The organism is Rhodococcus sp. RCBS9 (assembly GCF_029457415.1).
GTDB lineage: Bacteria > Actinomycetota > Actinomycetes > Mycobacteriales > Mycobacteriaceae > Rhodococcus_F > Rhodococcus_F qingshengii.
This window is the reverse complement of sequence record NZ_CP120422.1, coordinates 2338275-2452488: the sequence shown is the minus strand read 5'-3', so window position 1 is coordinate 2452488 and position 114214 is coordinate 2338275. Positions and strand designations below refer to the sequence as shown.

104 protein-coding genes and 1 pseudogene (2 of these 105 only partly in view) are annotated in these 114214 nt (G+C 62.6%); 44 read left to right on the top strand and 61 right to left on the bottom strand.

Annotated features, from left to right (window positions below; all coding sequences use genetic code 11):
• From P0M12_RS11680 to P0M12_RS11670, 3 genes are all read left to right on the top strand, one after another.
• Nucleotides 1-205: the 3' portion of a carbohydrate ABC transporter permease gene (locus P0M12_RS11680; protein ID WP_063315381.1), read on the top strand. The gene continues 632 nt to the left of window position 1, outside the view; 205 of the gene's 837 nt are visible here — the last part of the coding sequence; its start codon lies off the left edge, out of view; its stop codon occupies nt 203-205.
• 22 nt (nt 206-227) lie between these two features.
• On the top strand, nt 228-437 hold the full coding sequence (locus P0M12_RS11675) for a hypothetical protein (RefSeq protein WP_019746112.1): 210 nt from the start codon (nt 228-230) through the stop codon (nt 435-437).
• 112 nt (nt 438-549) lie between these two features.
• The gene (locus P0M12_RS11670) at nt 550-2739 is read left to right on the top strand and encodes a transglycosylase domain-containing protein (RefSeq protein ID WP_277377743.1); all 2190 of its coding nucleotides are present in this window, start codon (nt 550-552) and stop codon (nt 2737-2739) included.
• Nucleotides 2740-2763: 24 nt separating this feature from the next.
• Here P0M12_RS11670 and P0M12_RS11665 read toward each other — a convergent pair whose 3' ends face one another.
• Nucleotides 2764-4062 (bottom strand): hypothetical protein, encoded by a 1299-nt coding sequence (locus P0M12_RS11665; RefSeq protein ID WP_003946055.1) that lies wholly within the window; start codon nt 4060-4062, stop codon nt 2764-2766.
• A gap of 139 nt (nt 4063-4201) precedes the next feature.
• Complete coding sequence (locus tag P0M12_RS11660; RefSeq protein WP_277377742.1) at nt 4202-5260, bottom strand: SDR family oxidoreductase; 1059 nt, start codon at nt 5258-5260, stop codon at nt 4202-4204.
• Between the two features lie 91 nt (nt 5261-5351).
• On the opposite strand from P0M12_RS11660, the gene P0M12_RS11655 reads away from it, so the two are divergent.
• Nucleotides 5352-5663, top strand: a complete 312-nt coding sequence (locus tag P0M12_RS11655; protein ID WP_007735219.1) for a metalloregulator ArsR/SmtB family transcription factor — start codon at nt 5352-5354, stop codon at nt 5661-5663.
• A gap of 150 nt (nt 5664-5813) precedes the next feature.
• Nucleotides 5814-7205: an amidase gene (locus tag P0M12_RS11650; RefSeq protein WP_277377741.1), complete on the top strand. Its 1392-nt coding sequence runs from the start codon at nt 5814-5816 to the stop codon at nt 7203-7205.
• On the opposite strand, the gene P0M12_RS11645 is transcribed toward P0M12_RS11650, so the two are convergent.
• Nucleotides 7197-7928: an MBL fold metallo-hydrolase gene (locus tag P0M12_RS11645; RefSeq protein WP_277377740.1), complete on the bottom strand. Its 732-nt coding sequence runs from the start codon at nt 7926-7928 to the stop codon at nt 7197-7199. The two genes, P0M12_RS11650 and P0M12_RS11645, sit on opposite strands and share 9 nt — an antisense overlap.
• Before the next feature lie 115 nt (nt 7929-8043).
• Between P0M12_RS11645 and P0M12_RS11640 the strand changes: the two genes are divergently transcribed.
• A complete protein-coding gene (locus P0M12_RS11640; RefSeq protein ID WP_232329955.1) occupies nt 8044-8589 on the top strand; it encodes a hypothetical protein in 546 nt (181 codons plus the stop codon).
• Here P0M12_RS11640 and P0M12_RS11635 read toward each other — a convergent pair.
• Genes P0M12_RS11635 through P0M12_RS11625 form a run of 3 tightly spaced genes read right to left on the bottom strand, consistent with a single transcriptional unit; the run spans nt 8557 to nt 11103 of the window.
• On the bottom strand, nt 8557-9216 hold the full coding sequence (locus tag P0M12_RS11635; RefSeq protein WP_007735215.1) for an enoyl-CoA hydratase-related protein: 660 nt from the start codon (nt 9214-9216) through the stop codon (nt 8557-8559). The genes P0M12_RS11640 and P0M12_RS11635 overlap by 33 nt on opposite strands.
• Nucleotides 9213-9872: a TetR/AcrR family transcriptional regulator gene (locus P0M12_RS11630; RefSeq protein WP_277377739.1), complete on the bottom strand. Its 660-nt coding sequence runs from the start codon at nt 9870-9872 to the stop codon at nt 9213-9215. Before P0M12_RS11630 ends, P0M12_RS11635 begins: the two co-directional genes overlap by 4 nt.
• A 43-nt stretch (nt 9873-9915) precedes the next feature.
• Nucleotides 9916-11103, bottom strand: a complete 1188-nt coding sequence (locus tag P0M12_RS11625) for a CoA transferase (protein WP_003946016.1) — start codon at nt 11101-11103, stop codon at nt 9916-9918.
• A 282-nt stretch (nt 11104-11385) separates the two neighbouring features.
• Here P0M12_RS11625 and P0M12_RS11620 point away from each other — a divergent pair, with 282 nt between their 5' ends.
• The 3 genes from P0M12_RS11620 (at nt 11386) to P0M12_RS11610 (ending at nt 15829) form a co-directional block, all read left to right on the top strand.
• Entirely contained in the window at nt 11386-12501 is a 1116-nt protein-coding gene (locus P0M12_RS11620) for an XdhC family protein (protein ID WP_020909752.1), read from the top strand.
• Nucleotides 12502-12603: 102 nt separating this feature from the next.
• Complete coding sequence (locus P0M12_RS11615) at nt 12604-14247, top strand: PucR family transcriptional regulator (RefSeq protein ID WP_083058490.1); 1644 nt, start codon at nt 12604-12606, stop codon at nt 14245-14247.
• Nucleotides 14248-14395: 148 nt separating this feature from the next.
• Nucleotides 14396-15829, top strand: coding sequence for a solute carrier family 23 protein (locus P0M12_RS11610; RefSeq protein WP_064075502.1), 1434 nt, complete (start codon nt 14396-14398; stop codon nt 15827-15829).
• Between the two features lie 87 nt (nt 15830-15916).
• Here P0M12_RS11610 and P0M12_RS11605 read toward each other — a convergent pair whose 3' ends face one another.
• From P0M12_RS11605 to upp, 4 genes are all read right to left on the bottom strand, one after another.
• Nucleotides 15917-17428, bottom strand: a complete 1512-nt coding sequence (locus P0M12_RS11605) for a carboxyl transferase domain-containing protein (RefSeq protein WP_064073489.1) — start codon at nt 17426-17428, stop codon at nt 15917-15919.
• Nucleotides 17425-18651, bottom strand: coding sequence for a CoA transferase (locus P0M12_RS11600; protein WP_007735210.1), 1227 nt, complete (start codon nt 18649-18651; stop codon nt 17425-17427). The genes P0M12_RS11605 and P0M12_RS11600 overlap by 4 nt, the downstream gene beginning before the upstream one ends.
• 289 nt (nt 18652-18940) lie before the next feature.
• Nucleotides 18941-20638 (bottom strand): PucR family transcriptional regulator, encoded by a 1698-nt coding sequence (locus P0M12_RS11595; RefSeq protein WP_039973473.1) that lies wholly within the window; start codon nt 20636-20638, stop codon nt 18941-18943.
• A 92-nt stretch (nt 20639-20730) separates the two neighbouring features.
• Nucleotides 20731-21354 carry a uracil phosphoribosyltransferase gene (gene upp / locus P0M12_RS11590; protein ID WP_007735207.1) on the bottom strand — a complete coding sequence of 208 codons (624 nt, stop codon included), beginning with the start codon at nt 21352-21354 and terminating at the stop codon, nt 20731-20733.
• A 223-nt stretch (nt 21355-21577) separates the two neighbouring features.
• Here upp and P0M12_RS11585 point away from each other — a divergent pair, with 223 nt between their 5' ends.
• A complete protein-coding gene (locus P0M12_RS11585) occupies nt 21578-22687 on the top strand; it encodes a ring-opening amidohydrolase (RefSeq protein WP_007735206.1) in 1110 nt (369 codons plus the stop codon).
• Here the strand turns inward: P0M12_RS11585 and P0M12_RS11580 are convergent.
• Nucleotides 22681-22821 (bottom strand): hypothetical protein, encoded by a 141-nt coding sequence (locus P0M12_RS11580; RefSeq protein WP_155277953.1) that lies wholly within the window; start codon nt 22819-22821, stop codon nt 22681-22683. The two genes, P0M12_RS11585 and P0M12_RS11580, sit on opposite strands and share 7 nt — an antisense overlap.
• Between P0M12_RS11580 and P0M12_RS11575 the strand changes: the two genes are divergently transcribed.
• From P0M12_RS11575 to P0M12_RS11530, 10 genes are all read left to right on the top strand, one after another.
• Nucleotides 22813-24291: an amidase gene (locus P0M12_RS11575; protein ID WP_007735205.1), complete on the top strand. Its 1479-nt coding sequence runs from the start codon at nt 22813-22815 to the stop codon at nt 24289-24291. The genes P0M12_RS11580 and P0M12_RS11575 overlap by 9 nt on opposite strands.
• A gap of 40 nt (nt 24292-24331) precedes the next feature.
• Complete coding sequence (locus P0M12_RS11570; protein WP_277377738.1) at nt 24332-25555, top strand: aminotransferase class III-fold pyridoxal phosphate-dependent enzyme; 1224 nt, start codon at nt 24332-24334, stop codon at nt 25553-25555.
• Nucleotides 25556-25847: 292 nt separating this feature from the next.
• Complete coding sequence (locus tag P0M12_RS11565; protein ID WP_003945984.1) at nt 25848-27287, top strand: solute carrier family 23 protein; 1440 nt, start codon at nt 25848-25850, stop codon at nt 27285-27287.
• Between the two features lie 89 nt (nt 27288-27376).
• Nucleotides 27377-28279, top strand: a complete 903-nt coding sequence (locus tag P0M12_RS11560) for an FAD binding domain-containing protein (RefSeq protein ID WP_047271858.1) — start codon at nt 27377-27379, stop codon at nt 28277-28279.
• A 2-nt stretch (nt 28280-28281) separates the two neighbouring features.
• Complete coding sequence (locus P0M12_RS11555; RefSeq protein WP_003946048.1) at nt 28282-28926, top strand: (2Fe-2S)-binding protein; 645 nt, start codon at nt 28282-28284, stop codon at nt 28924-28926.
• A complete protein-coding gene (cutA, locus tag P0M12_RS11550) occupies nt 28923-31445 on the top strand; it encodes an aerobic carbon-monoxide dehydrogenase large subunit (RefSeq protein WP_019746089.1) in 2523 nt (840 codons plus the stop codon). Before P0M12_RS11555 ends, cutA begins: the two co-directional genes overlap by 4 nt.
• The gene (locus P0M12_RS11545; RefSeq protein WP_003946004.1) at nt 31442-32113 is read left to right on the top strand and encodes a carbon monoxide dehydrogenase subunit G; all 672 of its coding nucleotides are present in this window, start codon (nt 31442-31444) and stop codon (nt 32111-32113) included. The genes cutA and P0M12_RS11545 overlap by 4 nt, the downstream gene beginning before the upstream one ends.
• Nucleotides 32114-32394: 281 nt before the next feature.
• The gene (locus tag P0M12_RS11540; RefSeq protein WP_007735491.1) at nt 32395-34494 is read left to right on the top strand and encodes a hydantoinase/oxoprolinase family protein; all 2100 of its coding nucleotides are present in this window, start codon (nt 32395-32397) and stop codon (nt 34492-34494) included.
• Nucleotides 34494-36437, top strand: a complete 1944-nt coding sequence (locus P0M12_RS11535) for a hydantoinase B/oxoprolinase family protein (protein WP_231782722.1) — start codon at nt 34494-34496, stop codon at nt 36435-36437. The genes P0M12_RS11540 and P0M12_RS11535 overlap by 1 nt, the downstream gene beginning before the upstream one ends.
• A gap of 14 nt (nt 36438-36451) precedes the next feature.
• Entirely contained in the window at nt 36452-37285 is an 834-nt protein-coding gene (locus P0M12_RS11530; protein ID WP_003945973.1) for an NmrA family NAD(P)-binding protein, read from the top strand.
• A gap of 6 nt (nt 37286-37291) precedes the next feature.
• On the opposite strand, the gene P0M12_RS11525 is transcribed toward P0M12_RS11530, so the two are convergent.
• Genes P0M12_RS11525 through P0M12_RS11505 form a run of 5 tightly spaced genes read right to left on the bottom strand, consistent with a single transcriptional unit; the run spans nt 37292 to nt 41716 of the window.
• On the bottom strand, nt 37292-38302 hold the full coding sequence (locus P0M12_RS11525; protein ID WP_042448030.1) for a YdcF family protein: 1011 nt from the start codon (nt 38300-38302) through the stop codon (nt 37292-37294).
• 22 nt (nt 38303-38324) lie between these two features.
• Nucleotides 38325-39134, bottom strand: a complete 810-nt coding sequence (locus P0M12_RS11520; protein WP_058039344.1) for an ABC transporter ATP-binding protein — start codon at nt 39132-39134, stop codon at nt 38325-38327.
• Nucleotides 39134-39916, bottom strand: a complete 783-nt coding sequence (locus tag P0M12_RS11515; RefSeq protein WP_202426591.1) for an ABC transporter permease — start codon at nt 39914-39916, stop codon at nt 39134-39136. The genes P0M12_RS11520 and P0M12_RS11515 overlap by 1 nt, the downstream gene beginning before the upstream one ends.
• A 2-nt stretch (nt 39917-39918) precedes the next feature.
• Complete coding sequence (locus tag P0M12_RS11510) at nt 39919-40701, bottom strand: ABC transporter permease (protein WP_007735497.1); 783 nt, start codon at nt 40699-40701, stop codon at nt 39919-39921.
• A gap of 10 nt (nt 40702-40711) precedes the next feature.
• The gene (locus P0M12_RS11505) at nt 40712-41716 is read right to left on the bottom strand and encodes an ABC transporter substrate-binding protein (RefSeq protein ID WP_050656902.1); all 1005 of its coding nucleotides are present in this window, start codon (nt 41714-41716) and stop codon (nt 40712-40714) included.
• A 195-nt stretch (nt 41717-41911) separates the two neighbouring features.
• Between P0M12_RS11505 and P0M12_RS11500 the strand changes: the two genes are divergently transcribed.
• From P0M12_RS11500 to P0M12_RS11490, 3 genes are read left to right on the top strand one after another with little or no spacing between them, the layout of a single operon-like run.
• Nucleotides 41912-42694, top strand: coding sequence for a helix-turn-helix domain-containing protein (locus P0M12_RS11500; RefSeq protein WP_003946023.1), 783 nt, complete (start codon nt 41912-41914; stop codon nt 42692-42694).
• Nucleotides 42691-43503 (top strand): alpha/beta hydrolase, encoded by an 813-nt coding sequence (locus P0M12_RS11495; protein ID WP_277377737.1) that lies wholly within the window; start codon nt 42691-42693, stop codon nt 43501-43503. The genes P0M12_RS11500 and P0M12_RS11495 overlap by 4 nt, the downstream gene beginning before the upstream one ends.
• A gap of 42 nt (nt 43504-43545) precedes the next feature.
• The gene (locus P0M12_RS11490) at nt 43546-43932 is read left to right on the top strand and encodes a RidA family protein (protein ID WP_050656904.1); all 387 of its coding nucleotides are present in this window, start codon (nt 43546-43548) and stop codon (nt 43930-43932) included.
• Nucleotides 43933-43945: 13 nt separating this feature from the next.
• Here the strand turns inward: P0M12_RS11490 and P0M12_RS11485 are convergent, their stop codons facing one another.
• The 9 genes from P0M12_RS11485 to P0M12_RS11445 all read right to left on the bottom strand — a co-directional run bounded on the left by P0M12_RS11485 (nt 43946) and on the right by P0M12_RS11445 (nt 53158).
• A complete protein-coding gene (locus P0M12_RS11485; RefSeq protein ID WP_082661502.1) occupies nt 43946-45196 on the bottom strand; it encodes a reverse transcriptase family protein in 1251 nt (416 codons plus the stop codon).
• A gap of 240 nt (nt 45197-45436) precedes the next feature.
• Nucleotides 45437-46378: an ABC transporter substrate-binding protein gene (locus tag P0M12_RS11480; protein WP_003946000.1), complete on the bottom strand. Its 942-nt coding sequence runs from the start codon at nt 46376-46378 to the stop codon at nt 45437-45439.
• A gap of 41 nt (nt 46379-46419) precedes the next feature.
• On the bottom strand, nt 46420-47127 hold the full coding sequence (locus P0M12_RS11475; RefSeq protein ID WP_003946038.1) for a class II aldolase/adducin family protein: 708 nt from the start codon (nt 47125-47127) through the stop codon (nt 46420-46422).
• The gene (locus P0M12_RS11470) at nt 47124-48278 is read right to left on the bottom strand and encodes an LLM class flavin-dependent oxidoreductase (protein ID WP_007735501.1); all 1155 of its coding nucleotides are present in this window, start codon (nt 48276-48278) and stop codon (nt 47124-47126) included. Before P0M12_RS11470 ends, P0M12_RS11475 begins: the two co-directional genes overlap by 4 nt.
• Complete coding sequence (locus P0M12_RS11465) at nt 48275-49384, bottom strand: LLM class flavin-dependent oxidoreductase (RefSeq protein WP_050656907.1); 1110 nt, start codon at nt 49382-49384, stop codon at nt 48275-48277. The genes P0M12_RS11470 and P0M12_RS11465 overlap by 4 nt, the downstream gene beginning before the upstream one ends.
• Nucleotides 49381-50421, bottom strand: a complete 1041-nt coding sequence (locus P0M12_RS11460; protein WP_277377736.1) for an ABC transporter substrate-binding protein — start codon at nt 50419-50421, stop codon at nt 49381-49383. Before P0M12_RS11460 ends, P0M12_RS11465 begins: the two co-directional genes overlap by 4 nt.
• A complete protein-coding gene (locus tag P0M12_RS11455) occupies nt 50405-51247 on the bottom strand; it encodes an ABC transporter ATP-binding protein (protein WP_030537943.1) in 843 nt (280 codons plus the stop codon). The genes P0M12_RS11460 and P0M12_RS11455 overlap by 17 nt, the downstream gene beginning before the upstream one ends.
• Nucleotides 51244-52101: an ABC transporter permease gene (locus P0M12_RS11450; protein ID WP_003946011.1), complete on the bottom strand. Its 858-nt coding sequence runs from the start codon at nt 52099-52101 to the stop codon at nt 51244-51246. The genes P0M12_RS11455 and P0M12_RS11450 overlap by 4 nt, the downstream gene beginning before the upstream one ends.
• Before the next feature lie 4 nt (nt 52102-52105).
• Entirely contained in the window at nt 52106-53158 is a 1053-nt protein-coding gene (locus P0M12_RS11445; RefSeq protein ID WP_050656908.1) for an NrtA/SsuA/CpmA family ABC transporter substrate-binding protein, read from the bottom strand.
• A gap of 247 nt (nt 53159-53405) precedes the next feature.
• On the opposite strand from P0M12_RS11445, the gene P0M12_RS11440 reads away from it, so the two are divergent.
• The 4 genes from P0M12_RS11440 (at nt 53406) to P0M12_RS11425 (ending at nt 56854) form a co-directional block, all read left to right on the top strand.
• Nucleotides 53406-54155: an IclR family transcriptional regulator gene (locus P0M12_RS11440; protein WP_030537941.1), complete on the top strand. Its 750-nt coding sequence runs from the start codon at nt 53406-53408 to the stop codon at nt 54153-54155.
• Between the two features lie 118 nt (nt 54156-54273).
• Complete coding sequence (locus P0M12_RS11435) at nt 54274-54744, top strand: NfeD family protein (RefSeq protein WP_007735511.1); 471 nt, start codon at nt 54274-54276, stop codon at nt 54742-54744.
• Nucleotides 54741-55556, top strand: a complete 816-nt coding sequence (locus tag P0M12_RS11430; RefSeq protein ID WP_003946040.1) for a slipin family protein — start codon at nt 54741-54743, stop codon at nt 55554-55556. Before P0M12_RS11435 ends, P0M12_RS11430 begins: the two co-directional genes overlap by 4 nt.
• Nucleotides 55557-55615: 59 nt before the next feature.
• Entirely contained in the window at nt 55616-56854 is a 1239-nt protein-coding gene (locus tag P0M12_RS11425; protein WP_277377735.1) for an HNH endonuclease signature motif containing protein, read from the top strand.
• 65 nt (nt 56855-56919) lie between these two features.
• Here P0M12_RS11425 and P0M12_RS11420 read toward each other — a convergent pair whose 3' ends face one another.
• Nucleotides 56920-57627: a pyridoxamine 5'-phosphate oxidase family protein gene (locus P0M12_RS11420; RefSeq protein WP_209922871.1), complete on the bottom strand. Its 708-nt coding sequence runs from the start codon at nt 57625-57627 to the stop codon at nt 56920-56922.
• 97 nt (nt 57628-57724) lie between these two features.
• On the opposite strand from P0M12_RS11420, the gene P0M12_RS11415 reads away from it, so the two are divergent.
• Nucleotides 57725-59110: a PLP-dependent aminotransferase family protein gene (locus P0M12_RS11415; protein WP_099698555.1), complete on the top strand. Its 1386-nt coding sequence runs from the start codon at nt 57725-57727 to the stop codon at nt 59108-59110.
• A gap of 59 nt (nt 59111-59169) precedes the next feature.
• Nucleotides 59170-61287 carry an NAD(P)/FAD-dependent oxidoreductase gene (locus tag P0M12_RS11410; protein ID WP_277377734.1) on the top strand — a complete coding sequence of 706 codons (2118 nt, stop codon included), beginning with the start codon at nt 59170-59172 and terminating at the stop codon, nt 61285-61287.
• A 7-nt stretch (nt 61288-61294) separates the two neighbouring features.
• Here P0M12_RS11410 and P0M12_RS11405 read toward each other — a convergent pair whose 3' ends face one another.
• The 6 genes from P0M12_RS11405 to P0M12_RS11380 form a co-directional block, all read right to left on the bottom strand.
• Nucleotides 61295-62350, bottom strand: a complete 1056-nt coding sequence (locus P0M12_RS11405; RefSeq protein ID WP_007735517.1) for a 2-oxoglutarate and iron-dependent oxygenase domain-containing protein — start codon at nt 62348-62350, stop codon at nt 61295-61297.
• A 146-nt stretch (nt 62351-62496) separates the two neighbouring features.
• On the bottom strand, nt 62497-63600 hold the full coding sequence (locus tag P0M12_RS11400) for an inositol-3-phosphate synthase (protein WP_003945979.1): 1104 nt from the start codon (nt 63598-63600) through the stop codon (nt 62497-62499).
• The gene (locus P0M12_RS11395; protein WP_003946014.1) at nt 63593-64156 is read right to left on the bottom strand and encodes a PadR family transcriptional regulator; all 564 of its coding nucleotides are present in this window, start codon (nt 64154-64156) and stop codon (nt 63593-63595) included. Before P0M12_RS11395 ends, P0M12_RS11400 begins: the two co-directional genes overlap by 8 nt.
• A gap of 116 nt (nt 64157-64272) precedes the next feature.
• Nucleotides 64273-65043 carry a DUF1707 domain-containing protein gene (locus P0M12_RS11390; protein WP_277377733.1) on the bottom strand — a complete coding sequence of 257 codons (771 nt, stop codon included), beginning with the start codon at nt 65041-65043 and terminating at the stop codon, nt 64273-64275.
• 9 nt (nt 65044-65052) lie between these two features.
• A complete protein-coding gene (locus tag P0M12_RS11385) occupies nt 65053-65874 on the bottom strand; it encodes a DUF1707 domain-containing protein (protein WP_162114433.1) in 822 nt (273 codons plus the stop codon).
• Between the two features lie 9 nt (nt 65875-65883).
• Nucleotides 65884-66723, bottom strand: a complete 840-nt coding sequence (locus P0M12_RS11380) for a DUF1707 domain-containing protein (RefSeq protein WP_277377732.1) — start codon at nt 66721-66723, stop codon at nt 65884-65886.
• Between the two features lie 128 nt (nt 66724-66851).
• On the opposite strand from P0M12_RS11380, the gene P0M12_RS11375 reads away from it, so the two are divergent.
• From P0M12_RS11375 to P0M12_RS11365, 3 genes are all read left to right on the top strand, one after another.
• Nucleotides 66852-67271 carry a DUF5318 family protein gene (locus P0M12_RS11375; RefSeq protein ID WP_042448217.1) on the top strand — a complete coding sequence of 140 codons (420 nt, stop codon included), beginning with the start codon at nt 66852-66854 and terminating at the stop codon, nt 67269-67271.
• Nucleotides 67272-67833: 562 nt separating this feature from the next.
• A complete protein-coding gene (locus tag P0M12_RS11370) occupies nt 67834-69981 on the top strand; it encodes a transglycosylase domain-containing protein (protein WP_007735524.1) in 2148 nt (715 codons plus the stop codon).
• A 39-nt stretch (nt 69982-70020) separates the two neighbouring features.
• Nucleotides 70021-71598: a glycosyltransferase 87 family protein gene (locus P0M12_RS11365; RefSeq protein ID WP_054826678.1), complete on the top strand. Its 1578-nt coding sequence runs from the start codon at nt 70021-70023 to the stop codon at nt 71596-71598.
• Nucleotides 71599-71600: 2 nt separating this feature from the next.
• Here P0M12_RS11365 and P0M12_RS11360 read toward each other — a convergent pair whose 3' ends face one another.
• Complete coding sequence (locus P0M12_RS11360) at nt 71601-71900, bottom strand: LuxR C-terminal-related transcriptional regulator (protein ID WP_003941253.1); 300 nt, start codon at nt 71898-71900, stop codon at nt 71601-71603.
• A 186-nt stretch (nt 71901-72086) separates the two neighbouring features.
• Here P0M12_RS11360 and P0M12_RS11355 point away from each other — a divergent pair, with 186 nt between their 5' ends.
• Nucleotides 72087-75929, top strand: coding sequence for a WD40 repeat domain-containing protein (locus tag P0M12_RS11355; protein WP_277377731.1), 3843 nt, complete (start codon nt 72087-72089; stop codon nt 75927-75929).
• A 6-nt stretch (nt 75930-75935) separates the two neighbouring features.
• Here P0M12_RS11355 and P0M12_RS11350 read toward each other — a convergent pair whose 3' ends face one another.
• From P0M12_RS11350 to P0M12_RS11340, 3 genes are read right to left on the bottom strand one after another with little or no spacing between them, the layout of a single operon-like run.
• A complete protein-coding gene (locus tag P0M12_RS11350) occupies nt 75936-76715 on the bottom strand; it encodes a DUF4190 domain-containing protein (RefSeq protein ID WP_277377730.1) in 780 nt (259 codons plus the stop codon).
• A gap of 45 nt (nt 76716-76760) precedes the next feature.
• The gene (locus P0M12_RS11345) at nt 76761-77345 is read right to left on the bottom strand and encodes a GNAT family protein (protein ID WP_042922028.1); all 585 of its coding nucleotides are present in this window, start codon (nt 77343-77345) and stop codon (nt 76761-76763) included.
• Complete coding sequence (locus tag P0M12_RS11340; RefSeq protein WP_003941247.1) at nt 77345-78700, bottom strand: membrane protein; 1356 nt, start codon at nt 78698-78700, stop codon at nt 77345-77347. The genes P0M12_RS11345 and P0M12_RS11340 overlap by 1 nt, the downstream gene beginning before the upstream one ends.
• Before the next feature lie 210 nt (nt 78701-78910).
• Here P0M12_RS11340 and rpsF point away from each other — a divergent pair, with 210 nt between their 5' ends.
• From rpsF to dnaB, 5 genes are all read left to right on the top strand, one after another.
• Entirely contained in the window at nt 78911-79198 is a 288-nt protein-coding gene (rpsF, locus tag P0M12_RS11335) for a 30S ribosomal protein S6 (protein WP_003941237.1), read from the top strand.
• Between the two features lie 64 nt (nt 79199-79262).
• Nucleotides 79263-79787, top strand: coding sequence for a single-stranded DNA-binding protein (locus tag P0M12_RS11330; protein ID WP_003941248.1), 525 nt, complete (start codon nt 79263-79265; stop codon nt 79785-79787).
• A gap of 39 nt (nt 79788-79826) precedes the next feature.
• The gene (gene rpsR, locus P0M12_RS11325) at nt 79827-80069 is read left to right on the top strand and encodes a 30S ribosomal protein S18 (protein ID WP_003941245.1); all 243 of its coding nucleotides are present in this window, start codon (nt 79827-79829) and stop codon (nt 80067-80069) included.
• 18 nt (nt 80070-80087) lie between these two features.
• Nucleotides 80088-80543 carry a 50S ribosomal protein L9 gene (rplI, locus tag P0M12_RS11320; RefSeq protein WP_007735531.1) on the top strand — a complete coding sequence of 152 codons (456 nt, stop codon included), beginning with the start codon at nt 80088-80090 and terminating at the stop codon, nt 80541-80543.
• A gap of 508 nt (nt 80544-81051) precedes the next feature.
• Nucleotides 81052-83709, top strand: coding sequence for a replicative DNA helicase (dnaB, locus tag P0M12_RS11315; protein ID WP_257216880.1), 2658 nt, complete (start codon nt 81052-81054; stop codon nt 83707-83709).
• Nucleotides 83710-84456: 747 nt separating this feature from the next.
• Here dnaB and P0M12_RS11310 read toward each other — a convergent pair.
• Together P0M12_RS11310 and P0M12_RS11305 are read right to left on the bottom strand one after the other, a co-directional pair.
• Nucleotides 84457-84699 (bottom strand): hypothetical protein, encoded by a 243-nt coding sequence (locus P0M12_RS11310; RefSeq protein ID WP_152440006.1) that lies wholly within the window; start codon nt 84697-84699, stop codon nt 84457-84459.
• A gap of 511 nt (nt 84700-85210) precedes the next feature.
• A complete protein-coding gene (locus P0M12_RS11305; protein ID WP_007735533.1) occupies nt 85211-85813 on the bottom strand; it encodes a TetR/AcrR family transcriptional regulator in 603 nt (200 codons plus the stop codon).
• A gap of 157 nt (nt 85814-85970) precedes the next feature.
• On the opposite strand from P0M12_RS11305, the gene P0M12_RS11300 reads away from it, so the two are divergent.
• The 4 genes from P0M12_RS11300 to P0M12_RS11285 all read left to right on the top strand — a co-directional run bounded on the left by P0M12_RS11300 (nt 85971) and on the right by P0M12_RS11285 (nt 89765).
• Nucleotides 85971-87047, top strand: coding sequence for an alkene reductase (locus P0M12_RS11300; RefSeq protein ID WP_158170685.1), 1077 nt, complete (start codon nt 85971-85973; stop codon nt 87045-87047).
• A gap of 30 nt (nt 87048-87077) precedes the next feature.
• Nucleotides 87078-87797 carry an SDR family oxidoreductase gene (locus tag P0M12_RS11295; RefSeq protein WP_007735537.1) on the top strand — a complete coding sequence of 240 codons (720 nt, stop codon included), beginning with the start codon at nt 87078-87080 and terminating at the stop codon, nt 87795-87797.
• Nucleotides 87798-87876: 79 nt separating this feature from the next.
• A complete protein-coding gene (locus tag P0M12_RS11290) occupies nt 87877-88911 on the top strand; it encodes an NADP-dependent oxidoreductase (RefSeq protein WP_277377729.1) in 1035 nt (344 codons plus the stop codon).
• Complete coding sequence (locus P0M12_RS11285) at nt 88908-89765, top strand: alpha/beta hydrolase (protein WP_277377728.1); 858 nt, start codon at nt 88908-88910, stop codon at nt 89763-89765. The genes P0M12_RS11290 and P0M12_RS11285 overlap by 4 nt, the downstream gene beginning before the upstream one ends.
• Nucleotides 89766-90545: 780 nt before the next feature.
• Here the strand turns inward: P0M12_RS11285 and P0M12_RS11280 are convergent.
• Entirely contained in the window at nt 90546-91061 is a 516-nt protein-coding gene (locus P0M12_RS11280; RefSeq protein WP_054826691.1) for a nitroreductase family deazaflavin-dependent oxidoreductase, read from the bottom strand.
• Nucleotides 91062-91340: 279 nt separating this feature from the next.
• Here P0M12_RS11280 and P0M12_RS11275 point away from each other — a divergent pair, with 279 nt between their 5' ends.
• Complete coding sequence (locus P0M12_RS11275) at nt 91341-92441, top strand: membrane protein (protein WP_039973504.1); 1101 nt, start codon at nt 91341-91343, stop codon at nt 92439-92441.
• A 253-nt stretch (nt 92442-92694) separates the two neighbouring features.
• On the opposite strand, the gene P0M12_RS11270 is transcribed toward P0M12_RS11275, so the two are convergent.
• The 14 genes and pseudogenes from P0M12_RS11270 to P0M12_RS11205 all read right to left on the bottom strand — a co-directional run bounded on the left by P0M12_RS11270 (nt 92695) and on the right by P0M12_RS11205 (nt 106915).
• Nucleotides 92695-93045: a hypothetical protein gene (locus P0M12_RS11270; RefSeq protein ID WP_039973505.1), complete on the bottom strand. Its 351-nt coding sequence runs from the start codon at nt 93043-93045 to the stop codon at nt 92695-92697.
• Nucleotides 93046-93208: 163 nt separating this feature from the next.
• Entirely contained in the window at nt 93209-93670 is a 462-nt protein-coding gene (locus P0M12_RS11265; RefSeq protein WP_277377727.1) for an Hsp20/alpha crystallin family protein, read from the bottom strand.
• Nucleotides 93671-94924: 1254 nt separating this feature from the next.
• Complete coding sequence (locus tag P0M12_RS11260) at nt 94925-95365, bottom strand: DUF1931 family protein (protein WP_024487875.1); 441 nt, start codon at nt 95363-95365, stop codon at nt 94925-94927.
• A gap of 13 nt (nt 95366-95378) precedes the next feature.
• On the bottom strand, nt 95379-97106 hold the full coding sequence (locus P0M12_RS11255; RefSeq protein ID WP_277377726.1) for an FAD-dependent oxidoreductase: 1728 nt from the start codon (nt 97104-97106) through the stop codon (nt 95379-95381).
• Nucleotides 97084-97350 carry a UBP-type zinc finger domain-containing protein gene (locus P0M12_RS11250; protein WP_007735548.1) on the bottom strand — a complete coding sequence of 89 codons (267 nt, stop codon included), beginning with the start codon at nt 97348-97350 and terminating at the stop codon, nt 97084-97086. Before P0M12_RS11250 ends, P0M12_RS11255 begins: the two co-directional genes overlap by 23 nt.
• Entirely contained in the window at nt 97347-97799 is a 453-nt protein-coding gene (trxA, locus tag P0M12_RS11245; RefSeq protein WP_007735549.1) for a thioredoxin, read from the bottom strand. Before trxA ends, P0M12_RS11250 begins: the two co-directional genes overlap by 4 nt.
• A 16-nt stretch (nt 97800-97815) precedes the next feature.
• On the bottom strand, nt 97816-100449 hold the full coding sequence (gene clpB / locus P0M12_RS11240; protein WP_054188357.1) for an ATP-dependent chaperone ClpB: 2634 nt from the start codon (nt 100447-100449) through the stop codon (nt 97816-97818).
• Nucleotides 100431-100760 (bottom strand): chaperone modulator CbpM, encoded by a 330-nt coding sequence (locus P0M12_RS11235; RefSeq protein ID WP_020971358.1) that lies wholly within the window; start codon nt 100758-100760, stop codon nt 100431-100433. Before P0M12_RS11235 ends, clpB begins: the two co-directional genes overlap by 19 nt.
• Nucleotides 100757-101662, bottom strand: a complete 906-nt coding sequence (locus P0M12_RS11230; RefSeq protein ID WP_007735552.1) for a DnaJ C-terminal domain-containing protein — start codon at nt 101660-101662, stop codon at nt 100757-100759. Before P0M12_RS11230 ends, P0M12_RS11235 begins: the two co-directional genes overlap by 4 nt.
• A 6-nt stretch (nt 101663-101668) precedes the next feature.
• The gene (locus tag P0M12_RS11225) at nt 101669-102193 is read right to left on the bottom strand and encodes a nucleotide exchange factor GrpE (RefSeq protein ID WP_277377725.1); all 525 of its coding nucleotides are present in this window, start codon (nt 102191-102193) and stop codon (nt 101669-101671) included.
• Between the two features lie 8 nt (nt 102194-102201).
• Nucleotides 102202-104076: a molecular chaperone DnaK gene (dnaK, locus tag P0M12_RS11220; RefSeq protein WP_007735554.1), complete on the bottom strand. Its 1875-nt coding sequence runs from the start codon at nt 104074-104076 to the stop codon at nt 102202-102204.
• Between the two features lie 1072 nt (nt 104077-105148).
• Nucleotides 105149-105562 carry a heme-binding protein gene (locus P0M12_RS11215; protein WP_007735555.1) on the bottom strand — a complete coding sequence of 138 codons (414 nt, stop codon included), beginning with the start codon at nt 105560-105562 and terminating at the stop codon, nt 105149-105151.
• Nucleotides 105559-105690: pseudogene (locus P0M12_RS11210) on the bottom strand (DJ-1/PfpI family protein); the annotation flags it as partial. The gene P0M12_RS11215 and the pseudogene P0M12_RS11210, both read right to left, overlap by 4 nt.
• Nucleotides 105691-105775: 85 nt before the next feature.
• A complete protein-coding gene (locus P0M12_RS11205; RefSeq protein ID WP_277377724.1) occupies nt 105776-106915 on the bottom strand; it encodes a glutathione-independent formaldehyde dehydrogenase in 1140 nt (379 codons plus the stop codon).
• Nucleotides 106916-107265: 350 nt separating this feature from the next.
• On the opposite strand from P0M12_RS11205, the gene P0M12_RS11200 reads away from it, so the two are divergent.
• Nucleotides 107266-107562, top strand: a complete 297-nt coding sequence (locus P0M12_RS11200; RefSeq protein WP_020971354.1) for a hypothetical protein — start codon at nt 107266-107268, stop codon at nt 107560-107562.
• A 1935-nt stretch (nt 107563-109497) separates the two neighbouring features.
• Here P0M12_RS11200 and P0M12_RS11195 read toward each other — a convergent pair.
• The 8 genes from P0M12_RS11195 to P0M12_RS11160 form a co-directional block, all read right to left on the bottom strand.
• A complete protein-coding gene (locus P0M12_RS11195) occupies nt 109498-110025 on the bottom strand; it encodes an AAA family ATPase (RefSeq protein ID WP_042922064.1) in 528 nt (175 codons plus the stop codon).
• Between the two features lie 38 nt (nt 110026-110063).
• Nucleotides 110064-110351, bottom strand: a complete 288-nt coding sequence (locus tag P0M12_RS11190; RefSeq protein ID WP_158170697.1) for a hypothetical protein — start codon at nt 110349-110351, stop codon at nt 110064-110066.
• 39 nt (nt 110352-110390) lie between these two features.
• A complete protein-coding gene (locus P0M12_RS11185) occupies nt 110391-110585 on the bottom strand; it encodes a hypothetical protein (RefSeq protein WP_125052412.1) in 195 nt (64 codons plus the stop codon).
• A 191-nt stretch (nt 110586-110776) separates the two neighbouring features.
• Nucleotides 110777-111205: a limonene-1,2-epoxide hydrolase family protein gene (locus P0M12_RS11180; protein WP_007735566.1), complete on the bottom strand. Its 429-nt coding sequence runs from the start codon at nt 111203-111205 to the stop codon at nt 110777-110779.
• Between the two features lie 8 nt (nt 111206-111213).
• Complete coding sequence (locus P0M12_RS11175) at nt 111214-112350, bottom strand: PDR/VanB family oxidoreductase (protein ID WP_125052408.1); 1137 nt, start codon at nt 112348-112350, stop codon at nt 111214-111216.
• On the bottom strand, nt 112347-113252 hold the full coding sequence (locus tag P0M12_RS11170) for a metal-dependent hydrolase (protein WP_158170699.1): 906 nt from the start codon (nt 113250-113252) through the stop codon (nt 112347-112349). Before P0M12_RS11170 ends, P0M12_RS11175 begins: the two co-directional genes overlap by 4 nt.
• Nucleotides 113253-113330: 78 nt before the next feature.
• A complete protein-coding gene (locus P0M12_RS11165) occupies nt 113331-113984 on the bottom strand; it encodes a TetR/AcrR family transcriptional regulator (RefSeq protein ID WP_020971347.1) in 654 nt (217 codons plus the stop codon).
• Between the two features lie 40 nt (nt 113985-114024).
• Nucleotides 114025-114214: the 3' portion of a CaiB/BaiF CoA-transferase family protein gene (locus P0M12_RS11160; RefSeq protein ID WP_158170701.1), read on the bottom strand. Its footprint extends 1001 nt past the window's final position; 190 of the gene's 1191 nt are visible here — the last part of the coding sequence; its start codon lies beyond the right edge, outside the window; the stop codon is at nt 114025-114027.

Here is a 114214-nt window from a genome sequence, read left to right as displayed (position 1 = left end):
CCTGCTCTCGCTCCAACTCTCGAGCGACAAGACCGCACCCGTCACCGTGGCGATGGCCAAGTTCTCCGGAACGGACCCATTCGTCACGCCGTACACCTCGATCATGGCCGGCGGAACCCTCGTGATGGTCCCGCTGGTCATCATGGTTCTCATCTTCCAGCGACGCATCATCGCCGGTCTGACCGCAGGCGGCGTCAAGTCGTGATGCGCGCTTGCGCACGGTTTCGATGAGGCGGGCTTCGCGCGCCCAGCGTATGGAGCTGATTGCCGGCTTCATCTCGGTCTTCGCCCTCATGGCGTTGATCGGCGCTGTGGTCGCGATCGTCAAGGGAGACCCCGGCGTGATGCCGTCTTTGGTGCTGCTCGGTTGCGTCGTCGCTCTCGGGCTCGCGTTCCGCGGATATCGGAACGCGGTCCGAGCAGAACGTCGCGAGTAGCCAGCCCGGTAGGGTGACATTTCGGTATCGCAGTTGCCGGGAGTTATCTGATCGAGATATCACCCTGGTGGAATGGTGCCGGTAAGTCCGGATCCACGACCGGGAGTGTTGAGTGAGTCCATCGAACAGATCGAGTGCGACGGGTGGCGATCAGTCGTCGGCTCGATCGGGCAAGTCGGCTAATTCGCCCCGGTCGAACAAGTCGGCCAAGCCCGCGAAAAAGCAGCGCTCGAAGTGGCGGTACGTCCGGCGGACCATCTACGTTCTCGTGCTCCTGATGGTCATCGTGCCCGCGTCGGTTTTTGCTGTCGCGTACAGCCGGACCGATGTCCCGCGCCCCTCTGACATGCAGACCAATCAGGTGTCCACCATCTACATGGCCGACGGCACGACCGTGCTCGGCAAGGTAGTGCCGGCGGAGGGAAACCGCACCGAGGTCGCGTTGTCGGCCATCCCGATTCACGTCCGCGATTCGGTGCTCTCGGCGGAGGATCGTAACTTCTACACCAACCCCGGATTCTCGATCTCCGGATTTGCTCGCGCTGCCCGCGACAACGTGATGGGCAAGGAAAGCGCCGGCGGTGGCTCGACGATCACTCAGCAATACGTGAAGAACGTCTTGGTCGGTGACAAGCGCAGTATCGACAGGAAGCTGCGTGAGCTCGTCATCTCCGCCAAGATGGCGCGCGAATGGTCCAAGGACGACATTCTTGCCGCGTATCTCAACACCATCTACTTCGGTCGCGGTGCGTACGGCATCGCCGCCGCGTCGAACGCGTACTTCGACAAGCCGGTCAGTGAGCTGAGCGTCGAGGAAGGCGCAGTTCTCGCGTCCGTCATCCAGAGCCCGTCGTTCCTGGACCCCGAGACCAATCTGTCCGCGCTGCAAGCGCGCTGGGACTACGTTCTCAACGGCATGGTGGAACTGGGCAGCCTGACCAAGACGGATCGCGACGCGATGCAGTTCCCGGCCGTCGCCCCCGCCAATCGGCCGACCGATCTGAACCAGGCGCCAGGACCCGAAGGCCACATCAAGACCCAGGTACTCAAGGAACTGGCCGAGGCCGGTATCAGCGATCAGACGCTGAACACCGCTGGCCTGCAGATCACGACGACCATCGACCCGGTTGCGCAGGAAGCTGCGCTGAACGCCGTCAGGCGGAATCTCGAGGGCGAGCCGGGAGACCTGCGGACCGCAGTAGTGTCCATCGACCCCAAGACCGGTGGCGTCGACGCCTATTACGGCGGTGACGACGGAGCCGGCTTCGACTACGCCCAGGCGCCGCTGCAGACCGGTTCCGCGTTCAAGGTCTTCGGTCTGGTCGCAGCATTGATGGAAGACATTCCGCTCTCCGCACGGTTCGACAGTTCACCGCTCACGATCAACGGCGTGACCATCGGAAACGTCGGCGGCGAATCCTGTGGTCGATGCACCATCGCCGAGGCACTCAAGCGTTCGCTGAACACCAGCTTCTACCGGTTGATGCTCTCGATGGAGAACGGTCCCCAGAAGATCGCCGACGCCGCCCACCTGGCCGGCATCCCCGAGCACATTCCCGGACTCGACTACCCGACGCTCACACAGGAGGGTGGTCCGCCGGAGAACGGAATCGTGCTCGGCCAGTATCAGTCTCGCGTTATCGACATGGCGTCCGCTTACGCGACGCTCGCCAATTCCGGTGTGTACCAGCAGCCGCACTTCATCCAGAAGGTCGTGACGGCCGAAGGTGAAGTCCTGCTCGATCGCCCGGTCTCTCCCGGTGAGCGTCGTCTCGATGCTGCCGTTGCCGACAACGTCACGCAGGCAATGCTGCCGATCGCGTCGTACTCGAACGGTCACGCGCTTGCCGGTGGACGCCCGTCTGCAGCCAAGACCGGTACCGCGCAGTTGGGTGACACGGGCCAGAACAAGGATGCGTGGATGGTCGGTTACACGCCGTCGCTGTCCACCGCGGTGTGGATCGGAACTTCCGACGCTCAGGCCATCACCAACTCCTACGGTGGTTTGATCTACGGCTCCGGAGTGCCTGCGGACATCTGGAAGAGCACGATGGACGGCGCGCTGAAGGGATCCGACTGGGAGAGCTTCCCGTGGCCGGACCCCATCGGCGGGCAGGCCGGCGTTCCCGCGAACTCCGGCGTGACCTCGGGGGACGGGGCCGGCACGCCCACGACGGGCGCGGCCGCTCCCCCGGCGCCCATCGAGGTGCCCGGCCTACCGCCGATCGAAGTGCCGCCGCTCCCCCAGTTGCCGCGTCAGATCGAGATCCTGCCGGGCATCGTCATCCCACTACCGGGCTGACAAGCAGCGCTCGATTTCCGGTTCTCAGGCCTGATCGTCGAATAGACCGAGTTGGGTGGGCGCTGCATCTTTGGCGGGCAGTACGACGACGCGCAGTCCGCGCCTGAGGTTGCGGATCGCGTGCGTCCACGCGCGCTTCTCGCCCGCACACAGGTCGGTGTCGTCGTCCTTGCGGCGGATGGACTCGGTCAACGCCTCGTGCCAGGCAGTCTCCTGCTCCTGGCTGATCCGCAGGTAGTCGAGAATGGTGTCGCGGTCGTGCTCACAGATCACGGCAACCTCTTCGGCGCTGAGCTCGCCCGTTCCGTCTGCGTCGAGTTCGAGGAGCGCCATGAGAGCCGGCGGAAATTCGTGGCACTCGTGTGACTCGTATTCGGCACCGGGATCTTCGTGCTCGGAGGCCATGCCGTCGTTGAAGGCGGTGTCTCCGGTTGCGCGGATGGGTTGCCCGCCCAGTTCTTCGGCGAGTTCGTCGGATGCTTCGGCCAGTTCGGCGAACGAGCGCAGAGCCCGCAGCAGGTGCTCGGCGACGAAGGGTGCGCCGTCCACGCGGACCACGCCCAGCACACTCTGCTCGACGAGAATGAGCTTGATGGTCGGCCATTGCCGATTGAGCTGAGCAAGAATTACAGCAGCGTTCTCGAGGTTCTCCACCGAATGCACGACCCGCGAGAACACCTCTACGTACTCGTCGTCCTCGAGGACACGAACATAGGTGACCTGCTCACCGCGGACCAGCGGGATATCGCCGTCGTCGTCACGCTTGGGCGGATGACCGAGAAGGCGCTCGACGGCCCCGTCGACCAGGATCCGCAGCATGTCGCCCGAACCCGAGGGAGCGTGAGACGGCGTCGTGGCGAACGCCGGCGTCGACTCGCGCCCACTGGTGCTGGCACGCAGGAACGACGGGTGCGCAATGCTCCACATTTCACGGAAGACGCGCAACACCTTTGTCACCAGTTCCTCGGGACGAGCGCGGTCGACGTCGATGTAGAAGGACATGGACCCATTGCCCTCGGGTTCGTGCTCGCACAGATCGGGAGCGTTGAACCCCATGTCGAGCAGCGCTGAATGGTCTTCCGGTTCGAGCATCCGCAGTGGATGCAGAAACCTGTTGGAAGGAACTTCACAGCGCACGGAGGTCTGGTTCCATGCGAAGAACTGGATGCACGCGGGCGCGTCGGCCAGTTCGTCCATGCTGTCGTAATGCGACTCCACCACGAGGGTGTCGTCGTCCTCCATCACGGAGATGTAGCGAGCGAGATGAGTCTCGAAAGTAGTCCAGGCACTCAGGATTTCCAGATCGAAAGTATTGTCCGACATCGTCGCTCCTCTGGTCCGGGGGCGCATGGGGCCCTACCGACGACTCGCCGAAACCCCTGCTTTTCAAACCCCGCCTACGACGTTAGTCGTGGGGTCCGACAGTGACAGTGTTCGTAGGATCCGGGTGACCGTGTTTCAGTCAGGGGATTATCTTCCGAGCCTGCAGATTGGCGAAGATGTCGAGGAACATCGCTTCGGTGTCGACGTGGCGGTGAAATCCGAACCGCCGAGCTTTCGATCCGTCAGCGAAAAAGTCGTAGTCCCATCCGAATACGAAGTCACCGAACCCCCAGGACGAGACATCGGAATACGGGGTCCGAGCAAGGTGGTGTTCCTCGACGAGCGCATCCCACACCGACTCCTTGTCCGCCATTGCGACGTCGAGGGACATCGGGAGCGGAGGTGCGACGTCCATGCCGAAGAAGGCTGCGATCGTCGGCCACATCTCCTGCCAGCGGAACAGGTCGCCGTTGTTGATGTTGAACGCCTGATTTGCGCACTCGGGGTTGGTCGCGGCCCAGACCGTCGCTTCGGCCAGGAGTCCGGCGTCGGTCATCTCGATCAAGCTGGTGTACGCGCCGGGTTTGCCGGGGAATCGGAGTGGGACACCCAGTTTCTTCGAGATGGTCGCGTAGACGGCGATGACCATCGCGAGGTTCATCGGGTTACCCAGTGCGAATCCGGAGACGACCGAGGGTCTGATCGCCGACCATGTCCACGACTTGCCGAGCTGCCTGCGTTCGAGGAACTGCTGTTGGTCGACGTTGAACTCGGGTGGCATGTGCGGTGGATCGCTCTCGCGGGCCGGAGTTTTGAACGGTCCGAGGTGTGCCCCGTAAACCTTGTAGCCCTGCATCAGGCTGACGTGCTCGAGTCCGCCCGCAACGGGCTCGATGGCGTCGAGAGTGTTGACCAGCATCGCCAAGTTGGGCGGAACCAGCTCGGCCCATGTCGGGCGGTCTTGATAGGCGGCGTAGAAGACGTGAGTGACGTCGCCCAGTCCGCTCAGTGCCGCTGCAGTCCGGTAAGGATCGAGCAGGTCGACTGCGATGTGTTCGACCCGGTCGGTGTCCGTACCGCCTCGCCGCGAGAGTCCGATGATCTTCCATTCTCCGGTCGACTCGAGGTGATCGATCAAGTTCCCACCGATCACGCCTCGGGCTCCGACCACGAGTGCCACTTTGTCGTGCTGCACCATTTCAGCCTCCCATTGGTATATCGCGATGTTGCGATATAGGGAGTGAACCACACATATCGGCATTTCGCGATCTAGCGGTATGCTCACGAACATGGAAGACGCAACAACCGAGTGGGAAACGGCGTTCAAGGCGCTGGCCAACCCGATGCGTGTGCAAATCCTGCAGTGGTTGAAAGACCCCGGGAGCTTTCCCCCTCAGCTCGAGCCTGCCGAGGAGGTCGGAGTGTGCCTCAAGCACATTCAAGCGAGGGCGAAGGTGTCGCAATCGACGGCGTCTCAGTACATGGCCGCACTCCAGGCCGCGGATTTGGTGACCACCACACGAATCGGCCAGTGGAGGCACTACAAACGAAACGAGCAACAGATCGAGAAGCTTGCAGCATTCATCAGGCAGGGTTTGTAGGTACCACCACCTGACCGATCCCTCCGGGGCAGCCAACGTTGTGGCAAAACCTCACATCGCCGGAGCCGTCGGTATGTGCATTGTGGTCGTTTCTCGGTTCACTCGCTGTCCTTAGGCTCGGCAGAGGGTACTGGCAAGGAGAGGCGTGCGATGAGTCGTGAGAGCTGGGTGGGCCGTGATGCCCGATCCATCGCCGAAGCCGTGCGGTCGGGTCAGGCGTCGGCGCGGACCGTCGTCGAAGACCACCTTGCACGGGTCGACGAATGCAATGACGAACTCAACGCACTGGTCACCGTGTGCGCCGAGGAGGCTCGCACGGCCGCGGATGCCCTGGACGAACGACGCCTTCTCGGCGAGACACTCGGTCCCCTTGCCGGGGTTCCGTTCACGGTCAAGGACTTGATCGCTACTGCCGGCGTGCGTACCACCGCCGGTTCTCGAACTCTGGCGGACAACGTCCCGGCCGTCGATGCACCGGCCGTTGCGGCGTTCAAGGCTGCCGGCGCAATTCTGATCGGCAAGACCAACACCCCGGAATTCGGCGCGTGCGGCCTGACTCGCAACGAATTGTTCGGAACCACGGCCAGCCCGGTGCGACCGGACGGCGTCGTCCGGTCCCCCGGCGGATCGAGTGGCGGCGAGTCCGCGTCGGTTGCTGCCGGAATGAGCGTGCTCGGACTCGGTACGGATTTTGGTGGCTCGGTGCGTTGGCCCGCCCACTGCACCGGCCTCACTTCGGTTCGCCCGACGCTCGGACGTGTCGATCCGGAAGGTCAGTATCCAGGCGTGCTTTCGGATGGACGGGTACTCGCCAACCCTGCGACGATGCACGGCACGATCCAGACCATCGGCCCACTGGCCCGCAACCTCGGTGATGCGGCGCTTGCGTTGCGCGTCCTGTCGAAGCCGCATTTCTCGTGGAGCGAGCCTGATTCGGTCGACGTCGACGACCTCGACATCCGCTGGGCCACCGGCGAGGGAACGATTCCCGTCGACGAAGAAATCCGGTCAGCGGTTCGGACGGTGGCGATCAGCCTGGACGCGAGCGAGTACGACGGTCTGGCTCTGCCGCGGGCCAACGCGCTTTTCGGCGCGTTGCGATCGGTCGAGACCCACGCGGACATCTACTCTCTCGCCGCAGGTTCAGCGCACTCTTTCGACGCGGACATCACCGCCATGCTTGCGGCAGGCCGTGATCGCAGTTCCGCCGAGGTGGAAGCGCTGTGGGCGGATCGTGCGATGTTGATCAGCGAATTCCTCGACGAGATGGGCGACGTCCTGATTCTGCCGGTTGCGTCGGTGCTCGCTCCGCCGCTCGGTGTGGAGAGCTTCGAGGTGGGCGGTCGCAAACTCACGTGGATGGACGCGCTCGCGAGTTGCCGGGCGATCAGTGTGCTCGGCCTTCCGTCGGTCGTGGTTCCGGTAGGACTCTCCCGCAACAGTTTACCGGTCGGAGTGCAAGTGGTGGCCCGGCCGTTCCACGAGCATGTTGCGCTGTCCGTGGCGGCGCGAATCACGTCGAATGCGCAAGCTCTAGTCTGACTTCCATCTTTCGGTTTCGGCTGCGAAACGTGTTGCGTACGAGTCGGCCAGGTCGTGAAGCGTGGTGACGCAGTCGCCGTAGTACGTCGGTGCATGCATGGTAGCCAGAATCCGCGGCTCGAGGTCGGCCAGGGCGCGGATCGTGGGTTCGAGATCCGGGGTGAGGCAGGTGGCGTGGCCCAAGTCCTCGGCTTCCAAAGCGGGACCGACGATTTCGTGCTCGGTGGTCGCGGGGTGGTGCCCGAACGCAGTGAAGAGATCTCCGCAGAACAGCGTCGACGTCGTCTCCTCGAACATCAGACCCGCGTCCCAACCGTGTGGGACGTGTGGGGTGTCGATGTGCCGGACTCGGCGGCTGCCGGTTTCGAGTACGTCGCCGTCCTGCAAGGGAAGTGGCGCCCGATCGGCCAGATCGTTGACCTGGACGAAGCACCCCATCGCACCGTGTGCAACTTGCGCTTCGGGGGCCGCCGCAAGCCAGGAGTTCATGGACCCGCATTCGTCGGCCTCGACGTGACCGAACGTGATCCATTTCAGACGGTCGATGTCGATCACCGTGGAGAGTGCGTCGGAAGCCGAGGTGAACAACGCTCGCTGCCCGGTGTGGAAGAGCAAGGGTTCCTCGCCGTCGACGAGAAACTGGTTCATCGTGAGGTTCGCTTCGTCCACGAAGGTCGACAGTCGGTAGATGTCCGGCGCGATTTCGGTGATCGTGGTGGTCATCGCTGTGCTCCGATCAGGGCTGTTGTACATGTCGAGCTGTCTTCTCCAGCCTTCTCGCCGCCCCGCGCCTGCACAAGGTTCTGGACGTGCTTACGGCTCTGCAATAGTGGAGGACGTGTTCGTACTGCTGCTGACAGGCCCGCCGGGCGCGGGGAAGAGTTCCGTGCTGACCGCGCTTCACGATCGACTCGGCGAGGCCGGGGTGAGCAACGCGATGATCGAGGTGGACGAACTCGAGCGATGCTACCCGCCGCTGGGAACCGAGCGGGCAATCGCACACGTCGGAATGTTGTGCGCGTCGTACCGGGAAGCGGGGTACGAACTCCTGTTCCTCACGGCGACCGTCGAAGACGACGACTACGGGCGCGCCCTGCTGGCCGCGACCGGCGCCGAGGGGCACCTGCTGGCACGCCTCGAGGCCGATCCGGATACGTTGCGTACCAGAATCATCGAACGTGAACCGGCCGGCTGGGCCGGGTTGGACGAGTTGGTGGAGGCGTCACAACTGCTGGCCGATTCGATGCCGACGCTCAGTGGAGTCGACGTGGTTCTGAGCACCGAAGGCCGCGATCCCGAAAGTGTTGCCGACGATCTGGAAGCGGCTCTGCGAGAACACAGTCCGTCGCTTCTAGCCGTCGGTGTTCAGAGCGGTGACCACTGAAGCGAACATCGTCGACTTGATTGCCCCCAGTGTGCCCGCATTCTTCGGGCCGATCGGTGCAACCATTTCGATGGCCTTGGCGGTCAAAGCGTCGACGGATGCGGTGAAGTCCACCAAACCGGCTGCGAATGCGTCACTTCCGCCGTATCGCCGCCCCGTGGTCATGGCGACGATTGCCGACGCCGGGCTGAGTTTGGCCTGGATGAGAGCTGCCATTCCTTCGGTGAAGGGGATGTTGATGTCCACCTCCGGGAAGCAGTAGTAGCCGCGATCATCGCGCATGACGCGGTAATCGTGCGCGATGCCGAGCATGGCGCCGGCTCCGAAGGCGTGGCCGTTGATCGCCGCGACGGTGGGCATCGGGAACGTCAGCATCCGAGCGAACAGCGACTGCACCTGCTGCACATACCACTTCGCCTTGTCGCCGTTCGCGCCCAGCCAGTCGAGGTCGAGTCCGTTGGAGTAGAACTTGCCCGTCGCCGTGGTGACCAGGGCATGTGCGCTTTCGCTCAAAGCCTGGTCGAGTAGCTTGTCGACGGAATCGAGCCACTCCGGCGAGAATCGATTCTCGTCCTCGCCGAGATCGAGAACGGCGATCTTGTCTTCGAAGCGCAGAGTTGCGGTCATGATTGGCCTTTCCTGTTGCGTGGCTTGGGCAGTGGTGGGTCGAGATGCAGAACCGCTCGAACGGCGGCATCCAACCGCGCGCGTGCTGCGGCGTCGGGGACTCGCCAACCGTCGGCGCGTTTGGCGGGATGAATGAGTAATCCGGTAGGCAGGCCGACAACACAGGCCTCGATTGCCTCGACGGCTCGGCCGTCCTTGCGGCCCCAGAGCGCGGTCGACAACCGGATGAACAACTCGACCAGAGACCGGTCGAGTTGTGTGAGTTGCTCGGCGATGTCGGCAGGGACGTCGGTGCCGAGCAGTTCGTCGCGCTGGATCGTCAACAGCAGCAACGCGGATTGTGGGTAGTCGAGCGCGAAGACAGCCGGAACTTCGGCGGCCGTGACGACGGCGGAAACCGCCGAAGTCGGCGACGGGTCCGCGAGAGCGTCGTCCACTCTCGATTGTTGAAGCGCGAGAAATCGTCGCGCAGCACGCAGCCACGCGCTACCGACCAGTCCACTGCGAGAGCCGAATGCGTGATAGATCGCCCCGTTGGATACACCGGTGGCGTCGGAGACTGCCCGGACCGTGACAGCGCTCGGCCCGGCGGTGGCGGCAAGTTTTTCGGCAGCGTCGAGCAGGGTGTCGAGGTCGTGGACGCGTGGCCGAGGCATGAACGCACAGTAACAGAGCGTCTGCTCTGTTACTAGTGTGCGGTCAGATCACCGAATTTGCGCGAAGATCCTCGATCTCCTCCGGGCGCAGGCCGAAGTCGGTGAGTACGTCGTCGGCGTCACCGCCGAGAGTCATGGGTGGCGCATTCCTGACGGGAAGGGTCTTGCCGTCCACCCAGAACGGTCCGCGGACAACGGGAATCGACGTTCCGTCGGCGCTCTGGGTCTGCTCGACCATCTGCAATGCCTCGACCTGAGGGTCGGAGAACACCTGATCGATCGAATGGATGGGGCCGCAGGGGATTCCGGCACCGCGGATCTCGGAGATCCATTGCGCCGCGCCCTTCGTGGTCAGTAGGTCCTCGAGTTCTTTGGTCAGTTGGTCTCGGTGCGCCAAACGTTCTTTACCCGTGGCATATTCGGTACGGAAGGCGAGCTCGGGGTCACCGAGTACCGAGCACAGTGCGATCCAGTGCTTGTCCGAGCCGGTGGCAATGTTGATCGGGAAGTCGGCAGTGTCGAAAGCGCCGTACGGCGTGATCGTCGGGTGCGTATTGCCGTTCGGCGTCGAAACCCGCCCGGTGCTCAGGTAGTCCTGCGCCTGGAAGGTCATGATCGAGATCGCGGATTCCAGCAACGAGGTCTGCACGCGGTGCCCACGACCGTCGCGTCCGCGCGAAGCCAGTGCCGCTGTGATTCCCAGTGCCGCGTAGATGCCCGAGACCGTGTCGATGATGGGGATACCGACCCGCATCGGGGTCTGTTCCCCGGCACCGGTGACCGACATCAGCCCGGACATGCCCTGGGCCACCTGATCGAGTCCGGGCGCGAACTGGTCAGGGCCCACCGGGCCGAAACCACTGATGCTCATCACGACGAGCCCTGGATTCTCCTGCTCGAGCGAGTCGGGATCGAGCCCCATGTCGGCCAGTACTCCCGGACGGAAGTTCTCGACCAGCACATCTGCGTCGAGGGCCAGGCTGCGAAGCAGTTTCCGCCCGCGGTCACTGCGCATGTCGATGGCGATCGACCGTTTGCCGCGGTTCACGGAAGCGAAGTAGAGGCTTCGATCGCCGTCGAACGGCGGCCACTGACGCGAACTGTCGCCGGAGCCACGGGTTTCGACCTTGACCACGTCGGCGCCGAAGTCCGAGAGCAGCGACGTGCACAGAGGCCCCGCGAGAGCACGGGTGAGGTCGAGAACTTTGATACCGCTGAGCAATTGGTCCATGGGAGAAACCTCGGTTCTGTGGTGTGCAACGTCGCCCACTCGATCCGTCGCACCATCTGCGTGAATTGCCGCTGCAGTGATCGTCGGAGAGGGGAAGAATGAAGGTCAGGCCTGCTTTCGGCTGGGCTCGGTGACAACACTGGTCGAGAGCGCACGGTGATGCGACGGCGACATTGCACAACTGCAGGGCCCGGATTTAGGCGCATTGTGTGACAGGCAGGATTGCGGTGGGCCGATACCGTGAACTCTCTACGGACGGCGATGCAAGCGGGAGGCGAGGCGATGCGCGACATTTCCACTCAGCTGGCGCAGTGGCACGCCCGCGGCGAGGATTTTGCACTGGCGACGGTTGTCCGTACCTGGCGATCCTCACCGCGCATGCCCGGTGCTTCGATGGCCGTCTCACGCTCCGGCGAGGTGGTCGGCAGCGTCTCGGGCGGGTGTATCGAGAGTGCACTGTACGAGATCGCCCAGGAGGTTCTCGCCGACGGCACCAGCCGCGTCGAGGTCTTCAGCGTCTCCGACGACGACGCCATCGGAGTAGGTCTGACCTGCGGCGGAACCATCGAAGTGTTCGTCCAGGCCGTCGGAGCCGATTTCGCCGAGTTCGGTCAGGTCTGTGAACGAATCGAGGCCGATACGCCCGTCGTCGTGGTCACCGAAGTGCGTCCGGGAGCGCCGGCGCGGCATCTCGTCGTCGAGCACGGCCGACGCAGCGGGGATCTGGATGCCACGGAGGACGAGGTCTCCATCCTGTTGCGCACGATGGACACCGGTGAGTCCGTCGCTTTTGTCGCGCCGGCGGGAACCCTCATCGATTCGCAGCACGACTTGCTGGTCGAGATCTTCGCGCCACTACCGAGGATGTACGTGTTCGGGGCCATCGACTTCGCGGCATCGATGTGTACGTTGGGCGCCTTTGCGGGTTACCGAGTAACCGTCGTGGACGCACGGCCGGTCTTCGCGACACGGGCGCGTTTCCCCGACGCCCACGATCTGGTCGTCATGTGGCCACACAAGTTCCTCGAAACCGCACCGATCGACAACAAAACCGTCCTGGCCGTGCTCACGCACGACGAGAAGTTCGACATCCCCCTGCTCGAGATCGCGCTGCGTTCGCCGGCTGCGTACGTCGGCGCGATGGGAAGTCGTGCGACGCATGAGCGTCGGGTGGCGCTGTTGAAGGAGCGAGGCGTCACCGACGCCGAGTTGGGGCGTCTGCACTCACCGATCGGGTTGGATCTCGGCGCGAGGACACCGGAGGAGACTGCAGTGTCGATCCTCGCCGAGATGACCAAGACCCTTCGCAATGCCTCCGGTTTGGAACTGCGGGATCTGCAGGGGCCGATCCACCCGCCACCTCAGGAGAATCCGACCGCCCTGCATCGAACGGCCTGAGTCGACTGCGCTGAATTCGGACATCTTGTGTTCGGTGGGGATAGGATCGTTTCTTTCGTGAACCATCTTCCGTGATCCGAATGAAATCGAGGTGCCTGCCAAGTGGCAAACCCGGCCGTACCGGCATCCGAGGTGAATGCTGTTCTCTCCGAACTTCTTCGAACCCAGCTCCTTCCTGGTGTTCGAAAGGTCGCCGGCGGCTGCGAAGACCCGACGGTAGCCCGGGTGGGATTCATGGCGGTTCCGGACATCGGACCGTGGCTGCGGCACGGACAGTTGCTGATCACCACGCCGGAAACCCTCGCCAGGGTCACCGAAACCTTCAAAGCATTTGTCGGACGGTTGTCGACGCGAGGTGTTGCGGCACTTGCCGTCCAATTCGGCGCAGACGGGGACACTCTCGCGCCGGAGCTGGTCGACGCGGCCGAAAGCGCCGGCTTCCCGCTCCTGGTTTTTCACGGTGCGTGTGATCACCCTGCGGCGAGAGACCGTGAGCAGACGGAGTCGGCCCAGATCGACGCCATGTTCGGGGCCGAGCGCTTGCGACGGCTGCTGGTCGACGTCGTGATGGGCGGCGGCGGCCTCCCGCAATTGACCGAAGTCATCGCACGGGAGATGAAGGGCGCCGCCCTGATCACCACCTCGGACGGACGCGAGATCTGCCGCGCCGGGGACGCCGCGGAGCGCAAGCATCTGTCTGCCTGTCCCGCCGTCGATTCCACCGGTCGTCTGCGGACCGACACCGTCGAGGGCGGATTGGGTCTGCACGAGTTCGACGGTCAATTCATCGCGGTGTCCGCGATTTCCGCCAATCACATCGACCACGGGCGTCTCGCGTTGTTCACCGGTGAGCGCGTCATGACGAGTTACGACCAGTACCTGGTCGAGCGGGCCGCGTCGGTGTGCGCGTTGGTCATCACCCGTGAGCAGGCCGTTGCGTCGGTGGAAGAACGCCATCGCGCCAACTTCGTTCACGACCTGCTCCTCGGCCGTGCCGGGGACCACGATCACGTTGTCTCCCACGCCAAGACGTTCGGTTGGGACTTCGATCGCCCGCTGGTGATCGTCTCGATCGAGCCGGACCCGGTCGACGAACCGGCCTCGGCGGCGCCCGCTCGGCTGCCTGTTGTCGATCGCCAGGCGATGGCGTTCTCCGGGGCGATCGCCCACCGCGATCCCGGTGCGGCGGTGACCGCGCTGACGGGCGAGACGGTGATCGTCATGGGCGTCGGCACCGACACGATGGCATTGGTGCGGGACCTCGTCACGGTCGTTCGCGGTGAAGGTGGCGGCGGGAGAAGGCCGTTCAGTGTCGGGGTGTCCCGGCCGACAGCGGCGATCGACGCAGTCCCCGCGCTCTACAGTCAGGCGCGCACCGCACTGACCGTCGGACGCCGGATCTCCGGTCCGTGGACGGTGACTCAGTTCGACGATCTCGGTGTGTACAGACTGCTCAGTCTGGTCGAGGACGAAAACGAGCTGGAGACGTTCGCGCGGGAGACACTGCGGGAACTGACGGAGGAAACTGCCGAAGCGCAGGACATGCGCAAGACATTGGAAGTCTTGCTCGCGACCAACATCAACATCGCCGAGACAGCGCGCAAGCTCCACTTCCATTACAACACACTGCGTTACAGGGTCGTTAAGCTGGAGAAAATGCTTGGACCCTTCACGGCGCAACCCGAGCTCCGGCTGGATCTGTCTCTAGCACTGAAGATAACCGCGATGCGCGGCATCAATCACTAATATTGCCAATCCGAGTCCGTGGGTTCTGGCAGATTGTCATCACGTCGATACCCCTGCTCTGTAATAGCGTTTCACTCCAGTCACGGTGTTTTGTGAGCTGGAGCACACTCAGCGTTCGGACACCTTCCTCTGCACGAAAGGTCCCATCATGCCGATTTGGACGTTGCACGGAGATGGAAAGAACATCAGACCGGGTGAAGTGGTCGCTCCCGGCGAGCGGCTCAGCTGGGGAAGAACCATCGGGCTGGGCAGCCAGCACGTGGTGTCGATGTTCGGCGCGACGTTCGTCTTCCCGATCATCATGGGGCTCAATCCTCAACTTGCCGTGATGATGTCGGGCTTTTGTACGCTCTTCTTCCTGCTGGTGGTCAAGGGACGCATTCCTAGCTACCTCGGTACGTCGGCGGCCTTTGTCGGCGGTATCGCCGCCATTCGTGCCCAAGGCGGAACGTCCGCAGAGGTGACCGGCGCGATCCTGGTGTCCGGACTGGTCCTGGCAGCCATCGGTATCGCGATCCACTTCCTCGGTGGCCGGGTCGTATTCAAGGTTCTTCCCCCGGTGGTGACCGGCGCAGTGGTGATGCTGATCGGATTCAACCTGGCACCCGTCGTCGCGGGGCTGTACTGGCCACAGGACCAGTGGGTGGCTCTGATCGTCATGGTGGCCCTGATCGTCATGAGTATCGCGCTACGAGGCTTCATGGCGCGCATCGCCATCTTCCTGGCGCTGATCTTCGGTTACGTCCTCTCCTGGATCCTCGACCGGGTCTCGGGGACGATCACCTCCTACGACGCAGGCACCGGTCAGATCACCGAGCACTTCCGCGTCAACTGGGATTCGGTGCAGTCGGCGTCGTGGTTCGGCCTTCCCCCGTTCTCGGACGAGGCCAACGGAATCGTCGGCATCCACGCTCCGTCGTTCAGCCTCACGTTCATCATCCTGGTCCTTCCGGGTGTCATCGCGTTGATCGCGGAGAACGCGGGCCACGTCAAGGCCGTGGCCGAGATGACCGGGGACGACCTCGACCCGTACATGGGACGTGCGCTCGCCGGTGACGGTTTCGCCACCGCTATCGCCAGCAGCGTCGGCGGTTCGCCCACCACGACGTACGCCGAGAACATTGGTGTCATGGCAGCGACCCGTGTGTACTCCACCGCCGCCTACGCGGTTGCCGGCATCGTCGCCATGATGCTCGGCTTCTCCCCCAAGTTCGGTGCCGTCATCTCGGCGACGCCCGGCGGTGTTCTCGGCGGAATCACCGTGGTGCTCTACGGCATGATCGGTCTGCTCGGCGCGAAGATCTGGAAGGAGAACGGCGTCGACTTCGGCAATCCGCTCAACCTCATGCCGATCGCGGCCGGCCTCATCATCGGTATCGGCGACACGGCTCTGAAGTTCAGTGACACGTTCTCGCTCAGCGGGATCGCGCTCGGCACCATCGTCGTGATCGGGATGTACCACCTGTGCCAGTTCATCGGTTCGAAGAACCCGGAACTGAATGCGAAGAATCCGGAACCGAACAAGCCGGATTCGAAGACTCCCGGCGGCGATCGGGAGGAACCCGCCAAGCAACTCACGTGACGCTTGGCTGAGTGTGCTCGATCGACGAAGGCCGGACATCCTCCGCGGAGGATGTCCGGCCTTTCCGGTGTTCTGGGTACTGATCGATCAGACGGAGGTACTGGCTTCGACCAGGCCGATACGGTCGATGCGTTCGGTGCGGGTGTTGAGCCGTTCAGTCGCATCGGTAGCACTGAGCACGCTCAGCTCGTAGTGCAGTACCGCTCCGACGCGAGTGCAGAAGGCGGCGGATTCGTCCGCGGCATCGGGAAATTCGGGGATGACCCGATCGACGATGCCGCCCGCGAGCAGATCGAAGGACCTGATCCCTTGACTGGCTGCCATGTCCGGCGCGTGCGTGACGTCGTGGAACATGATCGCGCTCGCACCTTCGGGAGGTAAGGGCGAGAGCCAACCGTGGCGGGCCGCCAGCACTCGATCGGCCGGAATCAGTGCCAGGGCGCCGCCGCCCGTGCCCTGCCCGAGCAGGAGGGAAATGGTGGGGACCTCGAGTGAAATCATGTCGGCTATGCACCGAGCGATCTCGCCCGCCAGTCCGCCTTCTTCGGCCTCCTTCGACAGTGCCGCGCCCGCTGTGTCGATGATCGTCACCAGCGGCAGGTCGAGTTCTGCGGCCAGCCGCATACCTCGCCGAGCCTCCCGCAGAGCGCCGGGGCCGAGTGGGGAGTGAGCAGTCTGTCCGCGCCGGTCCTGTCCGAGAAGGACGCAGGGCATGTCGCCGAAGCGAACGAGCGCGAGCATGATGCCGGGATCGTTCTCGCCTTGGCCGGTTCCGTTGAGCGGGAGCATGTCCGAGGCGGAATTGAGCAACACTTCCCGTATCCCCGGTCGGTCTTCGCGCCGGGATGCGACGACGGATTCCCACGCCGACGTATCGGGTGGGCAATCGTACGAGCACGGGTCACTGGGCAATAAGTACCCACGATGCGCCCCGGTGATGATGCGCAATGCGCGTTCGACGATTTCGGCGAGCTGGTCTGGCGGCCTCACTGCATCGATGAGTCCGTGCTCGTGAAGGTTCTCCGCTGTCTGGACACCGGCGGGGAAAGGTGAGTTGTACAAGGTCTCGAACACTCGAGGGCCGAGGAATCCGACGAGGGCCCCCGGTTCCGCGATCGTCACGTGACCGAGTGATCCCCAGGACGCGAATACGCCTCCGGTGGTGGGGTTTCGGAGATAGACGATGTAGGGCAGGTGCGCTTCTTTGTGCTTGATGAGCGCCGCGGTGATCTTGACCATCTGCAAAAACGCCGTCGTCCCCTCCTGCATACGCGTTCCCCCGGACGTGGGAAGCGCAAGAAGGGGCAGCTGCTCTTGGGTGGCTCGACGGATGGAGACGACGAGGCGTTCTCCCGCCGCCACGCCGATCGAACCACCGAGAAAACCGAACTCGCAGACGATGATTGCCACACGGCGGCCTCGGACGGAGGCGCTTCCGGTCAGGACGGACTCGTCGAGTCCGGTCTTCTCCTGGGCCCGCAGAAGTGCTTCGGCGTAATCGGAGTCGGTCGCGACGGGAATCGGAGGGGTATCCCACGACTCCCAGGTGCCGGCATCGATCACCAGGTCGAGCAAGTCGCGAGCCGTCAGGCGGTTCATCGGGTGAATCCTTGTAGCCATGACATGATTTCGTCAGTGTCTTCACCGAGAACCGGAGGTGCAGTGTGGCGGGTCTCCGTCACTTCGGTTCCGTCCGGATCGAAAAATCGTAGCGGTGGACCGGGCAGTGTGATGTTTCCGAGCGTGCTGTGGTCGACGTCGACGAGCAATCCCTGTGATCGGGTCTGCTCCCATTCGTACACTTCGGAGATCGTCCGAACCCGTCCTGCCGGTACTCCGATGCGGTCGAGTTCGGTCAGAAGCTCGTCACGCGAGTACGGCTTGAAGGTACGTTCGATCAATTCGACGACCTGGAAATGATTTTCGACGCGTTCGGCGTTTGTTGCCATACCCGGGGCGTCAGGGTCGAGGTCGAATCCTTCGCAGAATCTTCTCCACAGGCTTTCGCTGCCGACCGAGATCTGCACTGCGCCATCGCCGGTACGAAAGAGCCCGTACGGTGCGATGGAGGGATGGTGGTTGCCCTGCGCTGTGCCTACCTCACCGGCGACGGTCCACTTCGTTCCTTGAAACGCGTGAACACCGACCACGCTGGCCAAGAGCGACGTTCGGACAACGCGGCCTTTCCCCGTCTGTTCGCGTTCCTTCAAAGCCGCGACGACACCGAACGCCCCGTACATTCCGGCGAGAAGATCGGCGATCGGAACTCCGACTCGTTGAACGTCGTCCGGACTCGAGCCGGTCAGCGACATGAGTCCGGCTTCCCCCTGGGCGATCTGGTCGTAGCCGGCGCGACCGCCTTCCGGGCCGTCGTGGCCGAAACCGCTGATGGACAGAACGATCAGTCGAGGATTGAGTTCGGCCAACCGCTCGGTCGAGAATCCGAGTCGATCGAGAACTCCGGTGCGGAAGTTCTCCATGAGAACATCGGCGCGGCAGACGAGATCTTCGAGGGTCGCGCGCCCACTGTCGGATTTCAGATCGAGCGTGATCGACTTCTTGTTCCGGTTCGTGGACAGAAAATACGTCGATTCCCGTTGTGTGTTCGGTGGTTCCAACGTGGGCTCCACAAAAGGCGGCCCCCACCCACGGGTGTCGTCGCCGCCGTGAGGTGATTCGACCTTGATCACGTCGGCACCCAGATCGCCGAGCATCATTGCCGCGTGAGGACCCGCGAGTGCGCGCGTGAGGTCGACGACTATCACGTCGTGTAACGGACCACTACGAGCACTTGTGTTGTGAGGCTTCGAAGTCGAGTTCATGTCGCACCGCCGTGTTCTGGTGTAATTGGCTGAGCCAGTTGGTGGTTGAGGCCTCCGTAGTTCGGTCGACTCCGGTCCGCTGGACCGAGAAACCGGCCAGGGCCACTGAAGGAGGTATGTGCGGCCCGTCTTTCGAACCGTAAGCGGGCACCGGTGAACGGCACATGGGTAACCTTGCCGACGACGGGTGTCAGTGGTGGGTAAGAAGTGACGAACGCTCACCGGGCGGCGCGATTGCGGTTGTATCGAACCGTTATCGGGACGTTCTGTCAGCTCATATCGTGCGAAGTCATGACATTTCGTGCATCTTCATGACCTGCAGGGCGAGTGAGACGTTCAATCGAAGGACGGGGTCGTCGGTGAACGATCCGACGACGCTCTCCAGCTTTCCGATTCTGTAACGCAAAGTGTTGTAGTGCATGTGTAGCGCCCGGGAGGCCTCGGCGACATTGCAATTGCAGTCGAGCAGGGTCTGGAGTGTCAGACGCAGGTCAGCGGCTTCGGCGTTGTCCGCCGACAAGGACTTCAGAACGTCATCGGTGAACGAACGCAGTTCGCTCTTGTCCGTCTGGAGCGAGAGGAGTCGGTGTACACCGAGTTCGTCGAAGTGTGCGATCTGCCCCGGCCCGTTGATACGTCGGCCGACGACCACGGCTGTACAGGCTTGGTCGTAGGCCGCGGGTAGATCGGCCAGGGAGTAGATCACCCGGCTCACTCCCGTGCTGAAGGATCGGCGGCCGCTGGTGCGATCGCCGGCAACCTTGCGCACCAACCCTTCGATGTCCCGAACCGCACGGTCGGTGCTGGTCGGGAAAAGCGTGACCACCTCGTGTCGAAACCCGACGGACGGCGCTGTCCGCTCGTGTGTTCGTACCACTTGTTGCCAGCCGTCGCTGAGTCGATCTTGGTCCGTGCGAGTGGAATTCGCGTGCTGGGATTCCGGGTGATCGACGTCGAGTTCTGCAACCACAACGGTAAGTGGACGAGTGACATCCCACCCCAACTGGGTGAAGTGCGCGCTCACTTCCGCTGGCGAGCCGGCTTCGCCTATCAGTGCGTCGCGGAGGAAGTCGCCGCGGAACTTGGATTCCACTGCCGCAACTGCCAGCTGTTTGGTGACGGCCAGCGCGGCAACGGTGGCCGCTCGCTCCAGCGCTTGAACGACAACTGCGCCGAGTTCGTGGGTGCCGGCGTACGCCACCATTCGGCCGTGGTCGGTGCCGCCGGCCACCACCCGGGTGAGCGCCAACTGACCAGGAAATCCTTTGGGCGCGTTCTGTAAACCGACAGCGACCCGTTCGGTCAGGAACCGACCGGTGCTTTCGAACAACGGAAGCGCGTTCAGCGCGGCTGAATCTCCGGCCTCCGTCAACACTCTTCCGTCCGGCGAGCAGATGAGAACGCTGACGTCGAAAAGCGCGGCGAATTCTGCGGCAATCTGAGGTAGATCGCCACCTTCCAAGACGATCGACGTCAACGAGCGGTGAAGTCGATCGGCAATGTCGAGTGCCGCGGACTGCTTCGCCACCAACTTGGTGAAGACCTCCGAGATCACCTCGTCGAATCCCGCGGTGACGGGAAGAACCAACAGCGGAAGCCCTCGCTGCTCTGCCATGTGCAGCATCGCCTCGGGCAGCTCGTCGAGATAACGGCCCGTTTTCACGGCAAGTGCCGCGACTCCTCGACGTGCAAGACCGTCGACGAGGTCACTGAGATCTGTGTCGTCGAGAAGCTCGCCGGTTCGCCCGTAGCGCAGCGGGAACCCGGTTGTCACCAACAACTCGTTCGGCTTCACCCAAGCGAGGATGTCCGGTACTTCCATCACGTTCACCGATTGAACGAGGTGGCGCAAGCCCCCGTGCCCGGCAAGGACTTCGGCTCCACGCAGACTGGGCAGCTCGAGGACATCCCGAACTGTGAGTCTGTAGTCGCCACCTTCTGGCAAATGTTGAAGCTCTTCGCTCGAATATTTGGCAGATCTATCCATGTCGCGAGACTACGCTCGATCTCACAGTGAACATTGTCAACAGTTGACGAAAATAGCCTCTCGGAATGAGCGGTTCTCCGTATGTCTGCCAACTACCGCGGCCCGAATTGGCGATCGCCCGCGTCTCCGAGTCCAGGTATCAGGAAAGCATTTTCGTTCAGGCCGTCGTCGATGCTCGCTGTGAGGAGCCGGACCGGATGTCCGGAGTTCTTCAGTGCTTCGATCCCTTCCGGAGCCACGACGACACATATTGCAGTCACATCGGTGGCTCCGCGTGCAATGAGCAGATCGATTGTGCGGACGATGGATCCACCGGTCGCCAACATCGGATCGAGGACGTAGACGGGGGTGCTCGACAGATCAGCAGGCAGGGACTCCAGATACGGAACCGGCTGGTGTGTCTTCTCGTCTCGTGCCATTCCCACGAAACCGACGCCTGCCTGCGGAATGAGGGCACTCGCCTGTTCGACCATGCCGAGGCCCGCTCGCAAGACCGGGACCAGGAGTGGTGGATTCGCCAGCCGCACCCCCAGCGTCGGAGCAACTGGCGTCTCGATGTCGAACTGTTCCAGTTCTGCGCCGCGCATGGCCTCGTAGACCAACATATGGGTCAGTCTGCGCAAGGCGGACCGGAACGTTGCGTTGTCGCTGCGAGCGTCGCGCATGGTCGTGAGCAGCGATGCCGCCAGCGGATGGTCGACAACAGTGGTGTCCATGGTCGAATCGTAAGTGAGAACCGATGGGGCGGCGCACAACCGGTGATTCGGAGTCGAAATAACCAATCGCGGTTTTCGTTTGGGCAAGTATTGACGATGCCGATGGGTTCGAGTCGTCATAGCGTGGTCGACACGGCAGTTCCGAACCGCTCGGCTGGACTGGGCGCCCGGAGCTGTCAAGGCCCAATTTTGCCTCCACGATTCCCTATACAAGGAGATGCCAATGCCCGAAGCAATCGAGGTCCGTAAGGTTCCGCTACACAGCGTCTCCGACGCCAGTGAGCTCGCCAAGCTGATCGACGACGGTGTCCTCGAGGCCGACCGCGTCATTGCAGTCATCGGCAAAACCGAGGGTAACGGCGGCGTCAACGACTACACGCGCATCATCGCGGACCGAGCGTTCCGAGAGGTTCTCTCCGCCAAGGGTAATCGCAGCCCCGAAGAAGTGGCGGAGGTGCCGATCGTCTGGTCCGGCGGCACGGACGGCGTGATCAGCCCGCACGCGACGATCTTCGCGACCGTGCCGGCAGACAAGGTCACCAAGACCGACGAGCCGCGCCTGACCGTGGGTGTCGCCATGAGTGAGCAACTGCTGCCCGAGGACATCGGCCGTACGGCCATGATCACCAAAGTTGCTGCGGCAGTGAAAGACGCGATGGCCAATGCCGGCATCACCGATCCCGCCGACGTGCACTACGTACAGACCAAGACTCCGTTGCTGACAATTCACACCATCCGTGACGCCAAGAGCCGCGGCAAGACTGTGTGGACCGAACAGACTCATGAGTCGATGGACCTGTCCAACGGCGGAACGGCTCTGGGGATCGCGGTTGCGCTCGGCGAAATCGACATGCCGACCGACGAGGATGTCATGCACAGCCGCGAACTCTTCTCCTCTGTCGCATCCTGCTCGTCCGGCGTCGAGTTGGACCGCGCGCAGATCGTCGTCGTCGGTAACGCACGTGGCGTCGGCGGACGCTACCGGATCGGCCACAGCGTGATGAAGGATCCGCTCGACCAGGACGGCATCTGGGCGGCGATCCGTGACGCCGGACTCGAACTTCCGGAGCGGCCGCACTCGAGCGACCTGGACGGTCAACTCGTCAACGTGTTCTTGAAGTGCGAGGCCAGTCAGGACGGAACGGTCCGTGGCCGTCGTAATGCGATGCTCGACGACTCCGACGTGCACTGGCACCGCCAGATCAAGTCGTGTGTCGGCGGAGTCACGGCAGCTGTCACCGGCGATCCGGCAGTGTTCGTCTCGGTATCGGCAGCGCACCAGGGTCCCGAGGGCGGCGGCCCAGTCGCTGCCATCGTCGATCTCGGTCAGTAGTAGGCAAGAACCTCGCTGGAAACCTCGACAGTCGCGCCGCCACCGGCAATTCGTCCTCGAATCAGTTGCCGGTGGCGGCGAGTCCGCCGCGGCGTACCCCACTTCACTGCTTGAAAGGATTCACGATGGTTCATGCTGCTGACCCTGTCGACGAGAGCGTTTCCGGTGCGCCCGAGAATCGCGAACTCGTCATGGCCGATGCGGTCACGCTCAGTGGTCTGATACGCAGGCGTGAAGTGTCGTGTGTCGAGGTGATGGACAGCTTCCTCGATCAGATCGAATTACATAACCCGGCGGTGAACGCGATTGTCGCATTGCGGGATCGGGAAGCGTTGACGGCGGAGGCGCGCGAGCGTGATTCGCAGTTGGCGAGTGGGGAGTATCTCGGTTGGATGCACGGGTTTCCGCATGCGGTGAAGGATCTTTCGGCGGCCAAGGGTCTGCCGTTCACGTCCGGGTCGCCGATGTTCGCGGACCGAATCGCCGAAGATGACGAACTGTTCGTCAAGCGGATCAGGTCTGCCGGTGCCATCGTGATCGGCAAGACGAACACACCGGAGTTCGGGCTCGGATCCCAGACGTACAACCCGGTGTGGGGTACGACGGTGTCGCCGTACGACAATTCGCGCACTGCCGGCGGTAGCAGCGGTGGCGCCGCAGCGTCGTTGGCGCTCCGCATGTTGCCGGTGGCTGATGGAAGCGATTACATGGGTTCGCTCCGAAACCCGTCGGCATTCAACAACGTTGTTGGGTTTCGACCATCCTGGGGTCGGATACCGGAGACGGGATTCATCGCTCAGGGCGCCGTTGTGGGCCCGATGGGCCGAACCGTCACCGACGTGGCTCACCTGCTTTCCACGATGGCGGGGCCGGATGCTTATGCACCGTTGGGGATTCGTGAGGATCCCGCGGTATTCACCGAAAGCCTCGCACGTGATCTGAAGGGCTCTCGGATCGCATGGGTCGGTGACTGGAACGGTTACCTGGCAACCGAACCTGGAGTTCTCGAGTTGTGCGAATCCTCGTTCGAGGTCTTCGAACAGTTGGGGTGCCGCGTCGAGGCGGCGCTTCCCGACTTCAAACCCGAGGACATCTGGCAACTGTTCTTGCGGTGGCGTTGGTGGGCACAGCTCGGCTTGATCGATCAGTACAACGATCCGAGCTTGCGCGAGTTGATGAAGCCCGAACTGTTGTGGGAACTCGAGCACGCGGTCACACTGTCGGCTCTCGACGTGACCAAGGCCGCGGAGGCCCGCAACGGCTGGCTGTCGGCCATTACCAAGATGTTCGAAACCTACGACTACATTCTTGCGCCCAGTGCCCAGGTGTTTCCTTTCGACAAGAACACTCACTGGCCCGAGACCGTCGACGGCCGATCGATGGACACGTATCACCGGTGGATGGAGACGGTTGTTCCCTGGACGATGGCCGGGGTTCCGGTTGCGGGGATGCCGGTCGGCTTCGACGATCGTTCGCTTCCCATGGGTATCCAGATCATCGGTCGGCACGGAGCCGACTTGGACGTACTCCAACTCGCCTACGCATTCGAGCAGGCAACCCAGTGGGTCGAGCGGGTTCTTCCGCCCGCACTCCGCGTGAACTGACCGATCTATTTCGAACGTATCCAGTTGGGAGAGAAAGACGATGGCTTCGGCATTGTGGCACGGGTTCGCGGACATGGGCGCTGTGGAGAAGAACGGCGCGTTTGTCGTCTCTCGCGGTGAGGGCGCGTACATCTGGGACCGCGAGGGCACGCGGTATCTGGATGCGACGGCGGGCCTGTGGTTCACCAATGTCGGGCACGGGCGCACGGAGATCGCGGATGCGGTGGCGGCTCAGTTGTCGAAGATCGCTCATTTCTCCAACTTCGGTGATTTTGTTCCCGAGACCACGCAGGTGTTGGCCGAGCGTCTGGCGACGATCGCGCCGGTTGCCGGGAGCAAGATCTTCTTCACCTCGGGTGGTTCGGATTCGGTGGACACTGCGGCGAAGCTTGCTCGTCGGTACTGGCACGAGGTGGGGCAGCCGGAGAAGACGATCATCGTCGGACGCCAGAAGGCGTATCACGGAATGCACGTTGCCGGAACGGCTCTCGCTGGTATTCCGGTGAACCGTGAGGGGTACGGCGAGCTGATGGCGGATGCGGCGACGGTCGGCTGGGATGATGCGAAGAGTCTGCTCGAGTTGATCGAGAAGATCGGTGCGAACAAGATCGCTGCGTTCTTCGCGGAGCCGATCATCGGTGCGGGTGGGGTGTATCTGCCGCCGGAGGGGTATCTGGCGGAGGTGCGTGACATCTGCCGTGAGCACGACATTCTGTTTGTCGTCGACGAGGTCGTGACCGGTTTCGGTCGTATCGGTGGTGAGTGGTTCGCGTCCACTCGTTTCGATTTGCAGCCGGACATGATGACCACGGCAAAGGGTTTGACGTCGGGTTACGTGCCGATGGGTGCGGTGTTCATCGCGCCGCGGGTGGCGGAGCCGTTCTATGCGGGTTCGTGGTGGCGCCATGGGTACACCTACGGCGGTCATGCCGGTGCTGCTGCTGCGGCGATGGCGAACCTCGACATTCTCGAGCGTGAGAATCTGCTCGCGGAGTCGAAGCGTTTGGAGGCGTCGTTGCATACGCATCTGCAACCGCTGGCGGAGCATCCGCGGGTGGCGGAGGTTCGCAGTGGGCTCGGTGCGGTCGCGGCATTGCAGTTGGCTGATCCGGCGGAGGCGTTGCCGTTCGTGAAGACGCTTCGCGAGCATGGTATTTCGGGTCGCGCTGCGGGTCAGGGTGCGATGCAGATTTCGCCGACGTTTGTGATGACCGATGATCAGGTCGCGGAGATGGCAGCGGGAATCCTCGCAGCCCTCGGCTAGGACTGTCGTTTTCCGTTGACAGACATCGTGTTACGGAATCATTAAGCCGAAGAAAATGTTTGGGCCCTTCGTGGCGTGGTCCTCATTTCGGTCGAAACTGCCTCCAACACTGACGATGACCCCTGCCCGCATCATCTGCCACCATTGTTGCCAATCTCGGTGAGTGGGTTCTGGCAGATTGTCATCACGTCCAAATCTCGGTCCTGCATTAGCGTTTCACTCCAGACACGGTGTTTGTGAGCTGGGGCACAAAGCATTTCGAACACCTTCCTCCTTTGCGAAAGGTCTCGTGATGCCGATCTGGACGTTGCACGGAGACGGAAAGAACATCGGAGCCGGTGAAGTGGTCGCTCCCGGCGAGCGACTCAGTTGGGCGAGAACCATCGGGTTGGGCGGCCAGCATGTCGTGTCGATGTTCGGCGCGACGTTCGTCTTCCCGATCATCATGGGCCTCAATCCTCAACTTGCCGTGATGATGTCAGGCTTTTGTACGCTCTTCTTCCTGCTGGTGGTCAAGGGGCACGTCCCCAGCTACCTCGGAACATCCGCAGCTTTTGTCGGTGGCGTTGCCGCCATTCGTGCCCAAGGTGGAACGACGGCCGAAGTGACCGGTGCGATTCTGGTGTCGGGGTTGGTTCTGGGATTCGTCGGCATCGCCATCCACTTTCTCGGCGGTGGCGTCATCAGTAAAGCGCTACCGCCGGTGGTCACCGGCGCTGTGGTGATGTTGATCGGCTTCAACCTGGCGCCTGTGGTCGCGGGGTTGTACTGGCCGCAGGATCAGTGGGTGGCATTGATCGTGATGGTTGCACTGATCGTGATGAGCGTTGCGCTACGCGGCTTCCTGGGACGTATCGCCATTCTCGTCGCGCTGGTTTTCGGCTACATCTTCTCGTGGGTCCTCGACCGGCTCTCCGGTCCGATCACGTCCGCCAGTGGTAGCGGCGCACCCACCGAGCACTTTCGTGTCAACTGGGATTCGGTGCACTCGGCGTCCTGGTTCGGGTTGCCGCCGTTCTCGGACGAAGCCAACGGGATCGTCGGTATCCACGCTCCCTCGTTCAGCCTCACGTTCATCGTTCTGGTGCTTCCCGGTGTCATCGCACTGGTCGCGGAAAACGCCGGACACGTCAAGGCCGTCGCCGAGATCACGGGCGACGATCTCGACCCGTACATCGGACGCGCCATTGCCGGTGACGGTTTTGCCACCGCCATCGCCAGCGCAGTAGGCGGCTCCCCTACGACGACTCATGCCGAGAACATCGGTGTCATGGCTGCCACGCGGGTGTACTCGACCGCCGCGTACGTGATTGCGGGTTTCATCGCGATCCTGCTCGGCTTCTCGCCCAAGTTCGGAGCAGTCATGGCGGCGACGCCCGGCGGCGTCCTGGGCGGAATTCTTGTGGTTCTGTTCGGCATGATCGGTCTGCTCGGCGCCAAGATCTGGAAAGAGAACGGCGTCGACTTCGGGAACCCGCTGAATCTGATGCCGATTGCCGCCGGTCTGATCATCGGTATCGGCGACACGGCGCTGAAGTTCAGTGACACGTTCTCGCTCGGAGGTATCGCGCTCGGCACCATCGTCTTGATCGTGATGTACCACCTCTGCCGGCTCGTGGGGTCCTGGAACCCTGAACTGAACAGGCCGAAGTCCGGCAGGCGGCCGGGCGCAACGCCGGGGGCGAATGCGTCAGATGACGAACGCGAAGAGCCCGTGGCGCAGCTCACGTGATGCCAAGTTGAATGTATGCCAGGTATGACCCGTGACCGTTGTCACATCTGCACAAAACGTGAAGTGACTCATAGAGGCAGGATTGAGTAATGAAACCGTCGCCGCTGACTTATCACCGACCGTCCTCGGTCGAGGACGCGTGCCGAATCCTCTCCGAGGTCTCTCACGAGGGGAAGGTGCTCGCCGGTGGGCAATCGCTTGTGCCGCTGCTGTCCATGCGCCTCGCCGCGCCCGCCCACATCGTCGACATCGGATCGATCCCGAACCTCGCTTCGGTGACCTCGTCCGAAGACGAAGGAGTGCGGTTCCAGGCCCTGGCCACGCACTCGGTGCTGGCGGCCGACGAAGGTGCTCGTCGAGTCCAGCCTCTGCTGAACCGTGCTCTGCAGTTGGTAGCGCACCCCACGATCCGTAACCGCGGGACGAGCGTCGGCTCCATCGTCCATGCCGATCCGTCGGCGGAGATGCCGGCAGTCCTGACGCTGCTCGGGGGCAGCGTGACCGTCCAGTCGGTGCGTGGCACCCGCGAGATCGCGTCGACGGATCTCTTCGCCGGCCCTCTCGAGTCGAGCCTGGAATCAGACGAGATCGCGGTGTCGGTGTCGGTGCCCGCCGCCGAACCCGGCGTGGGAACCGCCATCGACGAGATCGCGCGTCGTCACGGTGACTATGCACTGGTCGGCGTCGTCGCCCGGATTCGCGTGGTCGACGGTCTGGTGGCCGAAGCGCACATGACGTACGTGTCCGCCGGAGAGCTGGGGCAGGTCGTGGACTACACGAACGTGCTGGCGGGGGCGTCCGCGACGGATCAGCGAGACCCGCGGTGGCGCACCCTCGGGGAATGCGCCCGCGCGCAGATAGATACCGAGGCAGACATTCACGGGACGGCGGCGTACCGCTCGCAGTTGGTGTCCGCGCTCACGGCGCGGGTCGGCTTCGCGGCGGCAACGGATGCTCTCAGTGAGAACGCAGTACTGGCAGGAAAGTGGTGACAATGTCCAAAAACGATCGCTCCATCGATGATCAACTTGCCGAGCTGGCAGCAGATACCGGTGAGCACCATGTAGCTGTCACGTTCACGCTCAACGAGGTGACGAACACCGTCGTTCTTCCCTCCCGCACTCTGGCTTCGGATGCCATTCGTCACCACCTCCGTAAGACGGGCACGCACGTGGGTTGTGAACACGGCGTGTGTGGTGCGTGCACCGTGCTGCTCGACGGAAAGCCTGTTCGATCCTGCCTCGTCCTCGCGGCCAGCCTCGAAGGTCGATCGATCACCACCGTCGAAGGCCTCGTCGAGCCGGACGGCACTTTGCATCCGGTTCAGCAGGCGTTCAAGGATTGTCACGGTCTGCAGTGCGGATTCTGCACTCCGGGATTCGTGACGACCATCGCGGCATTTCTCGAGGAGAACCCCAACCCCACGCGGGAGGAAGCTACCGACGCGATAGCGGGAAACCTCTGCCGTTGTACGGGGTACCAGAACATCAGGGCGTCGGTTCTGCGCGCAGCCGAGATCAAGCGTGAACGGGCCGGGCAGTTCCCGCTCGGAATCGACGACGCGTCCACTCGGGAGGCGTTGGATCGTAAAGTGCGGGGAACAACGAATCCCGTCGGAGGACGGGCGGGTAAGGCATGAGTACTCCGGTCAAACCAGCAAAGCGCAACGGGGCGAAGCATCCCGCTTCCGATCATTCGACGGCCGATCATTCGGTTGCCGACGACGGCAAGTTCTTCGGTAAACCGATTCCGCGCGAGGAAGATACGCGTCTGCTCAGCGGTCAGGGGCGATACCTCGACGATCTGGGCCACAACGCGCTGATCGCGGCATTCGTCAGGTCGCCGCACGCTCATGCGCGAATCATCGACATCGACATCGACCAGGCGCTGGAAGTGCCTGGTGTGCATGCCATCTACACCTACGAAGATCTCCTCGCGGACACGCCGGAAATGGCGGAGAACCTGCCACTGCTCATTCCTCATCCGGGAATCATCGCTCCGCGCAACGGGTATCCCCTCGCGAAGGACGAGGTGAAGCATGTCGGCGAAGCCATCGCCATGGTGGTTGCGGACAACCGGTACATCGCCGAGGACGCTTGCGCGAAGATCGACGTCACCTACGAGGCGCTGAAGCCTGTAGTGGGGATCGACGTCGCTCGCACCGCCGCCAACGCCGTCCACGCCGACGTTCCGGACAACGTCGCCGCTCACCTGCAGCACGGGTTCGGAGATCTGGATGCCGAACTGGCCGCCGCGCCGCACCGACTGACGCTGGATCTCGAAATCGAGCGTTCGGCTTCCATGCCGATGGAGGGCAAGGGTGTCTACGCACGTTGGGACGGTGACGAGAACACCCTCACGTTCTGGACCTCCACCCAGACGTCCACGTCCGCCCGCGCCGCAATCGCCGCGCGATTGGGGATGGCGCTGAACAAGGTTCACTGCATCGCTCCTGACGTCGGCGGCGGATTCGGCGTCAAGATCGTTCACCCGTGGCCCGAAGAAGTCATGATCACGTGGGCCGCTCGACGCCTCGGCCAGGCCGGTATCTCCTGTGAGGTGAAGTGGGTCGAGGATCGCCGTGAGCACTTCATCTCGAGCGCACACGAGCGCGGGCAGATCCAGAAGGTCGACATCGGATTCGACGACGAGGGTCGTCTGTTGGCGTTCGACTTCACGTTCTGGCACGACAACGGTGCCTACTTGCCGTACGGGATCATCGTCATGATCAACACCGCGACGCAGGTTCTCGGGCCGTACAAGCCGAAGTCGTTCCGGGTCAACGCCTATTCGCTGTACACCAACACCGTGATCGTGACCCCGTACCGCGGCGCCGGACGTCCGCAGGCCGTGTTCGCGATGGAGCGATCCATGGACGCCATCGCCAAGTACCTGAACAAGGACAAGATCGCGGTGCGGGAGGCGAACTTCATTCGCCCCGAGGACATGCCGTACGACTTCGGCCTGATGTTCCAGGACGGACGCCCGTTGATCTACGACACGGGCGACTACCAGGCGGGCATCGACAAGCTCAAGAAGCTCATCGACTGGGACGGATTTCCCGAGTACCAGAGGAAGGCTCGTGCCGAAGGTCGGTCGGTCGGCATCGGTATCGGCGCGTACGTCGAGGGAACCGGACCCGGACCCTACGAGGGTGCGCACGTCGTGGTCGAGACGTCCGGAAAGGTCAAGGCCGCAACAGGCTTGACGACGCAAGGCCAAGGCCATCAGACCGCGTTCGCCCAGATCGTTGCGGACGACCTCGGAGTCAAGGTCTCCGACGTCGAGATCGTCACGGGTGACACCCGCCGGTTCGGTTATGCCGTCGGCACTTTCGCCTCGCGTGGTGCGGTCATGTCAGGTTCGGCCTTCCATGTCGCGGCGCAGATGGTCGCGGAGAAGGCGAAGAAGATCGCGTCCGGAATCCTGGATCTGCCGGAAACCGAACTGGAACTCCGGGAAGGCCACGTGTGCAAGATCGGCACCGAAGCCGGCGTGGAAGGTACGTCCGTACCGCTGAGTGTTGTTGCCGTGCTGTCGAACCCGCTACGATATGCGTTCGACCGTGAGTCGAAGCTGGCCACCGGTTTCGCCAAGACCGACACGGACATGTCGAAGCCGCCGATTCCCGAGGGTGAGCAGCCCGGTCTGGAAGCAACCGGCTACTACTCGCCGCCCAGTTCCACCTTCGCTTCGGGAGTGCACGCGGCGATCGTCGAAACCGATCCCGTGACAGCCGAGATCACGGTCCGTCGTTACGTTGTCATCCACGACTGCGGAAACGTGATCAACCCCCGCATCGTCGAAGGTCAGGTCATGGGCGCCGTCGCGCAAGGTATCGGCGGCGCACTCTACGAGCGGATCGTCTACGACGAGCACGGGCAGATGCTCAACGCGTCGTACATGGACTTCTTGATGCCGTTCGTCACCGAGATGCCGGATTCGCTCGAGATGGATCACACCGTCACGCCGTCGGGACTCAACCCACTCGGAATGAAGGGTGCCGGTGAGGCGGGTGTGATCCCCACCAGCGCCGTCATCGCGGCTGCCATCGAGGACGCCGAAGGAATCTCGATCACGTCCATGCCCATTTCACCGTCCGAACTGTTCGAACTTCGACTCGCACACGCGGGTTCGTCATCAGAGGAGAATGCATGAGAATCGCCGGCACCGCGCAGCTGACGGCACCTCGCGAAGAGGTCTACGACAAGCTCCAGGACGGTCGTGTACTGGCCGCGACCATTCCCGGTGTGCAGTCGCTCGAGCAGCTCACGGACAATCACTACAAGCTCTCCATCATGGCGGGGGTCGCGTCGATCAAGGGCGTCTACGACGGCGAGGTTGTTCTGTCGCAACAGAATCGGCCAAATTCGTTTGTCATGACGGCTTCGGGGGCGGGTGCTCCCGGCACGGTGAAGGCGGACGTCACGGTCACCTTGACGGAGAACGAGGGTGGCACGCTGCTTTCGTATGACGCCGACGCCGTGGTCGGCGGGATGGTCGGCGGCGTCGGGCAGCGCATGATCACCGGTGTAGCCAAGAAGATGGCCGGGGTGTTCTTCAAGAGCATCGACGGCGTCATTGCCAACGGCATCCCCGAGAAGGTCACTGCCGCCGTGGCGGCGGCAATACCGGCAGTGGCGGTCGAAGGCGCGCCGGTAGTTTCCGGAGCTGTCGCGGCACCGGCGGTTCTTCCGGCCGCTGCACCGACAGCGGGCGGCACAGATGCTCGCACGGTGATGGTCAGCGCCGTCGTCGGCGCAGCCATTGCTTTGTCAGGTGTTGCTATAGGCGGATTCCTGGCGCGTTCTGGTTGTCGCGAGTAGTTCACTCAGGTGTCAACAGCTGATTTGCGATGAGGGAAACGCCCCGAACCGACCAGGTTCGGGGCGTTTTTCACGTCCGCGTAACCCATGGAGGCGCCGGCGAAGATCCGCTCGTGATCGTGCGCCGAACCTTGGTCCCCCGATTCGGCGAATTGTGACAAAGAATCCGCTCTTCCGAACCTGTGGAATAGCTCTACACGTCAGGTACGAGCCACTCACCGGCTAGGCCGCAACCGTCGATCGGTACCAGACGAGACGAGCCAAAGATCTCAGGAGGAAGCGTGGAACCCAGGAAGATTCGGGTCGGTATCGATACCGGCGGAACGTTCACCGACATCGTGGCAGTGGACGACGAAACCGGCGCCATCGTCACCACCAAGACCCCGTCCACCCCGGCGGACCCCGCCGAGGGCTTTCTCGCCGGTATCGAGAAGGTACTCGCCAAGCTCGGTGAGAGTGGCGACTCGATCGGTGCGGTCAGCCACGGTACGACCGTAGCGACGAACAAGCTGCTCGAAGGCAAGGTCGAGAACCTCGGCTTCATCACCACTGAGGGCTACGAGCACGTTCTCGAAATCGCTCGTCAGTCGGTGCCGGACGGTTACGGCAACTCGTACTTCTGGGTCAAGCCCGAACGCATCGTCCCCGCCGATCGTGTACGCACCGTCGGTGGACGCCTTTCCTTCGACGGCAGCGAGATTCGTCCGCTCGACGAAGAGAGCGTTCGCAGCGCAGCGCAGTTCTTCAAGGACCGCGGGATCCGGACCATCGGCGTCTGCCTCATGCACTCGTACGCCGATCCGACGCACGAGGAGCGCGTACGCGACATCCTCTTCGAAGTTTTCCCCGATGCGACGGTGAGCATCTCGAGCCAGGTGCTGCGTGAGTACCGCGAATACGAGCGGTCCATCACCACACTCGTGGACGCCGCGGTCAAGCCGAACATCCGCAACTACGTGAACAACATCGCGAATCGTCTGCGTGAGTTCTCGACCACCGACGGTGAACCCCGCGACATCCCGTTCTACGTCATGAAGTCCAACGGCGGTGTCCTGTCGGCCAAAGAGGTTGTTCACCAGCCTATTACGACAGTCCTGTCGGGACCGGCCGCCGGAGCCCTCGGTGCTGCGCTGATCGCCGACGCCGCCGGCGTCGAGCAGGTGTTGACCTGTGACGGCGGCGGAACGTCGACGGATGTCACCGTCGTGGTTCGCGGCGAGCCCGCGCTGACCACCGAAGGGCGAGTGGGCAACTACCCGTCGAAGATCCCGATGATCGACGTCGTGACCGTCGGCGCCGGTGGTGGGTCGATCGCGTGGATGACGCCGGAACACACCCTCCGAGTCGGCCCTCAGTCGGCCGGCGCCGATCCCGGACCGTTGTGCTACGGCAAGGGCGGCAGCGAACCGACCATCACCGACGCGCACGTCCTGCTCGGTCGCATCCCACCCCACCTGCTCGGTGGCGAGATTCCTCTCGACACGGAATTGGCACGCAAGGGCCTCGAAGAGCTTGCAACACAGCTCAGTCTGGGCTTCGAAGAGTGCGCGGTCGGCGTCCTCGAGGTCTCGGCATGGAACCAGGCCAACGCCCTGCGTCAGATCACCGTCAAGCGTGGCCTCGACGTTCGCGACTTCACCCTCGTGACGTTCGGCGGTTCCGGCTCCCTGCTCGCCTGCCGTCTCGTCGACATCCTGGGTCTGAAAGACGTTCTCGTCCCGCTCAATCCGGGTAACGTCTCCGCGTTCGGTCTGCTGACGGTCGATGTCCGCAACGACTACGTCCAGACGCACGTCAGTCGTCACGACCGGTTGAAGGCTGAAGACCTGCAGAGCCAGTTCGACGCGCTGGCCGGCGAAGCCGAGATCGCGCTTGCCGAAGAGGGTTTCGACGAGACGCAGCGCAAGTACTCTCGCACTGCGGATCTGCGTTACCTCGGTCAGGCCTTCGAGGTACGCGTCCCGGTGGCGGAAGGTACCGTCACGACGCAGATCATGGACGACGCGGCCGAGGCGTTCCACCAGGCGCACCGCGAGCTGTACGGCTACGACTTCCGGGGAGACCCGTCGCAGCACGTGGAATGGGTCAACCTGCGCGTGAGTGGCATCGGCCCGATCAAGCGTCCGACGCTCAAGGAGATCCCGGCCGGCACCGGCGCCGACACCGCTCGAACCGGTTCGCGTCAATCGTATTTCGACAGCTGGGTCGAAACGGCCACCTACGATCGCACACTGCTCGGTGCGGGTGACGTCATCGAAGGACCGGCCGTGATCGAGGAGTTCAGCTCGACTGTCCCGATCCATCCCGGATTCTCGGCACGTATCGACACCTTCGGGAACATTCGTATCTCGAAGTCTTCCGACTCGAACGGAGTGAAGTGATGACCGCCATTCTCGATGCTGCTGCTGCCACCGCGGCCAAGCCGTACCGACTCACCGCTACCGACGGCGCGTCACCTGATCCGATTCTGGTCGAGATCGTCGCCGGTTACCTCGCCAGCGTGGAAATGGAAGTCGAGACCTCCATTTCGCGCACCTCGCGTTCGCCGATGATCCGTGACGCTCACGACTTCCGCGCGGGTATTCACGACCGGAACCTCCGCAAGCTCACGGGCCGTTCGTATTCCGCACTGGTTCATCCGATCGCCCGGGACTTCCCGCTCGAGACGATGAAGCCGGGAGACGTGTACTTCCACAACGACGTCTACCTGTCCGAAGGTGGCATCGGCCATCTCCCCGACCTCTGCGTCACGGTGCCTGTCTTCGCCCGCGTCACTCCCGATGCCGAGCCGAAGGTTGTTGCGTTCGTTCAGGCATTCGGTCACCACGACGACATCGGCGGTTGCTGCCCCGGCTCCATGCCGTCCGGCGCCACCACGGTGTACGAAGAGGGACTGATGGTTCCGCCGATCAAACTGTGGGACCAGGGAGTTCCCAACGAGGCGGCGCTGCGCATCATGACGCGTAACTCCCGCATGCCCGACGCTCTCGCAGCCGATCTCGACGCCGAGTGCTCGGCGTGCCTGATGGGTGCGCGCCGACTCACCGAACTGTTCGAGCGCTACGGCGTCGACACCGTCGAGTCGTGCTTCGACGCGATGATGGACGCGACCACCGAGACGTACCGCCGCGAGATCCTCAGCAAGATCCCGGTCGGTGAGTACACGTGGGAGGACTACGCCGAGCACGACGGCGTCGACGAACCGATGCTCCACATCCAGCGGATCACGCTCACGAAGACGCGGCCGGAGGACGAGGGCGGCGAGCGACTCATCCTGGACTTCAACGGAACCGGACCGCAGGCAAAGGGCCCGATCAACCACTGTGGTGACTACGCGGACGGAAACTTCCTCATCAAGTGGTTGGCCCCGATTCTGCGTAACCTCGCGGACACCCCGGAGCGCATGGCCGAACTGGATGTCAACGAGGGCGTCGTACCGCTGATCGAGATGAAGTTCCCCGAGAAGGGAACATTGATCACCCCGATCTTCCCTGCCCCCACCAACGCTCGCACGTTTGTCATCCTCCGTCTGCTCGGAGTGCTGGCCGGCGTCGTGGCCAAGGCTGTGGACGGCAACATGCCCGCCGATCAGGAGACCATCAGGTACACCGGTGTGTACGGTGAGGACTTCGAGGGTCACTCGTATCTCATGCGTGAGGTGCTCGGCGGAGGTTCCGGCGGACGCTACTACGCCGACGGCGAGGACACGATTCACGTCGTTCCCGATTCACGGAACCTGCCGACCGAGTTCACCGAGAGCCGTTTCCCCTTCATCGTCGAAAAGCTCGGTCTGGCCATGGATTCGGGCGGAGCCGGACGTTACCGCGGCGGCTTGGGATACGAGAAGCACATCCGCATGCTCAAGGATGCTCACTTCATGTCCATCGCGGACCGTTCGATTCTCGCCTGCTGGGGAGTCAAGGGTGGCAAGGCCGGTCGGCCGTTCTCCGTCGTCCTGGATCCGGGTGGACCGAACGAGCGTGAGTTCGACGCGCTGACCGATGCCGAGCCGATCAAGGCCGGCGAGGTCGTACGGATTCGCACCACCGGTGGTGGCGGTTGGGGAGATCCACTGGAGCGCCCGATCGAGGAGGTCTTGCGAGACATTCAGTGGCGCAAGGTTTCCGTAGAGGGTGCACGCGACGACTACGGCGTTGTCGTTGTGATCGAGGGTGACGAGCCGACCGTCGACGAGGCTGCTACCACGGAGTTGCGGGATCAGTTGCGCTCGGAACGCGGTGAGAACGAGCCCTTCTTCGATCGGGGTCCGGGCTACGCGCAGCTTTCGGGTGGCGCCACCTCAGCGGTCTACGACTACGTCTAGGACGGAAAACTCTCATGGAGAACGGAATTGCTCGCGGCGCCGACATCGCGGTGATCGGCGCCGCGGGTAAGACCGGTGAGGCCGTCGTCGCAGCACTGCCGCCGAGCGTGACAGTTCGGCGACTGGTGCGAAAGGCGCGTGTCGACGGGGACTTCGAGGTAGAACTGGAAACCGGAAGCGGACTGCGCAAGGCGCTCGCCGGGTGCCGAGGCGTGTACTTCATTGCCCCGAACGTCCATCCCGACGAGCCCGCACTGCTTCGCAATGCGCTGACGGCAGCGGCATCGGCGGGAGTGGAGCACTTTGTCTATCACTCCGTCGCGTGGCCGTTCAGCCCGTCCATGCCGCATCACCTGGACAAAGCCAGGTGTGAGGACGAACTGCATCGTTCACCCTTGAAATGGACTGTGCTGCAACCGTGTGCGTACGCGCAGAATTTCGAGGCGGTACTCACGGGCCGATCTGACACCATCGTCCTGCCGTACAGCGCGGAAACGAAGTTCTCGTTCGTGAGTCTGGCGGACGTGGCGGCTGTTGCCGCGGTCGTACTGAGCGAGGGCTCGGGTGAACATCACGGAGCGACGTACGAGGTGGGCGGCCCGCAAGCTCTGAGCGTCATGGAGGTGGCACAGATGGTGGAAAAGCAGACGTCACGGACCGTCGCGATAGATCAGATCAGCGTGGATCAATGGCGCGAACAGATCGGCAGCAGCCTTGACGTCAACGCCAGCTCGCGTCTGGCGGCGATGTTCGAGTTCTACAACCACCACGATTTTCTTGCCGGCAGCGCGGCCGTCGAACTGCTTCTGGGTCGCCGACCGATGGCCGTCGAGAGCCTGATTCGCTGAATCCGGCTACGAAATGCCTCCTGCCGCCCAGACCACCAGTGGGGGCAGGGCGGCCAGGATCAGGCAGACCGTTCCGTTGAGCCACTTGTGCTCCACCGTGACGGCGGCGAACTCGCGCAGAATGGCGCTCGGCAGGTAGTACCGGGCGGTGTGGGAACCGATGACTTCCGCATCCAGATCGAGGCTTCGGGCAAACGTCGCAGTTCGGAGGATGTGGAAGTTGCTGGTGACCAGCACCATTCGAGGCTTCGTGGTGTTGGCACGGAGAAGGTCCCTGGTGTACTCGAGGTTCTCGAGCGTGGTGGTCGAGCGGTCCTCGAGAATCACGCTCTCGCGCGGTATCCCGTGATCGACGAGGTAGACGCACATTGCGTCCGCCTCGCTGACCACCTCGTCCGAACCCTTCCCGCCGCTCACGACCAACAGTGGTGAACGTCCTTCGCGGACCTCGGCGCGAAAGACGTCGGCCGCCTTGTCCAGACGGCTGGCAAGCAGGGGTGTCACGTCGGCGCCCGAAAGCCCGGCGCCGTGCACCACTATCGCGTCCATCCCGGGCTGGTACTTCTGGCGTCCGTAGACGTAGGAGTAGAGCAGAAAGCTCGTGAACAGAAACCCCAGGTACGACGCGACCAGGCTGAACGAACCGAGAACGACTGCGAGCCAATATCTCTGCGTAAGCAGCGCTGATGCGAGCAACACGTAGGGAACGAGCAGGCCGAGTCCGGCGACGAGTGAGAGCAGATTCGCGACGCTGAATCCCTCGCGCCGCAGCATCGTGACTCCGTTGACGATCAGGAATCCTGCAAGCATGAGCACCAGCAACGGCGAGAGCAGAGCGATCGTCGCGATGACGAACGACGGGACCTCGGTTCCCGGCGCACCCGACTGCAACATCCACAGACCGGTGAAGATCAGTCCGAGAAGTAGGTAGACGCCGTTGCTCAGCCTCCGTCGATCCTGCCTGAACCGGTAGCCGCAGAATCCGAGCAGCGCGAGGCCGATGAGGAGAAGGATCACGGAGCCAGCCTAGGCGAGGCGCTTACGACACGGGCGCCACCACCTTCGACTGCTGGATCGCGGACAGGACCCTGGTACGGCACTCGATGAACAGTGGGTCTGCCTTGGTGGTCAGTTGATCTCGAGCTCCGGTCAACGGGACGTCGACGATGTCCTGCGTCAATGCCGGAGTTCCGCCGAGGACGACCACTCGATCGGACAGGTACACCGATTCGTCGACGTCGTGGGTGACGAGGAGGACGGTGATGCCAAGATCACGCTGAAGCGTCAGCAGCAGGTCTTCGAGTTCCGCGCGGGTCTGCGCATCGACCGACGCGAAGGGTTCGTCCATGAGGAGTACCTGCGGCCGATAGGCGAGAGCGCGAGCTATCGCCACTCTCTGCTGCATTCCGCCGGACAACTGCCAGGGGTAGGAACGCGCAGCACCGCCTAGACCGACAACGGCAAGTGCATCGCTAACCCTCTCGTTCTGAACCTTCCGCGCCAGACCGTTGCCCCGTAGCGGCAGGCGAACGTTCTCGCCCACTCGAAGCCACGGCATCAGTGTGCGTCCGTAGTCCTGTGACACGAGAGCCAGCGTGGCCGGCGGTGCATCGATCGCGATCCCGGCGATGCGGACCTCACCAGTGGTCGGCTTCTGCAGACCGGCGATGCAACGAATCAGCGTGCTCTTGCCGATGCCGGAATGGCCGACGATGCAGACGATTTCTCCGGGTGCAACGGACAGATCGATGCCGCGGAGCACTTCGCGGCCGGTGGGACCGCCGTAGGTCACCCCGAGGCCGCACAGTTCGACTGCGGGTTTCGATGCCGCAGATTCTGTGGATGACATCAGTTTCCTTTCACTGCGAGAGCGTCGTGGGTCCGCGGCTGCCATCTGAGCAACCATCGTTCGATCACGCCGTATCCGAGGTTGAGCACGTATCCGATGATTCCCAGCAGGAGAATTCCGGACCACATGTCGGCGATCGCGAAGGTCTGTTGCGCGACGATCACGAAGTGACCGATTCCTGCAGTGGAGACGTACATTTCGCTTCCGACCATGATGACGACACCGATCGCGAGACTGGTGCGGATACCGACTGTTATCTGCGGCATCGCTCCGGGGAGGAGTACCTGCGTCACGAGGAGGGGTGTACGGATCCGGTAGCTGCGCGCCACCAATCGGATACTCGGGTCGATGGAGCGAATGCCGTCGAGGGTGTTGAGGAGTATCGGCCAGACCGCGCCGAAGGCGATGGCGGCAACGTTACCCGTCGAACCGGTTCCGAAAACGATGAAAAGTGCGGGTAATACGGCCAGCGCCGGAATAGCGCGGAAGAACTGGAGAAACGGATCGGCAATGTCGGCAGCCAGCGGGAACAGTGCCAGCAGGAGACCGGCACCGACGCCGACCGCCAGTGCCACGGCGAGACCGAAGGCAAGGTTGGTCAAGCTCGGTACGACGTCGTGGGCGAATCCCGGACCGAACCAGTTGTCCACAAACGCTTTCCAGATACGTGACAGCGGCGGGAAGTAAGGCGACTTGCTCGACTCCGAACCGAAGTACCATACGACGACGATCAAGATCGGCAGCCACAACTCCCACGCGAGGAGTCGAAGTCCTGACATCATCTTCACGTCGTCATCCTCCTCGGGATGTAATGCCAGGCAAGTAAACGATTCTCGATCGCCATCACGGCGAAGGCGAGCAGCATTCCGAGTAGTCCGGCGACGATGATCAGTGCGAACATTCGATCGGGAACGGATTGGCTCAGCAGGATCTCCTTACCGAGTCCCGGCACGCCCGCGATCAATTCTGCACCGATGGTCAGCAGCAAGCTCAGTGTTGCCGAGATGCGAATCCCGGTGAAGATGTAGGGCATCGACGCCGGTGCGACGACGAGAGCGAGCCTGCGCCACAGTGGAAGTCGGAAGGATCGTGCGGTGGCCAGCAGTTCCGGGTCGACGTTGCGCACACCGTGAATCGTCTGGAGCAGAATCGGCCACACACTTACTGCCACGATCAGTGCCACCGCCATCCGTTGCGTCGGGCCCATGATCAGCAGAAAGAGCGGAATGATTGCGAGCGGCGGAACGGTTCGGCAGAAGTCGATGACGAAGCGGGAGGAGACCGTCAGGAACGGGTGCGCGGCGAGCAGCAGCCCTGCCGGGATTCCGATCACCAGGCACAGCGCCAATCCGATCGCCGTGGTGGTCACCGTTTGTCCCAGTGATGTCCACAACGAGGACGTGCCGAGCTCGTTCACAAAGGCCACTGCCACGTCGCTGAACTTCGGAATACCTTTGACGTCCTCGTCGCCGAGCATTCCGAAGATCTGCCAGGCGGCTGCCAACGCGAAGAGCGTCAGCAGCCGACCGAGCAGAACCTGCCTGCGGCGAGTCTGCAGGGTTGTCAAGGCGGACAACTCAGTTGGCCGGGGTCAGCAGGGATTCGGCCTCGACCGAATCCGTCAGTACCCCGTACTTGACCAGCAGTTCGATCTCCGTGCCGAGAGCACCCGGTTCCACTACTGCGACGAACTGAGGATTCTTGCTGTTGGCCAGCATTTCGAGCGGAATCTTGGCTTGTGTCGAGAGTGCAGCCTTGACCGCGCCCGGATTCTGATTGGCGTAGTCAACTGATTTGGCAAGCGCGGTACGGAATTTCGCGAGTGAGTCAGGGTTCGCATTGACAAACGATTCCGAAGCGACCAGCGAGGTCCCCGGTACACCGGGTGCGGCCAAGGGGAAGGGGTGGCCGAGGATCTTCAGCCCCGAGTCGGTTGCTTTACTCAGGAACGGATCGATGAGGAATGCCGCGTCGGCCCCGCCGGTGGAAACCAGGTCGCCGAGGTTGGGCATGGGCGCCTGAATGAACGAGACCTTGTTCGCTGCTCCGCCGGATTTCTCCACCGCGGCAGAGATGACTGCTTCGCTGACGGACTTCAAACCGCTGATCGCGACGGTCTTGCCTTCGAGGTCACGGAAGCCGCTGATGGAACTGTCCTTGGCGACCACGAGACCGGACTGGTCGACGCTGTCATTTGCGGCAAAATTCGTGAGCCCGCCGACAATGGTGACGGGCATGTTCTGGCTCCGTGCCTGAATTGCGGCAGCGGCAGTCGTGGCTGCCATATTTGCATTTCCGCTGAGCAACAACGGAATTTGAGCCGAGGAACTAGCGCCGCCCTCCACGAGTTGGATGTCGAGTCCCTCATCGGTGAAGTACCCCTGCTCCATGCCGAGCCAAATCGGTGCGAAGTCCGCGATCGGCTGAGGTGCGATTCGAATCGTGGTGGTCTGGGTGCCCCCGTCGTCGGAGGCCGTGGCGTCGCTCGAACAGCCTGTCAGTGCCAATGCCGCGGTCGCGACTGCGGCCAGGGCAACAACTCTGAACCGTGGTGTCGACCGAAGGGTAAGTCCAACCGTCATGTCCGAAAACCTCTCGCTGGGAAAGATATGACTTCCTTGCCGGTAATCCGGTGGGAAGGTGAAGACGCTCAAAGAATTCCGTACGCCGGAACGATTGTTGTGACTATAGTAATTTCCTAGGCGAATGCCAAGGGTTTTCCAAGAACACGAGATTTCGGATCGCCGGGTACATCCACGGCACCGGGAGGGGATCGGATGACGAAGGGTTCTGCGTCCGCCGTCGACAAAGCGCTGGATCTACTCGAGGCCATCGCGCGCTCGACCACGCCGATGAAGCTCAGCGAACTGGCAGAAGAAGTCGGGATGCTCCGCCCGACTGCGCACCGAGTGCTCGGAGAACTCGCGAACCGTGGTTGGGTCTTCCGCTACGACGGTCGCTATCTCCCCGGCCCGGCTGCACTGCAGGTTTCCCACGAAGCGGCAGCGCATTCGTTGGCGGCCTTGTGCGATCCGACCATGCGGGTGCTGTCCGAGAGCACGGACATGATGGTGAATCTGCAGGTTCTCGAGAGCGGCGGGACGCGGATCATCGCGGCGCTGCGTCCCGAGCGACTCAAGATGATCACTCGTATGCTCGGGGATCTGCTTCCGCCGCACCGGTTCGCGGGTCCGCTCGCGTTGGTGGCGGCACTCGAGGACAACACCCGGGCGCCCTACCTGGCGATGGTGGAGAAGAGTGGCTATCCACTGGAAGGACCCACCGGCTTTCTCGCCGACATCGCCGAGACGCAGAAAACCGGATTCGCCGTTGTCCACAAACGATCTCAGGACATCATCGGTTCGGTCTCGCGTGCAGTGTCTTCCCGCAAGGGGTCTCCGCTCTGTGCGTTGACGGTGATCGGTTTCGATACCGACTTCGATGCGAAAACGACGCGAATGGTCGAAGAACACCTGCTGCGGGCCACCGATGAAGTGCAGCAACTCCTCACTGACCACACTTCGGGCAAGCGCCCGTCCGACACAGGAGAACAAGGATGATTTCAAGGACCGAGGGCTTCATCACCGTCGCAGACGGCGAACGGGTCTGGTACGAGACTGCCGGCGAGGGCCCGGATCTGATTCTCACGCACGGTCTCGGCGGAAATGCGGCCGTCTGGTACCAGCAGGTGCCCTACTTCGCTCAGCACTATCGGGTGATCAGCTGGGATCAGCGAGGATTCGGCCGCTCTACCAACGAGAACGGCAACCACGGCCCGGTAGCGGCAGTCTCTGATCTGATCGAAATCATGGACCTGTTGGCGGTTGATCGAGCGCACGTGGTCGGCCAGTCGATGGGCGGTTGGGCCGCATTGGGGACCGCGATCGCTGTTCCGGACCGGGTGGAGTCGGTAGTCCTGGCCTGCACGACCGGCGGCATTCCCGTCGGATTCGGTCCGGACAGCGCACCTCCCCTCACCGCAGCACCCGTCACCGCGCGGCCCCTGGGGGAGCATCCCGCTGTGGGCGGACGGTTGCCGAGCTTGGACATGGCGAGGGCATACCTGTACCAAGCTCTCGGCACCTTCGGTCATCGCCCACCTGACACCGAGTTCTTCCGAATTCTCAAGGACCACAACTACTCGCCGAGCGATCTTGCCGCGGTGACGGCGCCGGTTCTGCTGATCGCGGGTGAGCTGGACGATTTGATGACACCCGAGCGGATTCGCAGCGCCGCCGAGTTCCTGCCCCACGCCGAAGTGGTCGAACTTGCCGACCGCGGTCACTCCCCCTATTTCGAGGACCCACACGCGTGGAACGAGTTGGTGGCGCACTTCCTGGCCGATGTTCGTGCGCGCCCAGTGCGCTGAAACGCCAACTCGTCACGCATATTCTAACTCCGAGGAGATCTAATGGATTCATCTCAGACCGTCGAGTTCATCCCACCCGCTTTCGATACGCCGTTCTCCACCGGAGTGCGCGTCGGAGACGTTCTGTATCTGTCGGGTCAGATCGGCATGCTCCCGGACGGGACTTTGGCCGACGGCTTCGAAGCGCAGGCTCGTCAGACCATGGAGAACATCGTGGCTTCGCTGATCGCTTACGGTTCCGGCGTCGAAGCAATCTTCAAATGTACTGTCATGCTTGACGACATGTCTCGTTGGCAGGAGTTCAACAAGGTCTACCTCGAGTACTTCCCGGCGTCGAGACTGCCGGCCCGCAGTGCGTTCGGAACAGACGGACTGGCACTGGGTGCGCACATGGAAGTCGAATGCATGGCCTACACCCCGCGGTTCTGACTGCTCGCGGGCACTAACCGTCCCAATCCACACGTTCAGCCAGGCGCAGCAATGTGCGTCGGCGTGTAGTGCTGGTTTCGCCGATGTGCGCGATCCGGCCGTAGATGTGGGCGCGGAAGTTCTCCACGCCATCCCGATTCTGTTCCTGCGCAGAAGTGCTGGCGGCATTGTGCAGCAGGGCGCGCAAGCGATCGTAGTCGTCGCGCGGATACGAGGGTTGGTCGTTGATCACCAGCCCGGTGAGGTGTTGGCGTCGATGAGGGCGCATCACCTTGGTCTTTCGTGGATGGATGGCAAACCCTTCGTCCCTGGCGATCTGCTCGACCGTCCAGAGGAGGGTGCCGACGTCGGCTACTTCGATTCCAGAGAACGCGAGGTCGTCGGCGTATCGGGTGTAGGTGAGCCAGTTCGCTTGTGCGAGTCCACTCAAGCGGATGTCGAGTTTGCGTGCGACGAGATTCGCCAGTGCAGGCGAAGTTGGCGCGCCTTGCGGAAGATGCGCGGTGCGTAGCTGTGATGCCTGTGCATACGGAAGGCCGCGCAGGGTATCGGCAGGTGTTGCAACAGTGCACAATCCGGTGAGAACACCTGCCACTGCGGGTGGATAGCCGAGGGCTGTGAAGACGGCGTGAACGCGGCTGCCGCTGATCGAGGGGAAGAACTGCGCGAGGTCGACGCCGATCACGATTTCCGACTGTGCGTGCGGCGCTGCAAAAGTCAGAGGGCTTCGACCACGGACAAATCCGTGTGCCGCGTCGTGCGGGGGCACCAGGTCGAGGATGCGGCGCAGGATCTTCCGCTGAATTTCGCGCAATCGGGGTTTCGGTACCTCGAGGAGGCGAGCGCCGGCCTTCTTGCTGATCTGCATCGGCCGGTAGTGGCGTAGCGGTCGGGGTTTCGTGCGGAGCCATTCCCCTCGGTCGGCGAACCACTCGAGTTCGGAGATCGTCAGATCCAGTGAACGAGCCAGGTCCACACTGGTGTTGTAGCGGGGAACGTCGAACCGCCACACCGAGGTTTCATTGGTGTCCAGTGAGAGAGGAACAGGCCGCAGGCGAGGTAGTTCGCGAAGCAATCGATACAGAGTCTGCGGTTCGAACGGTGGAGCGGGCATGAGGTCGAGAACGCGCACGGCCAGGAGCGTCGGGGAAACGTCGAAGACGGTTCCGAATGCCTCCTCGAGGCCGCTGAGGGTCCACGGAGCGTCAGCGGCCGCAACGGCCAGACGACGCGCCAACTCGGGATCGAGCTCGAAGTCACGCATGATTCGACTCCGGGATGCGACGGGGCGGGGTGACCAAATCCTTTGTCCGGTGCGGCGGCAAGCACGCGGAGCGTGCCGAACGCCGGTGGACGCAGTATCCAATTCTTCTGGCCGACCCAGGGGTTACCCCTGAGACTGGTCGCGTGGACCAACTCTCACCCACGCGCCGCCGCATTCCTTCACAATGGCAGACCGTTCGGTATCTTTCACGTGTGAAGCGGATCTGTCCGGAGTGGGTCCTCAGATCGACGAACGATCCGAACCGACGAACTCGCTGATCCACGGCACGACTGCTTCGCGGACGGTGACCGCTTTCGGCAGTAGTCCGTTGCTCAGCAGGAGATCGGCCGCGCGCTGCTGCTCGTCCAGGAACTCGTCGGTGACAGGGTTGACACCGAAAGGACGTCCGCGCAGTGCAGCTTCCCAGGCATCGAGGCTCGCGGACCCGCCACGCTTCTCGACGTCGTCGACGAAGACCTGGGCGGCTTCGCGGGGGTTGGCTTCGATCCAGGCGTCGGATTCCTGCAGGGCCTCGATGATCGCCTGGAGGGCCTCCGGGTTGGTATCCGCGAAATCGCGCCGGGTGAACCACAGTGAGGGGTGGCTGAAGAGTCCGTCGGTGGCGATCAGCGTGCGCAGTTCGTGGTTCGCTTCGATGTCCGTCAGCCCCGGGTACGCGCCAACCCAGGCATCGATGGTGCCGTCGACGAGGTCCGCTCCACCACCGCGTACGTCGGTGTCGACAGGGACGATGTCGGACCAGGTCAGCCCCGCCTGATCCAAGGCGAACAACAGAAGTGTGGTCTGCCACGATCCGTGCGCGATGCCGACGCGCTTGCCACGCAGGTCCTCTACCGTGTTGATCTCGGACTCTGCCTTGACTACCAGGCGCCCGTTCTCCACGCGGGGGCCGGAGATTCCGATGTAGACGAGATCGCGGCCCTGGGCCAATCCGGTGACGGGCGGCGTGAATCCGGTTCCGATCACGTCGTATCCGCCCTCCTCGAACAGCCAGTCCGAGTGCAGGGTCGGCAAGGCGTTTTCCGGGTTCACTGCAGGCTTGGCGGGAAGCTCACGCAGGTCCACCCACTCGACATCGGGGAGACGGCGTTCGAGGATTCCGGTGTGGCGCAGTACGAACAGCGAATTGTTGTGTGGGAAGTATCCGACGCGAACGGTCATGAGATCTACGGTTTCCTGTTCTGAATCAGTGATGGGGGTGTCTAGATGAGGCCGCGTCGACGCGCCTCGTCGGCGAGTCCGCTGCGGCCCCACTGCACGGCGAGGTTGGACGGATCGAATTCGACCGAACCGCCGAGGGATTCGGCGATCGCCTGGAACTGTGCGCCCTCCTCGAGGAGGACGACGAACTTCGCGAGGTCGAGCAACCCGCTGCGGCCGATGACGTTGACCCCGCCGTTGGCTTCGAAGATCGCCACCAGATCGGGATCGTGTTCGAGACGCTCGAGAATGAAATCGCCTGCAGAACGGGACCGATCGATGTGCGGCGGAATCTCTCGGGAGAGCGTCAGCCTCTGCGAAGCCGCATAGCGGATGGGTAGCGTCCGATGTGTCTGTGCCCAACCGCCGAGCCACGGTGTGTGGATGTGGACAACGCTGGTGATTTCCGGATGCTGACGGAAGACCGATGCGTAGCCGGTGACAAATCCGGCCGATCCGTTGCCGGACAGCACCTCTCCATCGAAGGTGGCGACAACCGGTGACACCGATGGGTCATCCGCCCACGGTCCCGGATCGTTCAGTGCAACTGCGATTTCGGTGCCGGGCACGCGTTCGACGAAGTTGACGGTCCCGTTGGCTGCAACCGTTCCGGTCTTGCGGAAGACGTCGAATGCTTTGTCTGCTGCTTTGCGAGCTTCTTCGACGAATGCTGCGGTATCGGTGTCGAGTCGAGTTTCGGTGGTGGTCATCGAGTCTCCAGTCCAGAAGGTGTGATCGGGGTGCGCTGCAGGAGGGGAAGAACTTCTTCGCCGACGCGGTATGCCTCTTCGAGATGCGGGTTACCGGCGAGGATGAAGGCGTCGACGCCCAGTTCGCGCAGCTCGTCGAGTCTTTCGGCGACCTGCTCGTAACTGCCGACCAGTCCGAACGCCGGTCCGCCGCGGATGAGGCTGAAGCCGCACCACACGTTGGGTTGCACTTCCAGATCTCGGTAGCCGGTGATGTGTTCGGGTACCCAGCCTTTGATGCGGGCGGCGCCCACCGAGTCACCCTGGGCTGCACGGTCGGCGGCCCCCTTGTCGACGAAGGCCCAGCCTTTCTCGATCTCGGCCCATGCGGCTTCTTCGGTGTGCCGGGCTACGACGTCGATGCGTACGGCGAATTTCGGCGTGCGTCCCAGTTTGGCCGAGTTCTCCCGCACTCCGTCGATCTTGGCTCTGAGATCGGCGTACGGCTCCAGCCAGGAAAGGTAGTAATCGGAGTGCAGTCCGGCGGCGGCGACGGCTGCGGCCGAAGATCCGGAGAAGTACACCTCGGGAAACGGTTGGCCGGCCAGTCCGGTTGGCAGTGCGGCGCCGTGGGTTTGGAAGAAGCGACCGTCGAAGTCGAAAGGTTCGCCGTCCCACACACCCTTGAGGACATCGAGGAATTCGGATGTCCTGGTGTAGCGATCGTCGTGGTCGACTTTGTCGCCCCACCACAGCTGAGGCGCTCCGCCTCCACCACTGATGATGTTGTAAACCAGACGTCCGCCGGTTGCGCGCTGCAGACTGGCCGACATTCGCGCGGCCTGGACCGGGTGCAGGAACCCTGGTTGGAACGCAACCATGAAACGGTAGGTGGTGGTCTCGGCGGCCAACGCTGCTGCGGTCGCCCACGGATCCTCGGTCATCGGGAAAGACGGCAGAAGTCCACCGAGGAACCCTGCGGACTCGGAAGCCTTTGCCACCGCGGCCATGTGGTCGATGTAGCTGTATCCGTCCAGTTCGCCGCCGCGGATCGCGGGAGCAATGTTGCCCGGCCCGTATCCACCGGCATCGCCGCGGTTGTAGCGACGCGGAGTACGCAGCGACGCGTGGTCGCCTTCCATCCCGATCCGCCAATAGAAATCGATGCTCATGCGGTGGCCTTCTCTTCTGTGGTGGCCTTCTCTTCCTTGCGAATCCGACCCTCGGGATCGACCAGGTGCAGGAGATGCTCGCCCGCCCGGTGCAGCTCTTCGATGTGTGGCCGACCGGACAAGACGAAACCGTCCACGCCGATATCGCGATACGACGACAATCGCTGCGCCACCTCCTCGTAGCTTCCGACGAGGCCGATACTGTGCTCGTAGCCGATGCGGTCGAATCCGGACCACAGGATGCCGCCCCGATCGATCTCGAGTGCAGCGGAATCGGCTTCTCTCAGTTGCCGTTCGACGCGAGCCCAGGCTTCGTCCGCTGTTTCCCTCGCGATGATCGGGATGCGCAGGACCTTCTCGACGGTCCTGCCGAGTTCGGATGCTCGGTCGTCGAGGGTGGTGATCCGTGTCGACAACTCGTCGCCGGCAAGGGTGAACTGATGGACATCGGCATGGTGGGCCGAGAGTTCCAGAGCTTCCGGCGAGTCCCCGGTCAGATGTACTCGGGGAAAACGGAGTCCCGACAAGATGCCTCGGAATCCGCCGCCGAGTACGTCGTAGTATTCGCCGTCGAAGTCGTAACCCGTACCGCCGAATCCGCCAGGGAGAATCTGCTCCTCGTTCCATACGCCACGGGCCACGGTCAGGAACTCCGCGGCGCGCGCGTAGCGGTCGGCTCCTCGAACCACGTCGCCGCGAGCAGCGGCGTCTTCGGGGTCCGTCTCTACCTTCACTCGCCATTCGAGACGACCTGCCGACAGGCGCTGAAGTGTCGCCGACATTTTGGCGGCGTAGACGGGGGTGCCGAAAGTGGGGTGAAACTCCACGACCACTCGCGAATGACGCGTCTGACGTAGGGCGGCGGCAGCAACGATCCAGGATTCTTCGCCATTCGGATCGTACGGTGCAACAACGCCGTCGACGCCCGACAGTTCGGCGGCGAGAACGATCTGTGCCAATTCGTCGAAGGGCCCGAAGTTTCCGGGACGAACATCGGTCGCGACGGTAGTCGGTCGCTGCGGCCCGAAGCCGCCGCGACTGTTCAGTGCGGCCACCGCCCGGCGTCCGTCACCGCGAGACGGTAGCTCCCAGTAGACGTCCGTCATTCTGCTGTGCCCTTCTGCGCAACGAGGTTGCGTGCCTGTTCCAGTGGTTCGTGTGCCACCCAGGACTGCAGGTCGAAGTCGGCGGCAAGGAAGCCGTGCGCATACAGGAATTGTTTCTGCACGCCGAGCAGGTCCACACGCTCGTCAGACAGGCTCAAATGCAGTCCGGTGTGGAAGTTCTCGCCGTACGCTGCCACCACACCTTCGGGCCCCGACTGTGTTTCGGTCTGCAGAACGGCTCGGACCTCGTCGATGTTGGCTGCGGCCCAGTCCGCCGCTCTCAGGCTCTCGGCGAGGAAACCCACGACGATGTCCGGGCGTTGTTCGAGTAGGTCGGCATGAACTGTGATCGGTCGTGGGGTGCCGTTGTTGACGCGATCACGTAGCGATGCAGTGGAATCGAGATCGACGGCAACGGCGAGACCATGTTCGCGGGCAACTTCCTGGGCGCGGGCACCCTTGACGTAGATGGCGTCGACGTCGCCGCGTAGCAGGGATTCGACGCCCCACGTCGTGTTGCGGGTGGACGAGGCGGTGCGGACCTCGGGGGCTGCCGTCGTCGCAACCTCGACGAGAGTGACGTCGGCAAAACTCAACTCGCCGAGTCGAAGTGCGGAGGCGAAGCCGTGCAGGGCCATGGCACGGGGGAAGCTCCTGGCCTGATCTGCCGCCCAGGCCGGGATGCCGATCCGAGCGCCTGCCAGAAGACCGGCTTCTCGGATGTCGGAGTCTCCGCGCACCAGGATTGCCTGGGCCTCGTCGATCCAGGTGAGCCCGATGAGCCTCGTCGGAGAACCACTGGCACGCGCGGCCAGTGCGGGGACGTTGCCGCCTTCGCGAATGAGTCCGGAGAGGTGGTGATCGAAATGGCGCACTGCCAATTCCGGTCCGGCATCTTGCAGTACGCCGAAACGCACTCCGGAGTCGTTTGCCGTCCGGTCGAGCCAACCGAGACTGTTGGCGAGGCCGCTGGCGGTGGGAACGGGGCAGCGGGTGTACCAGAGTGTGTCGATTGCGGAATCAGCGATCAATGTCATGACTGTCCTGTCCGTCGGGGAAGGTGCGACCGACGCCGAGTTCCTTCAGGAAACTCGCTCGGTAGCGCAGAGATTCGGGATCGTTCCGATCGCGGGGGCGTGGCAGGTCGATGTCGACATCCACGGCAAACCCGCCCTTGTCGAGGATGAGCACACGGTCGGCAAGTCGTACGGCTTCGTCGACGTCGTGCGTGACGAGCAGTACTGCCGGACGGTGGCGGGCGACCAGATCGCCTACCAGGTCTTGCATTTGGAGCCGTGTCAGAGCGTCGAGGGCTGCGAACGGTTCGTCGAGTAGCAGCAGTTCAGGTTCACGGACGAGAGCGCGCGCCAATGCGACGCGTTGGGCCTCGCCGCCGGAGAGGGTGGCCGGCCAGGCGCGGTGCTTGTCCGCGAGGTTGACCTCGGCGAGTGCGTTGCGTGCATTGTCGGTCACCTGACGTGACCGTTTCTGTCCGACTGTGACATTGGCCAGAACTCGCTTCGACGGTATCAATCGCGGTTCCTGGTAGACGACCGTGCGGTCGCGTGGGACCAGCACATCACCGCTGTCCGGTGCTTCCAAACCGGAGAGCACTCGCAGCAGGGTCGTCTTGCCGGTGCCGCTGGGGCCGAGGAGAACGACGAACTCGCCGCGCGTGATCTCGAGGTCGATACCACCTAGAACAGTCTTGTCACCGAACGACTTACGCACTCCGGTGAGCGAGACCGCTACCGGTGATCCGGCACGTCGCTCGGCCGCGGTGGTGCCGGTCCGCTCACGGGCCGCCAACGGCGGCAGAGGTGCTTCGGTGGATGGCAGCGAGCCGATGGTTGTATTCGTCATCGCGCCACCGACAATCTCCGCCACGGCATGGAGTACCGCTCGATCAGTCTGACGATTGCGTCGAAGATGAGTCCCAGTGCCGCGTACATGACGATGCACAGAACCATGTAGTCGGTGCGGTTGTATTCCTGCGCCAGGGTGACCAGATATCCGATGCCCTCACGTGTGCCGACCTGCTCGGCGGCGATCAATCCGGTGATGCTGAGCGACAGGCAGATTCGAAGCCCCATCAGAACACCGGGGAGGGCGGTCGGAAGAATCGCTCCGAACACCAGTCGCCAACCCGTCAAGCCGAAACCTTGTGCCGCTTCCACCATCTTGCGATCGACTCCGCGCACTCCCAGGTAGGTGTACGCGTACATGGGGGCGACGGTCGCGACGGCGATCAGGACTACCTTGAAGGTTTCGTCGATACCGAACCAGGCGATGAACAACGGAACGAGCGCGAGGAACGGAACCGCGCGGTTGATCTGCATGGTCGAGTCGATCAGTTCTTCGCCGAGCGAGGAGAGACCGGACAGAACCCCGAGCACCAATCCGACGATCACACCGACCGAAACACCGAGTGCGGCACGTTGAAGCGACGCGAGACCGAAGTCGACCAACTGACCCGACTGGTACAGCTCGGCGAATGCCGTCCACACCGCCGGAGGTCCGGCCAGGATCTCTTCGCGGATCAGTCCGGTAGCGGATCCGATCCACCATCCGGCAACCAGCAGCGCGGGCACGAGGAAGCGGAGTGGGATCGAGACCCACTTGGGCCTGCTGCGATTGCGGCGGTAGCGGGGCGTTTCGAGTTGCGGATGCTCCACTGACGGCGACGCAGTTCGTGCGGGCCGGGTCAGCGTCACCATCGGGTCACTTCCCCTCGGTGGTGGGCGCTGCCGCTGCCGAACCTGCCACAGCACCCTGGAGGTCGAAGATCACGTCACTGCCCTTGATCGGCTGCTGGATCACCTTGTTGTCGGCGAACAACGTGGAGATCGATTCGAGGTCGGTAGCGTCGGCTGCAGTCGGGTAGCGGAAGTTGGTGATCTGGCCGCCCAGGGTGATCGCGTCGTCGAGTCGCTGTCCGGAGAGTGCGCGCGGACCGGTCTGTTCGAAGACGTTCTCGAATGCTGCCGGGTCGGCCTGCTGCTTCGCGGTGAGTTCCTGGGTGACCTCGAGGAACTTCTGGACCACTTCGGGGTGCTCTTCGAGTACAACGGTGCGGCCGGCAATGATGGTGCTGTCCACGGAGTCGATGCTCGCCTCGGTTGCGATCTCGACCGCGCCCTTGGCCTTGGCCTCCTGATACGGAATCAGGAACGATGCCCAGGCGTCGACCTGCCCGGTGGAGAATGCCGACGCCGCGTCAGCCTGTTGCAGCGGAACACGTTCGACGGAATCGATCGGCACTCCGGCCTGCGTCAGAGCCTTGAGCGTGATGTACTCGCCCTTGCCTGCAGGGTTGACGGCGATGCGCTTGCCGGCCAGATCTGCGACGGTCTTGATGCCGGACTCCGGAGTGGCGATGATGCCGGCCTGGTCCTTGTTGTACGGGTCGGAGGTGGCGAAGATGCGGACACCCACGTCCTTGGACAGTGCGCCGACGACGGGACTGTATGCGCCGGTTTGGATGTCGAGTTCACCGCTGTTGAAGAGTTTGAGGTTGGAGCTGAATCCCGGTGTGGTCTTGACCCATTCGATCTTTGCGCCCAGCGGTGCCAGAGCCTCGTCGTAGGTTCCGTCACGCTTGCCGACGGCGATGGCACCGGAGTTTCCGGGATCGAAGACCTTGAGCGTGAAGTCTGCGCTGGAATTGCCTGCGGCGCTGTCGGAATCGGAAGACCCACACGCCACCGCCAACCCGGCCAGCGGGATCATGGCGAGCGCAGCGGCAGCTCGTGGCAGTCGGCGGAAGCGGGACATGTATGTGGCTCCTTCAGGCGTTGAATCGTCAGAACTGACGACGATGACGCTATTGGGTGCCTGTCCGTTTTACCCCCGTTTGTTTTCTGGAGATTGGAAATCTTGACAACATCGGAAGTCTGTTCATCTGGGCTTTTGTAGGTCCACGTTCGGTTCCTTTCCATCTGATGGAAAGGATGGCCGGACTGCTGGGTCCGTGTTAGCGTCCGATTCTCAGGTCGATCAGGCCACAGCGAAAGGATCGTTCGTGACGGACGCACGCGGCGCGGGAGTTCAGACGGTAACCCGTGCCCTGACCATGCTCACATGTTTTCGCAGTGGCGAAGAACTGGGAGTCTCGGAAGTTGCGCGGCGACAAGAGCTTGCGGTCAGCACCACGCATCGATTGCTGCAGTCGCTCGTCGACGCGGGATTTCTCGAGAAGGACGACGCAACCAGTCGGTATCGCATCGGCGCGGCGCTGGCGGCTTACGGACAGGTCTCCTACCGGCAGCATCGGATCTATCTGTCCGAGCCCTATTTGGAGCAATTGGCCGCGACGACAGGAGCATCCGCTTCCCTGGCAGTGCGAAGCGGAAGTGAGGTGGTGTTGCTCGGATTCAGTCGGTGGCGCGAGGCCGACGGGCACGTGCTGCAGGGTGTCCGCCTTCCCTTGCATGCGAGCGCACTGGGGAAAGCCTTTCTGGCTTGGTCCGATGTCGACGATTCCGAGCTGGCTGCGCTGCCACGTGAAGCGACCACTCAGCGTGCGATCACCGATGTCGCCGGTATCCGCCGGGAACTGGAACTGACTCGTGAGCGAGGATACGGATTCAACGACGAGGAGTTGACCCCGGATTTCCGAACGATCGGAATTCCGATCATCGATGGATCCGGCACTGTGCGTTACGCTCTCGGGCTTCGTGGTCCGGTCGAGCTGATGATCGACGAACGGATTCCGTTTCTCGCCGACCTTGCCAAGGTGACTGCACGACAGATCGGTGAGGTCCTTCTCTGACGTGATGTGAAAGCGCTTGTGGCAGATCCGGCCGAACGTGATTACCGTTGAAGTCGAGGGCGCGATCGCACAATGGCTACGCGACGTGACCGCGTCCTCGCGAGCGTGGAGACGAGTGATGACGACGATCGGTGTCGTTGCCCTGTTGCTGGGCGTCCTGTTGATTGTGGTCGAGGCGCATGCCCCAACCGCGGGGGTGCTCGGTGCGCTTGGAGCACTCATGATCGGTGCCGGCGTCTGGATGCTCTTCACATCCGACGGTATCGGCCAATTGATCGCGATCCCGGTGACGGCGGGGGTCGCGGTAGTCGGCCTGGGCGTGGTGGCGGTAGCGAGTCGAAAAGCGCTTACCGCGCGCCGCGCTCCCGTGCGTACGGGGACGGAATCTCTTGTCGGCTCGGACGCGACCGTTCGCAGTTGGACCGGTGCGCAGGGTCAGGTCGAGCTCGACGGCGGATTATGGCGTGCTCGAATGGAATTCGGGTACGACGATTCTGTGCCTGCCGTGGGCGAATCCGTCGTCGTAGAGCAGGTTCGAGGCCTGACTCTGAAAGTGCGCCGTCGTGAACCGTGGGAGCTGCCGCTATGACCACCGTGCTTGTCGTGTTGTCCGTGTTTGTCGTGCTGATTGCAGTCCTTGTGGGCATGTCGGTGAGAGTTCTGCGCGAGTACGAGCGCGCGGTGGTGTTCCGCCTCGGTCGACTGATCACCTTGAAGGGTCCTGGTCTGGTGATTCTGGTGCCGGCGATCGATCGCATGGAGCGGGTCAGTCTGCGAACCGTCACGCTGAAGATACCGGTCCAAGAAGTGATCACTCGCGACAACGTCCCCGTGAAGGTCACCGCCGTCACGTACTTTCGGGTCGTCGACGCTGACCGTTCGATAGTCGAGGTCGAGGATTTTCTGGCCGCCACCTCACAGATCGCCCAGACCACACTGCGCTCCATTCTCGGTAAAGCTGAGTTGGACTCGCTCCTCTCCGAACGTGAACGGCTCAACGAGGACTTGCAGAAGGTAATCGATCAGCAGACCGAGCCGTGGGGAGTCAAGGTCACGACCGTCGAGATCAAGGACGTCGAGATTCCGGCCAACATGCAGCGCGCCATCGCCAGGCAAGCAGAGGCCGAAAGAGAGCGGCGAGCCAAGATCATCAACGCCGACGCCGAGTTTCAGGCTTCGGCCAAGCTCGCCGAGGCGGCCGAGGTGATCAGCCGCAATCCGACCACCCTGCAGTTGCGATATCTGCAGACACTTCACGAGATCGGTAGCGAGAACAACTCCACCGTTGTCTTCCCCTTGCCGCTGGATCTTGTCCGGCCCTTTATCGGTGGCGGAGTTGCGGCAACTCCCGCGACCCAAGAACCTGCCCGTTTCGCCTGGAATGCGAAAGTTGTTGATTAGCATCTAGTTTCGGTTATCCGTTCCTTGTATTCGAAACTATGTTCGATTAGACTTTCGGCATGGACAGTCGGGATGCGTGGCAGCTGGATGGCGAGGGCCTCAAGGGGGAGGTTCTGGATCTGGTGCGTGTCCGGCACGAGTTGCAGTCGCGGTTGGTGTTGCTGATCGTGGAGGTGTTTTCCCGTGAGGTTCTCGGCGGGAAGGGTTTTCGGGCGATCGCGCAGTGGTTGCATGGTTCGACGAATTTGGAGATCGGTGAGTGCAGTCTGCTGGTCGGGTTGGCGCGGTTGTTGATGCTCGAACCTGTTGTCGCGGATGCGTTTCACCGTGGTGATGTGGATGCGTTGAAGGCGCGGCAGGTTGCGTCGTTTTGTCAGCATCCGCCGAAGAACATGACGCCGGCGGACGTGGACAAGGCTCGCGGGATCTTGCTCGGGTTGGCGTCGAAGAACATCGCCGATTGTGATGCGGTGCGGGCGGCGATCCGGCGGATCGAGAAGCAGTACGGCAAGCGTGAGGACGGTGTTCCGGTCGGCGAGGATTCGGAGCGTAACGAGTTCTACGCCTCGAAAGGTTTGTACGGGCGGGTGTCGGTGAAGGGTGACTTGGATGCTGTGAACGGGGCGCGTCTGATCACGTTGTTGTCGAGTCTGTCGGCGCCGACGCCGGAGAAGGACGGTGTCAAGGACACGCGTACGCCGGCGCTGCGGCGGGCGGACGGGTTCTGCGAGTTGTTGCGGCGGTACGAGCGGGCGGGGTTGGGTCCGATCGAGGGCGGGGTGAAACCGCACATCACGGTGACCGCGTCGGCAAAAGACATGACCGACCTCAAGGCGTTGAAAGACCTCCTGCCGTCCACGGAGGAGTTGGGGTTCGCGTGGACGGATTGGGTGGGCCCGATCAGTATCGATACCGCCCGGATGTTGGCGTGCGACTGCACCGTGACGCGAATTTTGTTGGATGAGAATGGTGTTCCGCTCGACTGCGGTAAGGAAGCGAGAACGGCGACGGTGCCGCAGCGGCGGGCTCTTGCGGTTCGGGATGGTGGGTGTGCGTTTCCGGGGTGCGGGACACCGTCGGGGTGGTGCGATGCCCATCATATTGTTCACTGGAACGATGGCGGCCCAACGGATCTCGATAATCTGATCTTGTTGTGTGGTCATCATCATCGGACACGGCACCACACCGAATGGCGGGTGGAGATCGGTCCGGATCGCAAATCGGTGTTCTATCCGCCGATGTCGATCGATCCGGATCAACAGCCGATCGGCGGGAACAGCCCACCTACAGCAGCCTGAACGGGCGCAACTGAATACGTACACACCGGGGCTTAGCCATGCCCCGGTGTGTACGGCGTGTGCGGTCAGAGCATTGTCGAGATATGGTCCGGAAGCGCGACACCGGAGTCGAGATCCTCGGACGGGACCGGTTCACCGAAGTGCGTAGCTGCGGGAACTACTCCAGCCCAAACGGTTTCGACACCGATGTCGGCGGCATCGTCACCGGGGCCGCCGGTGCGAGCCTTGACGGAAGCCTCGTACAACGGCAGCGCAAGAACGATGGTTGCCGCCATTTCCTTGCGCGTGTGTTCCCGCAAGTGTTGGGAACGTCCGGGAACCACCTGGTCGACGATCAGATTCAAAGCCTTCACGCGCTCGTCGCCGTCGGTCACGACTCGAGGTGATCCGACGATGACGCCGCTGCGGTAGTTCATCGAGTGGTGGAAGCCCGACCGAGCCAACACGAGCCCGTCGAGGATCGTGATGGTGATGCAGATTTCGCTGTCGGGAGCCAAGCTCCGTGAAGCGACTGAACCGTGAACATAAATAGATCCGCCGCGGTCGGGGCCGTCGAGGTCGAACCCGTAGGCGGTGGGAAACACCATGGGAACTCCGCCGACGTTCACGCCCATGTGGCACAGCTTCGCGGACTGCAAGACGTCGACGAGTGCCGCGCGTTCTGCGACGCCGTGGTGGCGGGCGCGCTTGTGCGTCGTACGTGCTGTCGGGGACAGCGGAATAGGTGCAGTGGGGGCAGGAGCAGGGGCAGCAAAGACAACGGAATCTGTCATGCAGACAATGCTGGTGGCAAAGTGGCTTCAAGTCATGGTCCAATCAGTGGAGACTTCGATAGGCCACTTCGATTTGCCACTTCCGGGAGGGTTCTGAATGTTTCTGCCTTCGGCGGTAGCCGTCGTCCTCGACCGGACAGATCGGCGGGCGCTCCCGGTCCAGATTGCCGACCACCTCAGAGCTGATATCCGCAGTGGTAAGGCGGCAGTGGGTCTGAGGTTACCCAGTTCCCGGAAGCTGGCGGCGGAGCTCGAGGTGGCGCGGGGCGTCGTGGAACGGGCGTATGAGCAGTTGATCGCCGAGGGTTGGCTTGTCGCTGTGCACGGCTCAGGCACCTTCGTTGCCGAGGCGCCCTCCCCCATGGTCACTCCCACGACTACACCGAAGAAGGCCGCCGACAAGATGTCACCCAGGGTGCAGCTCCGGCCGGGCGTGCCGTGGACGCCACCGCGTGCATCGGCAGCGTGGCGGCGGGCGTGGCGTGACGTCGGGTCCAAACCGCCACCTTTCGAGGATCCCGATCCTGCGGGTGACTACGAATTGCGTTCGGCACTATCGGAATTACTGGCAAGAGCCCGCGGAATGTCGGTTGAACCCGAGAGAATCCTGATCACCTCAGGTGCCACGCATGGTCTCGGCCTCGCCCTGTCGGCTCTGCGTACCCGTGGTGCTGTTCTGGCGATGGAAGATCCCGGATACCGGTATGCGTCCTCGGCCGCTACAGCCTGTGGATGGTCGCTGCTCGACGTGCCCGTCGACGCTCATGGTCTCTGTGTCGACCAACTCGAAACTGCGTCGGAGAGCGTCCGTGGCGTGTATGTGACACCGTCCCATCAGTATCCGACGGGTGGGCTGCTTCCGGTAGGTCGGCGCAACCAGTTGATCGAGTTCGCCCGCGTCCGCGACGTCGTCCTGTTCGAGGACGACTACGACTCCGAATTCCGTTACGACGTAGCACCTTTGCCTGCGCTTGCCCAGTTGGCTCCTGATCGGGTGGTGTATCTCGGAACAGTTGCCAAGACGCTCGGCGCCGGAATTCGATTGGGCTGGTTGGTGGCTCCCCTCGACCTGGTCGACCGCATAGCAGTACACCGCAAGCGAATCGGCGACTTCCCGTCGGTTCCGCTGCAGCAAGCACTCCTGTCCCTGCTCCGTGACGGCGAATGGGATCGAGCGGTGCGTACCGCCCGGCGCAGGTACCGGGAGCGTGATCGGGCGGTCGAGGAAGCGCTGTCATCGTTCGGTGAACTGCGGGGTCTCGGCGCCGGCATGCACACGACGCTCATGCTCGACGCGGATCTGGCAGCGACCGTCGCTCGCGAGGCGCTCCTGCACGGCGTCGAAGTGCCCACCCTGGTCGAGTCCACCCGAACGCACGGAGACCCCGGCGGATTGGTCATCGGCTACGGACGGGTGGAATCCGCGGACCTCGAATATGCGCTCGAGGTGATAGCCGAGTGCCTCGCACGTCACAGCGCGTGAAGTCTCGTTGATCGGGAGTGCGGCAACGGATGGGCGTGGTCCAGTTCTAGCGTCTGCTCGTGACGATCCGAAGCCAGACCTTTCCGCACCTGCTCGCACCAGGCACCATCGGCCCGATGACCGTGCCCAATCGCGTGGTTCTCCCTGCGATGGACATGAACCTGTGTGAAGACGGGGAAATCGAAAAGGGCGACATCGACCACTTCGTGGCGCGTGCAGCTGGTGGAACGGGTCTGATCATCACCGGTTGCTGCGCTGTTGCGTATCCGCTGGGCTGCACCAGCCGCAAGGAACCGGGGCTTTCGGAAGACCGGTTCATCCCCGGTCTCAAGGCGTTGGCCGACGCAGTCCACGACGCAGGCAGCAAGCTCTGTGTGCAGATGACACACCACGGCAAGGTGGCGCGCATCGATACCCTCGACGGCCGACCGCAGTTGGTCCCGTCCACGCCGAAGCCGCCGGGTGACATGAGCGCGATGGCCGATTGCACGCCAGAAGAACTGGGCAAGATGGCTGCCATCAACGAGGGCAAGAGGGCTACGTACCACGAGGCCACCAAGGAAGATCTTGATTGGCTGGTTCGCATGTTCGCCGAGGCTGCCGGACGGGTGAAAGCGGCGGGCGGCGACGCCGTCGAGATTCACTGTGCCCACAACTACGTTCTCGGAGCGTTCCTGAGTCGGTACACGAATCAGCGCAGCGACGAGTACGGAGGTTCCGTGGAGAACCGTGCACGCCTGGCTTGTGAGGTTATTCGGGCGGTCAAGGAGGAGGTCGGCGGTGCGCTTGCCGTCATCGTGCGTCTGGCCGGTCAAGAGTACGGCGAAACCGACGGGCTGACCGTCGACGAGGCTGCTGCGGCTGCCAAGATGTTCGAAGAGGCCGGCGCTGACGCCATTCACGTCACCGGTACCGCGCTGAATGCTTTTGCCAACTTCACCGACGGACCCCTGCCCGACAAGGTCGGCTACTACACCGACAACGCAACGCGAATCAAGCAGGCGATATCGATCCCCGTGATCACGGTCGGACGTATGCTCCCCGAGGTCGGCGAGAAGATGATCGCGGAAGGTCGCACGGATTTCGCCGCAATGGGCCGCCAGCTCCTGGCCGATCCACAGTTGGTGAACAAACTCAAAGACGGTGCACCCGAGCGGGTTCGGCCTTGCATCAATTGCTACGTCTGCGTGCAGGAGAACTTCTGGGACGAGACGCCGCTATGCGCTGTCAATCCCGCGCTCGGCAACGAAGCGCTTCTCCCCTTCGTCCGGACCAGCACTCCGAAACGCATTGTTGTGGTCGGAGCGGGCCCCGGTGGTCTCGAGACGGCCCGCGTGGCCGCTGAACGTGGGCACCGAGTCACGATGTTGGACAAGTCCGATCGCCTCGGTGGCACCCTGTGGTTCTCGAGCCTCACTACCCCGGACAACGGGCGTCTGCTCAGCTGGTTGAAAGTGGAAATCGAGCGTCTCGGTGTCGATGTTCGACTGAAGACCGAAGCCTCGGTTGCCTCGATCCGGGCACTGAACCCCGACGCCGTAGTCGTGGCCACCGGTGCGGTTCGTGAGCGGCCTAGCGTTCCGGGCGGCGACTTGCCGCACGTGCACACCGGTGATTCGTTGCGCGCGTTGATGACCGGAGCGGGAGACGTCTCACAGGTACCGCCGTTCCTGCGGACGATGGCCAAGTTGGGCAAGCTGTCCGGTATCACCAAGAGCCCCGCGGCGATCCGAGCTGTGACCCGCAAGTTCCTGCCCATGGGTAAGGACGTTGTCGTGATCGGTGGTTCGCTTGTCGGACTCGAGCTTGCAGAGTTCCTGGCCGAGCGAGGTCGCAATGTGACGCTGATCGAAGAAGGCCAGCAGTTGGGCATTCCGATGGCGATGCCGCGCCGCTGGACGGCTGTGCGCCACGCCAAGCATGTCGGTGTGGACATTCACCGCAATTCAACGGTGCAGCGCATCACCAAGGAGCACGTCGAATTCCGTTCCGGTGACAAGACACGGACCGCTCCGGCCGACATGGTTGTCGTCGCCTCGGGAGTGTCGGCGCAGGCGCCACTGGCCGATTCTCTGATCGGCGTCGTCTCCGACGTGCACGTGGTCGGTGACGCGGTGAACGTCGACTACATCGAGGGCGCGATGCACACGGCGTGGAAAGTCGCGATGGATCTGTAGTTCAGCATCAGGTAGCGCTTTGTGCCGCAACGATGTCCGGCCACCATCGGGCCGCGACATCGGGGTGCGCACGTAGTCGACTCTTGAGGGCGTTCGCCCCGTAGGAATCGTGGATCGGGTTGTTCGCGTCCACGGTGACGCCGGTGGCGCGCGCCGCGAGCTCGGGCGGTAGGTCGAACTCCGGGATCTGTGCTGCGTAGTTCGGGTTGAAGAAGAACGGCACCGAGATACGTTCACCGTCACCCTCGGGTGAAACTACCCGGTGCACAGTCGCTTTCAAGTAGCCGCCGGTAGCGACCTCGAGCAGTTCGCCGATGTTGACCACCAGCGCCCCGTCGATCGGCGGCGCGTCGATCCAGTCGCCGTCGTGCTCGACCTGCAGACCGCCTTTGCCCGGTTCGACATAGAGCAGAGTCAGCACACCCGCGTCCTTGTGTCCGCCGACGCCCTGGGAGCCGGCACCTTTCGGGCGGCCCGGGTAACGCACCACCTTGATGAGGATCGACGGATCGTGAGCGAACGCGTCGTCGAAGATGTTCGCATCCTGGCCCAGGGCTACCGCCCATTCGCGTAAGAGGCTCAATGCGATCGAGGTGAGTGTGTCGTTCCACTCGGTGATGACGTCGCGAAGTTCGGGAAGGGCGTCTGGCCACTGGTTGGGGCCCTGCAGAATCTCCCAGGCCGGTGAGGTGTCGGTGCGCTCGGCCGCGGGCTGTTCGGCGCCGATGTCGATCTGCTCGCGCCAGTCCTGCTTGCCTTCGGTCAGTTCGCCGCCGAGCCGGGTGTACCCACGGAAGTGCGGGCTGCGGACGTTCTCGATCGCGAGCTTCTCGGCAGTCGGCAGCGCGAAGAACTCGCGGGCGACGGCGAGGAGGCGGCGCTGCAGTTCGTCGGGAATTCCGTGGCCGACCAGGTAGAAGAATCCGACCTCGTGGGTGGCCTCGCGGAGCTGAGTGCGGAACTGCTCGGCGGTGTCGGGGTTCTGCGCAAGCGATAGATCGAGCACTGGCAGCGACGTAATCGACATGGGGTCCTCGATCCGTGTGATGGTTCTGATGTCCATCATTCCACGCTGAGCGGCACCCGGACCCGCACGGCAATTCGGCAGCCGCAGGCGTGATTACCCGCGCGGATGCGGAAACACCCTGCGGATAACAGAATCGGGGCCTTGCGCCATTGGCGCAAGACCCCGAATCAGTGTGAGTCGAATTAAGCTTCGTCAGCGCCGATGATGAACGCTTCGAGCTCGATGCGAGCCTTGTCGTCGGCCATCTGGACCGGCGGGGACTTCATCAGGTAAGCGGAAGCCGGGTAAACCGGTCCACCGATGCCGCGGTCCTTGGCGATCTTGGCTGCGCGGACGGCGTCGATGATGATGCCGGCAGAGTTGGGCGAATCCCAGACCTCGAGCTTGTACTCCAGGTTCAGGGGAGCGTCACCGAAGGCGCGGCCTTCGAGGCGGACGTATGCCCACTTGCGGTCGTCGAGCCACTCCACGTAGTCCGAGGGACCGATGTGGACGTTGCGGTCGTGAACCTTGCCGGCAAGTGCGCCGGTCAGGTTGGACGTCACGGCCTGGGTCTTGGAAACCTTCTTGGACTCCAGGCGATCACGCTCGAGCATGTTCTTGAAGTCCATGTTTCCACCGACGTTGAGCTGGTAGGTGCGGTCCAGCACGACGCCGCGGTCTTCGAACAGCTTCGCCATCACGCGGTGGGTGATGGTGGCGCCGACCTGGCTCTTGATGTCGTCGCCGACGATCGGGACGCCGGCGTCCTTGAACTTGGCAGCCCACTCCGGGTCGGAAGCGATGAAGACGGGCAGGGCGTTGACGAATGCAACGCCTGCGTCGATCGCGCACTGTGCGTAGAACTTGTCAGCGTCGTCGGAACCGACGGGCAGGTAGGAGACGAGGACGTCGACCTGAGCGTCCTTGAGTGCCTTGACGACGTCGACGGGCTCGGCGTCGGACAGCTCGATGGTCTCGGCGTAGTACTTGCCGATGCCGTCGAGGGTCGGGCCACGCTGAACGGGAACGTCCAGGGGCGGGACGTCGGCGATCTTGATGGTGTTGTTCTCGCTCGCGAGGATCGCCTCGGAGAGGTCGAAGCCGACCTTCTTGGCGTCGACGTCGAACGCAGCGACGAACTGCACGTCGCGGACGTGGTACTTACCGAACTTGACGTGCATGAGGCCGGGGACCGTCTGGGTCTCGTCGGCATCCTTGTAGTAGTGGACGCCCTGAACCAGGGACGAGGCGCAGTTACCCACGCCCACAATGGCTACGCGCACCGCGGTGCTGTTCTCACCCATGGTCGGGTTCTCCTTCTTTCCGGGATGTTCCTGTTGTCGATTGCTCGGCTGCGATCAATTCGTTGAGCCAACGCACTTCGCGTTCACTCGATTCGAGTCCGAGCTGATGGAGCTGACGGGTATAGCGGTCCAGCGATCCGCTGGCCCGACCGACGGCCTCGCGGAGCCCCTCACGGCGCTCCTCGACCTGGCGTCGCCTGCCTTCGAGGATCCGCATCCGCGCTTCTGCGGGGGTGCGGCTGAAGAAGGCGAGGTGAACGCCGAAACCGTCGTCGGTGTAGTTCTGCGGCCCGGTGTCGGCGACCAGTTCGGTGAACCGTTGCCGACCTTCCGGAGTGAGCTGGTAGACGCGACGCGCCCGACGCTTGAGCGTGCCGGTGGCAGTGTCGACGTCTTCCGAGATCAATCCGTCGGCTTGCATGCGCCGCAGTGCCGGGTACAGCGATCCGTACGAGAACGCGCGGAATGCGCCGAGCAGACCAGTGAGCCGCTTACGCAGCTCGTATCCGTGCATCGGTGACTCGAGGAGCAGCCCGAGGATTGCGAGTTCGAGCAACTGACAAACCTCCCGAGTCGTTGAACCTAACCGCTTGATGCGATAACCAACTATATCGCGCCGATATATAAAACCACACTGCGGACCGATACGTGTACCAGGGTGTCACGGCTAGATCAGGGGGTGAACGGGTAGATCGACATGATTTCGCCATCGAGGGCAGCGGTCAGGTACCCGCTCTCGTCGAGGTCGTTGCCGACGTGAATCTGGATGGTCGGAACATTTTCGGTGCTATCGACAGAGACGTACCGAGTGGTCGGATTTTGCACCGACGTCGTTGTTCCGGCGCCGTCGAGCAGGGCGATCACGATGCGAGGATCGAGCTGTCTGACGTCGATCTGTGTCACGTCGGGTTCGCGTGATCCTCCTGAAGTCGTGTCCTCGAGGTCGCCTCGGTAGTAGCTGTCCAGGCTCTTGCGCGGCGCGGCAGGATCGGCGCGCGTTACGCGTGCATAAGTGGGATAGATGGTCATCTCGTCGACCAGTCCGCTGCCGTACTCCGTTTCGATGGCATGGAACATCGCCCCCAGGCCGTCGACGGTGTGTAACTGTGGCTCGGGGCTCGAGAAGATCGTGACGTCGGACGCGGCGTATTTGATTCCGAAACCGACAGCCGAGAGCAGTGACAGCGCGATGATCACAACGGCGATCCAACGCGTGTCGAGCGAAGGTTCTTTCCGAAGAATGGGTAGGGACGCCTCGGTCTGCAGATCGAACGTCAAATCTTCGAGATCGCCGAGAGTGACTGCCACCGCGGCGAGTTCGGTCAATTCGTCGTGCTCGGTCGCCGTGAGTTGTCCGTCGGCGAAGGCGGAGTCCAGCACTGCGCAGGTAGCCTCGCGATCGGCATTGCGAGCGCGGGTGGTCCTGGTCAGATCGTTCGGCATATCCGGGGCCTATCGAGGAGTGAAGGGAGACAAGCGGATCGGGCGTCCGTCAGGCGTCAGATCCATCCACCCGCTCGCGCCGAGGTTGTTGCTGGCGTAGATGGAGACGCGTGGATCGTCGCTCGACGAACTCATGCTGATGTGTGTGATCTCGGCGTCGGGGACGTTGAGATTTGCGGACACTCCTGCCAGATATCCGGCGAGTTTGTCGATGTCGACGGCAGCGAGGTCGAAGGTGACGGTGCTGGCTGCTCGAGTCGACGTGCTGTCGCGTGGTGTGAAACCGCCTCGAAAGTCGATGTCTTCCTCCAGGTTCGGCGAGACAGCGGCGGCGCGAGTGACGCTTGCATAGCCGTCGTAGAAGTTGGCGGAATCGATTATCGTCGTGCCGTACTTGGCGCTGTATCTGGTGATGAATTCCCCGATCCCGCTAGCGGTGACCGTGTTCAGCGTCGAACTCACAATGGGGGCAAGCGGTCCGACCGGTTCGGCTGCAGCCGGTGGAGGCGGTGGGGGTGAATCGTCGGCGGACAAGGTGAGGTACCCGATCAGGCCGGCGAAGATAGTCGATGCGGCTGCGAGGTACCAGATCTTGTCGATACGACGAACTTTGGCGACGGCGTTGCGCAGCGTTGCTTTCTGCAGATCGCGGACCAGCAGATCGAGCTGGCCGAGGGTGGTCGCGGTCATGGCCGCAGCCGTTCGGTTCGCATGCTCGTCGACCGTGATCTGTCCGTCGGACAGAGCCGTATCGAGAACGGCGCAGGTATCGGAACGGTCGACGTCGCGCGCACGGGTGCGCGTAGAGGTAGTAGTCGGGGACCCACTCACCGGCTCACCCTAGCTCCCGTACGGGTAGGAACGAGAGATCTCGCCCCACGGCGTGACCTCGATGCGTCCTTGGTGGCCGAGTCCGTTCTCTGCATAGATCGCGATCTCCGGGACGCCGTAGTTCGCGTCCACGATCAAGTGGGTGATCGCGGCGTCCGAAACATTGACATAGTCGCCGATGTTCACCATGTACGGCGCGAGCTTGTCGATCTGGATGGAACCGAGGTCGAAGGTCGGCTGGCCAGTTCGCCGCGGAGTGGACGTCACTTCCCTCTCGAAGCCGTCGCGAAAACTGATGGACTCGGTGAGAGCGGGAGCATCGGGGACCGCCCGGCTCACTGCGGAGTAGTCGCCGTGGAAGCTGGCGTCGTCTACGAACATGTCGCCGTACTCGTCGCGATACCTCTCGATGAATGCGCCGATTCCTTCCGGCGTCAACGTGTCGATGTGTGCGATCAGGATCGGTTCGACGGTCGGCTCCGGCACCGGGGTGGTGGTCGGCAACGGCGGAGCGAGGGAAGTAGTGCTGGCATAACTGGCTGTGATGTCTTCCGAGGGCGTCAACGGTGACCGACTCCACGCCACTGCGGCGATCGCGCCGACGACGATCAGAGCAGCAGCACCGACGAACACGGCCTTTCGTGCCGTCGACGTCCGAGGCGCCGTTTTGGTCTCGATCTTCGGCACCTGCAGATCGTTGACCAGGCGTGCGAGTGCGAGCAGGGTCTTCGCGGACTTCGCCTTCTCGGTCCGGTCGAAGTAGTCCTCCGCGCTCAACTGCCCTTCGGCGTACGCGGCGTCCAACACATTGCACGTTTCGACGCGATCAAGATCACGAGCACGCGTCATCGGAGAACGAGAAGACTTCACAGGAAGTGATCGTAATGGCTGGTCGCCATGCCCCCAGCCCCCGAAATGTGTTCATCGTGACCCTCCCGAACCGTCCGTCGCGGCACGGACGCACGTACGCTGGTCAGGTGCGGATACAGCGGCAAGTTGTGGACTACGCGCTCGCGCGTCGGTCTGTGCTGGCCGAAGTGTCTGCGGGTCGGACCGACGTCAAGCAGGTGTGTGACGCCGATCCGTACCTACTCAGAGCCGCGAAGTTCCACGGCCGGGGCAGCGACGTCGTCTGCCCCATTTGCCGCAAGGAACAGTTGACGCTCGTGTCCTGGGTGTTCGGCGACAAGCTCGGTCAGGTTTCGGGATCAGCCCGAACCTCGGACGAGCTCGCTCGGCTTGCGGAAACAGCAGAGGAGTTCACGGTGCACGTTGTAGAGGTGTGCCGTACCTGCAGTTGGAACCACTTGGTGCAGTCCTATGTGCTCGGCGCAGTACCTGCGCCGCCGCGACCGCGGCGAGCACGCCCACCAAGCCGGCGCACCGCCAGCGAGTAACGCCACACCCGAAGAAGGGCCCGATCGAAGTCTGCACGTGATCGGTCCGTGACCACTGGAGATTTGATTCGTGAGTTCCCCCAGCAACAACAACCCGGGCGGCAACAACCCGGGTGGCCGTCCCGTCGGTCCCAACCGTCCCGCCGGACCTCCTCAGGGTCGTCCGCCGCAGGGACGTCCCATGGGCCCACCACCGCAGGGACGCCCTCCGATGGGTCCGCCCCCTCAGGGTCGTCCGCCGCAAGGTCGTCCGATGGGACCCCCGCCCCAGGGTCGTCCGCCGCAAGCCCGACCTTCGGGCCCGCCTCCTCAGGGCCGCCCCGCCGGTCCCCCTCCTCAGGGTCGTCCGCCGCAAGGCCGACCTGCCGGCCCGCCGCCTCGAGATCGCGCCGTAGGCGCTCAGGCGAACGAACCGACCCAGCGCGTCGCGGCAGCAGCAGCGACCACACGTAGCAACGCGGGCTCCCGCCCGCCGGTCGGACCTCCACCGACGAAGCCACCGACAGGTGGCTCCGGTGGCGGTGGCAACGACGGACAACCCCCGAAGGGAAGAAAGAGCACCGTGAAGAAGAAGTCCAAGTGGCGCACAGTTCGCCGCTCGGCCTACGTCTTGGTGGCGCTCGGTCTTGTTCTGCCCGTCCTTGCCTTCATGGCGGCGTACATCGTGCAGGACGTCCCCAAGCCCGGTGACCTCAAGACCAATCAGGTGGCGACGGTCTTTGCCGCCGACGGCACCACGGTGATCAGCACTGTCGTCCCGCCAGATGGCAACCGCGTCGAGGTCTCGCTCGATCAGGTACCGCCGCACGTTCGCAACGCTGTTCTGGCCGCAGAGGACCGCGATTTCTACTCGAATCCGGGCTTCTCGATCTCCGGTTTCGCACGCGCGGCCCGAGACAACGTCCTCGGTCGCGACAGCGCCGGTGGTGGCTCGACCATCACGCAGCAGTACGTCAAGAAGGCGCTTGTCGGCTCGGAGCGTTCGCTGACGCGAAAGATGAAGGAACTCGTCATCTCCTCGAAGATGGCCAACGAGTGGTCCAAGGACGACATCCTCGCCGCGTATCTGAACACCATTTACTTCGGTCGCGGCGCATACGGCATCGGCGCAGCATCCAAGGCTTACTTCGGTAAACCCGTCGACCAGCTGTCCATCGAAGAAGGCGCCGTCCTGGCGTCGTCGATCCAGCTTCCGTCGCTCCTCGATCCCGAGACCAACCCGACAGGCGCGAAGTCCCGCTGGGATTACGTGCTCGACGGCATGGTGTCTGCAGGCACGCTGGATCAGGCCGCGCGCACGCCGATGCAGTACCCCGCTTACATCCCGCTCGCCCAGGTCGACAACAGCAGCCAGGGCTCGACCGGCCCCGAGGGCCTGATCAAGCGTCAGGTGCTCAAGGAGATCGGCGACGCTGGAATCAGCGAGCAGTTGCTCAACACCGAGGGCTTGCAGATCACCACGACCATCGACCCGCAGGCTCAGGCCGCAGCGGTCGAAGCAGCCCGTTCCAATATGGAGGGCGAGCCGGAGAATCTGCGTACCGCAGTTGTCTCGGTCGATCCGAAGACCGGAGCCGTCAAGGCGTACTACGGCGGTGAGGACGGCGCGGGATACGACTTCGCGAATGCCGGACTTCAGACCGGTTCCTCGTTCAAGGTGTTCGGCCTCGCAGCCGCCCTGGATCAGGGAATCCCGCTCTCGCAGATGTACGACAGCTCACCGCTGACCGTCAACGGCATCTCCATCGGCAACGTCGAAGGTGAAAGCTGCGGCACCTGCACCATCGCAGAGGCGCTCAAGCGTTCGCTGAACACCAGCTTCTACCGTCAGATGCTCAGCCTCGACGGCAACGGCCCGCAGGAAATCGCGGACATCGCTCACAAGGCAGGCATCCCGAAGGACATCCCGGGTGTCGGCCCGTCGCTCACCGAGGCCGACGGTTCCGGCCCCAACAACGGCATCGTGCTCGGCCAGTACCAGGCCCGCGTGCTCGACATGGCGTCGTCGTACGCGACACTCGCCGCGTCCGGTACGTATCACGCACCGCACTTCGTGCAGAAGGTCGTCGCGGCCGACGGCACCGTGCTGCTGGACCGCGGCGCGCCCGCCGGTGAAGACCGCATCGACGCTGCCGTGGCGGACAACGTGACGGCTGCGATGCAGCCGATCGCGGCGTACTCGCGCGGTCACAACCTGGCCGGCGGACGTCTGTCGGCGTCGAAGACAGGTACCGCGCAGCTCGGTGACACCGGAGCCAACAAGGACGCGTGGATGGTCGGCTACACGCCGTCGCTTTCGACCGCGGTCTGGGTCGGAACTCCCGACGGTGAAGCGATCACCAATTCCGGTGGCGCGATGATCTACGGCTCGGGTCTGCCTTCGGACATCTGGAAGGACACGATGGACGGCGCCCTCGAGGGCACCGACAACGAGAAGTTCCCGACGCCGGGCAAGATCAACGGTCAAGCCGGTGGTGTTCCGGAGTACACGGCTCCCGCACCGCCCAAGACGTCGGCGCCGCCGACCACCGCACCGACGACGACGGAAACCACTCCGCCGCCCGTGGTGACAACGACGCAGGTCGAGGTTCTGCCGGGCATCACGATCCCGATTCCGGGCATCTCCCGGCCGACGACAACCACGCCACAGGTACCAGGGGCAGGCGAGACCACCGAGGAAGAACCGGCAGGTGTGAGCCCCGGCCAGTAGTTGGAGGGTGGTCGGTTCGAAAGACGGTAACCTCGCGGAGTGGCCGCGAATGCTGATGATGCCGAACCGACCTCCCCCGCTCCGCTGGCCGAAGATCTTCGTTCGGCGGATTGGCGGGACGTTCCCAGTCGCAACGACGCGATGGTGTCTGCGCTGTCGGGAACCGTCGGCGGTCCGGTAGGTCGTCACGCACTGATCGGGCGCACTCGCTTCTTCACACCGATGCGAGTGATCCTTCTGCTCGCCGTGGTGTTCTTGGCTTTCGGCTGGTTCGCCAAGGCGGGCTGTATTCAGCAGGCGCCGGTCGGCGAGAGCGGGCAGGTCGGCCTCGACTGGAGTGGCAGCCGTCAGTACGTGGCGATGTGTTACTCCGATACCGTTCCGCTGTACGGAGCCGAGCGCCTCGATCAGGGAGCATTCCCGTACAAGACGTCGTGGGAAGAAGTACGCGGCGACGGTTCGATCCAGATGCGGTACATGGAGTATCCGGTCATCTCGGGGCTCTACCAGTACGGCGCAATGAAAGTCGCGAAGGCGTGGGATTCGATCACCTGGCTGCCGGGCGCGATTCAGGTGGCGCTCTATTTCAACGTCGTGGCGTTCGGGTTGGCGTTGGCGTGGCTGGTCACCGTGTGGGCGAGCACCCTGCTGGCCGGACGACGAGTGTGGGACGGCGCTCTCATCGCGTGTTCCCCGTTGGTGATCGTGCACGTGTTCACGAACTTCGATCCTCTGGCGACGGCGTTCGCGGCGGGTGGGTTGTTGGCATGGGCACGTAAGCGGCCCGTGCTCGCGGGAATCCTGCTCGGCCTGGGCGGCGCTGCGAAGCTCTACCCGCTGCTCCTACTGGGACCGCTCTTGGTCCTGTGTCTGCGCGCGGGCAAGACGAGGGACTGGCTGGTGACCGCTCTCAGCGCGGTCGCGGCATGGCTTGCGGTGAACCTGCCCATTGCCGCGCTGTACCCCCATGGTTGGTACGAATTCTTCCGGCTCAACTCCGAACGCGGGGCCGATCCGGATTCGCTCTACAACGTGATCGCGTCGTTCACGTCGTGGAAGGGCCTCGACGGTCCTCTCGCACAGGGTGAGTCACCGTCGAATCTCAACGCCGTCTCTCTGCTTTTGTTCGTGGCCGTCTGCATCGGTGTCGGATACGTCGCCCTGACGGCGCAGCGTCGTCCGCGAGTTGCGCAGCTGTGCTTCCTGTTGGTGGCGGGCTTCCTGCTCACCAACAAGGTGTGGAGCCCGCAGTATTCTCTGTGGCTGGTGCCGCTGGCCGTGTTGGCCTTGCCGCACCGCAGACTCCTGCTCGCGTGGATGACCATCGACGCCCTGGTCTGGGTTCCACGAATGATGTATTACCTCGGGGTGTCCAACAAGGGGCTGCCCGAGCAGTGGTTCACCGGAACGGTCGTGATCCGGGACATCGCGGTACTCGTTCTGTGCGCGCTGGTGCTCCGGCAGATCTACCGGCCGTCGGAGGATCTCGTGCGGTACGGGTTCATCGACGATCCGGCGGGCGGTGTTCTCGATCAAGCACCGGACAAACAACCCGCCTGGCTACCCGGTTGGTTGAAGCCGTCCAAGGCGAAGGAACCGGAAACCGTCGCGGTCTGAGGTCACCACTCGTCGAGGGTGGTGTACCCGTCCTGAACCGCGCGGGCGAACAACGCTGCCTTCGTGGGAGCCGGCCGCCCGACGTCGCTGTACTTCGTGCGGATCCGAGTGATGTGTGTGTTGACGGTGCAGACGCGTAGGCCGAGTGTCTCGGCGACCTCGGACTTGGAATCCGAACGTAGCCAGGCAAGAAGTACTTCGATCTCACGGACGCTCAGCTTCGGCTTGTGCTTGCCGTGCTTGGGGTTGCCGACTCGGGACACGTTTGCCTCGATCTTCGGAGAAATGCCGATCGAAGACATGCGAGTAGCGCCTTTCGACGGAGGGGATGGGCGTCGACTGCCGTATTTGCAGAAGGGCTGCTGGCTCAGGGTGCGACCGAGACGAGTATTTCGATCGAGGTGTCTCAGTGGAACGGGTGCAACTCTCTCGATACGGAGTCCATACAACGGACAAATCCCCTACCTGCTCCGATAGAGTGCGTCGCTATGAACTCGAAGGCGGAAGCCGGTACGCACAATCAGGTCGATCCCGCCCGGATCGAGTCGCGTGGGCAGTTTGCTGGGACGCTCACTGCACTGTGGAACGCAGCCGGACTGACGGTCCGCGAAGCCGTCGAGCGTTCGGGTGGTTTGCACGGAACCGTCAGCGGATGGTTTGCCGGCCAACACCTGCCGACGCCGGCGAGTACCCCGATGTTTTTCGCGCTCCTCGAGGCCTGCGGCGTCGATTCCGAGGATGAGCGGCAGCGCTGGATCAGTGCGGTGCAACGAGTGAGACAGCTGACGGCCAGACGACGCGGCGACGCCACCGTTCCGTATCGAGGTCTCGAGTCGTTCCGGCAGGAGGATGCCGAGTGGTTCTTCGGTCGAGACGAACTCACTGCCAACTTGGTCGAGCGGGTGGCGTCGGCGATACGGGGTGTCGGTCGCCGTCAGTTCATGGTGATCGGTGCTTCAGGATCGGGTAAGTCGTCGTTGCTGCGGGCCGGGCTCGCCCCCAAGGTTGCCGGGGACGATCCACGGTTCGACGGTTGGCGGGTGGAAACCCTGCAGCCGGGTACAGGAGGAATCCCGTCGTCGATTTCCGACGAACCAACGGTCTTGATCCTCGACCAGTTCGAGGAACTGTGGACGCAGTGCGACGGTGATCGGCGCGAGGAAATACTGCGGACACTCGCGGAACTCGGTGAGAACACCATCGCCGTCATCGGAATGCGCGCCGACTTCTACGGGCTCGCGGCGGAGGAACCGCTTTTGGTGCCGCTGCTCGACGATTCGCCGATGGTGGTCGGGCCACTGACCGACGAACAATTGCGCGAGGTGATCGTCGAGCCGGCGGTCAAGGCCGGGATGACCGTGCAGAGCGAATTGGTTCAGGTTCTGGTCTCCGAGCTGACACCACGCGGCTCGCGTACGGCGAGCGACCCCGGAGCTTTGCCCTTGCTGTCACACGCACTGTTGGGGACCTGGCAACGGTCGACGCGTAAAACTCTGACCGTCTCGGATTACTACGCCACCGACGGGATCGCCGGAGCTGTCCAGCAAAGCGCGGAGGAAGTGTACGGCGAGCTCACAGAGCGGCAGCAGCAGTTGGCGCGCAGGATCTTCCTGCGATTGGTCAACGTCGACGAAGTGACGCAGACGCGTCGGCGGGCACCGCGCACCGAACTTTTCCTCGGTGACGACGTCGACGACGTGAATACCGTCATCGACCGGTTCGCCTTACGGCGCCTTCTCACCGTCGACGAGGAGACGGTCGAGGTTTCGCACGAGGTCTTGCTGTCCGCGTGGAGTCGGCTTCGCGATTGGATCGACTCGGACCGCGCCGGTCTGGCGGTGCATCGCCGGTTCACCTACGCGGCGCAGGTGTGGGAAGACAGTGGACGCGACCCCGGCGCGCTGCTCGGACCCGCACGTCTTCATCTGACGGAAGAATGGCTGCGTTCGGGCGAACTCGGGCTCCCACTGGAACCGAGTCGGACCCGCGCCGCCGACCTCAATGCCACCGAGCGGGAGTACCTCGCCGCGAGCATCGAGCATCGTGATCAGCAGGAATTTGCCGATCGCCGACGTACACGCGTGCTACGACGGCTCGTGACTGCGCTGGCAGCCGCGTCGGTGATCGCTCTGGTGTTGGCGGTGGTTGCCACCGTCGCCGGTATCGGCGCCAATCGTCAACGTGTCCAAGCAGATACTGCGCGCGACGAGGCGATGTCGCGTCAGGTGGCCACCGAGTCGATCAGGATGCGTGAGCGGGATCCGTCGCTGGCGTCGCAGCTTGCTCTGGCGGCATTTGCGGTCAACGAAACGACCGAAGCCCGCTCGGCATTGCTGGATGCGTCGGGCGTTCATTCGGCTACTCGCATCATCGGACCGCCCGGCGCGATGAAGGCCCGGATCAACCCAGCTGGAACTGTTGTGGCGGTGGGTGGTTCGGACGGGAAGGTCAGGCTTTATCCGATGGTGGACGGTGTTGCCTCAGCCGTTCCGCAGGCGGAGTTCCTCGGAGTCTCGGAGGGCACGGCCCTCTTTGCCGTCGCCTACAGCCCGGACGGACGGCTCCTTGCGACCGGTGGTGCCGGCGGCGCTGCACTCTGGGATGTGTCGGACCCGAAGAATCCGGTCCGTGGAACACTTCCCGTCGACGGTGAACGCGTAGTGCAGGACATGGAGTTCAGCCCAGACGGAACCAAGCTGGTCGCCGGTACCTCGACGCCCGACGTCCTGCGATGGAACATCGACACCTCCACGAATGCCGTTGCTTTGCTTGCTCTTCCGCATCCAGCTGACGGCATTGTCACCGCGACGTTCAGCCCCGACGGACGTTTCCTCGTGGCGGGCGGGCGTCAAGCGACTCTGCGCGTGTGGGACGTCGCGAAGTGGGGTGAGGAATCGGCGCCGATCTTCGCGACCGAGCCCAACGGCACCACCGTCCACTACCTCGGCGTTGCCTTCAGCCCGGACGGACGTGAGCTCGCGGCGGGAACCACTGGCAGGGAGGTGGTTCGGTGGGACATGAGCGATCCGGCGCGCCCCACTCCCCTGCAGGCACTGACGGGATTTTCCAGCTACGTCAACGAACTGAACTACGGCAAAGACGGAACACGTCTTGCCGCAGGAAGTTCCGACAACTCCGTGCGCGTGTGGGACCCCCGAACCGGGGCATTGATCGAAACACTTCCGGACAGTGGGGCGGTGACCACCGTCGACTACAGCGATGACGGCCGCAATCTGGTCACCGGGGGACTCAACGGTGTGACTCGCGTGTGGGCTCTTCCGGGTCCGGTCTGGGCGGGAGCTCGGGACACGATCTTCACCAGTCCCTTTGCCGCGGACGGCTCGCGTCTGGTGGCCGGCGTCGGTGCCAGGGGTGGCGCGATGTTGGCGTGGAACACCGAGGATCTCGATCGCCCCGCGGTGATGCCGGAGTTGAAACCGCAAGGGGCCGAAACTTTCAGCGGTGCGTCGGCGGTGTCGGCAGACGGGAACCTGGCTGTGAGCGGCACCGGCGGCGGCGGTGCATATCTTTGGGACCTGAGTGATCCGGCGTCGCCACGTATCTACGGCGAGCCTGCGGTATATGTGAAGGGCATCGTGGCGGTTGTCGCACTGAATCCCGCCGGAGATCTGCTGGCGGTGTCCTCGCAGGACGACAACAGTATTGCGTTGGTCGACGTTTCCGACCCGTCGGCTCCGAAACTGTTGTCGTTGACCGATGTCGGCTCCTACCCGCAGATGATGGCCTTTCAGCCAGGTACCGACATCTTGGCGATCGCGAACGCCAAGAACGAAGTGGATCTGTGGGACGTGTCGAACGCAGCGTCGCCCCGGGTGGCGGCGACGGTGGGTGGATTCGAAAGCTACGCATTAGCAGTGTCTTTCAGCGCCGACGGAACGCTGTTGGCCGCTGGAAGTGCGGATCACGGTGTCGCCGTGTGGGACGTACGCACACCGTCGGCACCCGAGGAACTCGCTCGTCTCGTCGGCCCCGAGGGCGCAATCTATTCGATCTCGTTCAACCGCGCCGGTGATCGGCTCGCTGCCGGTGTCGGCGACGGAACCGTCTGGCTCTGGGACATCGAGACTCCCTCGCAGGCAACACGATTTGCGACGCTGTCCGCCTACCCGGGTCGCGTCAACGACGCTCAGTTCGCCGGCGAGAGTGACATGATCGCGGGTAGCGGGTCGGACAAGACCGTTCGCTTGTGGGGAATCGACCCCGACGGCGTCGTTGATCGATTGTGCCGCACCGCAGGATCTCCCATCACGGAAGCCGAATGGGAGCGGTACCTGCCCGGTGTTCCCTATCAGGATCCGTGTGCCGGCTGACGTGGGTCAGTTCATCCAGAACTCGAGCGCCGGTTCCCGACCCAGCTCGCCTCCGCTGCCGGTGATCACCAGTCCGGCGGAGGTGAGCTTGTACGTCACGTCCTTGTTGGTGACGGTGAATCCGTTGCCGGTGGGCGTCGGATCGTCGAGTTCGATGGTGGCGCCGTCGCTCAGCCGTTGACCCTTGTAGTAGTAACGCCCGACTCCGGTTTCGCAGATGACGATTCGTGATCCGGTCGTGACGGCGATGGCGACGGCAGGATTGGTGGAGTTGCAACTGGGGCCGCCGGAGATGAAGCCCTGACGGTTGGTGCCCGAGACGGTCGGCGCTGGTCCGATCGAGGTTGTGACGCGTGGGGGCGTCGTCGTTTTCGGCGCTGTGGTGGGTGCACTCGGCGCCCGAGTCGTGGTCGTGGAGTACGAGTACGGCGTCGTATAGGTGAGACTCCGCGAACTCGCTTCATTGGCGGCGTTGCCGAAAGCGGCGGCGAGCAGCCCGAAGAACGCGATCCACACGATCACGGCCAGGATGCCGAGTGCGGTGAAGATGTAGCCGATGATCAGTCCGGCAAGGGCGAGTCCGTCGCCTTCTTCGCCGGTCCGTTTGATCTGGCCGCGAGCGATGTGCCCGAAGACGATCCCCAACGGCGCGATGAGGAACGCGAAGACGAGGGCGAGTACCGCGAGTGTGTTCGTCGGTCGCCTGCCGTACGGATCGGGCTGCCCGTACGTAGCCGGTTGCCAATTCTGATTGCCCTGGTACCCGTACCCACCCTGATCGTTCATGAGGTGAATCTTGGCATGGACTTCGTCGAAGAGTGCAGGTGATGGCTAGTTTCGGGTACGTGTCTCGAGCTGAGGTGCGATGGTCGGCCAATCGTCGTCGGTCATCGCGAACAGCGCTGTTGTACGCCAACTGCCGTCGACACGGCGTCGGTGCTTGCGCAGCAGGCCCTCGAACTGAGCGCCGAGCTTTGCGATCGCGGCCCTGGACTGTTCGTTGAACTCGTCCGTGTGCCACTCGACGCGTACGGCTTCGAGCTGGTCGAAGGCGTGACGAAGCAGGAGCAGCTTCGATTCGGGATTGATCCCGGTTCCCTGAACCGATCGCGACAACCACGTGTATCCGATTGCAAGACTGCGGTTTACCGGGTCGATCTGGTACATGGACGTGGTGCCGACCACGGCGTTCGTCGCGATGTTCACCTGCGCGAAGGCGATCCGATTAGGGTCGTCGGTTGCTGCAGCGATGTACTTCTGTGCCTGTTCCCGATCGGTGATGGGCGATGCGGTCCAACGAAAGATCGCCGGGTCGTCGGCAGCAGCGAGCAGAGCGTCGGTGTGCGCGACGCCCAGGGGTTCGAGTCGGACACGATCACCGGTCAGCGTCGGTGATTCGAACCATGATGCAGTCATCAGGCGTGCTCCCGTGAGTGAGTCGGAAGGTTGTTGTCGGAGTTCGCAATCTGATCGGTCCCACCGGCAAGCGGATACCGCAACGGGACTCGCAGGAACAAGAAGAAGAACACGGCGAGCAGGACGACGTGGCCCCACACACTCGCCTGGACGACGGCTTCGTACTTGCTCGGATCGAGATTCATGTCCAGTTGGTAGAAGTACCGGAAGATGCCGATACCCAACGCAGCGTCGGCGACCAGATAGGCGACGATCCAGAACCACCGGATCTTGAACAGTACGAGGAAAGGCAGGATCCACAGTGTGTACTGCGGTGAATTGACCTTGTGCAGCAACACGAATCCGCACAGCATCGCGGCACTGACTGCAATCCACGGAAAGTAGCCGTCGCGGACGTAGCGGCGCCAACCCAGATACATCGCGAGCGCGAATGACAACAGGATCATCACCGGAGACAGGATGCTCACCAGTGCGTCGTAGTCGGCGTTGAGCTCGCGAACTCCGAAACCGTAGAACGGGCGCAAACCCCAGAACCACACCGAGTTGGTGGTGATGTCCGCGCTTCGCTTCTCCTGGAAGCTGAACGACGCGCGCCAGCCTTCGTAGGAAATGAGGGCGAACGGCAGGTTGACGAGGACGACGGTGACGATCGCCGCGCCCGCCGTCATCAGCGCTCCACGAACGTCGTAGCGCTTGCCTTCGGTGCCGCGTAGAAGCACGTAGGCCATGAGCGGCAGCACGAACATTCCCGGGTACAGCTTCAAACAGAAACCGATCGCCAGGATGACGGCCGCCAGAACCGCGCGAGTTCGCAGCGGGATCCGCTCGAACGTCATCAGGAAGATCGCGCCGACGCTGGTGGCCACCACCGGGAGCTCCCAGTTGTGGAATGCGTACAGAACCAGGGGCGGAGTTGCCGACCACACGAGCGCGTACGCGCCGCTCATCTTGCCGAGCATCCACGCCGTGAGCAGTCCGAAAGGAGCCAGGATCAGGGCCGAGTGCAGAAGGAAATCGGTGTCGGTGTGTGAGCCGATACCGCCCAGCCACATCAGAATTCCGCTGAGCACCGGGTATTCGACGGTTCCGCCGGTCAGGAATCCTTCGGGCGTTATCCCTCCGGTGACGAAGGGGAACAGATGCTGATCGATACCTCGTCCGAGCCAGAGCAACTGAATGTCGGAGTAGCAGACGTCGATGTTCTTGTTGACGTCGAAGTTCAGGCTTCGACCGTCGGGCGCGAACGGTGCACCGCCGCATCTGGCCTTGTTGAAATAGCCCAGCGCCATCGTCAGCCCGCACAATCCGACGACCAACGCCAGGATCGACGCCGGGGTCTTGCGGTCTGTTCGCATGATTCTCACCCTAGGGGGCGCAGTGGCTCGCGGGGTGATGCGTCTGCACCACGCGTCGCGCATCGACCTGGCGGTCTTCCCGGAGGGCCGGGACGATTTCCCTGGTCAAGGCCCCTCGTGTAACCTACGAGGGTTGCTGACGCAACGACCCTCCTGCCACGGATAGTCCGTGGCCGTTTTCACTTAGTCCACAGGAGGTGATGAGGTCTTATGCGTCATTACGAATTGATGGTCATCCTTGACCCCAGCCTGGACGAGCGCACTGTCGCTCCTTCACTGGATACGTTCCTCAATGTTGTGCGCCAGCACGGCGGCACGATCGACAAGGTCGATGTCTGGGGTAAGCGTCGTCTCGCCTACGAGATCCTGAAGCATGCTGAAGGTATCTACGCGGTGATCGACATCAACGCCACTCCCGCCACCGTCGCTGAGCTCGATCGTCAGCTCGGTCTGAACGAGTCGGTTCTGCGCACGAAGGTTCTGCGCCACAACAAGTAATTACTGTCGGTAGCGAGCTCTACTCTCGCGCCCAACGGTCTTACATCAATGCAGGAGGAACCACATGGCTGGCGACACCATCATCACCGTCATCGGAAACCTGACGGCTGATCCTGAACTTCGTTTCACCCCGGCGGGTGCCGCGGTTGCAAACTTCACGGTTGCTTCCACGCCCCGCACCTTCGACCGTAATTCCAATGAATGGAAAGACGGCGATGCGCTGTTCATGCGTTGCAACATCTGGCGCGAAGCAGCCGAGAACGTCGCGGAGAGCTTGACCCGTGGTTCACGAGTAATCGTGAGCGGCCGGCTCAAGCAGCGTTCGTACGAAACTCGCGAGGGCGAAAAGCGAACTGTCGTCGAGCTCGAAGTCGATGAAATCGGTCCTTCACTGAAGTACGCCACGGCAAAGGTCAACAAGGCCAACCGTGGTGGCGGCGGTGGAGGCGGCAACTTCGGCGGTTCCTCCGGCGGATCGGGTGGCGGACGTCCGAGCGCTGCACCTTCGGGTGGAGACGATCCTTGGGGCAGTGCGCCTCAGGCTTCGGGCTCCTTCGGTGGTGCGGGCAGCGACGAACCGCCCTTCTGATCCGTACCTGATCAGGAACATCCAGAAAAGAGCAAAGACATGCCGAAGCCGCCCTTGCGCGACAAGGTTATGAAGAAGAAGGTCTGCACCTTCTGCAAAGAGAAGAACACGCAGATCAACTACAAGGACACGACGTTGCTTCGTAAGTACGTCAGCGATCGCGGAAAGATCCGTGCTCGCCGTGTCACCGGCAATTGCGTCCAGCACCAGCGCGACGTTGCCATTGCCGTCAAGAACTCACGTGAGGTAGCACTGCTGCCTTACGCCACCGTGGCTCGCTAAGGAAAGGGAGGAAAGAACATGAAGCTCATCCTCACCGCTGACGTGGACAACCTCGGTGCGCCTGGCGACACCGTGGAGGTCAAGGACGGCTACGGCCGTAACTACCTGCTCCCCCGCGGACTGGCAATCGTCGCCACCCGTGGCGCCGAGAAGCAGGTCGAGGGCATCCGTCGTGCACAGGAAGCGCGCGCTGTGCGTGGCCTGGATCACGCCAAGGAGCTCAAGGCAGCTATCGAGGGCCTCGAGTCCGTAACGCTGACGGTCAAGACCGCCGGTGGCTCGGGCAAGCTCTTCGGTTCGGTTACCGTCGCTGACGTCGCTGCTGCGATCAAGGCTGCCGGTGGACCGGTTGTCGACAAGCGCTCCATCGTGTTGCCGAAGGCTCACATCAAGAACACGGGCAAGCACGCCGTGGTCGTGAACCTGCACCCCGATGTGGTTGCCAAGTTCAACCTGAACGTCGTCGGCGCATAGTCGACTGTCCGTCTCGTCGGGCCCCGCACACTTCGGTGTGTGGGGCCCGACGTTTTGTTTCGGGGTGCGGTGTGCCGCCTGGCAGCGTCCCGAATCGGACCTGGGGATAACTCTCACACTGTGATGTTCGACTTGGTGATCAGTGACGAATCGGGCGAGGCAACACGCCCGACACACCGACGCGCCGACTGTGGAAAGACTATTTTCATCAACAGGCCTGTGAAATTGTGGATACCCATCTACCTGGTCTTATGTAGTTACTATGCAAAGTAGTCCCCAAATGCTCCACAGGCGGTGCACACCGTGGGGCGGGAGTTTCCACAAAGCATCCACAGGTTTATCCACAGTCCGGTTTGTATGCGGACCTACTAGTCCCTAACGTCATCTCGGCGTCTATCTACAGCCCGGCCGAATGCGGCTAGGGGATGTCGGTGGGGGCAGGTACAAATGATGAGGGCGCTGCGGTTTCTGGCAGTGTCGTCGAGTGTTTTACGGGAAGGTCTCGCTTGTGGCTGTTGTAGATGATCGAGGACCTTCCGACTTCTCAGGGCCGGACTACCCGGGCCCTCCCGAGGCCGAGCCCGACCAGGAGTTCGGACGCCAGCCACCTCAGGACATGACTGCCGAGCAGTCGGTGCTCGGCGGCATGCTGCTGAGCAAGGACGCCATCGCTGACGTCCTCGAGGTACTGCGTCCGGGTGACTTCTACCGGCCCGCCCACCAGTCCGTCTACGACGTGATCCTGGACCTCTACAGCCGTGGCGAGCCCGCCGACCCGGTGACGGTCTCCGCCGAGCTCGACCGTCGAGGTGAGCTCCGCCGTATCGGTGGTGCTGCCTACCTGGTGACGCTGACCCAGACAGTGCCCACAGCCGCCAACGCCGCCTTCTATGCCGAGATCGTGGCCGAGAAGTCCGTGCTGCGTCGTCTGGTCGACGCCGGTACTCGCATCGTCCAGTACGGCTACGCCGGCACCGAGGGTCAGGACGTGGCCGAGGTTGTCGACCGCGCGCAGGCCGAGATCTTCGAGGTCACCGAGCGTCGAACCACCGAGGACTTCGTACCCCTCACCGAGCTCCTCCAGCCCACGATGGACGAGATCGACTCCATCGCCAGCCGCGGTGGAATTTCCCTCGGTGTGCCCACCGGATTCAAGGATCTCGACGAGATCACCAACGGCCTTCACGCTGGTCAGATGATTATCGTCGCGGCCCGTCCTGGTGTGGGCAAGGCGCTTGCCCTCGATACTCCCCTCGCGACGCCCAGTGGCTGGACCACGATGGGTGACGTTGCTGTCGGCGATCTGTTGATTGACAACCACGGCAAGCCGACGCGGGTTGTTGCCGCTACCGACGTGATGGTTGACCGTCCTTGCTACGAGGTCGAGTTCTCCGACGGAACTGTGTTGGTTGCCGACGAGCAGCATCAGTGGTTGACGGAGACGCGTGCTTCGCGCCGTTCAGCGCAGAACGCCAAGACAGGTTACAACCGCTATAAGAATCAAAAGACATTCGCCGAGGTCCGAACCACGGCGGAGATCGCATCGACGGTGCGATGCGCAACGGCGGATGGCCGCGTTAATCACTCTGTCGTGAATGCCAAGCCGCTCGACCTACCAACGCAGGATCTCCTTGTCCCGCCCTACACACTTGGCGCTTGGCTAGGTGACGGTTCTACTGCCTGCGCACAATTCACCACTGCTGATCCTGAGATCATCATGTTGATCGAGGCCGAAGGCCTGGTTGCAGTTCCGTCCAAGTCGGCGCATTTGCGCTACAGCCTTCAATTAGCCCCGGAAGATCCCGTCGCTCCGCGCGATTGCGTTGTGTGCGGAAAGAGCTTCGTGCCGTTCACCAGTCAGGTGCGAACGTGCGGTCAATCATGCGGCGGCAAAGCACGTTTCATGTCTGACCCTGTACCTGCGCCAACCTGTTCACACTGTGGTGGACCTTCGATCGGGCTGCGACTGTGCCAGAAGTGCCGCAATGAGTACGGCACGGTTCAAGGACGCCTACGTACGGTCGGTGTTCTGGGCAACAAGCACATCCCTGTCCAGTATCTCCGTGGGTCCGAGGCACAGCGTCGTGCGGTTCTTGCCGGGCTTCTCGACACTGATGGAACTGTGACTGCCGGTGGCTCCGTTCAGTTTTCGGTAACCAACGAGCGCCTCGTCCGCGACGCCCAGGAATTAGTGGTCAGTCTTGGCTATCGCTGCCAAATGAGCACAAAGCGAGTCAACGGTCGCACCGAGGCTTCGTCGACTGCATTCACCTTGACCTTCTCGACTGATGACGAAGTGTTCGGTCTTACGCGGAAAGCGATGCTGCACAAGGAGCGTCGAGCGAGTAAAAGCACTGCGCGCAGCGGATCGCGCTACATTGTCGATGTTCGACCAATTGCGAGTGTTCCGGTTCGCTGCGTCGAGGTCGACAACGCCGACCACATGTACCTGGCCGGTCATTCGATGGTCCCGACGCACAATTCCACGCTCGGAATGGATTTCCTGCGTTCCTGCTCCATCACGCACGGCATGGCCAGCGTCATGTTCTCGTTGGAAATGAGCAAAACCGAGATCGTCATGCGTCTGCTGTCCGCAGAGGCAAAGATCAAGCTCGGCGACATGCGCTCCGGAAAGATGACCGACGACGACTGGACCAAGCTCGCGCGTCGTATGAGTGAGATCAGCGAGGCGCCGCTCTTCATCGACGACTCCCCCAACCTCACCATGATGGAAATCCGCGCAAAAGCGCGGCGGCTCAAGCAGAAACACGACATTCGCCTGATCGTCATCGACTACCTCCAGCTTATGAGCTCCGGTAAAAAGGTCGAGTCCCGTCAGCAGGAAGTCTCCGAATTCTCCCGTAGCCTAAAGCTTTTGGCGAAGGAGCTCGAAGTTCCGGTTGTCGCGATCTGTCAGCTCAACCGTGGTCCTGAGCAGCGAACCGACAAGCGTCCCCAGGTCGCCGACCTTCGTGAGTCCGGTTCACTCGAGCAGGACGCCGACATGGTGATTCTGCTGTACCGCCCCGACGCGACCGAGCGAGACGATCCCCGTGGCGGTGAAGCCGACCTGATTCTGGGTAAGCACCGTAACGGCCCGACCGCGACAATCACTGTGGCGCACCAGCTTCATCTCTCGAAGTTCGTCGATATGGCGCGGGGATAGCTGCTGCCGCCATCGCCTGAAGGTGGGACAAGAATCGGTCATGGTGGGATTCGGGGCGAGCACCAGCGATTATGTCGATGTTGGGACGAAGCGCGGATGTAGGCCCAGCACACACCGTCCGGATCTGGGGCAGTTTGATTTGTGTATGGAACTTGTCGACCTGAGATACAGTGCGGCGACTGGGTCGCGTTGAAGAAATCGTGAGCGTGGTTCTTCAGTGTCTAGTCTGCGCAGGGTGGTTCGTAGCTGGCGACGGCGTAGTTTGTCGATGTTCGCCCGGGCGAGGTTGTACAGCGCAGTGCCTGTGGGTGTGGGTTCGCGAGTCCCATTGGGCATTCTTCGAGCGAAGATTTCCGTTCCGAGTGACTTGGAGAGGTACGCGCATTCTCGGCTGATTTGAGTGGTTCGGATTCCTAAAGTTGCTGCAGCCTCTGTCTCCCACGCGCAGAGGGCGGTTTCGGTGAATCGGCAGAGTCGAAGTGCGGCAACCATTTCACCGGAGAGCGCTAGATGGACAAATTCTTTGGGGTCGCCTGCCGTCGAGGCCGCGAGTGTGAGTGACAGACTAGTTCTTCGGAGGTCGCTGCGGCCGATGTCTCGAAGGTAGTGTTCTTCGCGTCCTCGGGCCGCCCATGTTCCGGATTGCACTGAATTGTGTTGTTTAGCTAGTGGGTTCACCGATTCGATGCTTGAGTAGGAGCCTATGGGCGGCCTCGCCGGATTTGTCTTGCAGGTCGGCAGGCATCGTCAGCACAATTTGCGGTAGCTATAGGCGGTGGGGCCGTGGAGCAGAGCAGCGCCGTAGGTTACGAGTGGGTCGCTGCCGGTCAGGGGTTGCCAGATGTAGCGCTGGATTTTCCATGTGAAGGCTTCGGTCAGGTAGGCGTTTGCCGCGCGAGCGAGGAGTCGAGTGTGATTGCGCCCGATATCAGAGGGGGCCGGGAAGATGCGTCGTCGGCGCCGGTAGTCGATCGGGGGTGGGCAAGCCATCGCTCGAGCTATTCGCGACATCCGCCGCGAAGCATTAAATTCTTGAAACATTTTTTCTTGCACAGTATTTCGCTCGCAGCCTTGTTTGTATCGTAGATTGGATGCGGGCAGGCGCATTTGTTGGGGAAAGCTTGTGCGGTCCCTTTCGCCTTCGGTGGCTACGGCATTACGAGTGCAGCAACGAGTCAGGTCTGAAGTCGGTCAAGATGCAGAACTTGCCGTAGTTTTCAGGCGCGGGGCTCTTTGAGTGTCGACCGCGGATCGAAGTCGGTGGACAACAATAGTGAATAGGTTTCGGCAAGTACAGGATCGACCCGTCGATCCTGGCGGAGTCGCTCACATGCGAAACTCAATTCGATTGGCCAAGAGGGTATTTGATTCTCGCATCATAGACCTGTGTAACCGTGTCCAAGCGCGCACCGGCCTCGCATGAGGACGCTAAGGGCATTTGGTTTCGATCGGCAAGTCTCCGCGATCGGCGCCAGAAGTGACAGTGCCGTGGCGCAGGGCATCAGTGCGGCAGAAGAGCGGCCACCTGGGCCTTGATCTCCCCCCTGATTTCGTCGACAGTACGAGCGATGTTTACAGTGGCCGCCATTGCGAGGAACATGATCGCCGACACCACGTGCGCCCGCGTTGCAGCCTCGGCCTCTCCGATTTGACCGCCTCGGCGCAGCACTGCTGCGATGGCTTCTTCGGTCTGGCCGACGATGGTGAGCGCTTCCGCATGGTGGGGTTCCTCGGGGTTGCCGAACACCATCTCCCGCAGGTAGGTGCGTCCGTTGTCGATCTGGGTGCGGTTGCATTCCACGATCGGGCCGATGATCGCCATCACCGCGTCGAGTACGTCGGAGATGTTTTCGGCATCCGTGCGGCCCCGCGCGAGTGCTTCGCTGTAGTTCGCGTTCTGCACAAGTAGGAGCAACTCGCCTTTCGTCTTGGCGTACAGGAACACCGTCCCGGTACCGACGTCCGCCTTCTCGGCGATCTGTTGGGTGGTGACATCGTCGACGCCGTACTCGGCGAAGAGTTCGCTGGCAGCGGCGGTAATACGGACAAGTTTCTGCTGCTTGTTTCGCTCGCGCCTTCCGGCTGGCTGGGAAGCGGATGGCATGACGGATATCCTTCGGGAATAGATATTGAGTACATTCAGTTATGACTGTAGTCAATATTGATGCGGTTCAGATGTCCCCTTGATCGTCCCACGAGACATCACCTCTGCATCGCACCGATGACCTACCTGACCGATTTACCTGAGGAGCACCCCGCTCATGACATCACCTTCACTCTGGCAACCGTTCGCCCTCGGACGCGTCGAACTCCCGCACCGACTCGCCTTGGCGCCGATGACCCGCAACCGAGCAAACCCGGACGGCACCCCGGGCCCGCTCGTAGCGACCTACTACGGCCAGCGCGCCTCGCTCGGACTGGTCATCACCGAGGGCACCCAGCCCTCCGACGACGGGCAGGGTTACCCGAACACGCCTGGGATCTACACTCCGGCTCATATCGAGGGCTGGTCACACGTCGCCGACGCCGTCCATGATGGTGGCGGTGCGCTGTTCATCCAGCTGATGCACGTCGGCCGGATGTCGCACCCGGACAACACAACACATCACCGTCCGCCGGTAGCCCCCTCGGCCATCTCGGCTGATCAGGACATGTTCACCGCGACCGGTCCGCAGAAGACTCCGGTGCCGCGGGAGATGAGCATCTCCGACATTGAGACGACGATCGCCGATTTCCGGCATGCTGCGGCATCCGCGATCGCAGCCGGCGCAGACGGGGTGGAGATTCACGCTGCGAACGGGTATTTGCTGCACCAATTCCTCTCCCCGAACTCGAACCACCGCACTGATCAGTACGGCGGATCGGTGGAAAACCGGTCTCGCTTCGTGATCGAGGTCGCCGCGGCAGTGGCAGAAGAAATCGGAGCCGATCGGGTGGGGATCCGGATTTCCCCGTCGATGCCGTTGGGCGGGATCGACGAAGGTGAGATCGGGAGCGTGCGCGCCCAGTACACGCACCTGGTCGGGGAACTCGCGGCACTGAGCCTTGCCTACCTCCACGTCCATCATGTCGGTGACGACGATTTGCTCCGCTCGTTCCGTGACGTGTGGCCGACCGCTGTCCTGGTCGTGCGCTTCGGGCGCACGCGTGAGCAGATCTCCGGCGACATCGACGCCGGTCTGGCTGACATCGCGCCGCTGGGGCAGTTCGCACTGGCGAACCCCGATGTCGTCGACCGTCTACGCCTGGGAGCGCCACTGAACACTGTGGACCCGACCACCCTCTACGGCGGCGGCGAAGCGGGGTACACCGACTACCCGACCCTCGCACACGTCTGACCATCCGCCACGTAACCCAAGGAACCTGACATGCCCTCACTCAACGGATCCGTTGTCCTCGTCACCGGAGCAAACGGCGGCATCGGCACCCACTTCGTCCACGAAGCCCTCGCTCGCGGTGCGTCGAAGGTATATGCCACCGCTCGCACTCCTCGTACGTGGGACGACGAACGGATCGTCCCCCTCGCCCTCGACGTCACCAATCCCGCATCCATCGAAGCTGTCGTTTCCGCCGCATCGGACGTGACCGTTCTGATCAACAACGCCGGCACTTCCACCTCCAGCACGGGCATCCTCACCCATACCGACGAGGAAATCCGCGCCAATGTCGAAACAAACTTCCTCGGCCCCCTCTTTCTCGCCCGCGCCTTCGCGCCGATCCTTACAGCCCAGGACGAGTCGGTCATCATAGACATCCACTCGCTGCTGAGTTGGTACGCCGTCGCGGGTATCTACAGCGCCACCAAAGCTGCACTATGGTCTGCGACCAACTCACTTCGCCTCGAACTCGCACCCGCAGGCGTCCACGTCGTCGGCGTCCACGTCGGCTGGGTCGACACCCCCATGGCCGCGCACTCCACCGACCCCAAAACTGATCCAGCGGACCTCGTACGCACCGTGTTCGACGCGGTCGAGGCAGGCGAGTACGAAGTCCTCGCCGACGAAGCATCCGCTCAGGTCAAAGCTGGACTCAGTGCGCCCATCGAAGCTCTCTACCCGCAACTCGGAACTGCAGCGCCGCAGCAGTAGCCAAGCGGAGGCGTCGCGGAAAACAGAGCCGCGACGCCTCCCCGCCCTTCCCGTCGCCCTAGCCGAAGGAACCAAAGACATGAAAGCGTTCGTCGTCACCAAATATAAAGGGCCACTGCAAGAATCCGACGTGCCGGAGCCAGTTGTCGGTGAGCGTGACGTGCTCGTGCGAGTAGAAGCAGCCGGGCTGAACCAACTCGACGAGAAGATCCGCACCGGTGAGTTCAAGCAGTTACTCCCGTACAGGCTTCCGTTGATCCTCGGCAACGACCTCGCCGGCGTCGTCATCGAGGTCGGGCCGAAGGTTCAGTCGTTCAAACCCGGCGACGAAGTATTTGCTCGACCCGACAAGGATCGCATCGGAACATTCGCGGAGCGTATCGCAGTGACGGAGGCCGATCTTGCCCTCAAACCGGCAACAATCAGCATGACGGAAGCAGCATCCATGCCTCTGGTGGCACTGACCGCGTGGCAGGCACTGGTCGAGCGCGCCAACGTGCAGCCAGGACAGAGAGTCCTCATCCACGCTGGCGCCGGCGGTGTCGGATCTATCGCGATTCAGCTCGCCAAACACCTCGGCGCCACGGTCGCAACCACAGCCAGCGCCCGAAACGCGGACTTCGTTCGAGCCCTCGGTGCCGACACAGTCATCGACTACCACAATGAGGACTTCGAACAGGTCCTCCACAGCTACGACGTGGTGCTCGACAGCCTCGGCGGCGAGAACCTCAAGAAATCCCTCCGCGTACTCAAGCCAGGAGGAAAGGCTATCGGGATTTCCGGGCCGCCGGATCCAGCCTTCGCCCGCGAGATCGGGCTCAATCCGCTACTGCGCCTCGCGATCACCGGACTGAGCTCCAGTATCCGCCGCCAAGCTCGCAAGCTGGGTGTGAGCTACGAGTTCCTCTTCATGCACGCCAGCGGTGACCAACTCCGCAACATCGCCGAACTCGTCGACGACGGCGCACTCCGCCCCGTCCTCGGGCAGGTCTTCCCGTTCGAGGAGACACCCCAAGGCCTCCGGACACTGAGCAAGGGTGGCATCCGGGGTAAAGCTGTCATCAGTAACACCCGAAACCTCGAAACCTCAACCGACACAAGGACAAATCCATGAGTACCGGCAACGACCCCGTCATCACGTCCTATGCGAAGGCGCCGACCCGCACCATCACCGCCGGCGGCGTCACCTACGCGTACCGCGAACTCGGACCGAAGGGCGAAATCCCCGTCGTCTTCTTCGTCCACCTCGCCGCGAACCTCGACAACTGGGATCCGCGAATCATCGACCCCATCGCGAAAAAGCGCCGTGTCATCGCCTTCGACAACCGCGGCGTCGGCGCCTCTACCGGGAAAGTTCCCGACAGCATCGATGCCATGGCCGACGACGCCGTCACATTCATCACAGCGCTCGGACTCGGTGCGGTCGATATCTTTTCGTTCTCCCTCGGCGGCATGATCGCCCAAGCCCTCGTGCTCGAGCACCCCGAACTCGTGCGCAGACTTGTCCTCACCGGGGCCGGCCCCGCCGGCGGTAAGGACATCGACAAAGTCGCCCGCACAACCTATTACGACATTCTTCGAGCTACCCTGACCCGGTCCGACCCGAAAGAATTCCTGTTCTTCAACCGCAACACCGCCGGCAAACGCGCCGCCACAGCATTCGTCGAACGCCTGAAGGAACGCACCGACGACCGAGATGCGCCCGTCTCGGTCAAGGCCTTTCAGACCCAACTCACAGCGATCAAGAAGTGGGGCCGCTCCACACCGGAAAACCTGTCGGCCATCACCGCACCCACCCTCATCGCCAACGGCGACAACGACCGAATGGTGCCCTCAACCCTCTCCGAAGACCTGCACCGCCGAATCCCCGCAAGCGAACTGATCATCTACCCCGACTCCGGGCACGGCGGCATATTCCAACACCACGACACATTCGCACCCGCCGCCGTCGACTTCCTCACCCGCTGAACGAGCGGAAACCTTCCAGGCCAACACCACCGACGCATGACCGAGCAGAATCGCCGATCACGGCTGACCAAATCCTTGCTCGATGGAGCATGGAGAGGAAAACGGTTCGTGCGCACTTGAGCGCTTCCGATTACCACCGCGGACGATCGTCTCGGCCGCGCAGGGCGTGCTCGGACCTGTTCTCGACAAGAAGCTCTAGCTAGCCCTTGACAGCCCGCACAACACGGACGGCCGGTCCTTCATGCTGTTCGGATGCTCACTCATTGCCGGCCACGGGCGCACGGCTCATCGGGCAGCACGCACACGTCCAACCGATGAGCCACACACACCGCTCCGCGGCCGCCGCCTCCATCACCGTCGGCACCCGTGTCACTGAATCGCACCGTAGTTTCCGGGGACTGATGTACCCCGCACGACTCAGGGCTGGTCCCGTCTATGGGATCGATCGGCGATTGCTATGAACACGCCGTGATCGAATCTTTATGGGGCAGCATGTAAACCGAACTCTTGAATCGAAAACGACGGAAAACGAGGACCGAATTGGCCGACTCCACGTTCGAGTACTTCGAGATCTTCCGCAATCGCTAACGCCGTCACAGTGCCCTCGGGATGCTGACACCGATCGAGTTCGAGAACGTACACGTCACACGTCAACCCGTAGCCTGACGTAAAAATGACGGCTCCACGAAACTTGGGGTACATCGAAGTCCCCGGACTCGCCGGGGCGATTCCGTCGATACCGGCCGATCGGGAGTAAGGGGTTGTTCTTGTTGCGGGGAATCAGGTTTGGCGCCGTTCGAGAGCGAACACTCGAAGATTACGTGCCGTGCGAGTCTTGTACACCGAGTACGTAGGGTTGTATTCGACGAACTGTTCGAAGACGCTCTCTGCCTCCTGCCCTGTCAACAAGGTTGTGTTCACAGGGATCTCGGCCCCTCCGATTGTCACCGTCGCCTCCCGATTGGCCAACAGGTTCTCGGACCACGCGGGGTGATGGGGTCGCCCGAAATTACTACCGACCAGAAATAATCGGTCCCCTTCGCGCATGTAGGTGAGAGGCGTCGTCCGGGGCTGCCCTGTTTTCCTTCCGGTCGTGGTCAACAACAGCAACGGCACCCCCATCGGACCGAAGATCGTTCGTCGGCCTTTGCTGTGCGCGAGCAGTTTTCGGTCGATCGGCGTCAATTTCCGGAGATACCAAGACCCGATCCGCGACGACACGAAGGCATTCAGTGGCTTCTTGAGCAATCGCCGATCGTGACCCCACCGAATATCGGGGAAGGCGTTGGTGTCCATAGTTGATTGTCTCTCCGGCGCTTCTCTGTGTACACCGCCTCCTGCAATGCGCTCAGTCGGCGAAGTGCTGCGGAGTGTTGTGGTTCGGTGCTGGAGCTGATTGGCGGGTTGGTGTCGACTCGGGATGATCACGTGTGTCTTGGTGCGCGGCGTGTCTCGTTGCCCCGGCCGATGACGCGTCCCTGGTACATCCGGCGGTCGACCTCCCGCCCGACATTGATTCGGAGTGACAACGGATTCGAGGAGTTTGGGGGAGCTCCGGGCGGGTAGGTGAAGGCGGTGAAGACAAATAAACACTTCCAGGGAGAGCGATCTGGTGCCGCAGGTGAGCAGGCCTCGGTGCTGTTGATCGCGGAACCGGGCAAAGCTACGGCTCTCGCGGAACGCATAGCGAAGTATCTGCCACAACGTTTACGAAGCCGTGACCGCCTCGAGCGCCGGTGGACGACTTGTGTACGTAGCAAGCCCTACCTCTCGGACGAGCAAACAGACTTCGCAGACGTCATCGGGGCGGTCGATCCGTCGTCCGAAGGGGAGGACATCGTCGTATACCTCACTGATCTACCGCGCCGCGAAGATACGCTGCCGGTGGTGGCCGACGTCAGCCCCGGCCATTGCTTCGCGCTTGTCTCTGTCGCTGGGGTGGGTGCGATCCACATCGAGCGCCGCGTCCGCGCTGTTACCGAACTCGCGATAGCCCGCATTCTTGGTGAACCGGAACTCATGCCGCAGGGCGCGGCGCGACGGTTCCCGTGTGCGCAGACGGAGAATGGCAGTCGTTACTTCGCGCCATCAGGACTGCGGCGGTTACGACTGTTGTCGGGGATGGTGCGGGCGAACCGCCCGTGGAGGCTGGTCGCCGGACTGTCGAAGGTGCTCGTCGGTGCCTTTGCCACGGGTGCGATCGCGCTAGCAACGAGTACGATTTGGTTGTTCGCCGACACGATGGGCCCTTGGCGTATGAGCGCGGCTACGCTCCTGTCGATCGTGGCGATGATTCTCTGGCTGATCGTCGATCACGAACTGTGGGAGCGGCCGAAGTCGTCGGAAGAGCGCGATCGATCCGTGCTGTACAACATTTCGACCGTGGTCACCCTGTTCATCGGCGTGACCGTCCTCCACGTGGCCCTGTTCTGTCTACTGTTGTTCACTGCGTGTCTCACACTTCCCCCGGAACTGCTGGCCCGCACTCTCGGACACGGGGTGAACTTCTCCGACTACCTCACGCTCGCCTGGCTGCTGGCGTCGATCGCCACGATAGGTGGGGCTCTCGGGTCGGGTCTCGAGGACGACGATGCCGTCACGGAAGCGACGTACGGGGTTCGGCAGCGGCAACGCATCAAGGAGACCCGAACGCGGTCGAACGAAGCGAATGAATGATCGCGAGAGCGCTTCGTATGCGCTACTGCCGGTGGCGTTCGCGACCGCGGGCGAGGTCGTGATCCCTGCCGACGGTTCGTGATGGGAATGTGCAGCTGACCAGCGCAGTCCCTATTCTCTCGTGATGATCGAACGCAGCACGTAGTAGAGGACCACAGCGATCGGGGCTCCGACCGCGACACTGGCCAGCGCGCACCGTGATCGCGTTACGGCACAACCGAATCCGATTTCACAAGTGCCGAATTCGGTTTGTCTACAGGTGGGGTAGTGCTGCAGTGAGGAAGACGGCGCCGAAGGCGATTCCGGCAATGCCGGTGAGGATCCCGACCACGCCGGCGGTGTTGTCGCCCAGATCGCGTCCGGGGGTGTCGGGTCGGCGCGCTGCCAGGGCGGTTCCGATGGCGGCGGCACCGAGGAGGATGCCGAGGCCGAACATCCAGAACGTCAGTATCGAGAGTGCACCGAGCATCAACGCCATGTCGCTGTATTCATCGCTGGTGATAGGACGGTGGTGATCCCACCAATCGGGTGGAGTGTGCGCGCGGGATTCGGTGTTGTCGGTGTTGTCGGATTGCTCGTGCGGGGGGATAGTGGATGCAGTCATGGCAGCTAAAGGGTTCTCGCGCTGATTCTTTCGTGTGGTGGATGTACCGGTGTGCGCCACGGGTGTGCAGTGGGAGATCGAAACGATGGTGGGTGAGGCCCGAGAACCCATCGCGTGTCCTCGGGAGTCACCCCACCATCAAGCGGTGTTCGGGCCAGGCGGATCAGGCTTCGATCTGCACCTGTGTTGTCGATCCGGCGTTATCGGTTCGGGAGGGTGGTCCGGAGGAGACCTCGATCCTCCGCGGTTTCGCCTTCTCTGCGATCGGCAACGTCACCGTCAACACGCCGTTGTCGTACGAGGCCTCGATCTGTTCGGCGTCGATGTCGTCGCTGATGGACAGCTGCCGTTTGTATGTTCCAGCGAAACGCTCACTCGCCAGCCAGCTCACACCCTCTTCGGAGATGTCGGTGCGGTGCGCGGTCAACGTCAGGGTCGAGCCGTCGATGCGGACGTCCACTGATCCTGGGTCGACGCCGGGAAGATCGGCGTGCAGGACGTATTGGTCCTCGACCTTGTAGAGGTCCATCGGCATGAACCGTGGACTGCGTCCGTTGCCGGTTCCCGCGGCGAGTACGGACTTGGTGATCGCGTCGATGTCGGTGAAAGGATCGAAACGAAGCACAGCAACACACCTCCCATGTCGTGAAAAGAAAGGTCACCGCCACTGTGGCGGTTGACCGAACTTACTGTGCGAGAACATGATAACCACACGAATTAGCACTCTGCAACCGAGAGTGCCAGAAGCTTTGGGGAAGTGTTCCGGTCCCTGAAGATCGCTGCTTTGTCTGGTCCCGACAAAAGCGGTGGCCGCCTTCGGCCTCGATTCGAAGCGGGCGGCGCGGTACGGCACTTCGTCAGTAGCGGCGTTGCGGCAACGGATCCGCCGGAGCCCCGACTCTGCGTGTGCGAGTCGGGGCGTATGACCGACGTCGGCATTGAGCACACAACACCGATGACCCACTATCCGTGCGAAGTCGACGTTCATGTCGTCCGCACATCTTCAACCATAAACAGTGCGATCGGTATAAATCATGTTCAGTCGCCTTCGATGCCAAGAAGTGACATGGCCGTTTGCATGGCAAGGTGAACATCTTGGTCGTCACGCTAGCGGCGCAGTAGTCGCGGTGCCTGGAAAGGTGGCCCGTGCCTGGTATTTGGTTTGCAGACGTCTGTTCCGAATGCTTTTGCAAAATAGGTCTTTTCCCGATGTTTGCGGGTGGATCGGGCATCGAACATCGCGGGTGCTCGTTCGTCGGAGTCGCTGCGAACGATGTCGGTGTTCGTGCACACACCGAACCGGCTGTAAGGGAGAACACTTCGGCTACCGTCAAAGCTTGCTCATCACAATGGAACTGGGACTTTCGACCCTGTCGTCTACAAGCAGTGCGCAATAACCTTCGTCGGGTCGGGGGCACCCGTTCCGTTCGAGGGGGCAAACAATCGGGCGGGTGTTCGTCAAGGCAAGGCCATATCACCCTCACTGGTCTCCTTGCCGGGCCTTGAGCTGTGCGCGCCCAGAAGTGCTCAGGGCCCGCCCGATGCGGGGATCGAGAAAGTGAAGACGAAAGGTTCTCAGATGAGCCGAAGGAGTGATCGGCGATCGACAAGTTCTGCTCGCCGCCTGGCCACGCGGACTACCGGTGTCAGAGGTTCGGCGTGTAAGCCGAACTCGCTCACGGCAGAAGATCTGAGGGCTGTAATCGAGTCCCTCACTGGAGTTCTCGCTGCTCGAGAATCGAGCGCGGAAACCGCACCTCTCGCCGGAAATCCTCCGTCGTCGACGCCAACTGACAGGCAGTTCTGAATCGCACCGGTATTTTCGCAGCCGGACAGCATATTCGAACTCGGACGCGCTGTCAGCCGGGACGGGTGGTAATCACAGAAGTAGGTGGAAGATGTCGAAGGCGACTGTCCATTGGGCTGTGCCGGGGTTCTTGCGGTCCGGTTCGACCGTGGCGAAGGTTTGCGCCAGCGCTACGCTCAACCCTCCTGCGATCAGCGGCAGTCGTTGCTCTGTCTCCTCTGAGAGGGCCACGTCCAAGGGCGGGCGGGCCGTGAGCTGATCGAGCAGCGGTTGAAGTTCGATCTCCTCGTCGAGTTTTTCGAACCGGTGGATGCTCTCCTGTAATCCCTTGGTGATCGGCAGGTCCCACGGTTCGATCACGTCGCGCAAGTTTGCTTTCGCGGAGGCTTTCCCGATCAGGATCACGTCGTAGATCTTGTCGTCGATGAAATCGGTATAGCGCTTGAGATCGTTCCGGTCGACCTGCAGTCCGGCCGCTGCCCTGAAGAACCGCTGGAATTTCACGGTGCCCATTACTGGCATGTCGTCAGCTCCTTTCGAAGTATTCATGGATTTGGCGTACGGCCATCGCTCCTTCACCGACGGCGGATGCGACTCGTTTCACCGAACCGCGGCGGATGTCGCCCGCCGCGAACAGGCCGGGCAGGCTGGTTTCGAGCGTCCTGGACAGGCCGCCGTGGATTGGCAGGCTGCCGTCCGCTCGTGCGTGGATCGCGTCCACACCGGTGAGGACGAAGCCGTGGTCGTCGAGTGCGATCGCGTCGGCAAGCCACCCTGTGTGCGGTACTGCCCCGATGAAGACGAACAGGGCGCGCACCCGAATCGTGTCCTGGTCGCCGGTGCGATTGTCCTCGACTGCAATTGCTTCGAGGTATTTCTCGCCGTGGACCGCACGAATCTCGGTGTGCCGGTGCACGGTGACCCGCGGATGGTGTTCGATCTGGTCGACCAGGTATCGGGACATGCTCTTCCCGAGGTCATCGCCGCGGATGAGCAGGTGCACCTGTGAGACGTGCTCGGCGAGGAAGACGGCGGCCTGGCCGGCGGAGTTGCCGCCACCGACGATGGCTATCGGGTCGGTGCCGCATATCCGTGCTTCCTGATGCGTTGCGGCGTAGTACACGCTTGTTCCTTCCAGCGCCTCGATCCCCTGAACGGCCAACTTGCGGTACCGCGCCCCGGCGGCGAGCACAACGGCCCGGGCGTGCACCGACCCGCCGTCCGCCAGTCGGAGCACATGGTTCCCGGCCTCGGATCCCAAACCGGTCACTTCTGCCGACACCAGGATGCGGGCGCCGAACTTCCCGGCCTGGAGCACGGCTCGTTCGGCCAATTCGGAGCCGGAGACCCCGGCGGGGAATCCCAGATAATTCTCGATCCGGGATGAGGTACTGGCTTGGCCGCCCGCAGCGATCCGCTCCAACGTCACCGTGTTCAACCCGTCCGAGGCGCCGTACACCGATGCGGCCAGGCCGGCCGGTCCGGCACCCACGACGACGAGGTTGTAGACGTCCTTGGCTGCGTCCGCGACGGGTGCCGGGACAGGAAGCCCGACGACGCGTGCGAGTTCCGCATTCGTCGGATTGCGCAGCACCTTCTCGCCGTGCCAGATCACGACGGGTGTGTCCTCGGGTGCGACGTTCAGGCTGCGTAGCAGCTGCTCCACTCGTTCGTCCTGTTCCAAGTCGAACCACTTGTGGGGCAGACGGTTTCGCATCGCGAACTCACGAAGTCGCAACGTATCCGGGGAGAAGCAGGAGCCGATGATCCGGAATCCGGAGCCGAGCCCGATCAGCAAGTGCCGACGCACAAGGTAGGCGCGCAGGATCAAATCGCTGAGCACGGGATCGTGGGCAATCAGCTCGCGTACCTGCTCGGCCGGGACGACGAGTATCTCGCCGTCCTCGATCGCTTCGGCGGTGAAGAACGCCACCTGACCTTCCAGGAGTCCGAGCTCGCCCAGGAAACGCCCAGGACCGTGCACGCGCAGTATCCGGCGCTCGCCGTCCGCGTCGCCTTCGTCGACGACTGCGATCTTTCCGGAAAGGACGACGACGAAATCGTTGTCAGGCGCGCCTTCTCGGATCAGCACCTCGCCGGCGTGAACCGGTCGACGCGAGCCACCGACCTCGAGCTTCGCGACCTGGTCGTCCGTCAGCCGCGGGAAGGCGCCCTCCTCGTCCGGGGTCTCGTCGTCGACCGGCGGGCTGTACCCGATGGGTGAGGCGCCCTCAGACGAAGTTCTGGTCGACATAACACCACCGCCAATCCTCGCCGGGCTCCATCGACTGGACGATCGGATGCCCGATGGCGTGAGCGTGAGCACTCGCGTGCCTGCCCGGCGAAGAGTCGCAGCAACCGACGTGTCCGCACGTCAGGCACAGTCTCAGATGCACCCACGGGGTGCCGAGGCGAAGACATTCCTCGCAGCCCTGCGGGGTACGGGGCACCACGGCCCGGATCGCGGTTACATGTGGGTCCGCATGGACAGGACTCATGACTTCGCCTCCTCGCCGGCATTTTCCGAGAGCGCCTGATCGAGCCACGTGCGCAGCTGGGGGACCGGAGCTGCGCCCGACTGGCGAGCGAGAACCTCACCCCGGTCCATCACCAGCAGAGTCGGCACGGCGCGGACGGTGAATCGTTCAGCCGTCCGGGGTGCAGCATCGACGTCGACCTTGACCAGCTTGATCTGGCCGGCGTGTTCTCTGGCGAGCTGCTCGAGCGCGGGGCTGACCATGCGACACGGGCCGCACCACGTCGCCCACAGATCCACGAGCACAGGCACCGAGGATTTTTCGACGATCTCCGCGAAGTCACCGTCTCCCGCCGCGGCGATCCAGGGCAGCGGCTCGTGGCAGTTGCCGCAGCGAGGTTTTCCTTCCCCTGCTGCCGGGATGTTGTTGGTCTTGCCGCAGTTCGGGCACTTCACCTTTTCGGATCCCATGACCAGTTACCTCTTCTCAGGCCGCCGCGAAGGCGGGTTCGGCATACGCGACGGCAAGCTCGCCGCCGTCCACCGTGACGCTGATGGTGCCGTCCGGTTTGATCTCGCCGCGCAACAGTGCACGGCCGATCTTGGTTTCGACCTCGTGTGCGATGTATCGGCGCAGCGGCCGCGCACCGTAGACAGGGTCGAACCCGTGTTCGGCGATCAGTCGGCGTGCCTCCGGCGTGATTTCCAGGTGTATCTGTCTCTCCGACAACCTGTTTCGAAGGTCGGTGAGTTGCAGTTCCACTATGTACTCGATCTGGGGCAGGGTGAGTGGGGAGAACAGCACGATGTCGTCGACCCGGTTGAGGAATTCGGGGCGGAAATGCCCGCGCAGTTCTGCCATCACCCGTTCCCTGGCGTCCGGCTTGATTTCGCCGTCGGCTGTGACCCCGTCGAGGAGATGCTGGGATCCGATGTTGGAGGTCATGATGATCACCGTGTTCCGGAAATCGACTTGCCTCCCTTGAGAATCGGTGATCCGGCCGTCGTCGAGCACCTGCAGCAGGGTATTGAAGACGTCGGCGTGGGCCTTCTCGATCTCGTCGAAGAGCACCACGGAGTACGGCTTACGCCGCACCGCCTCGGTGAGCTGGCCACCTTCGTCGTACCCGACGTATCCGGGAGGTGCACCGATGAGCCGACTCACCGTGTGCCGTTCCTGGTACTCGCTCATATCGAGGCGCACCATGTTGTCTTCACTGTCGAATAGGGCGCTGGCCAATGTCTTTGCAAGCTCGGTCTTTCCGACGCCCGTCGGGCCCAGGAAAATGAACGAACCGATCGGTCGACGAGGATCACGGATACCGGACCTCGCCCGGATCACAGCGTCCGCGACCAGTTGCACCGCCTCGTCCTGACCGACGACCCGCTCGTGCAGGATCTCGTCGAGCTTCAACAACTTCTCCCGCTCACCTTCTTGCAGCCGGGCGACCGGGATACCCGTCCATGCGGCCACGATCTCTGCGATCTCGTCTTCGGTGACCACTTCACGCAGCAACGGATTTCGGCCTTGTCTGGTGGCCAGTTGCTCCTCCGCCGCCTCGAGCCGGCGTTCGAGCTCGGTGATCTCGCCGTATCGCAACTCGGCTGCCCGATTGAGGTCGTAGTTGCGTTCGGCGGCCTCGGCCTCGACGCGCAACCGTTCCAAATCTCCTCGCAGTTCTTGCACCCGCCGGATCGCCTGCCGCTCCGCCTCCCATTGAGCGTGCCGGGCGTCTGCCTCGGCCCGCAGGTCGGCCAGCTCCTTGCGCAATTCTTCGAGGCGCGCCTTGCTGGCCGCGTCCGTTTCCTTGGACAGTGCGGCCTCTTCGATCTCCAGACGGGTCACCTTCCGGGTGAGCTCGTCGAGTTCGGCAGGCATCGAATCGATTTCGGTGCGGAGCCGAGCGCATGCCTCGTCTACGAGATCGATCGCCTTGTCCGGAAGGAAGCGGTCGGTGATGTACCGGTGCGAGAGGGTCACGGCGGCCACCAATGCACCGTCTTGAATTTTCACGCCATGGAACACCTCGAGGCGTTCTCGAAGTCCGCGCAGAATCGAGATCGCATCCTCGGCACTGGGCTCGTCGACGAGAACGGTCTGGAATCGACGCTCCAGTGCCGCATCGGATTCGATGTGCTTGCGATACTCGTCGAGAGTGGTGGCACCGATCATGTGCAGTTCGCCGCGTGCGAGCATCGGTTTGAGCATGTTGCCGGCATCGAGAGACCCCTCGCCGCCGACCGAGCCCGCTCCGACCACGGTATGCAACTCGTCGACGAACAACAGGATGCGCCCCTCGGCAGCCTTCACCTCGGACAGCACGGCCTGCAGTCGCTCCTCGAACTCGCCGCGGTACTTCGCACCGGCCACCAGAGAACCCATGTCGAGCGAGAAGATCGTCTTGTCGCGTAGGCCCTCGGGCACGTCGCCGCGGACGATCCGCTGGGCGAGACCCTCGACAATCGCAGTCTTACCAACACCGGGGTCGCCGATCAGCACCGGGTTGTTCTTCGTTTTCCGGCTCAAGATCTGAGTTACCCTGCGTATCTCGGCATCCCGGCCGATGACCGGATCGAGTTTGCCTGCCCGTCCCTCGGAGACGAGGTCGCGCCCGTACTTCTCCAATGCCTCGTACGCCCCCTCCGGGGTTGCCGACGTGACACGCTGATTGCCGCGCACCTTCGTCAGCGCTGTGAGGAAGGCGTCCCGTGTGACCCCGTGACTGGCGAGGACCCGCCCGGCCGCGCTGGCCGATCCTTCCTCGGAGAGGGCCATCACAAGATGCTCCACCGACACGTAGGAATCCTTGAGTCTCTTCGCCTCCCGCTCTGCGGCATCGAGCAGCTTGGCCAGACGCTGGGTGATCATCACCTGACCGGGGGTCGCGCCGGGGCCGCTGACCTTCGGCCTACGCGACAGTTCACGATCCAGATCGGATCGAAGTGCTTCGACATTCGCGCCGGCCTGTTCGAGCAGTCGGGGCACCAATCCATCCTGCTGATCGACCAATGCGAGCAGCAGGTGCTCTCCGTCGACTTCGGTGTGGCCCATTCTGGTCGCAACATTCTGGGCTTCCTGCAAGGCTTCTCGTGACTTTTCGGTCAAGCTGCCGGTGTCCATGAGGATGTCCTCCTTCTGCGGGCCGCTGTTTCGAGTCTTTCGATTCGATCCAGCAGATCGAGCACGAGCCCGATTGCCGAGTAGTTGAGACCCAGACCCGTCCGCAGTCGTTGGATGCGTGCGGCGTGGGTCACTTCGGATGGGTCGAACGACATCTCTCCGCCGGCGTAGCGGTGGGCGTCGAGCAGTCCGAGAGCCACGAGTTTTCGTGCCAGATCCGGGTGCAGGCCAGTACGTTCGGCGAAGGCGTCCGGCGACAATCCGGTACGGCGAACCAATACGTACTGAGTGATCGGCGTTGAGGTGCTCATGTCTCTTTCCTCGGATTGAAGTTCGATTCGGCGCCCAACTGCTCGAACAGTTCGCGTTCACGTGCTGTCGGTTTCGACGGAACCATCACCTTGATTTCGGCGTAGAGGTTGCCGTTGGCACCGCGCGGATTCGGCATTCCCTCTCCGCGCAGGCGCAGCTTCCTACCAGTCGAAGAGCCAGGCACCACTTTGACTTTCGCCTCTCCGCCCGGTGTGGGAACGACGACTGTCGACCCGAGAACCGCCTCCCATGGCGATACGGGCAGATCGACGTAGATGTCCCGACCCTGCACGCGGAACCGTGAATGCGGTTTGATCCGCACCACGAGGTACAGATCCCCAGGCGGCGCGTCACCGTTGCCTCGGCCTCCTTGCCCGGCCAACCGGATTCGCTGGCCGTCCAGGACGCCGGCTGGAATGTCGACGTCATACTGCCGTCCGTCCAGTCTGAGAGTGCGTTTTCCGCCCTGATAGGCCTCTTCCAGCGCCAGTTCGAGTTCGGCCTCCTGATCGGCGCCGGGAATCGGTCCGAACCCACCGCCTCCGCCGAACATCTGCCCGAAGAGGTCTTCGAAGTCGACGGCACCCTCACCACCGACACCGTGGCCGAAGTGCACCCGTCTCCCGCCACCGCCGTACCCGGCGGCGTTTGCCCGCACCCGTTCGTCGTAATCCTCGGGTACATGCCGGAAGTCGTCACCGAATCGGTCATAGCGTTTCCGGGTGTCCGGGTCGGACAACACCTGATAGGCCTCGTTGACCTCCTTGAACCTGTCCTCCGCAGTGGGATCCTTGTTCACATCGGGGTGGTACTTGCGGGCCAGCTTGCGGTACGCCTGCTGAATTTCGTCGGTGCCGGCGCCCTTCGGTACGCCGAGTACTTCGTAGTAGTCACGGGCCATCGGTGCTCACCCCTCTGGGCGGCTGACGACCACCGCGGCGGGCCGCAACTGTCGCCCGTCCTCTCCATAACCCGGGCGCAAGACCTCGACCACGGTCCCGGACGGAAGGTCGGGTCGGGTTACCACACTGACCACTTCGTGGAGTTCCGGGGAGAACGGCACACCGGCCTCGTCGTGGCGCTCGAAGCCGAGTCGTGAGAGCACCTGTACCGCCTGGTCCCGGATCGCCTTCACACCTTCGACGACGGCCTGCGGATCGCTGCCTGCGTGTGCAAGCGCAAGCTCCAAGTTGTCCAGTATCGGCAGCCACGCCGCCGAAACCTTCGCTACTTCCGCGGCGCGTTCACGGTCCAGATCTTTGCCGTATCGCTTGCGCAGGTTGTCCAGATCTGCGACGGCCCTGCGCCAACGGTCCTCGAGTTGAGACAGCTCGTCTGCCGTCTCGGCGCGATCGGACTCGGTCTTGCTTTGATCCGTGTCGGCGCTGTTGGTAGTCGGCTCAGTCGTCGAATGATCTGCAGACATTTCCATCGTGCGCCTCAGCTTCGATCGAATTCGGCGTCGATCACGTCGCCGTCATCCGACGACGCAGCATCAGCGCCGCCTGCTTGGCCGTCGTCCGACTGGTCCGGCACAAGTCCGTAGAGCAGCTGTTGCAGCTCCGAGGTGAGTGGCTGAACCTCCGCGGGTGAAGCGCCGTCCTGCACGGCCTTTCGGGCGTCGGCAACCAGCATCTCGGCCCGCGCCTTCTCATGCGGCGGGGCACTGTCACCGAGTTCGGCAAGTCGCCGCTCCACTTGATACGCAACCGAATCGAGCCCGTTGCGCGCGTCGACCGCCTTGCGCAGCGCCTCGTCCTCACCCCGGTTCCGTTCGGCCTCCGCCAACATGCGCTCGACCTCACCCTGATCAAGGTTGCCCTGTTCACTGATCGTGATGCTCTGTTCCTTGCCGGTATCCTTGTCGCGAGCGGTGACGTTCAGGATGCCGTTGGCGTCGATGTCGAAAATGACTTCCACCTGGGCCTCGCCACGTGGCGCGGGGCGGATGTCTTCCAGCCGGAACCGGCCCAGCACCCGGTTGTCGGCCGCACGTTCGCGTTCGCCCTGCAACACCACGACGTCCACGGCGGACTGATTGTCTTCCGCCGTGGAGAACACTTCGCTGCGCCGTGCCGGGATCGTCGTGTTCCGCTCGATGATCTTCGTCATCACCCCGCCCTGCGTCTCGACGCCGAGGGACAGTGGGGTGACATCGAGTAACAACACATCGGAAACCTCGCCTTTGAGCACGCCTGCCTGGACTGCGGCTCCGAGGGCAACGACCTCGTCCGGGTTGACGCCCATGTGGGGGTCCTTGCCGCCGGTCAGCCGGCGAACCAGCGCCTGTACAGCCGGGATACGTGTCGAACCGCCGACCAGTATCACTTCGTCGATGTCGTTGGCGGCGACCTTGGCGTCACTCATGGCCTGCTTCACCGGGCCGAGGCACCGTTCCACCAGATCGGCAGTCAAATCATCGAACTTCGATCGCATGATCGTAGTGGTGAGATGTTTGGGACCATTCGCGTCAGCGGTAACGAAAGGCAGGTTTACCTGGGCCTGGGTCACCGAGGACAGCTCAACCTTTGCCTTCTCCGCGGCTTCGAACAGTCGTTGCAACGCCTGCGCATCCTTACGCAGATCGATGTTCTCCGCGCGCTGGAATTCGTCGGCGAGGTAGTCCACCACGCGTCGATCGAAGTCGTCGCCGCCCAAGTGGGAGTCGCCGGCCGTGGAACGAACCTCGACTACCCCCTCTCCGACGTCCAGCAGGCTCACATCGAAGGTTCCGCCGCCGAGGTCGAAGACCAGTACGGTTTCGTGGGTCTGTTTGTCCATGCCGTACGCGAGTGCCGCAGCGGTCGGTTCGTTGATAATCCGCAAAACCTCGAGGCCTGCGATACGGCCGGCGTCCTTGGTGGCGTTTCGTTGCGCGTCGTTGAAGTAGGCAGGAACAGTGATGACCGCTTCCTTCACCTTCTCACCGAGGAACTTGCTCGCGTCGTCGACGAGCTTGCGCAGCACGAGAGCGCTGATCTCCTCTGGTGCGTATTTCTTGCCGCGCACGTCGAAGCGGGCCTCACCGTTGTCACCCGCTACGACGTCGAAGCTGACCGCTTTGGCTTCCTCGGAGATCTCGTCGTAGTGACGTCCGATGAAGCGTTTCGCCGAGTAGATCGTGCCCTTCGGATTCAAGATCGCCTGCCGCCGGGCAAGCTGGCCCACCAGACGCTCACCGTTCTCGGTGAACGCCACCACCGAAGGCGTCGTCCGTGCTCCCTCCACATTGGAGATCACCACCGGCTCGCCGCCTTGCCAGCTTGCGATGACCGAGTTGGTTGTGCCCAAGTCGATGCCTACAGCAGTTGTCATGACTCAATTCCTTTCGATCGGCCCGGCCGTTGAGCAAGTGCGATTCCGCCCGCAACTTCGCTCGATGTCGGCAAGGACTTCGTAGTTCCCTGGTTTTGGCGAGTGGATTGGGTGAAGTCACGGAGACCGAGCAGGGCGCCGATAACGGCGCCCGACACCAATCCGTGGATGGCGGGCGTGAGGCTCGAGAGCGGCCGAGGGTAAGGGTTTCCGCCACTGTGCTTTGACATCACGCCCCTCAGCGTTGATGTTGTGGGGTTCGCCGGGCCTGTGTGTACTGACAGGGCCCGACCGCCGGTCAACCGGTTGAGCTCACGAACCACCCAGCCATGATGAGTCTTTTCGTCCACCTAAAGGGCGTCAACAACATTCGCCTGATGGGCGGGGCGCAACGGGGCAGTGGCGACCACACCTGCCCTTGATCGAAGATGCCCGCCGGAACCCGATCGAAGCGGCCATCGCATGAAACTCCGAGTATCGGCTTCGACACGAAAACTCGAGTGTCGGCCGCTACTGCGGTACGTCCACACTACCGCGGCGCATGCAAAAGGAGAACTCCCTTTGCGAAAGATCGTCACAGTCAGTGAACAGCAGCTCCGTTGAACCCGGACGAGATTCATTGTAGTTCTATCGAATCTCCTTGTGACAGAAAGGTAATGAGCCACTACTGGTCGGTTCCAATTGGTTGCGAGTAGGTGGCGCACACCCGCGTGCTGCACGGTTCAACGTCCCGTTCTGTGGCTGGTCAACAGACCGCTCTGGCGGGAGCTATTGCAATTCAACATGTTTCGGTCACTGTCACTACGGGACTTACGTGGTTCTCGTCTATTCCTGTGCTACATCCTTTGGCAGGATTTCGATCGAGGGGTCGGTTTGCTCTCGCCCCCGTGGTGGCGCAGGTGTGCCAGGTCTGGCCGTGGTTGTGTTCGTCTCGGCTCGGAGCCGCCTCAGGGATGCAGTACGACTTTGGTCCAACCGTCGTCGTGAGCGTCGAAATGCTGGTAGCCGGATTCGGTTTCGCCGAGCGGGCTTGGCCGGCGTCAATTCACCTGACGCGCGGATGAAACAGAGCTCACAGCGCCGCCACGGCCGCCTCGGCGACGGTCTTGTCCTGCTCCCCGGTGCCGCCGCTGACGCCGACAGCGCCCACGACCTGGCCGTTGTGCCGCAGAGGCACACCGCCTGTGAAGATCATGATGTGTCCGCCGTTGGAGGCGTGTATCCCGTAGAACTGCTCGCCCGGGCCCGCGTTGGCCGCGAGGTCCTCGGTCGAGACGTCTAATGCCCGCGCGGTGAACGCCTTGTTGATCGAAATGTCGATGCTGGCGATCCAGGCACCGTCCATTCGCACGTGAGCCACGAGGTTGCCGCCGGCATCGACCACCGCAATGTTCGACGGCGACTCGATCTCGGTGGCTTTGGCCTGTCCTGCGGCGATGACCCGCTGCGCATCGTCGAGGGACACCGAGGTCTGGTTCACGGTCATGACGCACCTGCCCCGAGCTTCGCGAACTGCTCGACGATGGCCTGACGGAACGCAGGAAGGTCGTCGGGCGAGCGGCTCGAGATCAGGTTCCCGTCGATCGCGACCTGTTCGTCTACGACTTCTACTCCTCCGGCCCCGTCGGCAGTCGATATCGCTATCTGCTTTCCCTGCAGTGGCATTGGCATCGTTGTGCTCCTCTCGGTTCTGGCCGTGTCAGGGATGCAGGACGACTTTGGTCCAGCCGTCGTCGCGAGCGTCGAAGTGCTGGTAGCCGGATTCGGCTTCGGCGAGCGGGAGTTCGTGGGAGATGATCCAGGAGGGCTTTGCCCGGTCTTCGTGGATGAGGTCGCGCAGTTGCCGGTTGTAGTGTTTGACGTTCGCTTGTCCGGTGCCGATCTTCTGGCCCTTGAACCAGAATTTGCCCATGTCGAAGGCGATCTTGCCGTTGCGCTCGAGTTCGTCGGGGCCGTTCTGGTCCTGGGGAAGGAAGATGCCGACCACCCCGATGTGGCCGGTGAAGCGCACCGAATCCACGAGCCGGTTCATCGTCATGGCGGCGTCCTCGTGGCCTTGCGGGTCGTGTGCCTGATAGCCGACGCACTCGCACCCCTTGTCTGCGCCTTTCCCGTTGGTTTGCTCGAGGACCTGCTCGACGGGGTCGCCCTTCGAGTCGTCGATGGGGACGACGCCGATCTGTTCGGCCAGGCGTAGCCGGTCGGGGTGGCGGTCGACGATCATCACCTTGCTCGCTCCTTGGATCATCGCCGAATACGCGGCCATCAAACCGACTGGGCCAGCGCCGTAGACCACCATCGAATCGCCGGGTTGCATGTCGGCCAGGCGGGTGCAATGCCATCCGGTGGGAAAGATGTCCGACAGCATCACGTAGTCGGTTTCCTTGTCCTGGGCATCCTCGGGCAGTCGCAGACAGTTGAAGTCGCCGAACGGCACTCGCAGATATTCCGCCTGTCCGCCCCAGAACGGGCCCATCCCCGCGAAACCGAATGCAGCGCCGGCCATCTTCGGATCGGGGTGCACCGTCAGGCAGAATGCAGTCAACCCTTCCTCGCAGTTTCGGCAGAAGCCGCAGCCGATGTTGAACGGCAAGCACACTCGATCCCCTGGCGATACTTTGACCACTGCATTGCCGACTTCGGCGACGATGCCCAAGTTTTCGTGACCGAGGACCATTCCGGGCTCCAGATCGGTGCGGCCTTCGTACATGTGTAGATCCGACCCGCAGATGTTGGTGCTCGTGATCTTCACCAGCACATCTGTCGGATTCTCGATCCGCGCATCGGGCACGTCCTTGACGTGGACCTCTCGAGGCCCGTCGTATACTAGCGCTTTCATCGCGGCACTCCCTTGTCTTGTAGCTGCGGCTTTCCGGTTGATCTCGTCGGCCGCAGGCGTCCACGCGTGAGCGACCGACCGAATGAATCGTGCTGTTCGGGGAAGGTCCACGGGGCGCAGAAGTGAAGACCGCACCAAAATGTCGGCGCACCAACATTTTTCCTGCCATCGACGCAACTGCGGCTGCATCCAGGCATCGCATTCCCTCACCATGGAGTCTCCTCCTTCGGCTCCACGATCGCTAGGGGGTTGGGATCGGTTTCCTCGAACGGTGGGTTTGGGTACCTTCCATTAACCGATGGATGGTGTGATGCTTGACAGTGTTCACCACCTCGAAGAGGAGATCCGATATGGCCACCAAGGCGCTGCTGGTCCGACTTGAAGCGAAGCCCGGCAAGGAAGAAGCGGTCGAGGAATTCCTCCGATCGGCACTGCCGCTCGTCGAGCAGGAGCCCGGCACGAAACCCTGGTTCGCGGTGCGGTTCGGGCCCTCGTCGTTCGGCATCATCGACGCATTCCCGGACCAAGCTGCCCGCGAGACACATCTCAATGGTCCGGTCGGCAAGGCCCTCGGCGAACGCGCCGACGAACTCTTCGCTGCGCCGCCCGAAATCAGCTACCTCGACGTTCTCGCTGAAAAAGTCTGAACAACCGACTGGAAAATGTCTTGTCGATGGCGGTCACATTCGGTTGTGAATACAGTTGTGCCACAGCCATACCCGAATCACGGTAGCTTTGCCGGCGTGCGCGGCTGTGGCGTACTGTCCGTCGCTCGCTTCCGCCCAGGTATCGGTAGATCACGAGCAGGGCACTCAGTCGAGCCAACTCGCTACCCGTGTAGGAAGAGCATTTCAAACTCGTTTCATTGCAAAGTGTTTCGAGTTTGAGGTGACCTGCCTGGAGTGAAGTAGGACTCCTTGTTCTTGGAGGAGGGCTTAGTGGAGCACCACGGATCATCGAGCAAGGACGATTGGTGCTAGTCCTGTTGGAAAGATGGTCATAGACGATGGCAAAGGTGAGGTCGGATGGATTCACCATCACCGTGCGCCGGTCACCGACCTGGGGTAGCACGTTACCTTTGGGTGCCTCGCAGTCAGCGTCGAACGTGTCCAAACCCGGGCCGCTGATACGGACGGTCAGTTCGGCGGTGTCTTGGCCCTCGTTGAGGTCCCGGATGCGGTTGACGGCGAAAATTTCTGCAGTCGCTGCAATGCCGACGGCCCGGAATCGCTTTCCTCCCAGCGCCATCCATAGGTACTGACTGCAAGCCCGATTCCGATCGGGAAGGTGAAGACTCCCCACTACACGGCCGGTCGATCGAGTACGTCATCATCCCGGCGGCGAAACCGATGAGTTCGACCTGCCGCGGTTTGTCCGTGTTCTTGTTGGACAAACCGACACCCTAAGTGAGGGGGTGGTTTTCGGGTGGCTGTTTCAGGATTGAAAAGCGGTGATGCCGCGTCCCCGTGTGGTTGGCGTCGGAGCGGTGTGAGCCCGGATTGCCGTGGACTGAATATTGTTGCAGTCGTTAGCTGTTCGCCGTTTGATGCGATCTTGTTGTGTGCGGTTTTGTTGGTTGCCGACCATATCATGTTGCCGTTGTTGCAAAGCGCCAGTAGGTGTTTGTTGGCATCAACGACGGCTGAGGTTGGAAACGACATGGACGATCTCCGCTGGCAAATTATGTAAGGGGTGGTGGGTGCCCCTTGGAGCGCTCGGAATGCTCGTGGGAAGTCGCGGCCACACCTGTTGCCACAGAACCATGGCGATAGGTCACCTGTCGGGTCGGTGCCTGGTGCTGGAAAGGTTCGAACCTAGTCAACAGTTTCCGTCGGCAGTCACTCCCGGTCGTCGACACACTGGTGAATCCTGACGCCCCGTGCCTCGTTCGTAGCTCCGTTGCTAACGGTTTCATCCCGTCGAGTCCAGGGAGAGGGGCAGTGTTGACCGACTGCTGGTGGATTGTTCTCAGCTGTCGAAAAGGCCATCTTTGCCCGGAATTTCAGCGCCAACTGTCGCGTAGTTTTTCGAAAGTCGCAGGTTGATCTGACAAATAGATCGGAATCTACAGCCGCCATCGCCTGAAGGTTGGACAAGAATCGGTCATGGTGGGATTCGGGGCGAGCACCAGCGATTATGTCGATGTTGGGCGGCTGCCGAGCGGTTACGGTGTTTGTCGAATCAGTCTCGGAGCCCGACGAACATCCGGCCACGACAAGTGCGACCGTAGCGAGAATCGCAACAGAAAGGATGGGTACGCGGCGACTGTCACGCTGGACTCCGTTTCCTCGGTTTCGCGAAACTTACCAGGACAACCGGCTCTCGGAATTCACTCTGAGCCACGAGATGCCTGTTTTCGATACCTTCCGCCAGAGAGTGAGCCCGGGAACGCGCGTTGGTGAGCAGCGCACTGCGGGGCGGCAAACTGAAGGGGCGGCAGCACCAGCTCATACGAGAAGACATAGATCCCTTGCGATTTTAGAGACCGGCCAGCCATGAACCGAAGTTTCATCAGGTCGATCATCACGAGTAACACTCAGTGCCAGCATCTTTCGAACGCACCCAGCTCGACGATTCCGGTGTCACTGCAAAGCCGAGAGAACCGTGTCGACCCGCCCACGGAGTGGGCCGTCAAGCTCGACAACTACCAGGGAGTCACACACCTGCATCGGATCGGCGTACACCAAATCCAGCAACGCGTCGTTCACCGCGCGCTGCAGCTCCGGCATCCCCACCGCAGGCAACTTCTGCACTGTTTCGACGGTAATCGGCACCACAACCAGCACGTCGAGAGTACGTAGCGCGGACCTCACAATCGCCGCCTCGACTTCTGCCTCCGGATCGACACCACACGCCGACAAGTACGCCAGGAAGTCGAGCGGCGTGCGATCGAATACAACACCAGAAGAAGGTGTAGTCAGCAATCGCAGTGAACGACGAAGCTGCGCACGGTAATCATCAGCCGAGGGTGGAAACTCGAACTCGCGCCCCTCCTCTTCGAGCACGAAATACGGTTCATCGACCCGAATGTGCCCCGCGAGGCGGCCACACAACTCGTCGACCAGCGTGCTCTTGCCGGTCCCGTGCGGGCCGGATACTCCAATACGCATTAGTGGGACCCTCTCGAAGAAAGTTACGGAACTACCCGTCAGTTGAGCACCCGTCGACCGCCGGCTCGATACCGACCCCTGGATGCCCCGACCCGTCGACAATTCTCGTTGCACCTCGGTCGAGTCGTACTGAGGGTATCGAGGTGAGATCGGATCACCGTGGTGATCTGCTCGGAGTCGGTGGGCATCTTCGACGACTGCCTGCCCTCGGTAGTGGGATCTGCTGAACTGATCGTGCATCCCGAGAGCAGCAGTGCTGCAAGGGCTCCGCCGAAGAGGATCGATTCCACCGATCGCCGGCGGTAGTGGTTTATGGGTGGATTCACCGAAACTCCATTATTCGTGAACATGTTGCGCCCGGAAAGTCATCCAGCCGGCGGCCAGAAGACAAACGCGGCGGACAGCAGAGCAAGGCTGAGGACCGCGGTGGCATTGGCGGTGCGAACAAAGACGTACTGCTCCGCATCCTCTGCGCCGAGACACAGCGGGGTCAGCTGCAAGGCCAGCGACAACATCCCGGTACCGAGCGCGCCGAGGGCGAACAATTGTCGAGAATCCATCAGCGGTATCCAATCCCGTTGCAGTCCAAAGGAACAACGAGCCGGTCACATGCGCGAACGTAGACTCGGCGAGAGTTCTCCGCACCAGCGGCCGAACTCCTGAACCGAGGATGCAGTCGAGAAGCTGCAGGGGGAGATTTCAGCATCTGGTGAGGACTCCCCGGCAAAATGCGACACAAAACGTCGCTACTTCAGGTGGTTGGGCCGAATCGCAATCCGCGGAGCAGTCGGCGGTAGGAGAAGCGGTCGTCCCAAATGCGAAGCAGGCCGTTTGCGAATGTGTAGTGGCCGTCTACGTCGAGGTGCATGGCAAACCATCCGATGCGGATGATCTCTCGTCGCCGGGAGGACACGGTGTTGTGGTCGGTGGTCATCGTGAGCACTTCCACGACCTCGTACCTGGTGATCAGGCGAGAGACGATCGTGAGCGCCAGTTCGACGCGTTTGCTTCCACGCACGCTGGGCAGGCCGGTATTGCGCCATTCGATGTCGGGATCGACGAGTGCGCGCACGGCATCGGCGTCCATTTCTTCCAGTGCGATCAGCAGGTCCACCACCCGCGATGTCAGTTGATCGTCGTTCAACAGGTACTCCGGTTGTCTGGAATTGTGTTTTCTCATCGGTGGATTCATGTGGTGACCGTCAGGCAGGGACTGTTGCTCCGCGAAACGCACAGGAGCATCTTGCCGGCGGCGCGCTCGGCTGGGCTCAACGAATTGTCACGATGATCGACGTCGCCGTCGCTGACGTGGACCATGCAGGTGCCGCAGAAGCCCTGACGACATGAATAGGGGGCTTTCGGGTTCACACGCAGCACCGCGTCCAGTGCGGTCTGGTCGGCGGCGACATCGATGACCTGACCGGTGCGAGCCAGTTGGATGCGGAAGGGTCGTCCATCGACGACCGGTGCGGCGGAGAAGCGTTCGGCGTGCACTTCCACACCGGGCTCGTTGCGCACACTAGCTGTGATCAGGTCCATCATCGGGACCGGACCGCAACAGTAGATCGCGTCGCCGCTGCGGACATTCGGCGGGAGAAGATCGTTCGCTGCGGGTAGGCCGTATTCGTCGTCGGTGCGGATGGTGACCCGATCACCAAACGGCGACAATTCCTCGAGGAACGGTAGTGTGCGGCGCTCGCGACCGACGTACATCAGCGACCAATCCAGGCCCATGCGCTCCGCCTCGCGGACCATCGGCAGTATCGGTGTGATGCCGATGCCACCCGCCACGAAGTGAACGCGCTTCGCGCGCTCGATTCGCCCGGGTTCGACGAACCCGAACGCGTTGCGTGGACCGCGAACGCCGACGACGGTACCGACTGGCAACTCGTCGTGCACCTCGTTCGATCCGCCGCCACCATCAGGAATCCGGCGTACCGCGATCCGGTAGCAGCGTCGATCGGCGGGATCGCCGCACAGCGAGTACTGACGTATCCGTCCCGAGGGCAGGTACAGGTCGAGGTGTGCCCCGGGATACCACCGTTCGAGGTCGCTGCCGTCAGGTGCTCGCAGTTCGAGACTGACCACGTCGTTGTCGGTGGCCACCGTCGTGCGCTCCGACACCGTGAGCGTTGTCTTGTACTCGTCGATCCGGTTTTCCGGTGGCTCGTCGCGATGAATCAAGACCGCCAACTTGACCTGCGTGGAGACCAGGACGTCCAGAATGCGCAGAATCGAGTCGCGGCGCTTGCCGCGACGTAGGTCGACCGGGATCTCGCGGGGGGCCGGCCACCGCTGTGTGAGTTCGGGCGCGTTGGGTGTCATGTGTTGACCCGCTTGGCCGCTGGCGATTGCGCGACGTAGGCGAGGGCCTGGGCGGTGGACCCCACACTGTCGGGGTGAAATCCCGGCACGAACGTCGACACACCGCTCCAGAACCATTTCGATACACCAGGCACCAGTCCGCGGCGTCCGGCGCGGACGAATTCCAGTAGCAATCGTGGATAACCGATGTTCGGCGTGTTGGGGTCGTTGCGGCTCAGATACATCGCAGCACGGAGCAACCACCCCAAAAAGATTGGCCACGTGATGATCATGGAGATACAGCGGCGAAAGTAGCCGACTCCGAAGTACGTGGCGACCTCGTGTGCCACGGCACGATGCTCGACCTCTTCGGCCCCATGCCACCGATAGAGGTCAAGCATCTGCGGATCCGCGCCGAATTTCTCCAAGTCCGCGTTCAACGCCCAGTCGCCCACGAACGCGAACATATGCTCCGAAGACGCGCAAATCCCGAGACGCTCGATCAGACGCTGCCGGACGGCCTGCGGATCGGAGTCGTCACCGATGCCCAAAGTGCTACGGAAGAAATACTGCATCTGGCGGTTGAACGGGGCCGGGTCGATCCCGTGCCGTGTGAACACCTGATTCATGACCTCGTCATGCGCCTCTGCGTGCAGCAGTTCTTGACCCATGAAACCGAGCATGTCCTCGCGAAGCTTCTCGTCGTGCACGTCCGGGAGGGCCTGCTCGAAGGCCTGGATCATCATCCGTTCGCCCTCCGGGATGACGAGGTTCATCGAGCTGAGGAGGTATGAGGCGATCGGCTCGTTCGGCAACCACACCAAAGGCGCTTTCTCCCAGTCGAAATCGACTCGCCGCGGACGGATCGCTACCCGGCCGGGCGGTGCGATCGGACTCTGTGTCAGTCCACTCGTAATTCGCATGACCACTCCTCATTCATAAGTACGCAGCAGTACTTATGAATGAGCATGGCGATCTACCCTTGGCTTGTCAACACCGGACTACGAAGGGTTGGACGAGAGATCCAGTACCCGTTCAAGGAAGGACATGATCGGCGCATGAAGATTCATGTACGAATTCGACCCGTCAACCACCTGGCGGTAGAACAACTCGTTGCAACCGCCGATCGCCGCGAGAAACACTTCACGCCCCGGGGCTTCTGAAGACTTGGACGAGTAGCCGACGAGCAATGCATCGGCGAGCAGTTCCACGTACTCGTTGCGCTTCGCCACCCCGGCCGGGCCGGCCACAGGTAGGTCCACCACCCAGGCTCGCACGAACTCCGGTTCGGACGAACACGTCTCGAGATACTTCTCGATGACAGCCGAAAGCTGTTCGTGTAGAGATAAATTGGCGGTCGAGCTTTGTGTCGAGGTGATGTTGGAGACGATCACCTCGATGCCGGCGTCGATCGCCGCGATCAAGCACGCTTCTTTGCTCTCGAACTGCTTGTAGAAAGCTTGACGAGACACCCTGGCACGCCCGACGACATCGGCGATCGTGGTCGAGGCGATCCCCTTCTCCGCCGTCGACGAGATCACCGCACGCAGAATGCGATCGCGTTGCGCGTCTTGGACCTCGTCCACAGCCAGTCGGCCGCGGCCACGCGGCAACCCGGGGAGGTCACGATCGAACGATCCAGCCAGCCTGCGCATACCGAAATCGTAGCCCGCCTGGCGCCATCGGTTCTCTCGCTCACCACGTCTGTGGACCAACAGCCATGCGAGTGGACCGATGTCGAGTGGAATTGCCCCCGAGGCGCTCTGAGGCAATCTCCCATCGCGACACGGTTGCGTCCAGTTCGTCGTTTCTCCGTGGTGGGGCTGCTCCCTGTGACGAGTCCAGCCGTGGTGCGGCGGAGGGCATCGAAAAGCCTCCTGCATCG

Bases quoted from the DNA above. Each gene is read 5' to 3' on its own strand.
- P0M12_RS11355 (WP_277377731.1), top strand. From the start codon at position 72,087: ATGAACTCGAAGGCGGAAGCCGGTACGCACAATCAGGTCGATCCCGCC.
- P0M12_RS11580 (WP_155277953.1), bottom strand. From the start codon at position 22,821: ATGAACCATCGTGAATCCTTTCAAGCAGTGAAGTGGGGTACGCCGCGG.
- P0M12_RS11535 (WP_231782722.1), top strand. From the start codon at position 34,494: ATGACCGCCATTCTCGATGCTGCTGCTGCCACCGCGGCCAAGCCGTAC.
- P0M12_RS11405 (WP_007735517.1), bottom strand. From the start codon at position 62,350: ATGGACATCAGAACCATCACACGGATCGAGGACCCCATGTCGATTACG.
- rplI (WP_007735531.1), top strand. From the start codon at position 80,088: ATGAAGCTCATCCTCACCGCTGACGTGGACAACCTCGGTGCGCCTGGC.
- P0M12_RS11180 (WP_007735566.1), bottom strand. From the start codon at position 111,205: ATGAGAAAACACAATTCCAGACAACCGGAGTACCTGTTGAACGACGAT.
- P0M12_RS11660 (WP_277377742.1), bottom strand. From the start codon at position 5,260: ATGGTGCAGCACGACAAAGTGGCACTCGTGGTCGGAGCCCGAGGCGTG.
- P0M12_RS11515 (WP_202426591.1), bottom strand. From the start codon at position 39,916: ATGATGTCAGGACTTCGACTCCTCGCGTGGGAGTTGTGGCTGCCGATC.
- P0M12_RS11610 (WP_064075502.1), top strand. From the start codon at position 14,396: ATGCCGATTTGGACGTTGCACGGAGATGGAAAGAACATCAGACCGGGT.
- P0M12_RS11175 (WP_125052408.1), bottom strand. From the start codon at position 112,350: ATGACACCCAACGCGCCCGAACTCACACAGCGGTGGCCGGCCCCCCGC.
- P0M12_RS11170 (WP_158170699.1), bottom strand. From the start codon at position 113,252: ATGCGAATTACGAGTGGACTGACACAGAGTCCGATCGCACCGCCCGGC.
- P0M12_RS11420 (WP_209922871.1), bottom strand. From the start codon at position 57,627: ATGACAGATTCCGTTGTCTTTGCTGCCCCTGCTCCTGCCCCCACTGCA.
- P0M12_RS11400 (WP_003945979.1), bottom strand. From the start codon at position 63,600: ATGGGTGAGAACAGCACCGCGGTGCGCGTAGCCATTGTGGGCGTGGGT.
- P0M12_RS11225 (WP_277377725.1), bottom strand. From the start codon at position 102,193: ATGGAAATGTCTGCAGATCATTCGACGACTGAGCCGACTACCAACAGC.
- P0M12_RS11260 (WP_024487875.1), bottom strand. From the start codon at position 95,365: ATGGGCACCGTGAAATTCCAGCGGTTCTTCAGGGCAGCGGCCGGACTG.
- P0M12_RS11470 (WP_007735501.1), bottom strand. From the start codon at position 48,278: ATGAGCATCGATTTCTATTGGCGGATCGGGATGGAAGGCGACCACGCG.
- P0M12_RS11585 (WP_007735206.1), top strand. From the start codon at position 21,578: ATGCCCGAAGCAATCGAGGTCCGTAAGGTTCCGCTACACAGCGTCTCC.
- P0M12_RS11460 (WP_277377736.1), bottom strand. From the start codon at position 50,421: ATGACATTGATCGCTGATTCCGCAATCGACACACTCTGGTACACCCGC.
- clpB (WP_054188357.1), bottom strand. From the start codon at position 100,449: ATGGACACCGGCAGCTTGACCGAAAAGTCACGAGAAGCCTTGCAGGAA.
- P0M12_RS11235 (WP_020971358.1), bottom strand. From the start codon at position 100,760: ATGAGCACCTCAACGCCGATCACTCAGTACGTATTGGTTCGCCGTACC.
- P0M12_RS11290 (WP_277377729.1), top strand. From the start codon at position 87,877: ATGAAAGCGTTCGTCGTCACCAAATATAAAGGGCCACTGCAAGAATCC.
- rpsF (WP_003941237.1), top strand. From the start codon at position 78,911: ATGCGTCATTACGAATTGATGGTCATCCTTGACCCCAGCCTGGACGAG.
- P0M12_RS11310 (WP_152440006.1), bottom strand. From the start codon at position 84,699: ATGGCTTGCCCACCCCCGATCGACTACCGGCGCCGACGACGCATCTTC.
- P0M12_RS11380 (WP_277377732.1), bottom strand. From the start codon at position 66,723: ATGACGCGTGCTCGTGATCTTGATCGCGTCGAAACGTGCAATGTGTTG.
- P0M12_RS11595 (WP_039973473.1), bottom strand. From the start codon at position 20,638: ATGGATAGATCTGCCAAATATTCGAGCGAAGAGCTTCAACATTTGCCA.
- P0M12_RS11230 (WP_007735552.1), bottom strand. From the start codon at position 101,662: ATGGCCCGTGACTACTACGAAGTACTCGGCGTACCGAAGGGCGCCGGC.
- P0M12_RS11450 (WP_003946011.1), bottom strand. From the start codon at position 52,101: ATGGTGACGCTGACCCGGCCCGCACGAACTGCGTCGCCGTCAGTGGAG.
- trxA (WP_007735549.1), bottom strand. From the start codon at position 97,799: ATGGGATCCGAAAAGGTGAAGTGCCCGAACTGCGGCAAGACCAACAAC.
- P0M12_RS11545 (WP_003946004.1), top strand. From the start codon at position 31,442: ATGAGAATCGCCGGCACCGCGCAGCTGACGGCACCTCGCGAAGAGGTC.
- P0M12_RS11430 (WP_003946040.1), top strand. From the start codon at position 54,741: ATGACCACCGTGCTTGTCGTGTTGTCCGTGTTTGTCGTGCTGATTGCA.
- P0M12_RS11445 (WP_050656908.1), bottom strand. From the start codon at position 53,158: ATGTCCCGCTTCCGCCGACTGCCACGAGCTGCCGCTGCGCTCGCCATG.
- P0M12_RS11255 (WP_277377726.1), bottom strand. From the start codon at position 97,106: ATGTCGACCAGAACTTCGTCTGAGGGCGCCTCACCCATCGGGTACAGC.
- P0M12_RS11485 (WP_082661502.1), bottom strand. From the start codon at position 45,196: ATGCGTGACTTCGAGCTCGATCCCGAGTTGGCGCGTCGTCTGGCCGTT.
- P0M12_RS11625 (WP_003946016.1), bottom strand. From the start codon at position 11,103: ATGGACCAATTGCTCAGCGGTATCAAAGTTCTCGACCTCACCCGTGCT.
- P0M12_RS11520 (WP_058039344.1), bottom strand. From the start codon at position 39,134: ATGTCATCCACAGAATCTGCGGCATCGAAACCCGCAGTCGAACTGTGC.
- P0M12_RS11675 (WP_019746112.1), top strand. From the start codon at position 228: ATGAGGCGGGCTTCGCGCGCCCAGCGTATGGAGCTGATTGCCGGCTTC.
- P0M12_RS11195 (WP_042922064.1), bottom strand. From the start codon at position 110,025: ATGCGTATTGGAGTATCCGGCCCGCACGGGACCGGCAAGAGCACGCTG.
- P0M12_RS11200 (WP_020971354.1), top strand. From the start codon at position 107,266: ATGGCCACCAAGGCGCTGCTGGTCCGACTTGAAGCGAAGCCCGGCAAG.
- P0M12_RS11330 (WP_003941248.1), top strand. From the start codon at position 79,263: ATGGCTGGCGACACCATCATCACCGTCATCGGAAACCTGACGGCTGAT.
- P0M12_RS11560 (WP_047271858.1), top strand. From the start codon at position 27,377: ATGAAACCGTCGCCGCTGACTTATCACCGACCGTCCTCGGTCGAGGAC.
- P0M12_RS11500 (WP_003946023.1), top strand. From the start codon at position 41,912: ATGACGAAGGGTTCTGCGTCCGCCGTCGACAAAGCGCTGGATCTACTC.
- P0M12_RS11645 (WP_277377740.1), bottom strand. From the start codon at position 7,928: ATGACCACCACGATCACCGAAATCGCGCCGGACATCTACCGACTGTCG.
- P0M12_RS11435 (WP_007735511.1), top strand. From the start codon at position 54,274: ATGACGACGATCGGTGTCGTTGCCCTGTTGCTGGGCGTCCTGTTGATT.
- P0M12_RS11630 (WP_277377739.1), bottom strand. From the start codon at position 9,872: ATGCCTCGGCCACGCGTCCACGACCTCGACACCCTGCTCGACGCTGCC.
- P0M12_RS11555 (WP_003946048.1), top strand. From the start codon at position 28,282: ATGTCCAAAAACGATCGCTCCATCGATGATCAACTTGCCGAGCTGGCA.
- P0M12_RS11340 (WP_003941247.1), bottom strand. From the start codon at position 78,700: ATGCGAACAGACCGCAAGACCCCGGCGTCGATCCTGGCGTTGGTCGTC.
- P0M12_RS11165 (WP_020971347.1), bottom strand. From the start codon at position 113,984: ATGCGCAGGCTGGCTGGATCGTTCGATCGTGACCTCCCCGGGTTGCCG.
- P0M12_RS11350 (WP_277377730.1), bottom strand. From the start codon at position 76,715: ATGAACGATCAGGGTGGGTACGGGTACCAGGGCAATCAGAATTGGCAA.
- P0M12_RS11185 (WP_125052412.1), bottom strand. From the start codon at position 110,585: ATGGATTCTCGACAATTGTTCGCCCTCGGCGCGCTCGGTACCGGGATG.
- rpsR (WP_003941245.1), top strand. From the start codon at position 79,827: ATGCCGAAGCCGCCCTTGCGCGACAAGGTTATGAAGAAGAAGGTCTGC.
- P0M12_RS11665 (WP_003946055.1), bottom strand. From the start codon at position 4,062: ATGTCGGACAATACTTTCGATCTGGAAATCCTGAGTGCCTGGACTACT.
- P0M12_RS11390 (WP_277377733.1), bottom strand. From the start codon at position 65,043: ATGCCGAACGATCTGACCAGGACCACCCGCGCTCGCAATGCCGATCGC.
- cutA (WP_019746089.1), top strand. From the start codon at position 28,923: ATGAGTACTCCGGTCAAACCAGCAAAGCGCAACGGGGCGAAGCATCCC.
- P0M12_RS11415 (WP_099698555.1), top strand. From the start codon at position 57,725: ATGTTTCTGCCTTCGGCGGTAGCCGTCGTCCTCGACCGGACAGATCGG.
- P0M12_RS11605 (WP_064073489.1), bottom strand. From the start codon at position 17,428: ATGAACCGCCTGACGGCTCGCGACTTGCTCGACCTGGTGATCGATGCC.
- P0M12_RS11655 (WP_007735219.1), top strand. From the start codon at position 5,352: ATGGAAGACGCAACAACCGAGTGGGAAACGGCGTTCAAGGCGCTGGCC.
- P0M12_RS11575 (WP_007735205.1), top strand. From the start codon at position 22,813: ATGGTTCATGCTGCTGACCCTGTCGACGAGAGCGTTTCCGGTGCGCCC.
- dnaK (WP_007735554.1), bottom strand. From the start codon at position 104,076: ATGACAACTGCTGTAGGCATCGACTTGGGCACAACCAACTCGGTCATC.
- P0M12_RS11490 (WP_050656904.1), top strand. From the start codon at position 43,546: ATGGATTCATCTCAGACCGTCGAGTTCATCCCACCCGCTTTCGATACG.
- P0M12_RS11600 (WP_007735210.1), bottom strand. From the start codon at position 18,651: ATGAACTCGACTTCGAAGCCTCACAACACAAGTGCTCGTAGTGGTCCG.
- P0M12_RS11215 (WP_007735555.1), bottom strand. From the start codon at position 105,562: ATGACCGTGAACCAGACCTCGGTGTCCCTCGACGATGCGCAGCGGGTC.
- P0M12_RS11480 (WP_003946000.1), bottom strand. From the start codon at position 46,378: ATGACCGTTCGCGTCGGATACTTCCCACACAACAATTCGCTGTTCGTA.
- P0M12_RS11635 (WP_007735215.1), bottom strand. From the start codon at position 9,216: ATGACCGCAACTCTGCGCTTCGAAGACAAGATCGCCGTTCTCGATCTC.
- P0M12_RS11455 (WP_030537943.1), bottom strand. From the start codon at position 51,247: ATGACGAATACAACCATCGGCTCGCTGCCATCCACCGAAGCACCTCTG.
- P0M12_RS11295 (WP_007735537.1), top strand. From the start codon at position 87,078: ATGCCCTCACTCAACGGATCCGTTGTCCTCGTCACCGGAGCAAACGGC.
- P0M12_RS11305 (WP_007735533.1), bottom strand. From the start codon at position 85,813: ATGCCATCCGCTTCCCAGCCAGCCGGAAGGCGCGAGCGAAACAAGCAG.
- P0M12_RS11360 (WP_003941253.1), bottom strand. From the start codon at position 71,900: ATGTCTTCGATCGGCATTTCTCCGAAGATCGAGGCAAACGTGTCCCGA.
- P0M12_RS11250 (WP_007735548.1), bottom strand. From the start codon at position 97,350: ATGAGTCCTGTCCATGCGGACCCACATGTAACCGCGATCCGGGCCGTG.
- P0M12_RS11425 (WP_277377735.1), top strand. From the start codon at position 55,616: ATGGACAGTCGGGATGCGTGGCAGCTGGATGGCGAGGGCCTCAAGGGG.
- P0M12_RS11570 (WP_277377738.1), top strand. From the start codon at position 24,332: ATGGCTTCGGCATTGTGGCACGGGTTCGCGGACATGGGCGCTGTGGAG.
- P0M12_RS11345 (WP_042922028.1), bottom strand. From the start codon at position 77,345: ATGACTGCATCATGGTTCGAATCACCGACGCTGACCGGTGATCGTGTC.
- P0M12_RS11280 (WP_054826691.1), bottom strand. From the start codon at position 91,061: ATGGACACCAACGCCTTCCCCGATATTCGGTGGGGTCACGATCGGCGA.
- P0M12_RS11495 (WP_277377737.1), top strand. From the start codon at position 42,691: ATGATTTCAAGGACCGAGGGCTTCATCACCGTCGCAGACGGCGAACGG.
- P0M12_RS11475 (WP_003946038.1), bottom strand. From the start codon at position 47,127: ATGACCACCACCGAAACTCGACTCGACACCGATACCGCAGCATTCGTC.
- P0M12_RS11530 (WP_003945973.1), top strand. From the start codon at position 36,452: ATGGAGAACGGAATTGCTCGCGGCGCCGACATCGCGGTGATCGGCGCC.
- upp (WP_007735207.1), bottom strand. From the start codon at position 21,354: ATGGACACCACTGTTGTCGACCATCCGCTGGCGGCATCGCTGCTCACG.
- P0M12_RS11620 (WP_020909752.1), top strand. From the start codon at position 11,386: ATGCGCGACATTTCCACTCAGCTGGCGCAGTGGCACGCCCGCGGCGAG.
- P0M12_RS11205 (WP_277377724.1), bottom strand. From the start codon at position 106,915: ATGAAAGCGCTAGTATACGACGGGCCTCGAGAGGTCCACGTCAAGGAC.
- P0M12_RS11270 (WP_039973505.1), bottom strand. From the start codon at position 93,045: ATGACTGCATCCACTATCCCCCCGCACGAGCAATCCGACAACACCGAC.
- P0M12_RS11300 (WP_158170685.1), top strand. From the start codon at position 85,971: ATGACATCACCTTCACTCTGGCAACCGTTCGCCCTCGGACGCGTCGAA.
- P0M12_RS11565 (WP_003945984.1), top strand. From the start codon at position 25,848: ATGCCGATCTGGACGTTGCACGGAGACGGAAAGAACATCGGAGCCGGT.
- P0M12_RS11505 (WP_050656902.1), bottom strand. From the start codon at position 41,716: ATGACGGTTGGACTTACCCTTCGGTCGACACCACGGTTCAGAGTTGTT.
- P0M12_RS11465 (WP_050656907.1), bottom strand. From the start codon at position 49,384: ATGACGGACGTCTACTGGGAGCTACCGTCTCGCGGTGACGGACGCCGG.
- P0M12_RS11285 (WP_277377728.1), top strand. From the start codon at position 88,908: ATGAGTACCGGCAACGACCCCGTCATCACGTCCTATGCGAAGGCGCCG.
- P0M12_RS11650 (WP_277377741.1), top strand. From the start codon at position 5,814: ATGAGTCGTGAGAGCTGGGTGGGCCGTGATGCCCGATCCATCGCCGAA.